The 84,705-nt window shown below is 74.5% G+C and carries 79 protein-coding genes and 3 pseudogenes; 35 read left to right on the forward strand and 47 right to left on the reverse strand.

The window, feature by feature from the left end:
* Positions 1–397: 397 nt before the first annotated feature.
* The 3 genes from ABD335_RS11030 to ABD335_RS11040 form a co-directional block, all read right to left on the reverse strand.
* Positions 398–1,390, reverse strand: a complete 993-nt coding sequence (locus ABD335_RS11030; protein WP_344322013.1) for an NADPH:quinone oxidoreductase family protein — start codon at positions 1,388–1,390, stop codon at positions 398–400.
* 64 nt (positions 1,391–1,454) lie between these two features.
* A complete protein-coding gene (locus tag ABD335_RS11035; RefSeq protein WP_344322014.1) occupies positions 1,455–2,060 on the reverse strand; it encodes a TetR/AcrR family transcriptional regulator in 606 nt (201 codons plus the stop codon).
* Entirely contained in the window at positions 2,057–2,878 is an 822-nt protein-coding gene (locus tag ABD335_RS11040; protein ID WP_344322015.1) for an SDR family oxidoreductase, read from the reverse strand. Before ABD335_RS11040 ends, ABD335_RS11035 begins: the two co-directional genes overlap by 4 nt.
* 262 nt (positions 2,879–3,140) lie before the next feature.
* Here ABD335_RS11040 and ABD335_RS11045 point away from each other — a divergent pair, with 262 nt between their 5' ends.
* Positions 3,141–3,650, forward strand: a complete 510-nt coding sequence (locus ABD335_RS11045) for a hypothetical protein (RefSeq protein ID WP_344322016.1) — start codon at positions 3,141–3,143, stop codon at positions 3,648–3,650.
* A 233-nt stretch (positions 3,651–3,883) separates the two neighbouring features.
* Entirely contained in the window at positions 3,884–4,348 is a 465-nt protein-coding gene (locus ABD335_RS11050) for a MaoC family dehydratase (RefSeq protein WP_344322017.1), read from the forward strand.
* A gap of 35 nt (positions 4,349–4,383) precedes the next feature.
* On the opposite strand, the gene ABD335_RS11055 is transcribed toward ABD335_RS11050, so the two are convergent.
* Complete coding sequence (locus ABD335_RS11055; RefSeq protein ID WP_344322018.1) at positions 4,384–5,106, reverse strand: TetR/AcrR family transcriptional regulator; 723 nt, start codon at positions 5,104–5,106, stop codon at positions 4,384–4,386.
* 117 nt (positions 5,107–5,223) lie between these two features.
* Entirely contained in the window at positions 5,224–6,375 is a 1,152-nt protein-coding gene (locus tag ABD335_RS11060; RefSeq protein ID WP_344322020.1) for an acyl-CoA dehydrogenase family protein, read from the reverse strand.
* Between the two features lie 66 nt (positions 6,376–6,441).
* Here ABD335_RS11060 and ABD335_RS11065 point away from each other — a divergent pair, with 66 nt between their 5' ends.
* A complete protein-coding gene (locus tag ABD335_RS11065) occupies positions 6,442–7,113 on the forward strand; it encodes a TetR/AcrR family transcriptional regulator (RefSeq protein WP_344322021.1) in 672 nt (223 codons plus the stop codon).
* Here the strand turns inward: ABD335_RS11065 and ABD335_RS11070 are convergent.
* From ABD335_RS11070 to ABD335_RS11080, 3 genes are all read right to left on the reverse strand, one after another.
* The gene (locus ABD335_RS11070) at positions 7,110–8,192 is read right to left on the reverse strand and encodes a Zn-dependent alcohol dehydrogenase (RefSeq protein ID WP_344322022.1); all 1,083 of its coding nucleotides are present in this window, start codon (positions 8,190–8,192) and stop codon (positions 7,110–7,112) included. The genes ABD335_RS11065 and ABD335_RS11070 overlap by 4 nt on opposite strands.
* A gap of 91 nt (positions 8,193–8,283) precedes the next feature.
* Entirely contained in the window at positions 8,284–9,702 is a 1,419-nt protein-coding gene (locus tag ABD335_RS11075) for an aldehyde dehydrogenase family protein (protein ID WP_344322023.1), read from the reverse strand.
* Positions 9,703–9,758: 56 nt separating this feature from the next.
* Positions 9,759–12,071: a molybdopterin-dependent oxidoreductase gene (locus ABD335_RS11080; protein WP_344322024.1), complete on the reverse strand. Its 2,313-nt coding sequence runs from the start codon at positions 12,069–12,071 to the stop codon at positions 9,759–9,761.
* A 212-nt stretch (positions 12,072–12,283) separates the two neighbouring features.
* Between ABD335_RS11080 and hmgA the strand changes: the two genes are divergently transcribed.
* From hmgA to ABD335_RS11095, 3 genes are all read left to right on the forward strand, one after another.
* Positions 12,284–13,633 (forward strand): homogentisate 1,2-dioxygenase, encoded by a 1,350-nt coding sequence (hmgA, locus tag ABD335_RS11085; protein ID WP_344322025.1) that lies wholly within the window; start codon positions 12,284–12,286, stop codon positions 13,631–13,633.
* A 46-nt stretch (positions 13,634–13,679) separates the two neighbouring features.
* The gene (locus ABD335_RS11090) at positions 13,680–14,429 is read left to right on the forward strand and encodes a GntR family transcriptional regulator (RefSeq protein WP_344322026.1); all 750 of its coding nucleotides are present in this window, start codon (positions 13,680–13,682) and stop codon (positions 14,427–14,429) included.
* 109 nt (positions 14,430–14,538) lie between these two features.
* Positions 14,539–15,753 (forward strand): type ISP restriction/modification enzyme, encoded by a 1,215-nt coding sequence (locus tag ABD335_RS11095; RefSeq protein ID WP_344322139.1) that lies wholly within the window; start codon positions 14,539–14,541, stop codon positions 15,751–15,753.
* A gap of 199 nt (positions 15,754–15,952) precedes the next feature.
* Here the strand turns inward: ABD335_RS11095 and ABD335_RS11100 are convergent, their stop codons facing one another.
* Positions 15,953–16,219 carry a hypothetical protein gene (locus tag ABD335_RS11100; protein ID WP_344322027.1) on the reverse strand — a complete coding sequence of 89 codons (267 nt, stop codon included), beginning with the start codon at positions 16,217–16,219 and terminating at the stop codon, positions 15,953–15,955.
* A 173-nt stretch (positions 16,220–16,392) separates the two neighbouring features.
* On the opposite strand from ABD335_RS11100, the gene ABD335_RS11105 reads away from it, so the two are divergent.
* The 3 genes from ABD335_RS11105 (at position 16,393) to ybiA (ending at position 19,281) form a co-directional block, all read left to right on the forward strand.
* Positions 16,393–17,460 carry a serine/threonine-protein kinase gene (locus ABD335_RS11105; protein ID WP_344322029.1) on the forward strand — a complete coding sequence of 356 codons (1,068 nt, stop codon included), beginning with the start codon at positions 16,393–16,395 and terminating at the stop codon, positions 17,458–17,460.
* A gap of 85 nt (positions 17,461–17,545) precedes the next feature.
* Positions 17,546–18,658, forward strand: a complete 1,113-nt coding sequence (locus ABD335_RS11110) for a DUF5925 domain-containing protein (RefSeq protein WP_344322030.1) — start codon at positions 17,546–17,548, stop codon at positions 18,656–18,658.
* Between the two features lie 47 nt (positions 18,659–18,705).
* Positions 18,706–19,281 carry a riboflavin biosynthesis intermediates N-glycosidase gene (gene ybiA / locus ABD335_RS11115; protein ID WP_344322140.1) on the forward strand — a complete coding sequence of 192 codons (576 nt, stop codon included), beginning with the start codon at positions 18,706–18,708 and terminating at the stop codon, positions 19,279–19,281.
* Here the strand turns inward: ybiA and ABD335_RS11120 are convergent.
* Together ABD335_RS11120 and ABD335_RS11125 are read right to left on the reverse strand one after the other, a co-directional pair.
* Positions 19,263–19,643, reverse strand: a complete 381-nt coding sequence (locus ABD335_RS11120) for a GntR family transcriptional regulator (protein ID WP_344322031.1) — start codon at positions 19,641–19,643, stop codon at positions 19,263–19,265. The two genes, ybiA and ABD335_RS11120, sit on opposite strands and share 19 nt — an antisense overlap.
* A 128-nt stretch (positions 19,644–19,771) precedes the next feature.
* On the reverse strand, positions 19,772–21,187 hold the full coding sequence (locus tag ABD335_RS11125) for a helix-turn-helix domain-containing protein (protein WP_344322032.1): 1,416 nt from the start codon (positions 21,185–21,187) through the stop codon (positions 19,772–19,774).
* A 179-nt stretch (positions 21,188–21,366) separates the two neighbouring features.
* On the opposite strand from ABD335_RS11125, the gene ABD335_RS11130 reads away from it, so the two are divergent.
* The gene (locus ABD335_RS11130; protein WP_344322033.1) at positions 21,367–21,993 is read left to right on the forward strand and encodes a hypothetical protein; all 627 of its coding nucleotides are present in this window, start codon (positions 21,367–21,369) and stop codon (positions 21,991–21,993) included.
* Positions 21,994–22,151: 158 nt separating this feature from the next.
* On the opposite strand, the gene ABD335_RS11135 is transcribed toward ABD335_RS11130, so the two are convergent.
* Positions 22,152–22,610 (reverse strand): MarR family winged helix-turn-helix transcriptional regulator, encoded by a 459-nt coding sequence (locus ABD335_RS11135; RefSeq protein ID WP_344322034.1) that lies wholly within the window; start codon positions 22,608–22,610, stop codon positions 22,152–22,154.
* A 99-nt stretch (positions 22,611–22,709) separates the two neighbouring features.
* Between ABD335_RS11135 and ABD335_RS11140 the strand changes: the two genes are divergently transcribed.
* Both ABD335_RS11140 and ABD335_RS11145 read left to right on the forward strand, forming a co-directional pair.
* Entirely contained in the window at positions 22,710–23,267 is a 558-nt protein-coding gene (locus tag ABD335_RS11140; RefSeq protein ID WP_344322036.1) for a DoxX family protein, read from the forward strand.
* A 71-nt stretch (positions 23,268–23,338) separates the two neighbouring features.
* A complete protein-coding gene (locus ABD335_RS11145) occupies positions 23,339–24,163 on the forward strand; it encodes a dioxygenase family protein (RefSeq protein WP_344322037.1) in 825 nt (274 codons plus the stop codon).
* A 103-nt stretch (positions 24,164–24,266) separates the two neighbouring features.
* On the opposite strand, the pseudogene ABD335_RS11150 reads toward ABD335_RS11145, so the two are convergent.
* Positions 24,267–24,764: pseudogene (locus tag ABD335_RS11150) on the reverse strand (NUDIX hydrolase); the annotation flags it as partial.
* A 249-nt stretch (positions 24,765–25,013) separates the two neighbouring features.
* On the opposite strand from ABD335_RS11150, the gene ABD335_RS11155 reads away from it, so the two are divergent.
* Together ABD335_RS11155 and ABD335_RS11160 are read left to right on the forward strand one after the other, a co-directional pair.
* Positions 25,014–26,060: a lytic polysaccharide monooxygenase auxiliary activity family 9 protein gene (locus ABD335_RS11155; protein WP_344322038.1), complete on the forward strand. Its 1,047-nt coding sequence runs from the start codon at positions 25,014–25,016 to the stop codon at positions 26,058–26,060.
* A gap of 87 nt (positions 26,061–26,147) precedes the next feature.
* Complete coding sequence (locus ABD335_RS11160) at positions 26,148–26,792, forward strand: pyridoxamine 5'-phosphate oxidase family protein (protein WP_344322039.1); 645 nt, start codon at positions 26,148–26,150, stop codon at positions 26,790–26,792.
* Positions 26,793–26,817: 25 nt separating this feature from the next.
* Here ABD335_RS11160 and ABD335_RS11165 read toward each other — a convergent pair whose 3' ends face one another.
* From ABD335_RS11165 to ABD335_RS11175, 3 genes are all read right to left on the reverse strand, one after another.
* Positions 26,818–27,717 carry an esterase/lipase family protein gene (locus ABD335_RS11165; protein ID WP_344322040.1) on the reverse strand — a complete coding sequence of 300 codons (900 nt, stop codon included), beginning with the start codon at positions 27,715–27,717 and terminating at the stop codon, positions 26,818–26,820.
* A gap of 166 nt (positions 27,718–27,883) precedes the next feature.
* On the reverse strand, positions 27,884–29,011 hold the full coding sequence (locus ABD335_RS11170; protein ID WP_344322041.1) for an acyl-CoA dehydrogenase family protein: 1,128 nt from the start codon (positions 29,009–29,011) through the stop codon (positions 27,884–27,886).
* Positions 29,008–30,198, reverse strand: coding sequence for an acyl-CoA dehydrogenase family protein (locus ABD335_RS11175; RefSeq protein ID WP_344322141.1), 1,191 nt, complete (start codon positions 30,196–30,198; stop codon positions 29,008–29,010). Before ABD335_RS11175 ends, ABD335_RS11170 begins: the two co-directional genes overlap by 4 nt.
* Positions 30,199–30,435: 237 nt before the next feature.
* Between ABD335_RS11175 and bdeA the strand changes: the two genes are divergently transcribed.
* Positions 30,436–31,398: a bis(hydroxyethyl) terephthalate hydrolase gene (gene bdeA / locus ABD335_RS11180; RefSeq protein WP_344322042.1), complete on the forward strand. Its 963-nt coding sequence runs from the start codon at positions 30,436–30,438 to the stop codon at positions 31,396–31,398.
* A 186-nt stretch (positions 31,399–31,584) separates the two neighbouring features.
* The gene (locus ABD335_RS11185) at positions 31,585–32,613 is read left to right on the forward strand and encodes an aspartate-semialdehyde dehydrogenase (protein WP_344322043.1); all 1,029 of its coding nucleotides are present in this window, start codon (positions 31,585–31,587) and stop codon (positions 32,611–32,613) included.
* Positions 32,614–32,753: 140 nt separating this feature from the next.
* Here the strand turns inward: ABD335_RS11185 and ABD335_RS11190 are convergent, their stop codons facing one another.
* From ABD335_RS11190 to ABD335_RS11200, 3 genes are all read right to left on the reverse strand, one after another.
* On the reverse strand, positions 32,754–33,833 hold the full coding sequence (locus tag ABD335_RS11190; protein ID WP_344322044.1) for a S1 family peptidase: 1,080 nt from the start codon (positions 33,831–33,833) through the stop codon (positions 32,754–32,756).
* A 305-nt stretch (positions 33,834–34,138) separates the two neighbouring features.
* A complete protein-coding gene (locus ABD335_RS11195; protein WP_344322046.1) occupies positions 34,139–35,035 on the reverse strand; it encodes a S1 family peptidase in 897 nt (298 codons plus the stop codon).
* A 216-nt stretch (positions 35,036–35,251) separates the two neighbouring features.
* A complete protein-coding gene (locus ABD335_RS11200) occupies positions 35,252–36,454 on the reverse strand; it encodes a DUF5685 family protein (protein WP_344322047.1) in 1,203 nt (400 codons plus the stop codon).
* 306 nt (positions 36,455–36,760) lie between these two features.
* Between ABD335_RS11200 and ABD335_RS11205 the strand changes: the two genes are divergently transcribed.
* The gene (locus tag ABD335_RS11205; protein WP_344322048.1) at positions 36,761–37,204 is read left to right on the forward strand and encodes a cell division protein SepF; all 444 of its coding nucleotides are present in this window, start codon (positions 36,761–36,763) and stop codon (positions 37,202–37,204) included.
* 55 nt (positions 37,205–37,259) lie between these two features.
* On the opposite strand, the gene ABD335_RS11210 is transcribed toward ABD335_RS11205, so the two are convergent.
* Both ABD335_RS11210 and ABD335_RS11215 read right to left on the reverse strand, forming a co-directional pair.
* Positions 37,260–38,444: an acyl-CoA dehydrogenase family protein gene (locus tag ABD335_RS11210; protein WP_344322049.1), complete on the reverse strand. Its 1,185-nt coding sequence runs from the start codon at positions 38,442–38,444 to the stop codon at positions 37,260–37,262.
* A 55-nt stretch (positions 38,445–38,499) separates the two neighbouring features.
* The gene (locus ABD335_RS11215) at positions 38,500–40,299 is read right to left on the reverse strand and encodes an MFS transporter (protein ID WP_344322051.1); all 1,800 of its coding nucleotides are present in this window, start codon (positions 40,297–40,299) and stop codon (positions 38,500–38,502) included.
* Between the two features lie 203 nt (positions 40,300–40,502).
* Between ABD335_RS11215 and ABD335_RS11220 the strand changes: the two genes are divergently transcribed.
* The gene (locus tag ABD335_RS11220) at positions 40,503–41,699 is read left to right on the forward strand and encodes a mannosyltransferase family protein (protein ID WP_344322052.1); all 1,197 of its coding nucleotides are present in this window, start codon (positions 40,503–40,505) and stop codon (positions 41,697–41,699) included.
* A 207-nt stretch (positions 41,700–41,906) separates the two neighbouring features.
* Positions 41,907–42,959, forward strand: coding sequence for a phosphatase PAP2 family protein (locus ABD335_RS11225; RefSeq protein ID WP_344322053.1), 1,053 nt, complete (start codon positions 41,907–41,909; stop codon positions 42,957–42,959).
* Between the two features lie 152 nt (positions 42,960–43,111).
* Here the strand turns inward: ABD335_RS11225 and ABD335_RS11230 are convergent, their stop codons facing one another.
* Positions 43,112–43,327: an I78 family peptidase inhibitor gene (locus ABD335_RS11230; protein WP_344322054.1), complete on the reverse strand. Its 216-nt coding sequence runs from the start codon at positions 43,325–43,327 to the stop codon at positions 43,112–43,114.
* Between the two features lie 305 nt (positions 43,328–43,632).
* Between ABD335_RS11230 and ABD335_RS11235 the strand changes: the two genes are divergently transcribed.
* The 6 genes from ABD335_RS11235 to ABD335_RS11260 are packed head-to-tail and all read left to right on the forward strand — an operon-like array spanning position 43,633 to position 46,769.
* Complete coding sequence (locus ABD335_RS11235) at positions 43,633–43,953, forward strand: gas vesicle protein GvpO (protein ID WP_344322055.1); 321 nt, start codon at positions 43,633–43,635, stop codon at positions 43,951–43,953.
* A 32-nt stretch (positions 43,954–43,985) separates the two neighbouring features.
* Positions 43,986–44,402: a gas vesicle protein GvpJ gene (gvpJ, locus tag ABD335_RS11240; protein ID WP_344322056.1), complete on the forward strand. Its 417-nt coding sequence runs from the start codon at positions 43,986–43,988 to the stop codon at positions 44,400–44,402.
* Positions 44,399–45,154 carry a GvpL/GvpF family gas vesicle protein gene (locus ABD335_RS11245; protein ID WP_344322057.1) on the forward strand — a complete coding sequence of 252 codons (756 nt, stop codon included), beginning with the start codon at positions 44,399–44,401 and terminating at the stop codon, positions 45,152–45,154. The genes gvpJ and ABD335_RS11245 overlap by 4 nt, the downstream gene beginning before the upstream one ends.
* Positions 45,155–45,168: 14 nt before the next feature.
* Positions 45,169–45,426, forward strand: a complete 258-nt coding sequence (locus tag ABD335_RS11250) for a gas vesicle protein GvpG (RefSeq protein WP_344322058.1) — start codon at positions 45,169–45,171, stop codon at positions 45,424–45,426.
* Position 45,427: 1 nt separating this feature from the next.
* Positions 45,428–46,045, forward strand: a complete 618-nt coding sequence (locus tag ABD335_RS11255; RefSeq protein ID WP_344322060.1) for a hypothetical protein — start codon at positions 45,428–45,430, stop codon at positions 46,043–46,045.
* Entirely contained in the window at positions 46,038–46,769 is a 732-nt protein-coding gene (locus ABD335_RS11260) for an SRPBCC family protein (RefSeq protein ID WP_344322061.1), read from the forward strand. The genes ABD335_RS11255 and ABD335_RS11260 overlap by 8 nt, the downstream gene beginning before the upstream one ends.
* A gap of 14 nt (positions 46,770–46,783) precedes the next feature.
* Here ABD335_RS11260 and ABD335_RS11265 read toward each other — a convergent pair whose 3' ends face one another.
* The 3 genes from ABD335_RS11265 to ABD335_RS11275 form a co-directional block, all read right to left on the reverse strand.
* Complete coding sequence (locus ABD335_RS11265; protein ID WP_344322063.1) at positions 46,784–47,776, reverse strand: helix-turn-helix transcriptional regulator; 993 nt, start codon at positions 47,774–47,776, stop codon at positions 46,784–46,786.
* 84 nt (positions 47,777–47,860) lie between these two features.
* Positions 47,861–48,748, reverse strand: coding sequence for a hypothetical protein (locus tag ABD335_RS11270; RefSeq protein WP_344322065.1), 888 nt, complete (start codon positions 48,746–48,748; stop codon positions 47,861–47,863).
* Entirely contained in the window at positions 48,745–50,025 is a 1,281-nt protein-coding gene (locus ABD335_RS11275; protein WP_344322066.1) for a glycosyltransferase family 4 protein, read from the reverse strand. The genes ABD335_RS11270 and ABD335_RS11275 overlap by 4 nt, the downstream gene beginning before the upstream one ends.
* Positions 50,026–50,909: 884 nt before the next feature.
* Here ABD335_RS11275 and ABD335_RS11280 point away from each other — a divergent pair.
* Together ABD335_RS11280 and ABD335_RS11285 are read left to right on the forward strand one after the other, a co-directional pair.
* On the forward strand, positions 50,910–51,743 hold the full coding sequence (locus tag ABD335_RS11280; RefSeq protein ID WP_344322142.1) for a hypothetical protein: 834 nt from the start codon (positions 50,910–50,912) through the stop codon (positions 51,741–51,743).
* Positions 51,744–51,811: 68 nt separating this feature from the next.
* Complete coding sequence (locus tag ABD335_RS11285) at positions 51,812–52,114, forward strand: hypothetical protein (RefSeq protein WP_344322067.1); 303 nt, start codon at positions 51,812–51,814, stop codon at positions 52,112–52,114.
* Between the two features lie 82 nt (positions 52,115–52,196).
* Here ABD335_RS11285 and der read toward each other — a convergent pair whose 3' ends face one another.
* From der to aroH, 5 genes are all read right to left on the reverse strand, one after another.
* Positions 52,197–53,663 carry a ribosome biogenesis GTPase Der gene (der, locus tag ABD335_RS11290; protein ID WP_344322068.1) on the reverse strand — a complete coding sequence of 489 codons (1,467 nt, stop codon included), beginning with the start codon at positions 53,661–53,663 and terminating at the stop codon, positions 52,197–52,199.
* A 166-nt stretch (positions 53,664–53,829) separates the two neighbouring features.
* Positions 53,830–54,537: a lysophospholipid acyltransferase family protein gene (locus ABD335_RS11295; protein WP_344322069.1), complete on the reverse strand. Its 708-nt coding sequence runs from the start codon at positions 54,535–54,537 to the stop codon at positions 53,830–53,832.
* On the reverse strand, positions 54,534–55,265 hold the full coding sequence (gene cmk, locus ABD335_RS11300) for a (d)CMP kinase (RefSeq protein WP_344322071.1): 732 nt from the start codon (positions 55,263–55,265) through the stop codon (positions 54,534–54,536). The genes ABD335_RS11295 and cmk overlap by 4 nt, the downstream gene beginning before the upstream one ends.
* Before the next feature lie 137 nt (positions 55,266–55,402).
* The gene (locus tag ABD335_RS11305) at positions 55,403–56,491 is read right to left on the reverse strand and encodes a prephenate dehydrogenase (protein ID WP_344322072.1); all 1,089 of its coding nucleotides are present in this window, start codon (positions 56,489–56,491) and stop codon (positions 55,403–55,405) included.
* A complete protein-coding gene (gene aroH, locus ABD335_RS11310; protein WP_344322073.1) occupies positions 56,488–56,850 on the reverse strand; it encodes a chorismate mutase in 363 nt (120 codons plus the stop codon). The genes ABD335_RS11305 and aroH overlap by 4 nt, the downstream gene beginning before the upstream one ends.
* A gap of 130 nt (positions 56,851–56,980) precedes the next feature.
* On the opposite strand from aroH, the pseudogene ABD335_RS11315 reads away from it, so the two are divergent.
* Positions 56,981–57,460 (forward strand): annotated as a pseudogene (locus ABD335_RS11315) (DNA polymerase beta superfamily protein); the annotation flags it as partial.
* A gap of 35 nt (positions 57,461–57,495) precedes the next feature.
* Here the strand turns inward: ABD335_RS11315 and ABD335_RS11320 are convergent.
* The 10 genes and pseudogenes from ABD335_RS11320 to pyrG form a co-directional block, all read right to left on the reverse strand.
* Positions 57,496–57,705, reverse strand: a pseudogene (locus tag ABD335_RS11320) (nucleotidyltransferase domain-containing protein); the annotation flags it as partial.
* A 118-nt stretch (positions 57,706–57,823) separates the two neighbouring features.
* The gene (locus tag ABD335_RS11325) at positions 57,824–58,912 is read right to left on the reverse strand and encodes a pseudouridine synthase (RefSeq protein ID WP_344322074.1); all 1,089 of its coding nucleotides are present in this window, start codon (positions 58,910–58,912) and stop codon (positions 57,824–57,826) included.
* Between the two features lie 47 nt (positions 58,913–58,959).
* Entirely contained in the window at positions 58,960–59,733 is a 774-nt protein-coding gene (scpB, locus tag ABD335_RS11330) for an SMC-Scp complex subunit ScpB (protein ID WP_344322075.1), read from the reverse strand.
* Positions 59,730–60,836, reverse strand: a complete 1,107-nt coding sequence (locus ABD335_RS11335) for a segregation and condensation protein A (protein WP_344322077.1) — start codon at positions 60,834–60,836, stop codon at positions 59,730–59,732. Before ABD335_RS11335 ends, scpB begins: the two co-directional genes overlap by 4 nt.
* 26 nt (positions 60,837–60,862) lie before the next feature.
* Positions 60,863–61,465 (reverse strand): hypothetical protein, encoded by a 603-nt coding sequence (locus ABD335_RS11340; protein WP_344322078.1) that lies wholly within the window; start codon positions 61,463–61,465, stop codon positions 60,863–60,865.
* Complete coding sequence (locus ABD335_RS11345; protein ID WP_344322079.1) at positions 61,462–62,586, reverse strand: ParA family protein; 1,125 nt, start codon at positions 62,584–62,586, stop codon at positions 61,462–61,464. The genes ABD335_RS11340 and ABD335_RS11345 overlap by 4 nt, the downstream gene beginning before the upstream one ends.
* A gap of 412 nt (positions 62,587–62,998) precedes the next feature.
* The gene (gene ald, locus ABD335_RS11350) at positions 62,999–64,114 is read right to left on the reverse strand and encodes an alanine dehydrogenase (protein ID WP_344322144.1); all 1,116 of its coding nucleotides are present in this window, start codon (positions 64,112–64,114) and stop codon (positions 62,999–63,001) included.
* Positions 64,115–64,263: 149 nt separating this feature from the next.
* Positions 64,264–66,294, reverse strand: coding sequence for an AAA family ATPase (locus tag ABD335_RS11355; RefSeq protein ID WP_425583599.1), 2,031 nt, complete (start codon positions 66,292–66,294; stop codon positions 64,264–64,266).
* Positions 66,295–66,417: 123 nt separating this feature from the next.
* Entirely contained in the window at positions 66,418–67,056 is a 639-nt protein-coding gene (locus ABD335_RS11360; protein WP_344322081.1) for an NUDIX domain-containing protein, read from the reverse strand.
* A gap of 3 nt (positions 67,057–67,059) precedes the next feature.
* Positions 67,060–68,730 (reverse strand): CTP synthase, encoded by a 1,671-nt coding sequence (gene pyrG / locus ABD335_RS11365; protein ID WP_344322082.1) that lies wholly within the window; start codon positions 68,728–68,730, stop codon positions 67,060–67,062.
* 386 nt (positions 68,731–69,116) lie between these two features.
* Between pyrG and ABD335_RS11370 the strand changes: the two genes are divergently transcribed.
* Together ABD335_RS11370 and ABD335_RS11375 are read left to right on the forward strand one after the other, a co-directional pair.
* Positions 69,117–70,928: a glycoside hydrolase family 15 protein gene (locus tag ABD335_RS11370; protein WP_344322083.1), complete on the forward strand. Its 1,812-nt coding sequence runs from the start codon at positions 69,117–69,119 to the stop codon at positions 70,926–70,928.
* A gap of 338 nt (positions 70,929–71,266) precedes the next feature.
* Entirely contained in the window at positions 71,267–72,307 is a 1,041-nt protein-coding gene (locus ABD335_RS11375) for a LacI family DNA-binding transcriptional regulator (protein ID WP_344322084.1), read from the forward strand.
* 49 nt (positions 72,308–72,356) lie between these two features.
* Here the strand turns inward: ABD335_RS11375 and ABD335_RS11380 are convergent, their stop codons facing one another.
* From ABD335_RS11380 to ABD335_RS11400, 5 genes are all read right to left on the reverse strand, one after another.
* Entirely contained in the window at positions 72,357–73,502 is a 1,146-nt protein-coding gene (locus ABD335_RS11380; RefSeq protein ID WP_344322085.1) for a glycosyltransferase family 4 protein, read from the reverse strand.
* A gap of 254 nt (positions 73,503–73,756) precedes the next feature.
* Positions 73,757–75,508: a DNA repair protein RecN gene (recN, locus tag ABD335_RS11385; protein WP_344322087.1), complete on the reverse strand. Its 1,752-nt coding sequence runs from the start codon at positions 75,506–75,508 to the stop codon at positions 73,757–73,759.
* 64 nt (positions 75,509–75,572) lie between these two features.
* Positions 75,573–76,505, reverse strand: a complete 933-nt coding sequence (locus ABD335_RS11390) for an NAD kinase (RefSeq protein WP_344322088.1) — start codon at positions 76,503–76,505, stop codon at positions 75,573–75,575.
* On the reverse strand, positions 76,502–77,332 hold the full coding sequence (locus tag ABD335_RS11395; protein ID WP_344322089.1) for a TlyA family RNA methyltransferase: 831 nt from the start codon (positions 77,330–77,332) through the stop codon (positions 76,502–76,504). Before ABD335_RS11395 ends, ABD335_RS11390 begins: the two co-directional genes overlap by 4 nt.
* Positions 77,333–77,339: 7 nt before the next feature.
* Complete coding sequence (locus tag ABD335_RS11400; protein ID WP_344322090.1) at positions 77,340–77,669, reverse strand: hypothetical protein; 330 nt, start codon at positions 77,667–77,669, stop codon at positions 77,340–77,342.
* Between the two features lie 68 nt (positions 77,670–77,737).
* Between ABD335_RS11400 and ABD335_RS11405 the strand changes: the two genes are divergently transcribed.
* The 4 genes from ABD335_RS11405 to ABD335_RS11420 all read left to right on the forward strand — a co-directional run bounded on the left by ABD335_RS11405 (position 77,738) and on the right by ABD335_RS11420 (position 80,955).
* Entirely contained in the window at positions 77,738–78,085 is a 348-nt protein-coding gene (locus ABD335_RS11405; RefSeq protein ID WP_344322091.1) for a sterol-binding protein, read from the forward strand.
* 78 nt (positions 78,086–78,163) lie between these two features.
* Positions 78,164–78,919: a class I SAM-dependent methyltransferase gene (locus tag ABD335_RS11410; protein WP_344322092.1), complete on the forward strand. Its 756-nt coding sequence runs from the start codon at positions 78,164–78,166 to the stop codon at positions 78,917–78,919.
* Between the two features lie 180 nt (positions 78,920–79,099).
* Positions 79,100–80,665 (forward strand): MFS transporter, encoded by a 1,566-nt coding sequence (locus ABD335_RS11415; protein WP_344322093.1) that lies wholly within the window; start codon positions 79,100–79,102, stop codon positions 80,663–80,665.
* A gap of 107 nt (positions 80,666–80,772) precedes the next feature.
* Positions 80,773–80,955, forward strand: a complete 183-nt coding sequence (locus ABD335_RS11420) for a hypothetical protein (protein ID WP_344322094.1) — start codon at positions 80,773–80,775, stop codon at positions 80,953–80,955.
* Between the two features lie 38 nt (positions 80,956–80,993).
* On the opposite strand, the gene ABD335_RS11425 is transcribed toward ABD335_RS11420, so the two are convergent.
* Positions 80,994–82,052 (reverse strand): HAD hydrolase-like protein, encoded by a 1,059-nt coding sequence (locus ABD335_RS11425; RefSeq protein ID WP_344322095.1) that lies wholly within the window; start codon positions 82,050–82,052, stop codon positions 80,994–80,996.
* 77 nt (positions 82,053–82,129) lie between these two features.
* Between ABD335_RS11425 and ABD335_RS11430 the strand changes: the two genes are divergently transcribed.
* Entirely contained in the window at positions 82,130–83,458 is a 1,329-nt protein-coding gene (locus tag ABD335_RS11430; RefSeq protein WP_344322096.1) for a DUF1015 family protein, read from the forward strand.
* 80 nt (positions 83,459–83,538) lie between these two features.
* On the opposite strand, the gene ABD335_RS11435 is transcribed toward ABD335_RS11430, so the two are convergent.
* On the reverse strand, positions 83,539–84,705 hold a 1,167-nt coding region (locus ABD335_RS11435; protein ID WP_344322097.1), incomplete at its 5' end, for a tetratricopeptide repeat protein.

Below are 84,705 nucleotides of genomic sequence, written 5' to 3' on the forward strand. Positions count from 1 at the left end.
CCCCGCCCGTGGTCGTCTCCGCGAAGGACCTCGCGGCGCCGGCTCCCTGCACCGCCCGTGACCGCCGCCGAGTCGCTTCCGCGACGCTCGCACCCCCTCGCCTCGCGCTGGTCCACGGCCTACGGCTGTCACCCGGCTCCGCGCACGCCGGCGGACCACGGCGACCGGCTTCGGGCCCCGCACAGCGTCGTGATCTTGTCAGGGCGGTGCCCGGACCGTTCCGAGGGACCGGTCACGGGTGTGGCGGTGACCGGACGTAGGGGGTGGCGGTGGTCACGGCGTGGCAGCCCGGCCGGCGCGGCATCGGGGCGCCGCCGGCGGAGGCGTCCGCCCGCGTCGAGCGCCGTCCGTCCCCGGACCGTGCACGGTCCGGGGACGGACGGCGTCGGCAGGGGGCTCAGGGCCGGACGACGACCCGGCCGGTGGTGGTGCCGTCGGCGACGCGCTGGACCGCGTCCGCCGCCGCCTCCAGGGGGACGCGCTCGCTCACGAGCGGCTTGATCGCGCCCCGGGCGGCGAGCTTGGTCAGCTCCTCGTGGCAGGCGCGTACGGCCGCCGGGTCGTGGGTGTTGTACAGGCCCCAGTGCAGGCCGAGGATCGAGTAGTTCTTCACCAGGGCGTGGTTGAGGCCGGGGGTGGGGATGGTGCCGCCGGCGAAGCCGACGACCACGATCCGGCCCTCGAAGGCGACGCACTTGGTGGAGGCGGTGTACGCGTCGCCGCCGACCGGGTCGTAGACCACGTCCGCGCCGCGTCCGCCGGTGGCCTCCTTGACCGCTTCGGCCAGGCCCCGGACGCCGTCGACCGCGTGCCGGTCGATCACCGTGTCGCAGCCCAACTCCCGTGCCGTCGCGGCCTTCGCCGGGCCGCCGACCACGCCGACGACGGTCGCGCCCGCCGCCTTGCCGAGCTGGACGGCCGCGCTGCCCACGCCTCCGGCGGCGGCGTGCACCAGCAGCGTCTCGCCGGGCTGGAGGCGGGCGCGGCGGTGGAGGCCGAACCAGCCGGTCTGGTAGCCGATGTGGAGGGCTGCGGCCTCGGCGTCGTCCAGCGCCTCGGGGGCGGGGGCGCACCGGGTCTCGTCGACCACCACCAGTTCGGCGAAGGCGCCGTCGGGCAGTTCGGGCTGGGCGATGACCCGGGTGCCGGTCTCGGTGGTCGTGCCCTCCCCCGCCGCGAGCACCTCGCCGCACAGCTCCACGCCGGGGGTGAAGGGCAGCGGCGGGCGGACCTGGTAGTGGCCGCGGCACAGCAGCGCGTCGGGGAAGTTGACGTTCGCCGCCCGTACCCGCAGCAGGAGGCGGCCGGGGCCCGGCTCGGGGTCCGGGACCTCCTCCAGCCGCATCGCCTCGCGCGGTTCGCCGTTGCCGTGGACGCGCCATGCTCTCACCGGGGTCTCCGTCCTGGTCGTGTCGGATTCTTCGGGTGGTTCGGACGCACCGGGCCCGGTGGGCTCACGGCCGCAGCGCCCGCAGCAGCAGGTCCGCCAGGTGGTCGGCGACCTCCTGCGGGCTGAGGCGGCCGTCGGGCCGGTACCAGGTGCTGAGGTGGTGGACGGAGCCGAAGTGGTAGTCCACCACCAGATCGGCCGGGGTGGCCGAGCTGAACACTCCCGCCCGCTGCCCCTCCTCGATCAGGGCGCGGAACCTCTCGTGGTAGCGGCGCCGCTCGGCCCGTACCTGCTTCTGCTTCTCCTCGCTGAGCTGGTGCATGGAGCGGAAGAAGATCGACGCGTCGTCGAGGTTCTCGATGGTGGTGACGACGACGTCGGCGGCGGCGGCGCGCAGCCGCTGCTCCACGGGGGCGTCGGCCTCCGCGAAGGCGTCCAGGCGCTCCTGCTGGAGGCGGAGCACGCGGCCGTAGATCTCGTGGAGCAGATCGTCCTTGGAGCCGAAGTAGTGGTAGAGGGCGCCCTTGGTCACGCCCGCCGCCTCGACGATCTCCTGGACGGAGGTGCGGTCGTAGCCGCGGTCGGCGAACAGCCGGGTCGCGGCGGCCAGCAGTCGCTGCGGGACCGGCTGGGTGGTGCTGCCCTGCCGCTTGGTCGCCGGGCTCGTCATGGCGCTTCCTCCTGGTGCTGGTGCTCGTCTCGGCGCCGGCCGTCTTCTCGGCGCTGCCGCTGGATTGTCTCCAGCTTGCGCTGCACATGATTCATCGCGCCCAGCCACTTGTCGGTGTCCGAGGCACGGGCGACCGCGTAGCGGCCGACCTCCGGATGCGGCAGGACCAGGAAGCGTCCCTCGGCGATCGCCTCCAGCACGGCCCGGGCGACGTCCTCCGGCTCGATGGCCGTGTCCTTCAGCACCAGTTCGCCGGCGGTGGAGGCGGAGGCGAGCATGTCGGTCCGCACGCCCTGCGGGCAGACGGCGTGGACGTCGATGCCGCGGTGGCGGTAGGTGACCGACAGCCACTCGGCGAAGGCGAGGGCGGCGTGCTTGGAGACGCTGTAGGGGGCGGAGCCGACCATGGTGAGCATCCCGGCGGCCGAGACGGTGGCGACGAACCGGCCGCGTCCGCGCTCCAGCCACTCGGGCAGCAGTTCGCGCGCCGCCCGGACGTGGGCCATCACGTTGACGTCCCAGGCGGCGTCCCAGACGGCGTCCTCGGCCTCGGGGCCGCCGGAGGGGGCGACGCCGGCGTTGGCGCAGAAGGTGTCGACGGCGCCGCCGAGGGCCTCGCGGGCGGCGGGGACGATCCGCGAGGCGTCGCCGGGCACGGCCACGCCGCCGATCTCCTCGGCGACGGCCCGCGCCCGGTCCGCGTCGAGGTCGTTGACGGCGACCCGGGCACCGTGTGCGGCGAAGGCCCGGGCCAGGGCGGCACCGATCCCGCCGCCCGCTCCGGTCACCACGACCGCCGTGTCCCGCACGCTCTCCATCCGCCCACTCCTCGACATTCGGCGACATCCAGCAACATCCGGCGACACCCGACGACATCCGGCAGCGTTCGGCGACGTTCGGCGACGTCCCCATGGCGTTCCGCGCTGCTCGGCCGGCCTTCGGCGCCCTGTCGGTCGGACCCGTCACAGACTAACCAGTCGGTATGTGGCTTCGGAAGATTCTCGGGCACACGGATCCCATAGGCGGCCCGGTACGTCCCAACGATGACGTCTCTGGTCCTTCCGTCGGAGGTGGTACGCGTTGGCCGGTTTCAACGCTCTGGCCGAGCAGGTCCGTGATCCTGGCAGAGATCCGTCCCAGCGTCGTCAGGCACTGCGCAAGTGCCTGGAGCGCTTCGCCCCCTACGGGCACCGTGCGACTTGGCACCACCTGTGCGCCCGGGCGGGCATCTCCCCCGACGACCGGTACCCCGACCCCCAGCGGCTGGTCGCGGCACTGGAGGAGTTGGAGGAGGCCCGGGCGGTGTGGCTGGCGTACGAGCGCGACTTCGCGCGACGGCGCCGGGTGGAGAAGCACGACGGCATCCGGCAGCCCCCCGGGCCGGACGACTGGCACCGGCGCTGCTGGGGCGGTCGGCAGCTCCTGCCCGTCGAGAACCCGGACGCCGCGCCCGGCGACCGGCTGGCGGAGGTGCTCCGCCGGCTGATCGACGACGTGCAGAACCGCGGCAGGCACGCCGCGCACCCGGCACACGATCCCGTCAGGGTGACGACGCCCCGCTCGGAGGAGAAGGTGACCGTCACCTGGTGACCGGCCGGTGACCGCCGGTCGGCGAGGTGGCACGGGCTCCACGCGCCGTTCGCGCGTCCGGGACGGCGCGGGGGCCGTCGTGCGCTCCGGCGGCTCCACCGGTTCCGGCGCGTCCCGCCGGCGGCGGGGCGCCCGTTGACAGCCTTCGCCCTCCCCACCATGCTGAGCAAGCGCTTAGACAGATTCGGTGGTGCGCCGGCACCACGGTCCCACGGTTGGGGAGGAGTGCTTCGATGGCGGAGCCGCGGGTTTTCGCGTCGGTCGACGAGCTTCGGGCGGCGGTCGGCGAGGAGTTGGGCACCAGCGACTGGCTGGAGATCGACCAGAAGCGGATCGACCTCTTCGCGGACGCGACGGGCGACCACCAGTGGATCCACGTCGATCCCGAGAAGGCGGCGGCCGGGCCGTTCGGCACGACCATCGCGCACGGCTATCTGACGCTCTCGCTGCTGCCGGTGCTGGTGCCGCAACTGATGCGGGTCGAGGGGGTGCGGATGGGCATCAACTACGGCGTGAACAAGGTCCGCTTCCCCTCCCCCGTGCCGGTCGGCTCGCGGGTGCGCGCCACCGGGGTGATCACGGAGGTCGCCGAGGTGGGAGAGGGCTGCGCGCAGCTCGCGATGCGGGTGACGGTCGAGCGCGAGGGCGGCGAGAAGCCGGTGTGCGTGGCCGAGAGCGTCGTCCGCTACTACGTCTGAGGTCCGTCCGAGGCCCCGCACCGCCCGCGACACCGCTAGCGCTCCGGCCGGTCGCCCTCCCGGGAGCCTCCGGCCGGGGCGCCGACCATCCGCAGCACGAGGTCGGCGTAGAGCGTGCCGATCTCCTCGGGGGTGCGCGACCCCCCGGAGCGGAACCAGCGGGCGACGTCGATGCAGAGGGAGAGCACCGCCAGGGCGGTGCCCCGGATGTCGGCGACCGTGAACTCCCCGACGGCCACCCCGTCCTCCAGGATGCCGCGCAGGATCTCCTCGCTGCGCCGCCGCAGGGCGACGATCTCGGTGTAGTGCTCCTCGGCGAGGGCGTTCAGCTCGTACTGCACCACCCGGGCCGTGGTGTGGCGCTCGGCGTGCCAGCGGACGAAGGCGTGCACGGCGGCGGCGAGCCGGTCGGCGGGGTTCGTCGCGCTGTCGTTCGCCTCGGTGAGGATGCGCACCGAGCGCTCGTGGCCGACCCGGCTGATCTGGTAGAGCAGCTCCTCCTTGGTGCGGTAGTGGATGTAGAGCGCGGCCGGGCTCATTCCGGCGCGCGAGGCGATGTCCCGGGTCGTGGTGGCGTGGAAGCCCCGCTCGGCGAACGCCTCGACCGCCGCCAGCAGCAGTCGCCGGGCCGCGTCCGGAGTCACCTCGCCCCAGGCGTCCTCGGGCTCCCGCGCGTCGGCGCCCCTCGCGCCGTCCGTCGCGCCGTCCGTTCCGTCCGGGGAGCCGTCCACGGCCCCCGACCCCGTCTCCACCGTCATCCGCACCTCGCCCCGCTCAGTCTCGGTCGGCCGGGCGAACACGATACATCGGTTGCTGAGCAGCCGCTTAGGGAGCGGGGCGGAGGACCCGGCCGCGCCGGGCCCGGCCCGAGGGGCTCAGAAGGCGGAGACCCCGGTGAGCGACCGCCCGATGAGCAGCTTGTGGATCTGGCTGGTGCCCTCGTACAGCGTCATCACGCGGGCGTCGCGCAGCAGCTTGCCGACGGGGTACTCGTCGATGTAGCCGTAGCCGCCGAAGACCTGGAGGGCGTTGTTGGCGGCCCGCACGGCGGCCTCGGAGGCGTAGAGCTTGGCGACGGAGGACTCGGTGGCGAAGGGCAGGCCCCGGTCGATGTGGTCGGCCACCCGCCAGGTCAGCAGCCGGGCGGCGTCGACGTCCACGGCGATGTCGCTGACGAGTTCCTGCACGAGCTGGTGGTGCGCTATGGACCTGCCGAACTGCTCGCGCTCACGCGCGTACCCCACGGCCGCGTCCAGCGCCGCCTGGGCTATGCCGACGCATCCGGCCGCCACCGACATGCGTCCCTTGGCGAGGGCGGACATGGCGACGGAGAATCCCTTGCCCTCGGGGCCGATCCGGCAGTCGTCCGGCACGCGGACGCCCTCGAAGATCAGCTCGGCGGTGGCCTGTCCCCGCAGTCCGAGCTTGCCGTGGATCTCCCGGCGGGTCAGGCCGGGGGTGTCGGTGGGGACGAGGAAGGCGGTGACGCCCTTGTGGCCGGGCTCGGCGCCCGTGCGGGCGAAGAGGAGCACCACGTCGGCCCAGGTGCCGTTGGTGATGAACATCTTGGTGCCGTCGACCACCCAGTCGCCGCCGTCCCGGCGGGCGCGGGTGGTGAGGTTGGCCGCGTCGGAGCCGGTGCCCGGCTCGGTCAGTCCGAAGCAGCCGAGGGCCTCGCCGGAGCAGAGCCGGGGCAGCCACCGCCGCTTCTGCTCCTCGCTCCCCCAGGCCGCGATCGACTTGGCGACCAGGCCGAGGGAGACGGACAGCACCCCGCGCACGGCCGAGTCGCCGCGGCCCAGCTCCTCGGTGACCAGGCAGTACGCCAGGTGGTCGCCGCCGGAGCCGCCGTACTCCTCCGGGATCGTCAACCCCAGGAAGCCCAGGTCGCCCAGGGACTTCACCACCGCCGGGTCGATGCTCTCGGCGCGGTCCCACTCGGCGGCGTGCGGGACGATCTCGCGGTCGACGAACTCCCGGGCGAGCCGCCGTACGGCCGCCTGTTCCTCGGACAGCTCCAGATCCATGCCCATTAAACTAGCAGCGCTAGTTACAGCTTCCCAGACACCGCACCCGACCCGAGGATGTGATCCGTGGCACGCCCCCGTACCCCCCTGCTCAACCGGGAGCGGATCGTGACGGCAGCGCTCGCGCTGGTGGACGCCGAGGGGCTGCCCGCGGTCTCCACCCGCAGGCTCGCCGCCGAGCTGGGCGTCAGCGGCCCGTCCCTGTACAACCACTTCCGCACCAAGGACGAGATCCTGGACGCGGTCGCCGACGCGGTCTGCGCCGACGTCGACCTGTCGATGTTCACCGACGGCACCGACTGGCGGGACGCCCTGATGGCCTGGGCCCGCTCCTACCGCGCGGCGCTGGCCGCGCACCCCAACATCGTCCCGTACCTGGCGCAGGGGCCCGGCCGGCGCCCCAGCCAGCTGCGGATGGCCGACGCGGTCTACGGGGCGATGCGCGCCGCCGGATGGCCGCGCGCCCAGGCGACCCACATCGGCGCGACGATGCGGTACTTCGTCGCCGGGTCGGCGCTCGGCTCCTTCGCCCGCGGCTTCGTCGACGACGCCGCGCTGTACGCGCGGGACTACCCGCACCTGGACCAGGCCCACCTGCTGGCCGAGCACCGACAGCGGGTCGACGAGGGCGCGTTCGAGACGGGCCTGCGCGCCCTCGTCGACGGGCTGGCGCTCCGGTTCCCCGGCGGGCGGGGGGAGGCCGCGAAGGGGCCGGACGCCCGCCGAGCGGCGGACTAGAACACCACCAGCGTCCGGCCGCCGCGTCCGGCGAGCATGGCCTCGAAGGCCGCCGGCACGCCGTCCAGGCCGATCCGGTCGGTGACCAGCGCGCCCAGGTCCAGCCGCCCGGCGCGGACGTGCTCGGCGAGCACCGGCAGGTCGCGGACGGGGTCGCAGTTGCCGTAGACGCAGCCGGACAGGGTCCGTGCGAAGTGGAAGATCTCCAGCGGGGAGAAGGAGACCTTCTGCTCCTTGCCGCCGATGCCGACGACGGTGGTGCGGCCCCCGCGCCGGGTGGAGGACCAGGCGGCGCGGATGGTCTCCGCGCGCCCCACGCACTCGACGGCGACGTCCGCGCCCAGGCCGCCGGTGAGCTTCCGGATCTCCTTGGCGGTGGTGTCGGAGGCGACCAGGAAGTCGCTCGCCCCGGCGCCGCGCGCCAGCTCCTCCTTCCCCGGCGAGACGTCGACGGCCACGATCGTCCCCGCGCCCGCGATCCGCGCCGCCTGGATCACCGCCAGCCCCACCCCGCCGACGCCGAAGACGGCGACGGACTCGCCCTCCCGCACCCGGGCGCTGTGGTGGACCGCCCCGTAGCCGGTGAGGACCGCGCAGCCCAGCAGGGCGGCGTCGACCGGCGGGACCCCCTCGGGCAGCGGGAGCACGGCCCGCTCGGCCACGACCGTCTCCTCGGCGAACGCGGCGGTGCCCAGACCCGGGTACAGGTCCCGGCCGTCGGCGGTGCGCGCGTAGGGCACGCCCGAGGCCGCGTTCGCCTCGGCGCACAGCCAGGGCTCGCCCAGCCGGGCGCAGAAGTGGCAGGTCCCGCACGAGGGCGCCCAGTTGAGGACGACCGCGTCCCCCGGGGAGACGGCGGTGACGCCCTCGCCCACGGCTGTCACGGTGCCCGCGCCCTCGTGGCCGAGGACGGCGGGGGCGGGCTGGCGCAGGGTGCCGTTGGACAGCGACAGATCGGAGTGGCAGACCCCGGCGGCGGCGAGGCGGACCCTCACCCGGCCGGGGCCCGGCTCCGGCAGCTCGATCTCCCCCGGTTCGAGCGGAGCGTTGACGGCGGGCAGGACGACGGCGCGGACCACGTGGCGTTTCCTCTCGTGTCCTCTCGGACGTGCGGGTCGGACGTGCGGATCGGACGTGCGGGTCGGAGGTGCGGGCTCCTCGGGGAACCGCTCAGAACTGCAGGGACTTGGTCTGGAGGTACTCGGTCAGGCCGTGGGGGCCCAGTTCCCTTCCCACGCCGGACTGCTTGTAACCGCCGAAGGGCGCCAGGGGGTTGAACCGGCCGCCGTTGACGTCCACCTGACCGGTCTGCAGACGGCGGGCGACGGCGACGGCCTCCTCGTCGTCCCCGGCCCAGACGGCGCCGGCCAGGCCGTAGGCGGAGTCGTTGGCGATGCGGACCGCGTCGTCGACGTCCTCGTACCGCATGACGCTCAGGACGGGGCCGAAGATCTCCTCCCGGGCGATGGTCATCTCCGGCGTGACGTCGGCGAAGACGGTGGGCCGCACGTGGTATCCGCGCTCCACGCCCTCGGGCGCGTCGGGGCCGCCCGCGACCAGCCGGGCGCCCTCGGAGATCCCGGTGCGGATGTAGCCGGTGACGCGCTCGCGCTGCCGGGCGTTGACCACCGGGCCCAGGCGGGTGGCGGGGTCGGTCGGGTCGCCGGGGACGTACTTGGCCGCCGCGGCGGCGGCGATCTCCACGGCCTCCTCGTACCGGTCGGCGTGGACCAGCATCCGGGTCCAGGCGCTGCACGTCTGGCCGGAGTTGGCCATCACGTTGCCCACGCCGATCTTCACGGCCTTCACCAGGTCGGCGCTCGGCAGGACGATGTTGGCGGACTTGCCGCCCAGTTCCAGGGCGACCCGCTTGACCGCGCCGCCCGCGATCGCGCCGATGCGGCGGCCGACGGCGGTGGACCCGGTGAAGGAGACCATGTCCACGCCCTCGTGCTCGGCCAGCGCCTGCCCGGCGACCGGGCCGAGCCCGGTGACGAGGTTGAACACCCCGGCGGGCAGCCCCGCCTCGGCCACGGCCTCGGCGAAGAGCCGCGCGACCAGCGGGGTGTCCTCGGCCGGCTTGAGGACCATGGTGCAGCCGGCCGCGAGGGCGGGGGCGGCCTTGGCGACGATCTGGTGCAGCGGGTAGTTCCAGGGCGTGATGGCGCCGACGACGCCGACCGGCTCGTGGAGCACCCGGGAGGTGCCCAGCTTCTCCTCGAAGGGGTGCTCGGCGGCGAGGGCGGCGTAGGTGCCGGCGACCGTGATGGGCAGGTCGGCGTGGACGGCCCGGGAGAAGGAGATGGGGGCGCCCAGCTCCGCGGTGACGGTGGCGGCGATCGTCTCGCGCCGGGCGGCCAGGGCGTCGCGCAGCGCGCCGATCCGCGCCGCGCGCTCGGCGGGCTCGGTGGCGGCCCAGGCGGGCAGGGCCGCCCGGGCCGCGCGTACGGCCGCGTCGACGTCCTCGGCGGTGCCCGCCGGGACGGTGCCGATGACCTCCTCGGTGGCCGGGTCGACGACCTCGATCGTTCCGTCGCCCGCCGCGGGACGCCAATCCCCGTCGATGTACATGCCGTTGTGTGCCTGCATGGCCCCAAACTAGCGGCGCTAGTTTCGAGTGTCACCAGGGCGGCACATGCCGTGGGTCACACGGCGGACGGCGCCGGGGCCGGGGAGGCGCTCGGCGCGGGGGCCGGCACGGGGGCGATCTCCACCGGGAAGCCGTTGAGCACCGCGGTCCCGGAGAGCGGGTCGAGCAGCCGGCCGTCCAGGAGTTGGTTGACGTTGACCCCGGGGTCGGCGGAGGCCACCGGCGTCCGGGTGCCGGGCCGGTCGTGGCCCCAGCCGTGCGGCAGGCTGACGACCCCCGGGCGCACCGCGTCGGTCACCTCCACCGGCGCCCGGACCGCGCCCCCGTCGCCCCTGATCTCCGCGAGGCCGCCGTCGGTCAGACCGAGCCGGGCGGCGTCCTCGGGGTGGACGTGGAGGGTGCAGCGGTTGCTCCCGCCCCTCAGCCCGGGGACGTTGTGCATCCAGCTGTTGTTGGACCGCAGATGGCGGCGGCCGACGAGCACCGGGGCGGCGGGGCGCTCCCGACGCTCCGTCAGGAACCGCCGCAGCCGGGGGACGTCGGCGGCGATCGGCCCCGGGCACAGCTCGACCGTGCCGGAGGGGGTGCGCAGCACCTCGGGCAGCCGCGGGCGCAGCGGGCCGAGGTCGATGCCGTGCGGGTGCTCCAGCAGCTTCGCCAGGGTGAGGCCGTCCGGGTCCGCGCCGAAGCCGTCGCCGTACGGGCCGAGCCGCAGCATCAGGTCCAGGCGGCGTTCGGCGCCGTTCTCGCCGGTCAGCAGGCGGGCGAGGTCGCCCGCGTCCCGGCCGTGGACCGGGGAGAGGGGGTCGGCGACGGCGGCGGACAGGGTGTGCTCGACCACCATGGCGTCGACCGACTCCGGGTCGGCGTCGGGCGCGCCGGAGGCGCACAGCACCAGGCGGGCCAGGATCTCGCTCTCGCTCCGCTCCTCCGCGCCGAGGGGGATCACCGGGCGGGTGTAGCGCGCCTGGTTGCGGACGGCCAGGGCGTTGAAGGAGAAGTCGAAGTGCGGGCTGCGGCTCGGCCGGGGCGGCGGCAGCACGACGTGGGCGTGGCGGGAGGTCTCGTTGAGGTACGGGTCGACGCTGACCATGAAGTCCAGTCCGGCCAGGGCGCGTTCGAGCCGGGCGCCGTTCGGCGCGGAGAGCACGGGGTTGCCGGCGACGCAGATCAGCGCCCGCACCCGCCCCTCGCCCGGGGCGTCGATCTCCTCGGCGAGCGCGGCGGCCGGGAACTCCCCCTTGACCTCCGGGTGTCCGCCGACCCGGCTGTGCCGGCGGCCGAGGGCGAAGCCCCGGCCCGGGGCGGGCGGCCGGGGCGCGCGGGCGGTGGCCGACAGCGGGAACATCGCGCCGCCGGGCCGGTCGAGGTTGCCGGTCAGCGCGTTGAGCACGTCCACCAGCCAGCTCGTCAGGGTGCCGAACTCCACCGTCGTGCTGCCGATCCGCCCGTAGACCGCGGCGCGTTCGGCGGCGGCCAGTTCGCGGGCGAGGACGCGGATGGTCTCCGGCTCGACGCCGCAGGCGTCCGCGACCGCCTCGGGGGCGAAGTCCGCGGCGAGCCGGGCCACGTCGGCCACGCCGCTCAGGTGCTTCCCGGCCGCGCCGGGCTCGACCAGGCCCTCGGCGAAGAGGACGTGGACCATCGCCATCAGCAGCGGGGCGTCGCCGCCCGGCCGCACCGCCACGTGCCGGTCGGCCTGCCGCGCGGTGCGGGTGCGGCGCGGGTCGATCACGGTGAGGGTCCCGCCGCGCCGCCGCAGCGCCCTCAGCCGGCCGGGGAAGTCGGGGGCGGTGCACAGGCTGCCGCCCGACTCCACCGGGTTGGCGCCGACGATCAGCAGGTGGTCGGTGCGGTCCAGGTCGGGGACGGGGATGGCCAGCGGGTCGCCGTACAGCAGCCCGCAGGAGACGTGCTTGGGCATCTGGTCGAGGGTGGAGGCGGTGAAGAGGTTGGGGGTGCCCACCGCCTTCACCAGCAGGGGCGGGTAGAGGGCCCCCGCGACGGTGTGGACGTTGGGGTTGCCCAGGAAGAGCGCGACGGCCCGGGGGTCGCCGTCCGCCAGGACGCCGCCCAGCCCCTCGGCGACCGCGGCGAACGCCTCCTCCCAGCTCGCCTCCCGCAGGTCGCCGTCGCGGCGGACCAGGGGGCGGACGAGACGGTGGGGGTCGCCGTCCACCTCCGCGAAGAGGGCGCCCTTGGGGCAGACGTAGCCGCGGCTGAGGACGTCGTCGCGGTCGCCGCGCGCCGCGGTGATCCGCTCGCGCCCGTCCTCCTCCGCGACCGTGACGCTCAGGCCGCAGGTGGCCTCGCACAGCGGACAGATCCGCAGGGCCGTGCGGGCCCGCGTACCGACACTCTCCGACATCGGTCCCCCTCGTGGACGGCGTCCGGGTGGGCGTGACGACCGGCACCTCCATACCGACCGGCCGGTAAGCGAACCCTAGCCCGGCCGGCCCCGGGGTGCCCAGAGGCGGGAGCCGAAACGGCGCCGCGCCCGTCACAGGAATGCCGTTGACGTGCGCGTCCCCCCATTCCTATGGTGGACAACAGGAAACCCTGAGCACCGGGAGCGTTGCGATGAGTGGCACGACGAACGGTTTCGAACAGGCCCGCAAGACCGCGGAGGGGCTGACGTACTCCGCCGGCTTCGGGAACGAGCACAGCGCCGAGGCGATCCCGGGAGCGCTCCCGATCGGCCGCAACTCGCCCCAGCGCGTCCCCTTCGGGCTCTACGCCGAGCAGCTCAGCGGCACCGCCTTCACCGAGCCGCGCGCCCACAACCGCCGCTCGTGGCTGTACCGCATCCGCCCCTCGGCCGCCCACCCCCGCTTCGTCCGCGCGGACGCCTCCACCGGGCCCGCCCTGCGCGGCGCCCCCTTCACCGAGGTCGAGCCGGACCCCAACCGGCTGCGCTGGGACCCGCTGCCCGACCCCGCCCCCGGCACCGACTTCCTGGACGGACTGTGGACCCTGGGCGGCAACGGCGACGCCGCCCGGCGCGAGGGCATGGCCATCCACCTCTACGCCGCCAACGCCCCCATGGAGCGGAGGGTGTTCGGCGACTCCGACGGCGAGCTGCTCGTCGTCCCCCAGCGGGGCGGGCTGCTGCTGCGCACCGAGTTCGGCCTGCTGCGCGCCGAGCCGGGCCACGTGGCGCTGATCCCGCGCGGGGTCCGCTTCCGCGTCGAGCCGCTGGACCCGGTGGTGCGCGGCTACGTCTGCGAGAACATGGGCCGCCCCTTCACCCTCCCCGACCTCGGCCCCATCGGGGCCAACGGCCTGGCCAACCCCCGGGACTTCCTCGCGCCCACCGCCGCCTACGAGGACGTGGAGGGCCCGGTGGAGGTCGTCGACAAGTTCTGCGGGAACCTCTGGACGGCCACCTGGGACCACTCGCCCCTGGACGTCGTCGCCTGGCACGGCAACCTGGTGCCGTACGTCTACGACCTGCGCCGCTTCAACGTGATCGGCAGCATCAGCTACGACCACCCGGACCCGTCGATCTTCACCGTCCTCACCTCGCCGTCGGACACCCCGGGCCTGGCGAACGTGGACTTCGTGGTCTTCGCCCCGCGCTGGCTGGTCGGCGAGGACACCTTCCGGCCGCCCTACTTCCACCGCAACGTGATGAGCGAGTACATGGGCCTGATCGAGGGCGCCTACGACGCCAAGAAGGCGGGTCCGGGCGGCTTCGTGCCCGGCGGCGGATCGCTGCACAACATGATGTCCGCGCACGGCCCGGACCGGGAGACCTTCGAGCGGGCGAGCGCCGCCGAGTTGGTCCCGCAGAAGGTGGACGACGGCCTGGCCTTCATGTTCGAGACCCGCTGGCCGGTGACCCTCACCGCGCAGGCCCGGGACGCGGACCACCTCCAGCGCGGCTACGACGAGGTGTGGCAGGGTCTGGAGCGTCACTTCACGTCGTGACCCGTGCCGTAACGCCGCACGCCGGCCTGGCCGTCCGGAGGACCGCGTGACCGTCTTCGCTCCCGACTCGCTCGCGCTGAACCGCAAACTGCCGCTGTGGTACCAGGTCTCGCAGTCGCTGCGGGCCTCGATACTCGGCCGCTCCCCCGGCGCGCCCCTGCGCCTGCCGACCGAGGAGCGCCTCGCCGAGCACTACGGCGTCAGCGTCCTGACCATGCGGCAGGCCCTCAAGGAACTGGAGAACGAGGGGCTGATCACCCGGCACAGACGGCGCGGCACGTTCATCGAGCCGAGCGCCCGCCGGGGCTCCCCCGTCCGGCTGCTCGGCTCGGTGGACGCCATCGTGGCCCAGCAGTCGGGCGAGGAGACCACCCTGCTGGGCCACGGCCCCGAACCGGTGCCCGGGGACCTGGCCGAGCACTTCCCCGACCTCACCGAGGCGGTGGCCTACCGGCGGCTGCGCCGCGACCGGGAGACCGGCGAGCCGACCAACTGGGCGGAGAACCTGGTCCGTCCCGAGGTGGCCGACCGCATCGACCTGGCGGACCTGACGCGCTGGCCGATGACGAAGGTGCTCCGCGACGCGGTGGGCGTGCGGATCAGCCGCATCACCGACACCGTCCAGGCCCGGCTCGCCGACCCGGAGACGGCCGGCCTGCTCGACGTCCCCCTGCTCAGCCCGATCCTGCACTACACCGGCGTGACCTACGACGACGGCGGCCGGGTGGTGGACGTGGCCCGCATCCACTACCGCGGCGACCGCTTCTCCTTCTCCGTCACCGTGGAGGCCGACTGACCGGCGCCGTAGCATGCGGACGGTGAGTCGCGGTGGGTTGCGGTGAGTTGCGGTGGGTGACGTGGTGGACGGCCGAGGGGACGACGGGGCGCCCGCGCTGGACGATCTGATGCCCTGGTCGGTCCGGCCGCTGCGGCCGGGCCGGAGTTGGGTGACGGCGCCCGACGCGTCGTCGCTGAAGGCCCGCTGGGCGGCGCTGACACGCGCTCGGGGGGCCGAGCGCGAGGCGCTGTTCGTCCCCACCCGCGCCCGTACCCCGCGCAGCCTGGTGCCGCCGCTGCCCGGACCGGCCCTTCGCGCCGGCGGGGGGACGTCGAGCGGGCCGGCCGTCTCCGCCGTCCGGCTCGACCGGGAGGACGGCCCCTGCCCGGAGCCGGTGCGGATCCTCCACGGGCTCCACGACCGGCAGTGGCTGATACCGGACCACCGCCTCATCGACGTGGCCCGGCCCGAGTTGTGGCGGGTCACCGACGAGCGGCAGATCCACCTCGTCGAGGCCGGCGCCGCGCCCCGCTCCCCCGCCCCCGAACCGTCCTTCACCGAACTGCTGCCCGACGGCCACTCCCCCACGGGCCGGCCGGGCCGCGTCCGCCCGCTCTACCGGCGCCCCGGCGGACGCGAGCCCAATCTCGCCCCGGGCCTGCTCGACCACCTGGCCCGGCGGCTGGGCACCCCCGTCACGGCCGAGGACCTCCTCGCCTGGACGGCCGTCGCGCTGCGCCCGGGCCCCACCGGCCCCACCGTGCCGCTCACCGCGGACCCGCGGGTGTGGCGGGACGGGGTGGAACTGGGCCGCCACGCGCTGTGGGTGCACACCCGGGGCGCCCGCTGCGGCGACGGCACCCGCCCGCGCCTGCCCGGCGGGCGCCGCCCGTACGTGCGGGCCACGCTGCCCGAGCGCCCCGCCCCGGAGCGACTGCGCCACGACGCGGAGGACGAGAGCCTGTGGGTGGGGGACGGCCGGGTGGCGCCGGTGGAGCGCGGCGCCTGGGAGTTCGAGGTGGGCGGCGTCCGGGTGCTCGAGGCGTGGTTCGAACGGCGCACGGCCCCGGCGGCGCCGGGCACCCTGGAGGCGGTCCGCCCGAGGGCGTGGCCCCCGGAGTGGACCTCGGACCTGTTGGAGCTGATCACCACGCTCACGCTCCTGGACCGGCTCCGCGGTCCCCGGCGGGAACTCGCCGAGCGGCTGGCGGAGCGGCCCGCCGTCGACACCGTCGAACTGCGCGAGGCCGGGGTGCTCCCGGTGCCCGCGGGCGCGCGCCGTCCGGCGTCCGTCCTGGACCACCGCGAGGAGGGGCCGGGAGGCCAACTCGCGCTGCTGTGAACCGTCTGGTGCGAACCGTCTCGGCGCCGTCCGCCCTCCCGCGCGCGGGAGGCTCCGGGAGTGGGGGGGGGACGCGGAACCCGCGGGAGAGGGGCGGAGGGCACCGGTCGGGGCCGGGCGGCGACGCCCGGCCCCCGGTGGGGAGATCCGGTCGGTTCGTTCACGGCGGCCTCCGGCGACTTCCGGAGGCGCCGTCGCCTCAGGCGCGCTCGCCGAAGAGGGAACGCCGCAGCCGCCGCAGCGGCGCGAACAGCGACACCCGCGCCCCCCGGTTCCGCGACCGGGTGTGCGCGATGTCGCGCCTGGTCAGTTCGCGCATGAGCGAGGCGGCCTCCGCCGTGTCGTCCCGGGGGACGGCGGGGCCGGCCAGCACGCTCAGGTGCCGGTCGAGGCGCGCGCTGGTCGCGCCGCCTCCGCACTGGATCGCAGGGACACGCGCCCTGCTGCGCACCGTTATCTGTTCCATGACACTCCCCACCCAAACGAGGGCTCCCGGCCCGGGCAGGGTAACCCTATCTCCCGGCCGGACCCCACGGGTATTCCGGTCATCGGATTCACCTTCCCCACAAGGGGGTTGACGAACACCGTACGAGACAACAGCATCCGAACGACCCGACACAAAGGGAGACGGGGGACAACATGGACACGGACCGGCTGCTGGCCGACCGGTACCGTCTCGTCGCCGAACTGGGCCGCGGCGGGACGGGCGTGGTCTGGCAGGCGCGCGACGAGGCACTGGGCCGTCAGGTCGCGGTCAAGGCGATCCGGGCGGCGGCGGAACTCTCCCCGGCCGAGGCGCGACTGCTGTACGCGCGCCTGGAGCAGGAGGCCATGACGGCCGGACGCGTCTCGCACCGCAACGTCGCCACCGTCCACAACGTGGTGGTCGAGGACGGGCGGCTGTGGATCGTGACGGAACTGGTACGCGGGCTGCCGCTGAGCGCCGTCCTGGAGGTGGAGGGGACGCTCCCCCCGGCCCGCGCCGCGCGGATCGGCGCGGAGGCCGTCTCGGCGCTGCGCGCCGCGCACGAGGCGGGCGTCACCCACCGCGACCTGAAGCCCTCCAACGTCCTGCTGGGGAACGACGGCAGAGTGGTGCTCACCGACTTCGGCATCGCGCTGGTGCGGACCGGCGCCGCGCACGCCGGGGAGCCGGTGGGCGCGCCGGAGTTCCTCCCGCCGGAGTGCGCCCGCGGGCGGGAGCCGGGGCCGGCCGCGGACCTGTGGGCGCTGGGCGTGCTGCTGTACCTGACCGTGGAGGGCGTCTCCCCGTTCCGCCGCGACACCCCCGAGGAGACCCTGCGGGCCGTCGCCGGGTACGCCGACGGCGCCCTGCCCGCCCCGCGCCGGGCGGGTCCGTTGGAGCCCGTGCTGGAGGGGCTGCTGCGCGCGGACCCGGCCGAGCGGATGTCCGCCGCCGAGACGGAGCGGCTGCTGCGCGTCGCCGCGGCCGGGGGCACCCCGCGCACCGCGCCGCCGTCCTCCGCCGGGACACGGCCGCGGCCGGCGGGGTCCGACACCGGGGACGACGCGCGCGACCGGGACGGCGGACGCGGCACCCCGCCGGCCCCCGGCACCGACCCGGCACCGCCCGCGCCGTCGTCCTCCTGGGACGCCGACCGGGGGCCGCGCGGGGTGCTGGTGGCCGTCGCCGGAGCGCTGATCGTGCTGCTGGCCGCCCTGACCGTGACCGTCCTCCTCCGCTGACGCCGCGTGAGTCCGCGCCCGGACGTGCCGCGGAACACCCGGAAACCTGCGTGCGTCCGGGCCGGTGGTGCCGGATCATGGGGCCATGTGTGCCGACCGCCGCGCAGTGCCGCCCGAGGAGTCGCTGCCCATCCGTCTCAACGTCGACGACAGCGACTCCCCGTCCGACGTGATCGACGCCCTGTTCCTGGGCCGCTTCACCACCGGCGAGCAGCCGCACGCCCGGGGCCGCTCGCTGGAACGGCCCCGGAAGGGCCTGTCGCTGCTGCCGCCGGGGGCGGTCGTCCTCCGATCGGCGGGTGACGGCGGTCGCAGCGCGACCCTCGCGGAGGGCGACGGCTGGACGGTCCTGGTCTCCCGCTGGAGCCAGGGCGCCGACGTGACCGTGACGGCCGTCAGCGAGGAGCTGGCCGAGCGGACGCTGAAGGCGGCGGTGGACGGCGCCGAGGAGGAGCCGGAGCAGCAGCCCGAGGACGTCACCATGGGCTTCTGGTACCACTCGCCGCGGCGCGGCCCGTACCGCACCACGCGCCGGATCACGGCCGGGAGCTGGGAGGAGATCCGCGGCAACTACACGGCCCCGGTCGCCGAGGCCATGGACGGGCTGATGAAGACCACCCCGGACGACATCACGGGGCGGCTGCTGCTCCTCCACGGCCCGCCGGGCACCGGCAAGACCTCCGCCCTGCGGACGCTGGCGCGCTCCTGGCGGGACTGGTGCCAGGTGGACTGCGTGCTCGACCCGGAGCGGCTGTTCAACGAGGTCGGCTACCTGATGGACATCGCCATCGGCGAGGACGACGAGGACACCCCGGGCGGGCAGCGCTGGCGGTTGCTGCTGCTGGAGGACTGCGACGAGCTGATCCGCGGGGAGGCCAAGCACGCGGCGGGCCAGGCCCTGTCGCGTCTGCTGAACCTCACCGACGGGCTGCTGGGCCAGGGCCGCAACGTCCTGGTGGGCCTGACGACGAACGAGGACCTGGAGCGGCTGCACCCGGCGGTCGTCCGGCCCGGTCGCTGCCTGGCCCGCATCGAGGTCGGCCCCCTGACCCGTGCGGAGGCCGTGACCTGGCTCGGCACCGACGAGGGAATCGGCCGCGACGGCGCCACCCTGGCCGAGCTGTACGCGCTGCGCCGGGGCGCGGGTCCGGCCCTGGTGCCGCGGGCCGCGCGGACGGAGGAGGGGATGTACCTGTGACGGCGCCCCGGGTGTCCGACGGCGCGTTCGAGGACGCGTCGGGCCGGGTGGCGGACCTGGTCGCGCGTCGGACGCGCGGCGAACGGCTCCGGTACGTGTGTTTCCGGGGGCACCGCCCGAGGCACGGCGCCCCGGTCGGCCCGTGGTGCCTGAGCCAGTGGTGGCCCGCGCCGTTCACCGTGGACGGCACCGTGTACGCCACCGCCGAGCACTGGATGATGGCCGCCAAGGCCCGCCTGTTCGGCGACGCGGAGGCCGATGAGCGGGTGCTCGCCGCCGCCGAGCCCGGCGCGGCCAAGGCCGCGGGTCGCACGGTGCGCGGCTTCGACGAGGAGACGTGGGCGCGGCACCGCTTCGGGATCGTCGTCGAGGGCAGCGTCCACAAGTTCGGGCAGCACGCCGACCTGCGGGCGTATCCGGCGGCCACCGGCGAGCGGGTGCTGGTGGAGGCCAGCCCGGTGGACCGGGTCTGGGGCATCGGGCCGGCGGCGGACGACGAGCGCGCGGCCGATCCGGCGCGCCGGCGCGGGCTCAACCTGTTGGGCTTCGCCCTGATGGAGGCGAGGGCACGACTGGCGGAGACCGGCGCGTCGCCGGCGCCCGGTCAGTCGTCCCGGCCGTAGGCGGCGTTCAGGGCGTCCTCGACGGCGGCGAGCGCGGCGGCCCGGTCCAGGCCGAGGCGGCGGACCCGTCCGGCGTACGCCTGGGCCGCCGCGGCGGCCTCCCGGGCGGCGGCGTCCCCGGCCGCCGCGACGAAGGTGCCGTGGCGGCCCCGGGTCTCGATCACCCCGTCCTCCTCCAGCGCCCGGTACGCCTTGGCCACCGTGTTGACCGCCAGCCCCAGCTCCCCGGCGAGCCCGCGCACGGTGGGCAGCCGGTGACCGACCGGCAGCTCGCCGCTGCGGGCCCGCTCGGCGATCTGCGCGCGCAGTTGCTCGTAGGGGGCGGTGGGGGCGTCCGGGTCGATGGTGAGCTTCAGGGGCACGGGGGTCTCCTGCGGCGGTGCGGTGGTCCGGGCGGTCCAGGCGGGGTGCCGGGGTGCGTCCCGATTGTGCATCAGTCCGGGGAGGCCGGCGGGACGGCGCGGGGCTCGTCCCGGTTCCCGGTGCGGGCTCAGCCGCCCGCCCAGACGCCGTTCTCCACCGACCAGCCGTAGGCGGGGCGGCCCTTGGCGGCGCTGGTGCGGAAGGGCCGGCCGCCGTCGTCGACGCGGAGCGTGCCGCTGTCGTTCCCGCTGCTCCACTCCACCTCGACGTACCAGTCGCAGTCGCAGCCCTCCGTGCGCGCCTCGATCCGCAGCGCCAGGGGGTCGTCGGCGGTGACGCGGTAGGGCAGGCGGACGGCGGGCAGGGCCTTCCCCGCGTCGCCGTCGTAGCCGTCCATGGGCTTGACCAGCGGTCGGGGGGCGTCCAGGTCGACGGAGAAGGCGGCCGGGGAGAGCGAACCGCCGCAGCCGTTGTTCATCTCGAAGGACGACCGGGCCAGGGGCGTCCGGCGGGCCGCCACCCGGACGTGCACGGCCTCGACCACCACGGGGGTCCGCCCGGTGCCGTGCACGGTGGCCTCCACGATGGTCTCGCCGCCGTGCACCGCGCCGAGCGAGCGGGCCCAGCCGGCCGCGTCCTGCTCGATCGGGGGCGGGGGGACGCGGGACGGGGGCAGGTCGATCAGATAGCGGTGGTCGCAGCCGTGCCGCCACACGTGGGAGCGGGCGGTCCAGCTCAGCGGGGCGGCGCCCGGCGCGTCGCCGTGGGGGCTCTCCCGCTGTCCGCCGCCCGGTCCGCGGGAGGCGGACGGTCCCGGTCCGCCGCCTCGCCCACCCTTCCCGTCGGAGGCGGAGGGCGAGGCCGAGGTCGAGGGGGAGGCCGAGGAGGACGCGGAGGGGGACGCCGTGGCGGACGGGGACGCGGCGGCTCCCGGCGGGGCGGCACCGCCGGCGGCGGAGGGGCGCCCCCGGTCGGAGCGGCCGGGAGCGGCCTGCAGAACGGCGGTGACGGCGAGGACGAGGGCCACGACGAGCACGGCGGCGACCGGCCACAGACGTCTTCGGCGCCACCGGGACGGTGCGGAGGCGGGCGGCGCGGGCTCGGTCGTCGAAGCGCCGGGGTCGGGCGGGGACGCGGGCTCGGACCGGGTCTCCGGCGCGGGGTCCGAGGCGCCGGCCCCGGAGGCGGGCTCGGGTGCGGACTCGGGAGCGTCGGGCTCGGGGACGGGTGCCGGTTCCGGTCCGCGGTCCGGTGCGGCCCCCGCCGGCGGAGTCTGCCGTTCCGATTCCATCCGGCCCCGCATCGCGTCGGCCCGCAGCCACCGTCGGTGCAGCTCCAGCAGCTCCTCCGGGCTCGCGCCGCACAGCCGCGCCAGCCGTTCCACCGGCGCGTACCGCGCCGGGACCGCCGCGCCGTTGCAGTACCGGTGGAGCGTGGAGGTGCTCGTGTGCAGCCGCCGCGCCAGCGTGCCGTAGCTGTGCCCCGAGCGTTCCTTGAGCCCCCTGAGGTACTCGGCGAACTCCTCCGTCTCCCGTACGGCCACCGCCGTCCTCCCCCTTCCGCCGTTCCGGGAGCGCGTTCCAGCCGCGCCTGTTTCCACTGGTCAGCCTAGGCGCGAACGTTCCGGCGTCCCGCTTTTCGCGGCATCTGTTGCCACCGTGTGACAGGGCGGCCGAGTCTCGTGGTGACGAGACGTCAACGAACCGATCGAGGGACGCACATATGCACATCCGCAGGCACACCGGCCGCGTCGTGGCCGCGGCCGCGGTGGCCGCCGCCACCGCCATGGCACTGACCCCGACGGGCACGGCCCAGGCCGCGCCCGCCCCGGCCGCCGAGCCGCGCTTCCTCTCCGCCGAGGAGCTGCCGCCGCACCCGTCCTCGCCGTGGTACGCGGGCGAGGTCACCGAGGGGCTGCCGGAGTTCCCGGTGTTCTGCCTGGAGGACGCGCTGCCCTCCCAGGGGGCCCGGCACCGGCAGTTCGGCACCGAGTACGACACCTGGGCGGTGCAGGTGACGGTGCGGGCCGCGAACACGGGCGCGGCGCGGAAGCTGGCCGCCGCGGCGGAGGCGTCGGTGCGCGACTGCGCGGCCGACTACCTGGAGGAGCACCCCCAGGGCCACGCCGAGTGGCGGGACTACGGCCGCCTCGACGTCGAGGAGGGCGCCCACGTCCACGGCGTCCACACCTCCCTGCCGGACGCCGACAACGGCATCCACCTGTTCGGCGTGGGCCGCGACGGCCGCACCGTCACGGTCGTGATGTGGGCGCAGATGGGCACCTTCGAGCACGCCCGGGTGGAGGACTTCCGGACGACCACGCGCACGGCGGTCGCCAAGCTCCACTGAGGCCCGCCACCGAGTCCACCGGTTCCACCGGGTCCCGCCCGGTCGTTGCCGGGCGCCATCGGGGGGCGAGGGGTCCCGTCACCGTCGTACGCGGCGGGGCGGGGCCCCTCGCGGCGTTGCGGCGGCGTCCCGGAACCCCCGGGAACGCTCCGGGGCCGTCAGGCGCGGCGCAGCCGGCGGCCGACCTCTCCGAGCGCCTCGGCGAGCACGGCGAGCTGGTCGCGGTCGAGGACGTCGACGAGGACCTCGCGCACCGCCGCCACGTGGCCGGGCGCGGCGCGGTGCAGCAGCTCCCGTCCGGCGTCGGTGAGGACGGCGAAGACGCCCCGGACGTCGGTGGGGCAGGCGCGGCGCCGCACCAGGCCGCGCCGTTCCAACTGGCCGACCTGGTAGGTCAGGCCGCTCTTGGAGGTGATCAGCCGCTCGGCGAGCTCGGTCATGCGGATCTCGCCGTCGGGGGCGGCGGCGAGGTGGACCAGGATCTCGTACTGCGGGTGGGACAGGCCCGCCTCGTCCTTGAGCTGCTGTTCCAACCGTCGGGCGACGCGGTTGCTCGCCTCCAGGAAGCCCTGCCAGGCCGCCATCTCCAGTTCGTCCAGCCATCGGGGCTCGTTCATGGACCCATTCTACGCGGTTGTTCAAATTCGAACCTCGCTGTACGCTGACCGCGACCGAGTAATTCGAATTTGAACGACATGACGCAGGGAGAGACCCGCATGACCGCCCCCACCGGCGCCATCCCCCGTACCGCCGCCCCCGCCGGGACCGTCGACGTCCCGACGCCGTCGAACCCCGCCCACGACGCCGGGCTCCTGCTGCTGCGGGTCGCGCTCGGCGCGATCATGGCCGTGCACGGCGCGCAGAAGCTCTTCGGCTGGTTCGGAGGCGGCGGCGTCGAGGGCACCGGGATGTTCTTCGCCTCGCTCGGCTACCCGGCCCCGGAGGCGTTCGCCGTGGTCGCCGCCCTCGCCGAGACCCTCGGCGGCCTCGCGCTCGTCCTCGGCCTGCTCACCCCGCTCGCCGGGGCCGCGGTCCTGGGCACCATGATCAACGCGGTGGCGGTGAAGTGGGGCGGCGGGTTCTTCTCGCCCGAGGGCGTGGAGTACGAGCTCCTCCTCGTCGCGGGCGCCGCCGCGCTCGCCCTCGCCGGCCCCGGCCGCTGGGCCGTGGACCGCGCCCTGCCCGTCCTCCGCTCGCACCGGCTCGCCCACGGCGTGGCCGCCGTGGTGCTCGGTCTCGTGGTGGCGGGCGTGACCCTGCTGCTCCGCGCCTGACACACCCCGCACGGACCCGACGGAGCGGCAGATTCCACCGCACCGGAAAGCACGAAACGGAAGACACCGCCATGACCCCGTCCACCGAGCCGTCCACCCGGCCGTCCCCCCGCGCCCCGGGGAACCGCATGCCCGTGCTGTACCTCAGCCACGGCGCCCCGCCCCTGGCCGACGACGAGCTGTGGACCACGCAGCTCGCCGCCTGGTCCCGTGACCTGCCGCGTCCGGAGGCCGTGTTGATCGTCTCCGCCCACTGGGAGTCGGCCCCCGTGACGCTGGGCGCCACCCGGACCGTCCCGCTGGTCTACGACTTCTACGGCTTCCCCGAGCACTACTACCGGGTCGCCTATCCGGCCCCCGGCGCCCCCGAGCTGGCCGCGAAGGTGCGGGCGCTGCTCGCCGGCCCCGGCACCCCGGTGTACGACGCCCCCGACCGGGGTCTGGACCACGGCGCGTACGTGCCGCTGGTCGAGATGTACCCGGACGCCGACGTCCCCGTGCTCCAGCTCTCCATGCCCACCCTCGACCCCGAGGAGCTGCTGAGGCTGGGCCGCAGGCTGGCCCCGCTGCGCGACGAGGGCGTGCTCATCGTCGGCAGCGGCTTCTTCACCCACAACCTGCGCGGCCTGACGTGGGGCGCGGGGCCGGACCAGGCCCCGGGCTGGTCGAAGGAGTTCGACGCGTGGGGCGGCGAGGCCCTGGCCCGGGCGGACCTCGACGCCCTGCTGGACTTCGAGAACCGGGCCCCGGCGGGCCGGATCGCCCACCCCCGCAGCGACCACTTCGCGCCGCTGTTCGTCACCCTGGGCGCGGGCGAGGACGACCTGGACACCCAGCGCACCGTCATCGACGGGTTCTGGGCCGGGCTGGCCAAGCGCTCGGTGCAGCTCGGCTGACCCTCCCTCCTCCGGTCCGCCGGCCTCCTCCGGACGCCTCCCCCCGAGTCGTCCGGAGGAGGCCGACTCCGTTGCAGGAGGGTTCAGGAGGGCTCAGAAGGGTTCAGGAGGCCGGCAGCACCACGAGCCGGCCGGGGGCGCTCGGGTCGTGGGCGATGGCGTCTCCGGGCAGGTGCCAGTGGAGCGCGAAGCGCTCGCCGGCCCGGTAGGCGTCCAACCCGGCGCGGCAGTAGGCGACCATGTCGTCGGGCAGCGCGTCCAGCGGGAACCAGCCCAGCTCCGAGCACTTGTCGGGCTCGGCGTTGACCGGCTCGCGCCCCTCCCCCAGCCACGCCTCGAAGAACCACCCCGTCCGCGGCTCGCCCCTCGGCGAGCGGTGCTGCATCACCAGGGCGACCCTCAACTCCTCCGGCTCCAGCCGCAGTCCGATCTCCTCCCGCGTCTCCCGCACCATCGCCTCCCGCACGTCCTCGCCGTCCTCGACGTGTCCGGACGGCGCGTGCAGCAGCCCGTCGGCGTAGCCGGTGCCGGCCCGGCGCGCGAGCAGCACCTCGTCGCCGCGCCGCAGGAACAGGTGGACGTCGACGACCTCGCTGTGCCGACCGCTTCTCCCGGTGATCCTCATGACGGGGGATCATCGCACCGGCCTGTGACAGCGGCTTCCCGCCGGTGTTCTTAATCGGCCGTGAGCCGTCCCTTAACGCCGCCATAAAGATCCTCCCTCGGCGCCGAGAACCGCCGGATCGTCCGGTCGCCGTGGTTAACGTGCCGGTAACCGGGGTCGGTTCGCGGGGAGCCCCCCGGTCCCTCACCCCCCACCGTCCGCCCCGCAGCCGGAGGAGAACCCACGATGACCGCTCGCCGCAGGACCGTCGCCGCCCTCGCCGCCGTCGGTGCCGCACCGCTCGTCCTGACCGCGCTGGCCGCGTCGCCGGCCGCCGCCCACGGCTCCATGACCGACCCGGTCAGCCGGATCGCCGCCTGCCACGCGGAGGGACCGGAGAGCCCGAAGTCGGCGGCGTGCAAGGCGCTCGTCGCCGCCGGCGGAACCCAGCCGCTGTACGACTGGAACGAGGTCAACATCGGCGACGCCGCCGGGCGCCACCGGCAGATCGTCCCCGACGGGAAGCTGTGCAGCGCGGGCCGCGACAAGTACAAGGGGCTGGACCTGCCGCGCGCCGACTGGCCCGCCAGTCCCATGTCCGCCGGCGACCGCACCTTCCGCTACCGGGCCACCGCCCCGCACAAGGGCACGTTCGAGCTCTACCTCACCAAGGAGGGCTACGACCCGACCAAGCCGCTGAAGTGGTCGGACCTGGAGTCGGAGCCGTTCGCGAAGGTCACCGACCCGAGGCTGGAGAACGGCGCCTACGTCTTCTCCGGCACGGTGCCCGAGCGGTCCGGCCGTCACCTGGTCTACGCCATCTGGCAGCGCTCGGACAGTCCGGAGGCGTTCTACAGCTGCTCCGACGTCACCTTCGGCGGCGGTGGCCAGGCCCCCGCCGCCCCGACCGAGGAGCAGATCGCCGAGAACGCCGAGAAGTCCACGGTCGATCACGGCGGGCACGGCGGTGACGAGCACGGCCACGAGCCCGGTGGGAAGTCCGGCGAGCAGCAGGCCGCCGTCAAGTCCGCCCCGGCCGGCGACAAGGGCGGCGAGCCGGCCGCGACGGCGCCGACCGGGCAGGACGAGGGGGCCGGGTCGGCCGAGTCCGCCGCGCCCGGCGGCGCCACCCCGAACGGCGGCGCCACGGAGGAGGTCGCCCTCGCCGACACCGGTGGCGACGGCACCACCACCGCCGTCGCGCTGAGCGGCGCCGCGGCCGTCCTCTTCGGCGGAGCCGTGGTGCTGACCACCGTCCGCCGCCGTGCCGTGGGCGGCCGCCACCGCGCCTGACCGGGCGCGCCCCGACCGCGCCGCCGTCGCCCTCCTCTTCCTCCGGGGCGACGGCGGCGCCGCGTGTCCGGCCCCTACAATCGTTCGATGAGTCAAAGAGCTTCCTGGGAAGCGGAGTTGACGGAAGTCGCCTCCGAAGCGGAGTTGCGCGAACTGGTGGGCGACCCCGTCCCGTACGTCAAGGACAAGGTCCGCACCGCGCTACACGAACTCGACCGGCAGTGGCTGGCCCACTCTCCCCTCTGCCTGATCGCCACCTCGGCCGCCGACGGCTCCTGCGACGTCTCACCGAAGGGCGATCCGCCCGGTTTCGCCCTGGTCCTGGACGACCGGACGATCGCCATCCCGGACCGCCCCGGCAACAAGCGGCTCGACGGTTTCCGCAACGTCCTGTCCAACCCCCGGGTGGGGCTGATCTTCCTGGTGCCGGGCCGCGGCGACACCCTGCGGATCAACGGCCGGGCCCGGCTGGTGCGCGACGCTCCCTTCTTCGACGAGATGGTCGTGCGGAACAACCGGCCGAGGCTCGCCCTGGTGGTGGAGATCGAGGAGGTCTACCACCACTGCGCCAAGGCCTTCCTGCGCTCCGGCGCCTGGGACCCGGAGTCCTGGCGGCCGGAGGCGCTGCCCTCCCGCGCCCGGATCGCCAAGGCCCTGGAGCGGTCCGACGTGCCGCTGGAGGCGTTGGAGGAGTACTACGGCCCTCGGTACGCCGAGCGGCTCTACGGGTGAGGCCGGACGGCCGTTCGGCGGGCCGTCAGGAGAAGTAGGACAGGCAGTTCACCCGCCGGGCGTTCGCCGGGTCGAGGGCGTTGGCCGTCAGGTGGAAGGTCAGCCGGTCGATCAGCGCGATGGCCAGGTGCTCGGAGAGGTCGGCCGCGCACACGTCCTGGAGCAGGATGTTGCGGACGCCCGGCCCGTCGAGGAACTGGGTGCGCCAGGGCGTGACGATCTGGTCGTACCGGGTGGCGATCACGGTGTACTCCACCCCGGGCACGGTGTCGCCGCCCGCGTTGAGCCGGCGCAGGAAGTCCGAGCCGACCACCTGGTCCCGCAGGGCGGGGGTGTGCGTGCCCAGCAGGTCCTCCACCCCGGGGAAGTACTCCAGCAGCCGGGTGAGTCCGAGCAGGTCGGTGCCGTGGTGGTTGGGCGCGATGCCGACCAGGGCGTTCACCTTCCCGGCCCCGCCGAGGAACTTCAGGTAGTACCGCGGCATCATCCCGCCCTGGGAGTGGCCGACGATGTCGACCTCGTCGGCCCCGGTCGCCTCCAGCACCCGATCGACGTACGCCGACAGTTCCCGGGCCGACTCCTCGATCGGGCCGAGCCCGTGGAAGAAGGGCACGCCCGGCAACGCGCCGTAGTCGAGGGAGAAGACGCACCAACCGCGCGCGACCAGGTACGGGGCCAGCCCGAGCCAGTTGTCGACGGAGTTGCCGAAGGTGCCGTGCACCAGCACCACCGGGCGGGGACGCCTGTCGGATGGGGTGCAGGAGTAGTCGTTCCAGCCACCGGCGGCGGTGGCGGTGGTGGTCGCGGCGGCGGCCGTGGGGGGTGCGGCCTGGGCGGCCGTGGGGACCAGCGCGGCGGTCGCGGCGAGCGCCAGCGCCGGGAGCAGACGGAGCAGTCTTCGTACGCGTTGCCTGGACGGCTTCATGAGGCCTCCTCGCCTCGAACTGTTGCGTCCATGTCAAATTACTGACGAGTAGGGCAACGGACCAGACTCCGTGCGGCACTTCCTCCGGGCGGGACGACGCACACGGCGGGGGCCGGGAGCGGATCGTTCCGCTCCCGGCCCCCGCCGTGTGGGGTTCGGGCCGCTCTCAGGCCGTCGGCGCCGGCAGGTCCACCAGGTCCGCGAGCGCGGTGCGGTGGCGGTCCGGGGTGCCCAGCGCGATCTGGTCCGCCTTGGCCCGCTTCAGGTACAGGTGCGCCGGATGCTCCCAGGTCATCCCGATGCCGCCGTGGAGCTGGACACACTCCTCGGCCGCCCGCACCGCCAGGTCGCCGCAGTGGGACGCGGCCACCGCGACGGCCACGGGGGCGTCCGGATCGCCGCCGGCCAGGGTGTCGGCGGCGTACCGGGCGGCGGCCCGCGCGCCCGCCACGTCCAGCCACAGGTCGGCGAGACGGTGCTTGAGGGCCTGGAAGGAGCCGAGCGGACGTCCGAACTGCCGCCTGTCCTTGAGGTACGCGACCGTGGCGGTCAGGCACCACTCGGCGATCCCGAGCTGTTCGGAGGCGAGGAGTCCGGCGCCGGTGAGCAGCGCGCGCTCCAGCGCCGCCGGGGCGTCCCCGGGGCCGGCCAGCCGTCGGGCGGCGGTGCCGGCGAGGGTGACGTCGGCCAGGGGGCGGGTGAGGTCCAGGGAGGTGCGCGGGGCGACGGTCAGGGCCGCGGCGCTCGCCTCGACCGCGTACAGCCCCGGTCCGTCCCTCCCCTCGGCGGGGACGAGGAGCACGTCGGCGACCGCCGCGTCCGCCACGGAGGTGACCGTGCCGGTCAGGGTGCCGGCGCTGTCGGCCCGTACGGCGGTGGGGAACGCGCCCGTCCCCGGCGCGGTGGACAGGGGCACCGCCAGGGTGGCGGTGCGCTCGCCCGAGGCCAGTGCGGCGAGCAGCTCCGCCGCCTCGCCGCTGCCCGGCAGGGCGAGCAGGGCGGTACCGGCCAGGACGGCGCTGCCCAGGTACGGCGTGGGCGCGGCAGCCCGGCCCAGCTCCTCCAGCACCACCGCGACCTCGCGCACCGAGGCCCCGGCTCCCCCGGCCTCCTCGGGCACGGCCAGGGAGGCCGCGCCCAGGTCGCGGGCGAGGGCCCGCCACAGCTTCCGGTCGTACGGCTCGGGGGTCTCGCAGCGGGCCAGGACGCTCTCGTGCGGGCAGCGGTCGGCCAGCAGCGCGCGGACGCTGGAGCGCAGCTCCTCCTCGATCTCCGAGTAGAGCAGGTCGGTCATCGGGCGAGCTCCTTCCAGGGGACGTCCTTGTCGGTGCGGGGCTCGGCGGGCAGTCCCAGCACCCGCTCGGCGACGATGTTCCGCAGGATCTCCGAGGTGCCGCCCTCGATGGAGTTGCCCTTGGCCCGCAGATAGCGGTAGCCGGCCTCGCGGCCGGTGAAGTCCACGGCCTCCGGGCGGCGCAGCGTCCAGTCGTCGTAGCCCAGGCCCTCCTCGCCCAGCAGCTCGACCTCCAGGCCGCTCAGCTCCTGCGCCAGCCGGGCGAAGGCGAGCTTCATGCCCGCGCCCTCGGGGCCGGGGTGGCCCGCGGCGAGCTGCTGGCGCAGCCGCTCGCCGGTGAGCCGGGCGACCTCGGCGCCCACCCAGCCGGACAGCAGCCGCCGGTGGAGGCCGTGGGTGCGCAGTTCGGGGCGTGCGCGCCAGGTGGCGGCCACCTTGCCGATCATCCCGCCCTCGCGCGGCATGCGCTGCCCGCCGATGGAGACGCGCTCGTTGTTGAGCGTGGTCTGGGCGACCTTCCAGCCCTCCCCGACCTCGCCGAGGCGGTGGGCGTCGGGGATGCGCACGTCGGTGAGGAAGACCTCGTTGAACTCCGCCTCACCGGTGATCTGGCGCAGCGGCCGCACCTCGACGCCGGGGTCGGTCATGTCGCAGACGAAGTAGGTGATGCCGCGGTGCTTGGGGACGTCCGGGTCGGTGCGGGCGATCAGGATGGCCCAGCGGGCGTTGTGGGCGCTGGAGGTCCACACCTTCTGGCCGTTGACGATCCAGTCCCCCGTCCCGTCGCCGTCGCGCACCGCGCGGGTGGCGAGCGCGGCCAGGTCGGAGCCGGCCCCGGGCTCGCTGAAGAGCTGGCACCACACCTCCTCGCCGGTCCACAGCGGGCGCAGGAAGCGCCGCTTCTGCTCCCCGGTGCCGTACCGCAGGATCGTGGGCGCGGCCATGCCCAGACCGATGCCGTTGCGGCCGGGGTCGTTGTCGGGCGCGCCGGCGGCGGCCAGCTCGGCGTCGACGACGGCCTGGAGGGTGCGGGGGGCGTCGAGTCCGCCGAGGCCGTGGGGGAAGTGCACCCAGGCGAGTCCCGCGTCGTAGCGGGCGCGCAGGAAGTCGAGCCGGTCGGTGGTGGCCGGGTCGTGTGCGGCGAGCAGCTCCCGCACGCAGCGGCGCAGCTCGTCCGGATCGGTCACGGGGGCGTTCGCAGGGGGCACGGGATCTCCTTCACGGACCACGACTAAGCGCTTGCTCATCCTCGTGGCATACCGACCGGTACGTCAACGGTTCCGGCGGCACCGCCGTCCGTCCGGTGCCGGACCCCGCTGCGGAGACCGGTGATTTCACCGATGCGGAGTGACTTCCTCCGACTCCACGATGACGCCTGTTCGACCCCCCAAGGCACCCCCTACACATCGGGAGAACACACCCTCATGGAGCCGCAGCAGCACGACGCCGCCCCGGCCGCGGGACGGCCCGAGCGCACCTCCCGGCACCGCCTGGCGAAGCTGGGCGTGGCCCTGACCCTGGTCCTCGGCGGCGCGGGCGTCGCCCTGCCCACCGCCCAGGCGTCACCGGACACCGGAGCCGTCCCCACCGCCGTCCGGGCGGCGGCGGACAACCCCTACGAGCGCGGCCCGGACCCCACGGAGCGGAGCATCGAGGCCCTCCGCGGCCCCTACGCGGTCTCGGAGGACCGCGTCTCGTCCCTGTCGGTGACCGGCTTCGGCGGCGGGACGATCTACTACCCGACCACCACCAGCGACGGCACCTTCGGCGCCGTGGCGATCTCGCCGGGCTTCACCGCCGACCAGTCCAGCATGGCCTGGCTCGGCCCGCGCCTGGCCTCCCAGGGCTTCGTGGTCTTCACCATCGACACCCTCACGCGGATGGACCAGCCCGCCGGCCGGGGCGACCAGCTCCTGGCCGCGCTGGACTACCTCACCCAGCGCAGCTCGGTCCGCAACCGGATCGACAGCGGCCGGCTGGCGGTCATGGGCCACTCCATGGGCGGCGGCGGCAGTCTGGAGGCCGCCAAGGACCGGCCCTCGCTGAAGGCGGCGATCCCGCTCACCCCGTGGAACCTGGACAAGACCTGGCGCGAGATCACCGTGCCGACGTTCATCGTCGGCGCCGACGGCGACTCCATCGCCCCGGTGAGCTCCCACGCCGAGCCGTTCTACGAGAGCCTGCCCTCCTCCACGGACCGGGCGTACATGGAGCTGAACAACGCGACGCACTTCGCGCCGAACACCTCCAACACCGAGATCGCGAAGTACAGCATTTCCTGGCTGAAGCGCTTCGTGGACGACGACACCCGCTACGAGCAGTTCCTGTGCCCGCTGCCGCGGCCGAGCCTCGCCATCGAGGAGTTCCGCGGCAACTGCCCGCACTGACGCGGACACCCGGGGCACCGGACGGGCCCCCGGGACGGGTGGCGGTCGCCCTCGGCGGCCGCCACCTGCGCGTACGCCACCGACCGCGCGGAATGTGACGTGGGACAAAGAAATTGGCACCTCCGGTTCCGGCAGGGCAGGGTAGAAGGCTGACGCAGCGGGACACCCACGATGAGAAGGAGCCCCATGAGAATCGGGATCGTCGGAGCCACCGGTCAGGTCGGCGGTGTGATGCGCCGGATCCTGGCCGAGCGCAACTTCCCGGTGGAGCAGCTCCGGCTGTTCGCCTCGGCCCGCTCGGCGGGACGGACGCTGCCCTGGAAGGACGGCGAGGTCACCGTCGAGGACGCCACCACGGCCGACTACACGGGGCTGGACATCGTGCTGTTCTCCGCGGGCGGCGCGACCTCTCGCGAGCTGGCGCCGAAGGTGGCCGCCGCCGGCGCGGTCGTCATCGACAACTCCTCGGCCTGGCGGATGGACCCCGAGGTCCCGCTGGTGGTCTCCGAGGTGAACCCGCAGGCCGTCGCCGAGCGTCCCAAGGGCATCATCGCCAACCCGAACTGCACCACCATGGCCGCGATGCCGGTGCTGCGGCCGCTGCACGCCGAGGCGGGGCTGACGGCCCTGGTCGTCTCCACCTACCAGGCGGTCTCCGGCAGCGGTCTGGCCGGCGTCGCCGAGCTGGACGAGCAGGTCCGCAAGGCGGTCGAGGGCGACGCCACCCGGCTCGCCTTCGACGGCGCGGCCGTCGACTTCCCCGAGCCGAACAAGTACGTGCGCCCGATCGCCTTCAACGTGCTGCCGATGGCCGGCTCCGTCGTGGACGACGGCCGGGGCGAGACCGACGAGGAGCAGAAGCTCCGCAACGAGAGCCGCAAGATCCTGGGCATCCCGGAGCTGAAGGTCTCGGGCACCTGCGTGCGCGTGCCGGTCTTCACCGGCCACTCGCTCCAGATCAACGCCCGCTTCGAGCGTCCGATCACCCCGCAGCGCGCCCTGGAGCTGCTGGAGGGCGCCCCGGGCGTGGCCCTCTCCGAGGTCCCCACCCCGCAGCAGGCCGCCGGCCAGGACCCGACCTACGTGGGCCGGATCCGCGCGGACGAGACCGTGGAGCACGGCCTGTCCCTGTTCTGCTCCGGCGACAACCTCCGCAAGGGCGCGGCCCTCAACGCCGTCCAGATCGCGGAGCTGGTCGCGGCCGAGTCCCGCTAGCGGAGAACCCCTTCTCGGCCCCTCCCCGCCTCCGCCCCGGCGTCCTCGCGTTCCGGGCCGGGGCGGGGGCGGGGCGGCGGACCCCCGGAGCGGAGCGCGTCCGGAGGTCCGCGGAAGGGGCGCTCGGCGCCGGTCGGGCGTCAGCCGAGCCGGACGCCGTGGTCCCGCAGCGCCTCGGTCACCGGCTGGTGGAAGGTCACGCCTCCGGTGCGGCAGTTGCCGGAGCCGCCGGAGGTCAGGCCGTGGGCGGTCTCGCCCGAGAACAGCGGGCCGCCGCTGTCGCCGGGCTCGGCGCAGACGGTGGTCTGGATCAGACCGCCGACCGTGCCCTGGGGGTAGGTGACGGAGACGTCCGTCGCCACGACCTGCCCGCTGCGGACCCCCGTGGTGCTGCCGCTGCGCCACACCCGCTGGCCGACGATGGGATCGGCCGCCCGGGTGATCGCCTGGGTGGTGCCGTTGTAGAGGTTCACCCGGCTCGGGTGGTCCACTCGGGCGGTGTAGCGCACCAGGGAGTAGTCGTCGCCGGGGAAGCTGCTCGCCACGGTGACGCCGACGTACCGCCCGTTGCGGGAGGTCGACCAGGTGTCGAGGAGTTCGCCGCAGTGGCCGGCGGTCAGGAAGAACGCCAGGCCGTTCCGGGTGACGTTGAAGCCCAGCGAGCAGCGCGCGCTGTCGCCCCGCCAGATGGCGTCGCCGCCCGCGGTCAGGGGGGCGAACTCGCCCTTGACGCGCTTGAGGACGGCCTTGTCGCCGTGGGCGGCGACCTGCTCCTCCAGATCGTTCAGGGCCTCGCCCTCCACCGAGGCGTCCGCGGTCACGACGACCTTGTTGAGCCGGTGGTCGACGGCGCGCGCGGTGCCGGGAAGGGCCTTGGCCGTGAGGTCCTTCTGCACGGTGCCGAGCCGGGCGAGGGAGTGCCGGACGATCCGGGGCTCGGCGCCGGCCTTCCGGACCTTCTCCGCCGCCGGCTCGCCGAGTACGTTGACCACCAGTTTCCGGGCGTCGGCGTCGTAGTAGGCGCCGGCCATGTCGTCCTTGAGGTCGCCCGCGAGGGACGAGGCCAGTTCGGTGGCGGCGGCGGCCGTGAGGGGGGCCGATGTGGTGCCGACCGAGGGGGCCGGGTCCGCGCTCGCCGGGACGAGGGTGGCGCACAGGAACGCCGCCGTGCCCGCGCCCGCGGCGGCCGCGCGCCATGCGAATGTCCGTTGGTGCTTCAACTCTGTGCCTCCCGTGGGGGATGGAGCCGACCGAACCGGGACGACTCCGGAGGAATGTCCGGCTCGGTCATCCTTCCTCGCCCGACGGGCGTGTACACACTGGGTGACACATCGTGCGCGCAGGGTGAACGTGCCGGTGTCGGCCCATCATCCCCGGACTTCCGCTCCTCGGCACGCCGAGCCCGCGCGCCCTCCGCGCCACGGGCGCGGTCGCGTGACACGCCGAAAACCCCCGCCCGGCGGTTGCCGGACGGGGGTTCGTGGGCCACGGGGCCTTCGGGCCCGGGGCGGAAGAGCGGTGAGGATCAGTAGACGTTCACGCCGTACGCGTTCAGCGCCTCGACGACCGGCTGGAAGAAGGTCGTGCCGCCGGTGCTGCAGTTGCCGGAGCCGCCGGAGGTCAGGCCGTAGGCGGTGGTGCCGTAGTACAGCGGGCCGCCGCTGTCGCCGGGCTCGGCGCAGACGTTGGTCTGGATCAGGCCGTAGACGATGTCGCCGCCGCCGTAGTTGACCGTGGCGTTCAGGCCGGTGACGCGGCCGCTGTGGGTACCGGTGGTGCTGCCGCGGCGGTAGACGGTCTGGCCCACGGACGGGTTGGCGGCGCGGGTGATGTCCTGGCTGCCGACCTGGCCGGGACGGCTGATCGAGCTGGTGTAGCGGACGATGCCGTAGTCGTTGCCCGGGAAGCTGGACCCGGCCGTCGAGCCGAGGGTGGTGGAGCCGTTGGTCCAGGTGGAGGTGCCGTTGGTGCAGTGGCCGGCGGTCAGGAAGTAGTCGACGCCGCTGCTGGAGCGGACGTTGAAGCCCAGCGAGCAGCGCCCGCCGCCGCTGTAGATCGCGTCGCCGCCGGAGATCAGCTTGGTGAACGTGCCCGGGGTGCGCTCGATGCGGATCGCGTCCGCGCCGGCCCCGGCCTCCTTCTTGATCTTGGCTATCTCGGCCTGGCTGACCGTGCTGTCCACCGTGACGACCAGGGTGTTGGTCTCCTTGTCGGTGTACCAGGCGGTGCCGGCGACGTCGGCGGTCTTCATGGCCTTGTTCGCCATGGCGACCTGGGTGGCCGGCGCGGGGGCGGGCTCGGCGTTCGCCGAGGCGGGGACGGTCAGGGCCGCGACGGCCACGATTCCGGAGGCCGCGGCGAGGAGACGGACGCGACCGCGTCTGGCCGGACCGGCGTGGGGGGAGGTGCGCTTGATCCTCACTGGTCTCTTCCTCCTGTGAAGAAAATGGGGGGACCCGTGTGGTGGGGCACGGGCACGCGCGACGCCGCAGGAACCCGCTGTTCGACGCGTCCCTGACAAGCGCTGAGGGGAGTATTCACACGCTCGATCACCACGCGCAAGGGGGCGGCCGGCAAAACGTCGCGCTGAGCGCACCGGCCGCCCCACATATCGGACATCAGCTACGCACTGTTCATGTCAACTACATCCGCAGTCGCAGTTGCAACAGTCGCAACCGCCCTCCTCGCCGCAGCAGTTGCAGCAGTCACAGCAATTTCCGCAGTCGCTGCAACCGGAACAGTCGCAGGAGTGGCACCACCCCTCGCGCTTGCGCTCCTCCCAGGGGTCGTCGTACTCCTCACGGCAGCAAATCTGACCGGTGCAGAACAGCGCCGACCACACGGCACATCCGGCCATCAACCCCCGCCGCCGCCGCGGCGGTTCGGGACGCGGCGGTCCCGGGTACGGCGCTCCCGGGTACGGCGCTCCCGGACGGGGCGCTCCCGTGTGGGGCGGGGTGGCGCCTCCGGCGGTGAACGCCCGCCCCACCGCGTGCCGCAGTTCGCGGCCGAGCAGCGCCCGCACCAGGGCCGCGCCCTCGTCGTTTCCGAACTCCACGTCCCGCAGCGCCAGTCGTACGCCGTGTACCGCGTCGTCGCACAGCCGCCGCACCTCCGGCAGGGGCGTGCCGGTGACGGCTATCGGATTCCAGGCACCCGACTCCTCGTCGGCGGCCAGGTCCTCCACGGCGTCCAGCAGGTGCGCCAGCCGGCCGAAGAGCCGGCCGGCCTCGGCGAGCGGCGCCGCGTTGCCGGGCCGGCCCGCCAGGACGGCGGTGTGGGCGAAGGCGGCGGCGGTCGCGGTCTCGGTGGGCTCGGTGACCGCGAGCAGCGAGCCGCCCGGTCCCACGGCGGCCTCGACCAGCGGCTGTCGCTCGACGGCCTCGGTCAACACCACGGTGTCGAAGCCCAGTTCGCTCCCGGTGCGCGCCCCCGCCCGGTCCCAGCCGGCCGCCACCCTGCGCGCCGCCGCCGCCACCGGTCGGCGCGCCAACACCCCGTCCCCGTCGGCGACGTGGTCGCGCACCTTCGCCGAGGCCAGCACCAGGGAGACCGCCGCGGCCAACCGGGCCCCCTCGCCCCGGGCCACCGAGGCGGTGCGCATCCCGCGCAGCGGGCACGGTCCCGCGGTGCGCCGCAGCCCGCCGGAACCGTCGCCGGCGCGCGGTATTTGAGCCTCGGTCAACACCGAGACCACGAGCCCGTCGTAGTTGGTGACGATCCGGGCGAACTGGCCGTGATCGCCGCGCAACGCCAGGCACAGCCCGCACAGATGGGCCGTCCACGCCGCCCGCAGCCCCTCGTCCAAACTGTGCCGGCACGGCCTGATGATGCCGAACAAGATCCCCCCGTTGGCTTGGTCGATGAGTGGCCGCCACGATACCGGGCACTTCACCCGTATGCCCTCGGTGACCATTCGTCCGGCGGGACCGCCGGCCCCGCCCCGCGTCACCCCCCGCGTACGGCCGTGGCCCTCGCTCCGGCACCGCGCTCCCGTGCGCCTTGTGCACCAGTACCGTCACGAAACCCGTGCGGAACCGGTAACTGTTTGGCGCGTTGTCAGCATCATGGACGACCATAGGGGTGCGGGCCCCGCGGCGGAGGCACTGCCAGACACGGTGGACCGTGCTTGTGAGAGGAGGCGTCCATGGGATCGGTGCGCAAGGCGAGTGCCTGGCTGGGCCTCGTCGACGACAGCGAGATGCGCTACTACGACGACGAGTATGCCGAGGGCTCCGAGGCCGAGGACGTCCGCGACACATGGGCCACCGATCCGAGGGTGCGGGTGACCGCGGAGACCGCCCACGGCCAGGGCACCCGCATCGCCACGATCACCCCGGACGGCTTCCGGGACGCCCGGACCATCGGCGAACTGTTCCGGGACGGCGTCCCGGTGATCATGAACCTCACCGCCATGGACCCGGCCGACGCCAAGCGGGTCGTCGACTTCGCCGCGGGCCTGATCTTCGGGCTGCGCGGTTCGATCGACCGCGTGGCCACGCGCGTCTTCCTGCTGACCCCGTCCGACTACGAGGTGGTCAGCGGCGTGGACCACCGCGCCACCGAGGGCGGCTTCTTCAACCAGAGCTGAACGCGTCCGCCGCTCCGGCCGGCGGCGATCCGGCGGGCCGGGCCCGGCGGGCGGCTCACCGGAAGGCGTCCAGGCCGGTGAGCGCCTTGCCCAGCACGAGTTGGTGCATCTCCACGGTGCCCTCGTAGGTCAGCACCGACTCCAGGTTCGTGGCGTGCCGCATGACCGGGTACTCCAGGGAGATCCCGTTGGCGCCGAGGATCGTCCGGGCGGTGCGGCAGATCTCGATCGCCTCGCGCACGTTGTTCAGCTTGCCGAAGCTGACCTGCTCCGGACGGAGCCGTCCCGCGTCCATCCGGCGCCCCAGGTGGTGCGCGAGCAGCACGCCCTTGTGGAGTTCGACCGCCATGTCCGCGAGTTTGGCCTGGGTGAGCTGGAAGCCGCCGATCGGCCGGCCGAACTGCTCGCGGGTGCGCGCGTACTCCAGGGCCGTCTCGAAACAGGCGCGGGCCGCGCCCATGGCGCCCCAGACGATGCCGTAGCGGGCGTGGTTCAGGCAGCTCAGCGGCCCGCGCAGCCCGACGACCTCCGGCAGCACCGCGTCGGCGGGCAGCCGTACGTCGTCCAGGACCAGTTCGCTGGTGACCGAGGCGCGCAGGGACCACTTGTGCCTGATCTCGGGTGCGGAGAAGCCGGGGGTGTCGGTGGGCACCACGAAGCCGCGGACGCCCTCGTCGGTGCGGGCCCAGACGACGGCCACCGAGGCCACCGAGCCGTTGGTGATCCACATCTTGCGGCCGTTGAGCACCCAGTCGCCCCCGTCGCGCTTGGCGAAGGTGCGCATCCCGGCCGGGTCGGAGCCGTGGTCGGGTTCGGTCAGCCCGAAGCAGCCGATGGCCTCGCCGGCCGCCATCCGCGGCAGCCACTGCCGCTTCTGCTCCTCCGAGCCGTAGCGGTGGACGGCGTACATCGCCAGCGAGCCCTGCACCGAGACCAGGGAGCGGATGCCGGAGTCGGCGGCCTCCAGCTCCAGGCAGGCCAGCCCGTACTGGACGGCGGACGCGCCCGCGCACCCGTAGCCCTCCAGGGACATGCCCAGGGCGCCGATCGACCCCAGTTCGCGGGCCAGTTCCCGGACGACGGGCAGCTCGCCGCGCTCGTACCACTCGGCGACGTGCGGCAGCACCCGGTCGGCGGCCCAGGAACGGACGGTGTCGCGCACCGCGAGGTCCTCGGGCGTGAGCAGGTCGTCCAGGCCGAGGGGGTCGGCGGGGTCGAACGGCGGGACGGAGCTGGACATGAGGGCCTCCGACGGGACGGGCTTCGCGGGGTGATCTTCGCGCTCGTGGCCGACGTTACGGACGGGTGACGCCCCCGGACAAGAGGGAGCCGTCCTGCCGCCCGGGCGGTCCGGCGGAGTGCCCGGAGGCGGGGTGCCCCGGGGAGGGACGCCCGGAGGAGGCGGTGGACGTCCCGCGGACGGTGTCCTTCCCGGACTTCCGGGCGCTCCGCCCGGGGACGTCCTCGCCGTCCCGCGGCCGGGGCTCCGCGGTGCGCGGCAGCCGCAGCGCGGCCAGCGCGCCGATCAGCAGCAGTCCGGCGCTGACCAGCAGGGAGACGTGCAGGCCGTGGACGAACGACTCCCTCGCCGCCGCGCGCAGCGCCTCCCCGGCCGGGCCGCCGAGCCGCTCGGCGACCTCGTAGGCCTCCCCCAGCGAGTCGGCGGCGTCCGCCCTGGCCCCTTCGGGCACGCCCTCCGCACGCCGTACGCCGGGCGCGTAGGCGGCGTTCATGACGGTGCCGAGGACGGCGATGCCGCACCCCGCGCCGAGCTGGTAGGCGGTCTCGCCGATCGCGGCGGCACCGCCCGCCCGGTGGGCCGGCGCCTCGTTGAGCATCGACTCGTAGGAGCCGAACAGCGTCGTCTCCAGGCCGAAGCCGAGCAGGACGAACCCGCCGGCCAGGAGCGCGGGCCGGTCCTGCTCGCCGACGCAGGTCAGCAGGAGCACGGCGGCGGCGGTGAGCACGAAGCCCGAGGCGACCATGGCGCGCGGCCCCATCAGGCGCAGCAGGCGGGAGCCGACCAGCCCCGCGGCGATCGCGGCGAGGCTGAGCGGCAGCAGCCGCAGACCGGTCTCCAGGGGGCCGAGGCCCAGGACGAGCTGGAGGTACTGGGCGGCGATCAGCGCCAGGCCCACCAGTGCCAGCACGGTCAGCACGATGCAGGCCACGGCCGTGCCGAAGGCGGGACGGGCCAGACTGCCGCAGTCCACCAGGGGATGGCGGCGGCGGCGCTGACGGCGCACGAAGAGCGTCAGCAGCACCAGGCCCACCACCACGGGGCCCACCGTTCCGGCGTGGACCACCTCGCCCTCGCCCGCCCGCTTGACGCCGAGGATCAGCGTGCACAGGCCGGCGGCGGCCAGCAGGGCGCCCAGCACGTCCCAGGGGCCGTCCCGGTCGCCGGTGGACTCCGGCAGGAGCCACCGTCCGACGGGGATGCACAGCAGCATCAGCGGGATGTTGACCAGGAAGACCGAGCCCCACCAGAAGTGCTCCAGCAGGAAGCCGCCCACCAGCGGTCCGACGGCGGCGCCGACGGCCGCGACCGCGCTCCACACGCCGATGGCCAGCGCCCGCTCGCGGCGGTCGGGGAAGACCTGCCGCAGGATCGACAGGGTGGCGGGCATGATCATGGCGCCGCCGACGCCCTGGAGCGCACGCGCCGCGATGAGCATCCCCGGGCCGGTCGCGTACGCGGCCAGGGCCGAGGCGAGACCGAAGACGGCGTATCCCCCCAGCAGCACCCGGCGCCGTCCCACGCGGTCCCCGAGGGTGCCGAAGAGGATGAGCAGGGAGGCGCAGACGAGCGGGTAGGCGTCGACGATCCACAGCAGCTCGACGGCCCCGGGCCGCAGCGTCTCGGAGACGGCGGGGACGGCGACGTGCAGCACCGTCGCGTCGATGGCCACGAGCAGCAGGCTGACGCAGAGGACGACGAGCACGGTCCAGCGGTTGGCCGGTCCCGCCGGAGCGGCCGGGACGGCGCTCCGTCCCCTCCGTCGTCCCTTCCGTTCCGTTTCCTCCGTCCGTTGCGGCCTCTGCTGGGGGACGTCCGCCGCCCTGGTGGCTCCGGCCGTGGTCGTCCCGGACATGTACGCACCTCCTGTTGCGCTCGCACCCAACCGTCGCCGTGGGGAATGCCGGAAACGCGGGGACGGCGTCCGGCCCGGTGTGGAGGGACGAGTGACCCGTTAGCGTACGCGAGTCCTCCGCGCGGCCGCGTGGCCGACCTCACCTTGACACCATTCCGGGACCCGCCCCGCCCCCGCGTCCGGGCCCGTTACGCTCCTCGTTCATGCCCGCGAGCGACCTGCGCCCCTTCCCGTCACCGCCCCGGGAGCCCGCCGGACCGCCCGCGGTCCGCCCCGACGGCACCGCCCGGCGGCCCGTCCGCGAGGCGCTGCGGTACGCGGCGCCCGCGCTGGTGGCCTACGCCGGGGTACGGGTGCTGGGGCTGCTGGTGCTGGCCCTGTGGTCCACCGGGGCGGACACCAGCGCGCGCCGACTGCTCTCCGCCCGCTGGGACTCCGTGTGGTACGCCCGCATCGCCGAGGACGGCTACGGCCACGTCGCGCGGGCCGCGAACGGGGACCTCCATCCCGATCTGGCCTTCTTCCCCCTGCTGCCCGTCCTGGAGAGGGGGTTGTCGACCCTCGTCCCGGTGAGCGCGGGCGACGCCGGGCTGGTCGTCAGCGCCGTCGCCTCGCTGTGCGCCGCCGCCGGGCTGTTCGCGATCGGCGAGCTGCTGTACGGCAGGCGGGCGGGCGTCACGCTGGTCGTGCTGTGGGCCGCCCTGCCGGTCGGGGTGGTGCAGTCGATGGCCTACAGCGAGTCACTGTTCACGGCGTTGGCCGCCTGGACGCTGTACGCCGTGCTGACCGGCCGGTGGGTGTGGGCGGGCACGCTGGCCGCGCTCTCCGGGCTGACCCGGCCGGTGGGCGCGGCGGTGGTGGCGGCGGTGTGGATCGCCGCGGCCGAACGCGCGCACCGGGACAGGTGGTTGCCGCCCCGCGTCCTGGCCGGGGCGCTCCTCGCCCCGCTCGGTTGGCTCGCCTACGTGGGGTGGGTGGGAGCGCGGACCGGCGACCCGCTGGGCTATCTCGACGTGCAGGACCAGTGGGGCAACGGCTTCGACGGCGGCCTGGCCTTCGCCGCGTTCGTCTGGCGGCACCTGACCGGTTCGGTGGTCGCCGGTGTGGCGCTGCTCGCCGGAGTGGCCCTGGTGATCCGGCTGTACGTGCTGTGCGTACGGCAGCGGCAGCCCCCGCCCCTGCTGGCGTACGCCGGGGTGATCGTCTTACTCGCCCTGTGCGCCAAGGGCTACTTCGGCTCCAAGCCGCGACTGCTGCTGCCGGCCTTCCCGTTGCTGCTGCCCATCGCCGTCGCCCTGGCGCGGGTCCGCGCCGCCCGGGCGGCGGCGGTGCTCGCCGTGGCGGCCCTCGGCTCGGCGGTGTACGGAGCCGTGTGGCTGCACGGTTCGGGACCGCCCTGAGCGCGTCCCACCCTCCGGTTAATGGACGGTTGACCGCGCCCGTCCACAAGGGAAAAAGAACACGGGGAGCCACTCCAATAGCGGCCGGACGACGGTCGGACGGAAAATCCGCGGGCTTCTCCCTCCATCGGGAAAAACGGATGGCGGAAGTGTCCGACGAGGAAGTTTCCACATCACATAGGCATTACGAAGCCGGTGCCCGGTGCTATGCCGCCCGTCACCGCCTGTAATCTCGATGGAGTGCGTACCGACCGGATCTTCTCCCGCCTGGAACAGGAGCCAGCGAGGCCGCTCACTCCCCCACCGGGGATGAGCGGCGTCCGCAAGGCGCTCTTCTTCACCACGCTGGGGATCTGCGCGGCCATCGTGATGGCGGTGCTGACCTCCTCCCGGCTCGTCCGGCTGGACTGGCAGGTCATGCTCTTCCGCCCCTACAAGCAGTGGCCGGAGCTCCACGCCTTCCTCGACTACTTCGTGGTGCTGGGCCAGCGCGGCCCCACCGCGGTGCTGGTCGCGGCCTGGCTCGGCTGGCGCTCCTGGCGGCAGCGGACCCTGCGCCCGCTGCTGGCCCTGGGCACCTCCCTGCTGATGCTGAACGTGATCGTGGGGGCGGCGAAACTGGGCATGGGGCGCGAGGGGCCGCACTACGCGAACCGCATCGGCGCCAACGAGATGTTCCTGACCGGCGACATATTTCCCTCCGGCCACACCGCCAACGCGGTGGTCACCTGGGGCATCCTGGCCTATCTGGCCACCACGCCGCGCGCCCGGCGCCGGCTGTCCGTCGTCGCCGCGGTCTTCGCGCTCGGCGTGGGCGCCACCACCGTCTACATCGGCACCCACTGGGTCAGCGACGTGCTTCTCGGGTGGGCCTGCGGACTGCTCATCCTGCTGGCCCTGCCCTGGTTCGAGCCGCTCATCGCCCGTGTCGAGGCGTATCTGCTGCGTCACTGGTACCGGCTGCGGGAGAGCTCCGCGCCCGGATTCGTCCGGCCGCGCCTCCCGGGCGTCGGCGCGGGACCGATCGGCCGCGGCGGCGCGGCGGGCGTGCGGCCGCCGGCCCCGTCTCCCGAACCGGTCCTGTCCTCCCGGTCCGCCGACCGACCGGGACGCGCCGGGGATCCCCGCACCCACCACCCCTCCCACGCGGGCCGGCACGCGGCCCGTTCGGAGCGTTCGCCCGTCACCCCCAGCGGCAGCCGCAGACCGCCCGGGGAGCGCACGGTCTCCCGCACCGCCCCGCTGGGTCCGCGGAAGTGACGTCCGCACCGTCGAAGTGACGGTGCTCCGGCGCCGGTTGTGCGCCGGGCCCGCGGGGTCGGTACGCACCCCCTCCCCCGCGCCACGACGGCCCCCGCCCTCCCTCCCCTTCCGATCCGGGGAGGAGGACGGGGGCCGTCCGCGTTCTCGTCTCAGCCCTTCCAGCTACGGATCACGGTGTCGTTCTCGACCGTGAAGTTCAGCCGTCCGGACAGGTACTCCATGGTGATCACCGCGTCCGGCGGGAGCGTCCGCACGGTGGTCCACCCGCGGTCGCGGGCCTGCTGTTCGGCGGTGCGGACGTCGAGTCCGACGTAGGTCTCGGGGTCGTCGTCCGGCGTGTTCGGGGTCGCTGGTACGGGTGCCATGGCAGCACCGTACGACGCCGGTGGAGCAGGCGGAAGTTCCGACCCGATCGTGGCGTCGTCACGCTTGTGTCACAACGCTCCGCAGTGCGCCCACCGTTGCCGGTGTCACTCGTACGTGCCGTCCGGACCGCACGGGATTCACGTCCGGGACCTCTTTCCATTTCTCTTCCAAGGGTGTTGGGGAAAACACGGCGGGCACGTGTCGGGAACAGGACGGAGGAATTCTCCGAGCGCTTCCCAATTCCCCTCCGTGGACGGATGTTTGCGGAGGACCTCACGCGGTACCCGGTGTTGAAGAGGAGCCCATGACAGAGAAGACGAACGACGACGGCAAGCACGCGGTGGAGGACGGACGGCGTCCCCTCCCGCCCGGCGAGGTGCTGCGCACGGCCCGGGCGGAGTTCACCGACCTCACGGGCCTGCACGCGGAGAGCGTGTCCCGGTTCGAACGGACCGGGGACGGCTGGGCCTTGGAGGTGGAGGTCCTGGAACTCGAACGGGTTCCGGACACGATGAGTCTGATGGCCTCGTACGAGGTGACCCTCGACGGAGACGGCCGTCTCACCGGGTATCGCCGGCTCCGCCGCTACGAACGCGGCCGGGCCGACCCGACCCGCCGCGGCTGAGAGCTGCGACACGGAGAGGAGTGGCTCCCCAGATGACCACTGCAGTTCCCGCACAGCGGTCCGCCGGAGGCGGAGGCGGCAGCAGCGGCCTCTACGACGTCCTCGAATTGATCCTGGACCGAGGACTGGTGATCGACGCGTTCATCCGCGTCTCGCTGGTCGGCATCGAGATTCTGAAGATCGACGTACGCGTCGTGGTCGCGAGCGTCGACACGTACCTGAGGTTCGCGGAGGCGTGCAACCGCCTCGACCTGGAGTCCGGCCCCAGGAAGTCGCCCGGCCTGCCGGAGGTGCTGGAGAGCGCCACCGAGAGCGGGGCCAACAGCAAGACCAAGGGCGCGCTGGCCGGGGCCGCCGAGACCCTGTCCGACGCCTTCCGCCAGGGCCGTTCCTCCGAGGAGGAGCCCGAGCCCCGCAGGCGTCGTGCCCGCAAGGAGGAGACGGAGTGAGCGTCTACGTCTACGGGATAGCGCGGTCGGACCACCCGGCCCTGCCGGAGAAGGCGCCCGGCGTCGGCGAACCGCCGCGCGAGGTGCGCGTGGTCCGCGAGGGAGACCTCGCGGCGCTGATCAGCGACTGTCCCGAGGACCTGCGGCCCAAGCGGCGCGACCTCCTGGCCCACCAGCAGGTGCTCACCGAGGCGGGCGGCAAGGGCGCCGTCCTGCCGCTGCGCTTCGGCAGCCTGTCCGAGGACGACGAGACCGTGCGCCGGGTGCTCGCCGACAACGCCGAGCACTACGTGCGGCAGTTGGCGGAGCTGGACGGCCGGTCCGAGTACAACGTGAAGGCCGTGCACCGGGAGGAGGAGGTGCTGCGCCTGGTCCTGGCCGACAACGACGAGGCCCGGTCCCTGGCGGAGCGCAACCGCGCCTCCGGTGGCGGCACCTACGAGGACAAGCTGCGGCTGGGCGAGCTCCTGGCGAACGCCGTGCGCGAACGCGAGGGCACGGACGCCCGGTTGGTCGAGGAGGCCCTGACTCCCCTGGCGGAGCGGTCCGTTCCCGGCCCCGAGGGGTCCGGCTGGCTGGTGAACCTCTCCTTCCTGCTCGACCGCGACGCCTCCCGGGACTTCCTGGCGGCCGTCGAGAAGCTGGGCGAGGAGAACCCGCACCTGGACATCCGGGCGACGGGACCGCTGCCGCCGTACAGCTTCGTCACCCAGCCGCCCGCCACGGCCGCCGCCGGGCAGGCCGCCGGGTGAGGGCGTGAGCGGCCGTGGGGCTGATCGGCGAGCTCCTGCTGCTGCCCGCGGCGCCGTTCCGCGGCGCCGGCTGGGTGCTGCGGCAGGTGGTGGCCGAGGCGGAGCGGCAGTACTACGACCCCTCGGCGATCCAACGCGAACTCCACGAGCTGTCACGGCAATTGGACGAAGGGCTGATCGACGAGGAGGAGTTCGACCGCCGGGAGGACGAGCTGCTCGACCGGCTTCAGGCCATACAGGAGCGGCACCAGGCAGAGCAAGGAGACCAGTGAGATGACGAACCGGTCGGCACTGGCGCTGGCCTTCACCACGGGCTACGCGCTGGGCCGGGTGACGAAGTTCAAACTGCCCCTCGCCGTGGGCGCCGTGGCGCTGGGCAAACGGCTCGGAGTGGATCCGGGCCGACTCGGCGAGCGGCTCAAGGAGAAGGGCGCCGGGCTCGCCGAGGTGTCCGACCGGCTGCGCGACAACGTCGGGAAGGCCGGCGAGGCCACGGCCGGCGGACTCCGGGACCGGGCCAAGGGCGTGCGCGAGCACCTCGGCAAGGCGTCCCCGAGGAACGGCGAGAACACCGACGACGGCACCGATGACGGCGCCGACGGCGACGGAACCGGCAGCGCCGCCTCCGAGGGAACGGCGGGCGCCGGGAAGGGCGACGGAGCCGGCAAGGCCGCGAAGAAGACCACGGCACGGCGCTCCCCCGCGAAGAAGACCGCGGCGCGGACCGCCGGGAAGAAGACGACCGGCGCCGCCAAGAAGACCGCCGGCGCCGCCAAGAAGACCGCGGGCAAGCCGGCCGGCGCCGCCAAGAAGACGGCCGCCGCGAGGAAGACGACCGCCGGGAAGTCGGCCGGCGCCGCCGGCCGCGCGGGAGGCTCCCGCCGTGACTGACGGCACCGGGGGCCTGGCGAGGGCCATCGCCGACAGCCCGGCCGCCGGCCGCCTCAAGGAGGCGGCCGGCGGCTACGCCGTGGCACAGGGCCGGCGTCTGCTGGCCGCCACCGGGCGCAGGCTGGGCGAGACCTCGGCCCGGATCGAGGACATGGACGACGCCGACGACGCCGCCGTCGTCGGGTTCGTCGTGAAGGAGACCGTGAAGGGCGCCGTGAAGGACACCGTGAAGGGTGCCGTGCGGGACGCCGTGACCGGCGTGGCCCGGAAGGCGACCGGCGGCCTGGCCGGCCGCCGGCGCGGGGGCGGCGGCACGGGCCGGACCGTGACGATCGGCGAGTCGGTCGACGTCGGCGCGCCGCTGCCCGACGCCTACGACCGGTGGGCGCTGCTCCACGAGACCGACGGGCCCGCGCCGGACTGGCGTCCGAGGATCCTGTGGTCCACGCGCGGCTGGCGCACCCGCATCACCGAGGAGATCGAGGACGAGCGCATCGTCTGGTCCGCGCGCGGGGCCAGGGGCTCGGCCCGGGGCGTGGCCACCTTCCACGAGGTGGCCGACAACCTGACCCGGGTGCTGCTGGTGCTGGAGTACCGGCCCAGGGGGCTGCGCCGGGCCGGAGGCCTCTGGGCCGCCCCGGCCCGCCACGTACGGCACGACCTGGAGAACTTCCGGCGTTCCGTGATGCTGCGCGGCGGGAGCGCGGCGGGCCGCGCCCGCTGACCCCGCCGCGGCCCTCAGTCCCCGCCGTCCCCCGCTCCCCCGCGCCGCCCGGCCCGCGCGGCGCGGCCGAGGCGGTCCGCCAACTCCGCGACGCGGTCGACCAGTTCGGCGGGCTCGCGCACCTCGAAGTCGAAACCCGCCATCACGACGTGGAAGGCCAGCGCGTCCAGGGTGTGCGCCCCGGTGCGCAGCAGGCAGGTGTGCTCGTCGACCGGCTCCAGGACCCCCGCCGCGGGCGCGATCCGCTCGGCGGCCCGCTCGACCGGCGCGTGCAGCAGCACCGTGGCGGAGTGGGTGTACGCCGCGGTGGACACGCGCCGGGAGACGTAGGCCGCCCAGCCCTCGGCGGGCGGATCGCGCGGGACGAAGCGCGGCCCGTGCGGCGGGGTGAGGGTGACGCGGTCGACCCGGAACGTGCGCCAGTCGGCCCGGTCGGTGTCCCAGGCCACCAGGTACCAGCGGTGGCTGCCGTACACCAGCCGGTACGGCTCGGCGGTGCGGCGGGAGGCCGTGCCGTCGTGCCCCCGGTAGGCGAAGCGCAGCCGTCGGCGGTCGCGGCAGGCGTTCGCCAGCTCGGTGACGGTCTCCACGTCCACGGTGGGGCCGCGGCGGTCGCCGAGCGGGTCCGCGAAGGCGGCCAGGGCGTTCACCCGGCGGCGCAACCGGTCCGGAAGCACCTGTTCCAGCTTCGCCAGGGCGCGCACCGAGGACTCCTCGATGCCCTCCACCGCGTTGCCCGTGGCCGCGCGCAGGCCGACGGCGACGGCCACCGCCTCGTCGTCGTCCAGCAACAGGGGAGGCAGTCGGGCCCCGACGCCCAGCCGGTAGCCGCCGGCCGTTCCGGTGGTGGAGTGCACGGGGTAGCCCAGCGTCCGCAGCCGGTCGACGTCGCGCCGCACGGTCCGCGGGGTCACCCCCAGACGGTCGGCCAGGTCGGCGCCGGACCACTCCCGCTGCGCCTGGAGCAGGGACAGCAGGCGCAGCAGGCGGGCCGAGGTCTCCAACATGACGCCGAGTCTGCCGGCCCCCGCGGACGGCGGCCGTCCCGCCGTGGGGAGGGACGCCGCCGCGGAAGCGGCCGGGAGGTTCGGTCAGGCGGCCGCCGGGGTCCGCTCCAGCCTCACCGACAGGTCGTTGGCGCCGGTGTAGTACGGACGGGCCCACAGCTCCCCGTCCTCGTCCCCCGCCCCGCCGGCGACGGGCTGCGCCGGGTAGCGCAGAATCCTGTGCTTGTCGGCGATGTCGTCGAGGATGCGGGCGACGCGCACCGGCTCGGCGTCCGCGCCGGGGCGCAGCCACACCTCCCACTCCTCCCCCGCCTCCCGCTCGCGGGCCAGCTCGTCGTAGGCCAGCCGTGCCGTGAAACCGGGCCCGTCGGTCGACGTGACCGGTCCGGTGACGGTCGGGGCCTTGGCGCGCCGGGGGCGCGCCTCCAGACGGGCGTCGGGGGCGAGTTCGGCCCCGTACAGCCGTCCCCGCACGGTCACGCCGCCGTCCACGGGCCAGATCTCGCCCACCTCGGCGTGCGGCCAGCGCAGCCAGGAGCGCACCGAGAGGTTGCCGTACTTGGTGGCGTACGGGATGCGCACCCCCAGCCAGGTGCGGTCGGTGCGCGGGACCCGGTCGACGAGCGAGCGCAGGTCGTTGCACCCGGGCAGCAGCCGTCGCGGCTCCTCCTCGCCGAACACCAGGTAGGCGTCCCAGCGTCCCTCCGCCAGCGGCACGGTGCTGGGCAGGGTGGCGCGCAGCACCGTGCCGTCGGAGCCGTCGGAGAGCGGCACCAGCGGCAGCCGTACCGACTCCTCCGGGTCGGAGTTGCGCAGCCGCAGCAGCAGGGCGGCGTCCCACCGCTCCGCCACGTCGGGCAGGGCGATGTCGAAGCTGAGGCCGCCCGCGCTGTCCGCCGTGCAGTCGGCGCTCGGCGCGGTCGCCAGGGGTGTGTCGGGCGCGTCGACGGATCTGCGGGTGGTCGCGGTCATGCGGTCCTTCCTCCTCTCAAGACGCCTTGACGGGCGCGGACCAGGGCGTCCTTGGTGGCGTACGCCCCGCCGAGCAGGGCTCCTCGGGTGCGGTGCAACGAGGAGCGCACCCGGCCGATGCGGCTCCGTCCGCCGCGGGCGACGAGCTCGGCGAACAGCGAGGAGTACATCTCGCCGATCCGCGCGGGGTCGTAGCGGGCGGCGTCCGCGATCGCGGCGCGGCCCATCCGCTGCCGCAGCTCGTCGTCGTTGATCAGCTCCAGCAGGGCCCCGGCGATGGCGTCGACGTCGCCGGGGGGCACCAGCCGGCCGTCCACCCCGTCGGCGATGATCTCGCCCGGGCCGTGCGGACAGGCGGTGGCCACGACCGGCAGGCCGCAGCGCATCGCCTCGACGATCGTCATGCCGAAGGACTCCAGGCTGGAGGTGACGGCGGCGACCGAGCCCTTGACCCACTCGGCCTCGATGGGATGGACCGGGCCCATGAGGAACGCGTGGTTGTACAGGTCGAGTTCCTCCACCAGCGCCCGCAGCCGGGCCTCCTCGCGGCCGCCGCCGTAGAGCCGCAGCCGCCAGTCGGGCCGTTCCTTCACGACCTTGGCGAAGGCCCTCAGGAGCAGGTCGTACCGCTTGGCCGGGGCCAGTCGCCCGGCGGCGATCACCCACTTGCCGGTGCCGTCGGCGGGCTCGACCTCGGGGGCGGGGACGCCGTTGGGCACCGCCTGCACCCGTACGCCGGGCAGTCGCATCGTGCGCCGGTAGTCGCGGGCGTCGGCCTCGGTGACGGTGGTGAGCGCGTCCAGGCGCGGATAGACGCCCCGCAGGGTCATCCGCAGGGCGCGCGGATGGGTGGCGAGCGTCAGGTGCTCCTGCCCGACGCGCACCGGGCCGGGACGGGTGTGCATGGCGATCATCGTGTTGAGGCCGGGCCGGGTGCCGACGACGACGTCCGCCTCGGTGCCGGCCAGGTACTCGACGATCCGCCGGTCGGTGAGTGCGCTGTACTTGCGGTGGTTCCCGTCGGCGCGTGGAAAGAACCGGGCCGGACGGGCGTGGTCGGGGTCGTCGCCGTCGTAGTCCGGGCTGTGTTTGCGCAGGTCCACCAAGTGGCGGAGCCGCACCCCCGGATCGAGGTCGAAGACGGGACGGTCACGGTGCCGGAAAATCGACACGATCTCCACGTCGTGCTGCTCCGCGAGCGCGCACGCGAGGTTGAACGTGGTACGGATCGTCCCACCGATGCCGTACCCGTGATGCAGCAGGAAAGAGATATGCATCCGTCTCCATGTCCCACGGAATCGCGCGGACAAGCCGTTCCCGATGTGCGTTCTGGTGTCGCGTTCCCTCGAAAAGACCGTCGAAGACCGCCGCGGGTTGGGCTGCGTTACCACTCTGTTCCCCAATGTTCCGACAATCATGATTGACATTCGGGAACTGATTGGCGTCTTCAACCATCCGGGGTGGTTCCCGACGCCCCGACCTGCGGTCGGGCGGCTCGGGCGCGTCTCCGCTCTTCGTCGCCGGCGCGTGCCGTCCCGTCCGGCCCCGCGGGGTCGGGCGGGGCGGAACGCGCCCTTCAGGATGAGTACGTGATCGACGTCGCCGCGGGCGGCGACCGGCGGCGCCGTCCGCCGCCCGTCCCGCGTCGCGCGGGCCTCCGCGTCGGGGGGCGTCCGTGGCCCGAGGAGCGCCCTCCGGGCTCCGCGGGGGGCCGCCGGGTCCTCGGGCGCTCCGCCGCCCGCGCTCCGGGCTCCGGACGGCCGCGGGGCCGTCCCGTCGCGTCGGTCGGGTCCGGGGGGACCGGAGGTCCCCCCGGGCGGGGCCCCGGGGAGGGCCGAGGGACGGCGGCGGGACCGGTCCGGGGGCGGAGGCGCGTGTGCGGCACCGCTCCACGCTAGGCGCGCGGCACCGTGCGACCGTCGCAACCGCGCCCGTGCGGGTGCCGCTCCCACCCGGTCGGAGGACCGTGCCGCGGCCCGGTCCGGCCGCTCTCCCCCGGTGCTCGCCCACTTTCCGACGGACGTCGGCACGGACGGGCGCGCACTCGACCGTGCGCATCCGTCCGTGCCGCCGGGCTCCCCCCGGCGCGTGACCACGGTCCCCGGTCGCCCGTTGTGCAGGTGAACCAGAACCGAACGCCAGGAGTTGGCCCGTGTCCCCCATGCTCGATGTCAGCGACGACGTCCGCGCCGAGATCGGCGACGAGGAAGCCGCCCGGCTGCTCGCCGGCGACGGCGCCCCCGGCAGCTACGACTGCACCTCCTGCCGGGCTCCCGGCAACACCGAACAGGAGCGCACCAGCACCGTGCTCTTCGTCGGCGAGGAGACGGCCGTGCTCGCCTTCGCCCACGCGAGCTGCATCCCGTCCCAGGTCGTCCCGGTCTCCGAGGAGCAGCTCAAGGACGCCGTGCACACCATCACCGCCGACCGGGCCGGCACCTCCGGGGAGCCCTCCGCCGCCGACGCGCCCGGCGTGTCCGGCCCCGCGGCCGAGCCGGTCGGCGACGCCGGGTCCGCCCCCCGCCAGGCCGTCCTGGGGGTGACCTGCGGGCAGGTGCTCATCGACGACCAGCTCCACCCCGCCCTCGTCGTCGAGCCCACCGCCCCGATCGCCCGTCCCGGCTCCGACGGGCCCGGGGACGACTTCCTGCCGCTCCTGATCGAGCAGGGCTTCATGCCGGTGAACGACGTCGCCCGGGCGCCCCACCCCGTCACCGGCTGGTCCGTCCTGCTCGCCATGGGCCGGCTCCACGCCATCCTCCAGCCCGGCATCGCGGGCGGGCAGCCGACCTCCTGGTGGCAGGCGCACCAGCCGCTGCCGGTCACCGACGACTGGCGGACGGCGGCCACCAGGACCCACACCGTCTTCGTCTACGCCGCCCCGGTGGGCGCCATCGGCCAGCAGCCGCGCGAGGACCTCCTCCGCGAGGCGCTGGAGAAGGCCGCCGCGAGCGGTGTCCTGGTGGCCGCCGCCATGCCGCTGGCGGGCACCTGAGCCCCCGGCGCACCCGTTTCCCCCGCCCGGGCCCGCATCCGCCGGGCGGCGTGATCGTTGGCAGTGATGTGCAGCCTTACGAACCTTCCCGCCCCCACAACGCGCACCTCAACCGCGGCCAGATCCCGGGGATGCGCGCCCCGCACGAGCCCATGTCGAGCCGCTCGGCCACCCCGATCTACGACTCCCTCTACGCCGAGTACCGGCGCCTGTTCCGGGCCCTGCCCGGGGACCGGACCGGCGAGGAGGAGTTCCGGTTCACGGGCTTCGGCACCGGGACGGCCCAGTGGAACGGCGGGCGGCGGAACGGCGATCTCCTCCCCGCCGTTCTGCCGCCCGTCCTGCGGGACGGGCGGCCCTATGACCGGTGATCCCGTGCCCCCGTCCGCGGGGGCACGGCCGTAGGGCGGCCGTGCCGGGACCTCCCTCCCGGTACGGCCGCCCGTCCCGGCGCTACTTGGTGCGCCCGCGCTTCTCGCGCACCCGCACCGAGATGTGGATGGGCGTCCCCTCGAAGCCGAACTCCTCGCGCAGCCGCCGCTCGATGAAGCGGCGGTAGCCCGCCTCCAGGAAGCCGGAGGCGAAGAGGACGAACCGCGGCGGGCGGGTGCCCGCCTGGGTCCCGAAGAGGATCCTCGGCTGCTTGCCGCCCCGGATCGGGTGGGGGTGGGCGGCGACCAGCTCACCGAGGAAGGCGTTCAGCCGCCCGGTCGGCACGCGGGTCTCCCAGCCGGCCAGGGCGGTCTCGATCGCCGGCACCAGCTTCTCCACGTGGCGTCCGGTGCGTGCCGAGACGTTCACCCGCGGCGCCCACTTCACCTGGCCCAGGTCGGTCTCGATCTCGCGCTCCAGGTAGTGGCGGCGCTCCTCGTCGAGGGTGTCCCACTTGTTGAACGCGAGGACCAGCGCGCGCCCGGCGTCGACCGCCATCGAGACGATGCGGGTGTCCTGCACGCTGATCGACTCGCTGACGTCGATGAGGACGATCGCGACCTCGGCCTTCTCCAGGGCGGCGGCCGTGCGCAGCGAGGCGTAGTAGTCCGCGCCCTCGGTGAGGTGGACGCGGCGGCGGATGCCAGCGGTGTCGACGAACTTCCACGTCTTCCCGCCGAGTTCGACCAGTTCGTCCACGGGGTCGCGGGTGGTGCCCGCCATCTCGTTGACGACCACCCGCTCCTCGCCCGCGATCTTGTTCAGCAGGGAGGACTTGCCGACGTTGGGGCGGCCGATCAGCGCCACCCTGCGCGGGCCGCCGAGCGCGGTGCCGAACCGCTGCGGCGGGGCCTCGGGCAGGGCCCTGAGCACCTCGTCCAGCAGGTCGCCGGTGCCGCGGCCGTGCAGCGCGGAGACCGGGTGGGGCTCGCCGAGGCCGAGCGACCACAGCATCGCGGCGTCGGCCTCGCCGGAGGGGCCGTCCACCTTGTTGGCGCACAGCACCACCGGCTTGCCGGCCTTGCGCAGCAGCTTGACCACGGCCTCGTCGGTGTCGGTGGCGCCGACCGTGGCGTCCACCACGAAGACCACCGCGTCGGCGGCCTCGATCGCGAACTCGGCCTGGGCCGCCACGGAGGCGTCGATGCCCAGGACGTCCTGCTCCCAGCCGCCGGTGTCCACCACCTTGAAGCGGCGGCCCGCCCACTCCGCCTCGTAGGTGACCCGGTCCCGGGTGACGCCCGGACGGTCCTCCACGACCGCCTCGCGGCGGCCGATGATGCGGTTCACCAGGGTCGACTTGCCGACATTGGGGCGGCCGACGACGGCGAGGACGGGCAGCGGGCCGTGTCCGGCCTCGTCGAGCGCCCCCTCGACGTCCTCGACGTCGAACCCCTCCTGCTCGGCGAGCTCCATGAACTCCGCGTACTCGGCGCCGCCGAGCTCACCGTGCCCGTGCTCGTCGCCGACGTGGGTCTGCTCGTTCATGAAGTCCTGTCCTCGTGTGCGTGTTGTCCGTGCCCTGTTGCGGGGCCTTGTGCGGTGTGCCGTGCGCGGACCCGTGGTGCCTGCCGTACCGGTTGCCGTACCGGTTGCCGTACCGGCGGGGCGGCGCGGGCGCGCGAGGGTTCCGGTCGTAAGCGTCCAGTGTCGCTCAACCGCGCGGTGCCGCCCAATCGCGACCGGTGAGGCGCCGGGCGTCGGCCAGGTGGGCGGTCAGCCGCTCGCGGATGCGGACGGTCGCCTCGTCCAGCGCCGCCCTCGTCCGTCTGCCGCTGCCGTCGCCCGCCTCGAAGGGAGCGCCGAAGACGATGTCGATCCGGCCGCGCAGCGGCGGCAGCGCGGCTATCGCCCGGCTCCGGGCCCCGGTGGTGCCCAGCACCGCCACGGGCACGACGGGCGCCCCCGAGCGCAGGGCGAAGTACGCCAGGCCCGAGCGGAGCGAGGCGAAGTCGCCCTCGCCCCGGGTGCCCTCGGGAAAGATCCCGAGCACGCCGCCGCGCTCCAGCACGCCCAGCGCCCGGGTGATCGCGCCGCGGTCGGCCACCTCCCGGTCCACCCCGATCTGGCCTATGCCGTTCAGGAAGGGGTCGAGCGGGCCGACGAACGCCTCCTTCTTGATCAGGAAGTGGACCGGTCGCGGCGCGGTGCCCATCAGCACCGGGCCGTCCACGATGTGCGCGTGGTTGACGGCGAGGATGACCGGCCCGGTGGCCGGTACCCGCCAGGCGCCGAGCACCCGGGGGCGCCACAGTCCCCGGATCAGCGCGATCCCGATGCGGCGCCCGGCCGCGGCGCCGCGCGCGCTGGGCGCGGCGGGCCGGCCGGGCGCGCCGCCCCGGGTGGTGTCCGCTCCGCTCACCTGGCCTGCTGCTTCTCTTCGATCAGGGTGACCACGCACTCGACGACCTGCTCCAGGGTCAGCTCGGTGGTGTCCACCTCGACGGCGTCCTCCGCCTTCTTCAGCGGGGAGGTCTTGCGGGTGGAGTCGGCCGCGTCCCGCTTCAGCAGCGCCTCGCGGGTCGCGTCCAGGTCGACCCGTCCGCCGTCCCGGCTCTTGAGCTCGCCGCCGCGGCGGGCCGCGCGGGCCTCGGGCGAGGCGGTGAGGAAGATCTTCAGGTCGGCGTCGGGCAGCACGGTGGTGCCGATGTCCCGGCCCTCGACGACGATGCCGGTCGGGGCGGAGGCGGCGATGGCGCGCTGGAGTTCGGTGATCCGGGCGCGCACCTCGGGCACGGCGCTGACGGCGCTGACCGCGTCGGTGACCTCCTGGGTGCGGATCGGGCCGGAGGCGTCCGCGCCGTCCACGGTGATGGTGGGGTCGGCCGGATCGGTGCCGGAGAGGATCTCGGGCCGGTCCGCGGCGGCGGCCACGGCCGCGGCGTCCCGGACGTCGATGCCGTGGTTCAGCATCCACCAGGTGATCGCGCGGTACTGCGCGCCGGTGTCCAGGTAGCTCAGGCCGAGTTTCGCCGCCACGGCGCGGGAGGTGCTGGACTTGCCCGTGCCCGAGGGGCCGTCGATGGCGACGATGACGGGGGCCGGGGCGTCCGGGGACACGGAGGTCGCCTGCCGGGAGGTTGCTGCCACGGTGTCGGGCACCTTTCTCGAACTGCTCGGAGCACGGGTGGTGAGGGGACGCGGGACACCGGCGCGGGACCGCCGGCGGGACTTCCCCGCCCCCGGCACCAGGCTACCGGTGCCCCGGAACCCCTCCTGCCGCCGGACTACTGCTGCCGGATGGCCCAGCCCCGCTCCCGCAGGGCCGCCGCCAGGACGGGGGCCGCGCTCGGCTCGACCATGAGCTGGACGTGGCCCGCCTGCTGGCCGGTGGCGTGCTCGATCCGCACGTCCTCGATGTTGACCCCGGCCCGCCCGGCGTCGGCGAAGATGCGGGCCAGCTCGCCCGGCTGGTCGCTGACGAGGACGGCCACGGTCTCGTAGACGGCGGGGGCCTGCCCGTGCTTGCCCGGGATCCGGGCCCGGCCGTTGTTGCCGCGGCGCAGCACGTCCTCGATGCCGGCCGCCCCGTCGGCGCGCTTGGCCTCGTCGGCGGCCTGCAGGGCGCGCAGCGCCCGTACGGTCTCCTCCAGGTCGTCCGCGACGGCGGCCAGGACGTCGGCGACGGGTCCGGGGTTGGCGGACAGGATGTCGATCCACATGGCCGGGTCGGAGGCGGCGATCCGCGTCACGTCGCGGATGCCCTGGCCGCACAGCCGCACCGCGGTCTCGTCCGCCGACTCCAGCCGGGCCGCCACCAGGCTGGACAGCAGTTGCGGGGTGTGCGAGACCAGGGCGACGGCCCGGTCGTGGGCGTCGGCGTCCATCACCACGGGGACGGCCCGGCACAGCGCGATGAGCTCCAGCGCGAGGTTGAGCACCTCGGTGTCGGTGCCGGCGGTCGGGGTGAGGACCCAGGGGCGTCCCTCGAAGAGGTCGGGGGTGGCGGCCAGCGGACCGGAGATCTCGCGCCCGGCCATCGGGTGCGTGCCCAGGTAGGTGGTCAGGTCGCAGCCCAGCGCCTCGGCCTCCCGGCGGGGGCCGCCCTTGACGCTGCCGACGTCGATGCAGCCCCGGGCCGCCTTCCGCCGTTGCAGGTCGGCGACGACGGCGGGGATGTGCGCGGGCGGCACGGCCACCACGGCGAGGTCCACCGGACCGTCGGCGGGTTCCTCGGTGCCGGCGCCCAGCGCGGCGGCGGTGCGGACCCGGTCGGTGTCGCGGTCCTCCAGGTGCACCCGCACCCCGCGCGCGGCCAGCGCCAGCGCGACGGAGGTGCCGATGAGCCCGGTGCCGATGACGAGTGCTGTCTTCACTGGGCGATGTCCTTGCGCAGAGCGGCGGCGGCGCCCAGGTAGACGTGGGCGATCTCGGCCTTGGTCAGTTCGGTCTCGACGTGGGCGAGGACGCGGACCACGCGGGGCATGGCGCCGGCGACGTCCAACTCCTGCGCGCAGATCAGCGGCACGTCCACGATGCCCAGCTTGCGGGCCGCGACGGCCGGGAAGTCGCTGTGCAGGTCGGGGGTGGCGGTGAACCAGACGCTGATCAGGTCGTCGGCCGTCAGGGAGTTGCGCTCCAGGACGGCGGTGACCAGTTCGGCCACCTTCTCCCGCATGTGCTCGGCCTCGTCCCGCTCCAACTGCACGGCGCCCCGCACCGCTCGTACCGCCACCTGTTCACTCCCTGCGTCCTCGGCTCCGCCCGCCGGCCTGCCGTCTTCCGTTGTGACCAGCGTAGGGGCGTCCGGCCCCGCTCCGTGTCCACCGCCCGCCCTGCGAGACGGGCGGACGCGCCACGATCCGCGGTCGCCGACGCACGTGGACGGCCCGGCCGAGGAGCGGTTCTCGTGGGAGGTGGAGCGCTTCTGCGAGCCGGGGCTGCGGGCCGACCCCACCGTCCTGGAGTGCCTCCACTTCCCCCTCGAGGAGTACGTCGACGCCACGGGCGAGGAGCTCCTCGCGCTGCGCGGCGCCTTCCTCTCCCGCCGGGCGCACCACACCTTCGCGAAGTACGCCGAGGGGCGGTACCGCGAGCTGGAGACACGGCTGCGGGAGCACGGCGAGGTGCGCCGGAAGCAGGCGATGCGCCTGCTGCGGCCGCTGCTCTCCTGCCGCGACCCGCTGCGCACCGGCGAGCTGGTCCTCGACGTCCGGGCCCACCGGGACCTCCTGCTGTCGGTGCGACGCGGGGAGGTGCCCTGGCCGGAGGTCGTCTCCCGGCTCGCCCGGCTGCGCGAGGAGGCGGACGAGGCCGCCGAGCGCACCCCGCTGCCCGCCGCGCCCGCGCCTGGCCCGCCCGTCCCGTCCCGCTCGTCGGGGGCGGGGGCGTGCTCGGCCTTGGCCTCGATCAGCTCGGGGAGGTGGGCGGGCGCCTCGTCCACCGCGTCGAGGAGGGTGGGCAGGTGGGCGCAGACCTCGCCGGCGCGCATCAGGTGGATGCCGGTGAGCAGCGCCCGGAAGGCGTACGGCAGCGGCTCGGGTTCCCCGGTCCTCTCGTACAGCCGCCACTGGGTGCCGGCGAAGCCCCGGCCGGGGATTTTCCCGGCCGGGGCCTCCGACCGTCTCCGAGGGCGCCGACGGCCCCGGCCGGGGGTTTCACGGGCCGGGGCCGTCGGGATCTCGTCCGGGGCCGGTGCGGGCGGCGGCCTAGAGGCCGACCTCCCGCATCAGCATGCCCACCTCGGTGTTGGTCAGGCGGCGCAGCCAGCCGGACTTCTGGTCGCCGAGCGCGATGGGACCGAACCGGGTGCGGACCAGCTTGTCGACCGGGAAGCCGACCTCCGCCAGCATGCGGCGGACGATGTGCTTGCGGCCCTCGTGGAGGGAGACCTCGACGAGGTAGTTCTTGCCGGTGTTCTCCACGACCTTGAAGTGGTCGGCGCGGGCGTAGCCGTCCTCCAGCTTCACGCCCTCCTTGAGCCGCTTGCCCAGGTCGCGCGGGATGGGGCCCTGGATGGCGGCTAGGTAGGTCTTCGTCACGCCGTAGCGGGGGTGGGTGAGGCGGTGGGCCAGCTCGCCGTGGTTGGTGAGCAGGATCAGGCCCTCGGTCTCGGTGTCCAGGCGGCCGACGTGGAACAGGCGGGTCTCGCGGTTCTGGACGTAGTCGCCCAGGCACTGGCGTCCCTCGGGGTCCTCCATGGAGGAGACGACCCCGGCGGGCTTGTTGAGCGCGAAGAACAGGTAGGACTGGGTGGCGATCGTCAGGCCGTCGACCTTGATCTCGTCCTTCTCCGGGTCCACGCGCAGACCCTGCTCGGTGACGATCTTCCCGTTGACCTCCACTCGGCGCTGGTCGATCAGCTCCTCGCAGGCCCGGCGCGAGCCCATGCCGGCCCGGGCCAGCACCTTCTGCAGCCGCTCGCCCTCCGGCTCGCCGAAGGTCTTGGGCAGTTTCAGCGGCGGCTTGGTGTGCCGGGCGCGGTTGCGCTCCTCGATCTGGGCCTCGTACTCGCGGGGGCGGGCGGGTGCGGTCCGCTTGCGTCCGCCCTTGGCACCCGCCTTGGGGCCGCCCTTGGCGCCCGCCTTGGGGCCGGCCTTGGCGCCCGCCTTGGGGCCGGCCTTGGCGCCCGACACGGGGCCGCCGCCCTGCGCCCTGGGCCTGCCGGGCTTGCCGCCCGTGCCCACGTCGTAACGGCGCTCCTCGGGGCGGGGGCGGCCCGTGCGCTTCTGCCTGTCGTCGCGGCTGTTGCCCGCGCCCCGGTGGTTCCGGTTGCTGTTCCTGCCGCTGCTTCGCATCAAGGTTTCCGTCTAACTGTCTCTACGTCGGGCTGTACCCGCGACCTCTACGAGGTCGGGGAATCGCCGCTGTCGTCCACGTCGAATGACGGCACACCCTCCTGGCTCTCGGCCTCGACGGCGTCCGCCTCGGGGAGGAAGGGCGCCAGCTCCGGAAGTTCGTCCAGGCCGCGCAGGCCCATCCGCTCCAGGAAGTAGTTCGTCGTCCTGTACAGGATCGCACCTGTCTCGGGTTCCGTGCCCGCCTCCTCGATCAGACCGCGTTGGAGCAGGGTGCGCATGACCCCGTCGCAGTTCACTCCGCGCACGGCCGAGACCCTGGAGCGGCTGACGGGTTGACGGTACGCGACCACCGCCAGGGTCTCCAGGGCGGCCTGGGTGAGCCGGGCCTGCTGTCCGTCCAGGACGAAGCTCTCGACGGCGTCGGCGTACTCGGGGCGGGTGTAGAACCGCCAGCCGCCCGCGACGAGGCGCAGGTCGAAGCCGCGGCCCTGCCGGGCGTACTCGTCGGACAGCTCGCGCAGCGCCACCGCGATCTCCCGGCGGGGACGCCGGAGGACCTTGGCGAGGTGTTCCTCCCTGGCGGGCTCGTCGACGACCATCAGAACCGCCTCCAGAGCGGGCTTGAGGTCGAGTTCGGCGACGGTGGAGGCGCCGGCGGGCGGGCCGGCGGACCGGGGGGCCTCCGGCGGCTCCCTCCGCCCTCTCCGCGCCGTCCTCGGGGCCGTGTCCGGGGTGTCCGGGGCCGTCCCCGCGGCCGTGCCGTCGGCGCCCTCGGCGTCCCTGTGCCCGGTGTGCCCGGTGTCCGGTTCCGCGTTCATCTCCGGTCGTCCTTCCCGTCGCCGTTCCCCCCGCCGTCGCCCGCGTCGAACTCGTCGGTGACCAGCGGCCGGGTCTCCTCCCCACCGCTCCAGCGCACGGTGAGCGTACCCAGGGCCTCCTCCTGGTCGAGGACGACCGCGCGCTCCCGGTACAGCTCCAGCAGCGCCAGGAAGCGGGCGACGACGGTGAGGGTGTCGGGCGCGTCCGCGGCGAGCTCGGTGAAGGTGGCCTCGCCCCTCTCCCGCAGCAGCGCCACCACGATCTCGGCCTGCTCGCGCACGCTGACCAGCGGGGCGTGGATGTGGTCGACGTACACCTGCGGCTCCGGCTTGGGCTGCATCGCCTTCACCGCCAGGCGGGCGAAGCCCTCGGGGCCGATGCCGAGGACGACCTCGGGCAGCAGTTCGGCGTGGTGCGGCTCCAGGCCCACCGTGCGGGGGTGGCTGCGGGCCTCGGCGGCCATGCGCTCGTCGAGGACGGCGGCGACCCGCTTGTAGGCGCGGTACTGCAGGAGCCGGGCGAAGAGCAGGTCGCGCGCTTCGAGCAGCGCGAGGTCGGCCTCGTCCTCCACCTCGGCGGCGGGCAGCAGCCGGGCGGCCTTGAGGTCGAGCAGGGTGGCCGCGACGACCAGGAACTCGGTGGCCTGGTCGAGGTCCCAGTCGGGGCCCATGGCGTGGATGTGGGCCATGAACTCGTCGGTGACCTTCGACAGCGCCACCTCGGTGACGTCCAGCTTGTGCTTGGAGATGAGCTGGAGGAGGAGGTCGAAGGGGCCCTCGAAGTTGTCCAGGACGACCGTGAAGCGGCCGTCGTCCGGCTCGCCGTCGGTGTCGGTGTCGGTGCCGGTCGCCGGGTCCGGGGTTCCCTCCGGCGCGGGCTCCCGGGCGGGCGCGGGTTCCGGCGCGGACGCCGGCTCCGGCCGGGGCTCGGGGGCGGACGGCTCCGGCTCGGGTTCCGGCTCGGGGATCGGTTCGGGCTCCCGGACCGGTGCCGGTTCCGGCTCGGGAGGCGGCACCGGGGCGGCCGGTGCCGTCCCCGGCCCCCGGCCCAGCGGGCGTCGGGAGGGCCGGGGGTTCGGCACGGGGTCGTCGGCGGTCGGCATCTCGGGGCAGGCTATCGCCCCGCAGGTCAGCGACCGCGCAGGCGGCGTACCAGAATGCTCGCGTCGCCGCGCGACTCCAGGTCGGCGAGGACCACGGCGACCGCCTCGCGGACGATCCGCCCGCGGTCCACGGCCAGGCCGTGCTCGCCGCGGAGCACCAGCCGGGCGTGTTCGAGGTCCATCAGCTCCTCGGCGGAGACGTAGACCGTGATCTTCTCGTCGTGACGCTCGCGGCCGCTGGGACGCCGGGGGGCGGACCGCCCGCGCCGGTGCGGCGGGGCCGCCGCCGCGGAGCGGCTCCTGGCCTGGCCCCGTGCGCCCGCGGCGGGCTGGGCGGACGGCGGGGCCGCCGTGCCCCGCCCCGCGCCCTGGCCGGGCACCGGGGTCTGCCGGGGTTCGCGGCCGCTGTGGCCGTCGGCGTCGGCGGCCGGGGACCCGGCGGCGCCCTCCGCGCCCTCCGGGCCGTCCCCCGCGGGGGCGTGCTCGTCCGCGGGACCGGACGTACCCGCCGCGGGGGAGGGCCGGGACGTGGTGGAGGCGTCGCCTCCCGTGTGCTGGTGGGGGGTCGAGGGCTGGACCGGGGACCCCCCGGTGGAACGGAACAGTTCGTCGGCTGCCGGGAGACTCACTCGGCGTGGCACCGGGCGAGCACCTCCCTGGCGAGCTGGCGGTAGGCGGCGGCGCCGACGGAGTTGGAGGCGTACGTGGTGATCGGCTCGCCGGCGACGGTGGTCTCCGGGAAGCGGACCGTGCGCCCGATGACGGTGTGGTACACGTTGTCGTCGAACGCCTCCACGACGCGCGCGAGCACCTCACGGCTGTGCACGGTGCGCGAGTCGTACATCGTCGCCAGGATCCCGTCGAGCTCCAGGTCCGAGTTGAGCCGCTCCTGGACCTTCTCGATCGTCTCCGTCAGCAGCGCCACACCGCGCAGCGCGAAGAACTCGCACTCCAGCGGCACGATCACCTTGTGCGCGGCGGTGAGGGCGTTGACGGTCAGCAGACCGAGGGACGGCTGGCAGTCGATGATGATGAAGTCGTAGTCGGGCAGCAGCGGCTGGAGCGCGCGCTGGAGCGTCGACTCGCGGGCCACCTCGCTGACCAGCTGGACCTCGGCGGCGGACAGGTCGATGTTGCTGGGCAGCAGGTCCATGCCCGCGACCGCCGTCTTCAGCAGCACCTCGTCGGGTGACATGCCCCGCTCCATGAGCAGGTTGTAGACGGTGAGGTCCAGCTCCATCGGGTTGACGCCGAGACCGACCGAGAGCGCGCCCTGCGGGTCGAAGTCCACGAGCAGCACCCGGCGTCCGTACTCGGCGAGCGCGGCGCCCAGGTTGATGGTGGAGGTGGTCTTGCCGACCCCGCCCTTCTGGTTGCACATCGCGATGATCTTCGCCGGGCCGTGTTCGGTGACCGGTCCGGGGATCGGGAAGTACGGCAGCGGGCGGCCGGTGGGTCCGATGCGCTCGCGGCGCTGTCGGGCGGCGTCGGGCGCGAGGGTGGCCGCGTACTCGGGGTCGGGTTCGTACTCCGCGTCGGGATCGTAGAAGTGCCCCTCGGGGAGTTCGTCGTAGTGGGGGTCCGCGTAGGGCCCGCCGCCCGTGTGGTCGGCGGCCATGGCGTTCCCGTGGTGACCGTCCGTGCTCTGATGGGCTGTCATGCTCGCCTGGTTCTGGTGGGCTGCGAAAGTCTGGACAGCGACGGAGCCGACGGCATTGAGTCCCGAGGGGCCCTGGCCCCGCGAAGGCATTCCTGGTTGACCACCCCCGGGAGTAAATGTCGACTCATTCACAAGTCGTCTTACCTCCTTGGCGACCAGGAAACTTCTAGACAGATCAGCGTGGCACCATGCCGATGATTGGCGACTCTATGGCGTGTCGGCCGTCCGCAGCAACACAATCCGTCGGAGACGGCCTGATGTGTCGGCGACCTTGTACCCGTCTGTCAAGGGCGTAACGGCCGCGCATACGGGGCTTCCCGGGGGCGCGAAACGACCAAAGGGCCATGATCGCGGCGAGTCGCTCCCGCGTTGACCAGGCCCGTCACCCCTCCGACCGCGTCACCGGTCGGTCCCGGAGGTGTCCGGGACCGACCGGTGTTGCGATGGTCGTCATGTTGACTTTCGATGTTGACGCTTCATCGCCTGTTCATATGACGACTTGTCAACCGAGCAGCGTGCCCGGCTCGCGCGCCGGCAGCCCGTGCGCCTCGGCGACCGGGCCGTAGGCGATCTCGCCGTCGTGGACGTTGAGTCCGCGGGCGAGGGCGGGGTCGCGGCGCAGGGCCTCCCGCCAGCCGCGGTTGGCCAGTTCCACGATGTACGGCAGCGTGGCGTTGGTCAGCGCGTACGTCGAGGTGCTCGGCACCGCGCCGGGCATGTTGGCCACGCAGTAGAAGACCGAGTCGTGGACCGTGAAGGTCGGCTCGGCGTGCGTGGTGGGGCGCGAGTCCTCGAAGCAGCCGCCCTGGTCGATGGCGATGTCGACGAGGACGCTCCCCGACTTCATCTGCGACACCAGCTCGTTGGTGACCAGCTTCGGCGCCTTCGCCCCGGGGATCAGCACGGCGCCGACGACCAGGTCCGCCTCCCGGACGGCCTTCTCCAGCTCGTAGGCGTTGGAGGTGACCGTCCGCACGCGGGTGCCGAAGATCCGGTCGGCCTCGCGCAGCTTGCGCACGTCCTTGTCGAGCAGGGTGACGTGGAAGCCCATGCCCACGGCGATCTGGGTGGCGTTCCAGCCGGCGACGCCGCCGCCGATGACGACGGCCCGGCTCGCCGAGACGCCCGGCACGCCGCCGGGCAGCACACCGCGGCCGCCGGCCGAGCGCATCAGGTGGTACGCGCCGACCTGCGGGGCGATCCGGCCGGCCACCTCGGACATCGGCGCCAGCAGCGGCAGCGTGCCGTCCGCGGCCTGCACCGTCTCGTAGGCGATGGCGGTGGTGCCGGAGCGCAGCAGCGCCTCGGTGCACTCGCGGGACGCGGCCAGGTGGAGGTAGGTGAACAGCACCTGGTCCTTGCGCAGCCGGTGGTACTCCTCGGCGATCGGCTCCTTGACCTTCAGCAGCAGATCGGCGGTGGCCCACACCTCGTCGGCGGTGCCGAGGATGGTGGCACCGGCCTCGATGTACTCGCGGTCCTCGATGGAGGAGCCCACACCGGCGCCCTGCTCCACGTAGACCCGGTGGCCGCCTCGTACGAGCTCGTGCACACCGGCCGGGGTGATGGCCACGCGGAACTCGTTGTTCTTGACTTCGCGGGGGATGCCGACCTTCACGTCGATCACGGTCCTTGTCTCAGAGGGTTGTGGGATGGACCGGGGCACACACCACCGCACCATCGCAAGGGGTAAATGTCGGATGCGGTGGGGCAGCCGCAGCTCGGCCAGTTTAATGAAGGATTTCTCCGTGTCCAGCCTTGCAAAGCTCAGTTTTTATGCTCTCCACTGTACATTTCGTAGGCCACCTCTCTCCGGTTGAGGCCGTCGGAGAGCCCGCTCCCCGGCCGGCGCGCCCACCGCAGGGCCTCGCGGCGGGTGCGCAGCGACTCCTCGGTGCGGCCCGCGCCCTCCTGTGCCCGCGCGACCTCCTCCAGGGCCCGGACGTACCCCCGCCCGTCCTTCAGCCTCCGGTAGGCCGCCGCGGCGGCTCGCCAGGCGCGCAGGGCCTCCTCCCAGTACCCCTCGCGGAGGTGTTCGGCACCGATCAGCCCGTGGAGCCGGGCCTCGGCCGCCAGGTCCCCGCGGGACTGGCACAGGGCGAGCGCCCGGCCGTACCAGTCGGTCGCCCGCGCCCGGTCGCCCAGGTGCGCGTAGGTGTCGCCGAGGGACTCCATGGCCCGAGCGGCCATCCCGGCGCCGCGCTCCCCGGCGGCGCGGGCGGCCTCCAGGGCGGCGCGGTAGCGCGTCAACGCCCCTCGGGGCCGGTCGGCGCGGACGTCGAGGTCCCCCAGGGCCAGCAGGGCCGCGGCGCGCTCGCCGTGCAGGCCGCGGCGGGCGGTGACGGGCGGCAGGAGCTCGTACAGGCGGTACAGCTCGGGAGCGGCCTCGTCGGGCCTCAGATGCGCGCTCAGCGCCCTGGTCAGGGCCGAGACCAGGCGCCGGGCGAGGGTGTCCAGCTCCCCGTCGCGGGCGGCCAGCCCGGCGGCGGCGCGCAGGGCCGGCAGACGGGAGTCGAGCCACCCGGCGGCAGCGGCGGGCGTGGCGAAGCGCAGGGCGCGCGGCAGCCCGGCCATCTCCCGGCGCGCCGGGGAGCCGGACGGCTCGGCGGCGGCCCGGCAGGACCGCAGCAGCCGTACGGCCCGCTCCAGCATCCGGGCCCGCGCCAGCTGCACCTCGGCGGGGCGCTCCGACTCCCTCAGCAGGACGGTCAGCAGGGGGGCGAGGCAGCCGGGGACCTCGTACTGGCCGGGGACGACGGTGGTCCGCAGCAGACCGAGCCGGACGAAGCCCTCCAGCGTGGCCGCCGCCGTGTCCACCGGGCACCCCGCGAGGGCGGCGGCGGTGTGGGCGTCGACGAGCCCGGCCGGGGCGAGCGCCAGCAGGCGCAGGGTGCGGGCGGCCGGCGGCGGCAGCGAGCCGTGCATCAGCAGCAGGGCGCGGACCAGCGGCCGGGCGGCCGGGGCGGGGTGCGTGCGGGGGCGGGGGAGGCGGCCGACGCCTCGCGCGATGCCGTCCGCCGGCTCGCCGGGGAGGGTGTCCGGCAGGTCGCCGAAGCGCCGCACCGCCTCGGCGACGGACGCCATGGGGTGGGCCGCCAGCCAGCCGGCGACCAGGACGAGCGCGGCGGGCCGTCCGCCGCACGCCTCGACCAGGCACTCGGCGGCGCGCGGGTCGACGGTGACGCGGGGGGTCTCCCCGGCCCGGCGGGCCAGGAGGGCGACGGCCGACTCGGTGTCGAGCCCGCCCAGGGTGCAGGGCCGCACGTCCGGGACGCCGGTCAGCGGCCCGCGGGAGACGGCGAGGACGAGCGGGGCCCGGCCGTCGGGGAGCAGGTCCGTCAGCTGCCCGGGGGTGGCCACCTCGTCCAGGAGCAGCAGGGCGCGGCGGCCGGTCAGGGCGGCTCGCAGCGCCTCGACGAGCTCGCGCTCCCCCGCCCCGGCGCGGACGGGCCGGCCGAGGGCGCGGAGCAGGTCGCGGGCGGTGCGCTCGGTGGGGACGGGGGTGCCGTCCGGGTCGGTGAGCCGGGCGCGGAGCACGCCGTCGGGGTGGTCGGCGGCGACCTGCCGGACGAACTCCTCCGCCAGCGCGGTGCGGCCCGATCCGGGGCGGCCCGCGACGAGCAGGACGCGGCCGTGGGGGGCGGCGGGACGTCCGGCCGGGGCGTCGAGTCCCTCGCCTTCGAGGTCGGCGCGGAGCCGGGCCAGCTCGCACCGCCGTCCGACGAAGCCGCCGAACCCGTCCGCCTCCGGGGCCGTGTACGGGGTCGGCCCGCCGGTGTGCACCGCCTGATCCGTCACGGATCGAGGGTAGTTCACCCCGGCCGGGTCGTCCCGGCTCCGGCTTCGGCGCGGGGCCGTGGCGCCGTCCTCCGGCACCACGGCCCCGTCGTCACGGTGCTTCCGTCACGCCCGTCGCACCCGTCACGCCTCGAACGGCCTGGCGGGCCAGGGCGCGTCGGCCGGGCGCAGGGTGTCCAGGCCCCCCGAGGCGCGGGCGGCGGTCAGCGCGAGGACGCCGGTCAGCAGGCAGTTGTTGTGCAGCTCGCCCGCCAGGGCGCCGCGGACCAGGTCCGCCAGCGGGACGCGGGCGATCTCCATGTCGGCCTCCTCGTCGGAGGCCGCGAACCGCTCGCCCTCCGCCTCGGACAGCTCGCGGGCCAGGAAGATCCTCACCGCCTCGTCGCTGCCGCCGGGCGAGGTGTACATGTCGACCAGCACCCGCCAGTCCTCGGCCTTGACGTGCACCTCCTCGTACAGCTCGCGCCGGGCGGCGTGCAGCGGGTTCTCGCCGGGCACGTCGAGCAGCCCGGCGGGGATCTCCCACAGCTTGTGCCGCACCGGGTGGCGGTACTGGCCGATCACCAGCACCCGGTCCTGCTCGTCCAGCGCCAGGACGGCGACCGAGCCGGGGTGCACCTGGTAGTCGCGGGTCGCGACGGAGCCGTCCGGCATCACCACGCGGTCGGTGCGCACACCGGTCTTGCCGCCGGTGAACGGCGTCTCGGAGGCCGTGACCCGCCACTCCTGCGGGACGTCCCGCAGACGTCCGTCCGTCCCCATCGCTCAGACCTCCTCGCGCTCGCGCTCGCGCGCCGCGCCCTGCCGCTCGACCGCGGCCTTCACCAGGCCGGCGAAGAGCGGGTGCGGGCGGGTGGGCCGGGAGCGCAGCTCGGGGTGGGCCTGGGTGGCGACCAGGTACGGGTGGACCTCGCGCGGGTACTCGACGAACTCCACCAGCTTGTTGTCCGGAGAGGTGCCGGAGAACACCAGCCCGGCCTTCTCCAGCTCGGCGCGGTACTGGTTGTTGACCTCGTACCGGTGGCGGTGGCGCTCCTCGACGTACGGCTCGCCGCCGTACACCTCGCGCACGATCGACCCCTCGGCGAGCTTGGCCGGGTACATGCCCAGCCGCATGGTGCCGCCCATGTCGCCCTCTCCGGCGACGATGTCGAGCTGCTCCTCCATCGTGGAGATCACCGGGTGGGGGGCGGCCTGGTCGAACTCGGTGGAGTTGGCGCCCTCGATGCCCGCCAGGTTGCGGGCGGCCTCGATCACGATGCACTGCAGGCCCAGGCAGAGGCCCAGCAGCGGGACGCCGTTCTCGCGGGCGTAGGTGATCGCCGCCACCTTGCCCTCGATGCCGCGCTCGCCGAAGCCGCCGGGGATGCAGATCGCGTCCACGTCGCCGAGCTGCTTCCGCGCGCCGCCGGGGACCTGGCAGTCGTCGGAGGTGACCCACTTGATCCGCACGCGGGCGTTGTTGGCGAAGCCGCCCGCGCGCAGCGCCTCGGTGACCGACAGGTAGGCGTCGGGCAGGTCGATGTACTTGCCGACCAGCGCGACGGTCACCTCGTGCTCGGGCTGGTGGACGCGGCGCAGCAGGTCGTCCCACTGGGTCCAGTCCACGTCGCGGAAGGGCAGGCCCAGGCGGCGCACCACGTAGGCGTCCAGGCCCTCGCCGTGCAGCACCTTGGGGATGTCGTAGATGGACGGGGCGTCCTTGCAGGCCACCACCGCCTCCTCGTCCACGTCGCACATCAGCGAGATCTTGCGCTTGATGGAGACGGGCACGTCCCGGTCGGCGCGCAGCACGATCGCGTCGGGCTGGATGCCGATGTTGCGCAGGGCGGCCACCGAGTGCTGGGTGGGCTTGGTCTTCAGCTCCCCGGAGGGGCCGATGTAGGGCAGCAGCGAGATGTGGACGACGAAGACGTTGTCGCGGCCGACCTCGTGCCGCACCTGACGCACGGCCTCCAGGAAGGGCAGCGACTCGATGTCGCCGACGGTGCCGCCGACCTCGGTGATCACCACGTCCACGTCGTCGGTGGCCATCCGACGGATGCGGTGCTTGATCTCGTTGGTGATGTGCGGGATGACCTGCACGGTGTCGCCCAGGTACTCGCCGCGCCGCTCCTTGGCGATCACCGTGGAGTAGATCTGGCCGGTGGTGACGTTGGCGGAGCCGTCGAGGTCGACGTCGAGGAAGCGCTCGTAGTGGCCGATGTCCAGATCGGTCTCGGCGCCGTCGTTGGTGACGAACACCTCACCGTGCTGGAAGGGGTTCATCGTGCCCGGGTCGACGTTGAGGTACGGGTCGAGCTTCTGCATGGTGACCCGCAGTCCGCGGGCCTTGAGCAGCGCGCCCAGGCTGGAGGCGGTGAGACCCTTGCCGAGGGAGGAGGCGACACCCCCCGTGACGAAGAGGTGCTTGGTCGTCATGGATTTGGGCGGCATGGCCAAGAGGGGGCTCCCGTGGTCGCGAGGTGACGTGCGCTTCGGCGCCCCGGCCGGTGGGAGGGGGTGCCGTCGCTGCGGTTCGGGGGTTGTTGTGCCCTCCGCTCCACGGGCTACCAGGGTATCAGCGGCGGGCACGGTCCCCGAAGCGCGGCGGCGTCACGGTACGGACCGTGGCACAGTGGCCGGGACGGATTCGCCGCGGCCGTCCGCGCCCGCCCGATCCCCGGATCGTGGTCACCAAGAGGGCCCCGGCGCCCCTAAGGTGACCTGGGCGCGGATCATCTGGCCGCGTCGTATCCTGCTCAGACTGTCCACGTGGGCCGTTCACGTGGCAGGACGGAAGACCGCACGTCCCACGGGGCGTAGCCGCAGTTCGACTGGAGATGCTCGTGGCCGGGCGCATCGAGGATTACGCACTCATCGGGGACATGCAGACCGCCGCCCTGGTCTGCCGGGACGGGTCGGTGGACTGGCTGTGCCTTCCCCGGTTCGACTCCCATGCCATCTTCGCCGGACTCCTCGGCACCGAGGACCACGGTTTCTGGCGGCTGGGCCCGGCGCACGCCCCCGAGCAGAAGCCGCCGGCCGCCACCCGCCGCCGCTACCGGGGGGACTCCCTCGTCCTGGAGTCCGAGTGGGACACCCCCCGCGGCACGGTCCGTGTGATCGATTTCATGCCGCCGCGCGAGCACCACGCGCCGCAGCTGGTGCGCATCGTGGAGGGCGTCAGCGGCCGGGTTCCGATGCGCTCCGCGCTGCGGATGCGGTTCTCCTACGGACAGATCGTGCCGTGGGTGCACAAGGTGGACGGCCGTACCGTCGCCGTCGCCGGGCCCGACTCCGTCTGGGTCGACAGCGACGTCGACACCTACGGCAAGGACCTGACCACCTACGCCGACTTCACCGTCGCGCCGGGCGACCGGGTGACGATGACCATCAGCTGGCAGCCCTCCCACCAGGAGCCCCCGCCGCCCGCGGAGCCGGAGGCGGCCCTGGCGACGACCGAGGAGTTCTGGGACACCTGGGTGAGCCACTGCACGTACCACGGCCCGTACCGGGAGGCGGTCGTCCGCTCCCTGATCACGCTCAAGGCGCTCACCTACGCCCCGACCGGCGGCATCGTGGCCGCGCCCACCACCTCGCTGCCCGAGGAGATCGGCGGCGTGCGCAACTGGGACTACCGCTTCACCTGGCTGCGCGACGCGGCGATCACGCTGTCGTCGCTGCTGCGCACCGGCTACCGCGAGGAGGCCCTCGCGTGGCGGGAGTGGCTGCTGCGGGCGGTCGCCGGGGACCCGGAGAACCTGCAGATCATGTACGGCATCGCGGGCGAGCGCGAGCTGGGCGAGACGGAGCTCTCCTGGCTGCCGGGCTACGAGGGCTCGACGCCGGTGCGGGTCGGCAACGGCGCCGCCGGCCAGCTCCAGCTCGACGTCTACGGCGAGACCATCGAGGCCCTCCACCTGGCCCACATGACCGGTCTGGCCCGCAACGACTACGCCAGCCTGCTCCAGATCAAGCTGATCGGCTATCTGGAGGACCACTGGATGGACCCGGACGAGGGGATATGGGAGGTGCGCGGCCCGCGCCGGCACTTCGTCCACTCCAAGGTCATGGCGTGGGTCGCGGTGGACCGCACGATCCGCCTGATCGAGTCCGGCGACGTGGACGGGCCGCTGGAGCGCTGGAAGCGGCTGCGCGACGAGATCCACCGCGACGTGTGCGAGAAGGGGTACGACCCCGAGCGCAACACCTTCACCCAGTCCTACGGGTCGCAGGAGCTGGACGCCTCGCTGCTGATCATCCCGCAGGTGGGCTTCCTGCCCCCGGACGACAAGCGGGTCATCGGCACCATCGAGGCCATCCAGCGCGAGCTGTCGACGCCGGACGGCTTCGTGATGCGCTACCCGACCTCGGGCGACCAGGAGGGTCTGGACGGCCTGTCGGGCGACGAGGGCGCGTTCCTGGCCTGTTCGTTCTGGCTGGCGGACGACCTGGCGATGATCGGCCGGGTCGAGGAGGCGCGCCGGCTCTTCGAGAAGCTGCTGTCGCTCCGGAACGACCTGGGGCTGCTCGCGGAGGAGTGGGACCCCCGGCTCCAGCGCCAGGTGGGCAACTTCCCCCAGGCGTTCAGCCACGTGCCGCTGATCGACACCGCCCTGCGGCTGACGGCTTCCGGCGCGTACGGCGGCTAGCCGCGCGCGGGGCCCGTTCTCCGCGCCGTTCGCGCACCGTGGCCCCGGCGCCGTGTCGGTTCCGACGCGGTGCCGGGGTCCCGTGCCTCCCGCCTCCGGCGGTCCCCCCTCCGTGTCCGGCGTGCCGACGAGGCGGCGGGGTCCGGAGGGGGCTCGGAAGGGGCTCGGCCCCGCCGCCGTGGAGAGCCCCGCGAGGATCGCGTCCCGCCCCGCCCCCCGGATGCGCCGGGATGGGGGCGGGAGCGACATCGGGCGGTGAAAGCGCTCTCAGGGGATGACCTGCACACTGTCCACCGTTGGCGGTAGCGTCGGGTCCTCAGGAGAGAAGGAGTTTCGCCGTGCACGGTCACAGACCCACCCTCGAAGCGGTCGCCGCCCACGCCGGGGTCTCCCGCGCCACCGTCTCCCGCGTGGTCAACGGGGGCGCGGGCGTCCGCAAGGCCCTGCGCGAGCGGGTCGAGGCGTCGGTGGCCGCACTGGGCTACGTCCCCAACAGCGCGGCGCGCAGCCTGGTCACCCGCCGCACGGGGGCCGTCGCCGTGGTGATCGCCGAACCCGAGACGCGGGTGTTCTCCGACCCCTTCTTCGCCCAGCAACTGCGCGGCATCAGCCGTGAGCTGTCCGCGTGCGACACCCAACTGCTGCTCCTGCTGCTGGAGGGGCGCACGGACTACGACCGCGTCGGGCGCTATCTGGCGGGCGGGCACGTGGACGGGGCGCTGATGTTCTCGCTCCACCGCGACGACCCGCTGCCGTCGATGGCGAACGCCTCGGGCCTGCCCACGGTCTTCGGCGGCCGGCCGGGCTGGCCCGGCGCGGAGGACGACCCCGAGCTGCTGTACGTGGACACCGACAACCGCGGCGGCGCCCGGCAGGCGGTGGAGCACCTGCTGGAGCGGGGGAGGCGGCGGATCGCCGTGATCACCGGCCCGCTGGACCAGACCTCCGCCCAGGACCGGCTCGACGGCTACCGCGACGCCCTGGGGGTGGCCGAGGCCGATCCGGCCCTGGTCGCCCACGGCGACTTCACCGCCGAGGGCGGCGAGCGCGCCATGGCCGAACTGCTGGACCGCTCCCCCGACCTCGACGCCGTGTTCGCGGGCAGTGACCTGATGGCCTCGGGCGCGCTGCGGACCCTGCGCTCCCGCGGCCGGCGGGTCCCCGAGGACGTGGCGGTCGTCGGCTACGACGACCTGGAGCCGGCCGCCTGGGCCGTCCCGGCCCTGACCACCGTGCGCCAGGACGTCCAGGACATGGGCCGGATGATGGCCGGGCTGCTGCTGCGGCGGCTGGGGCTGGACCCGGAGGGCGTGCCCTCCGACACGCCCCTGGCCCCGGTGGTCACCCCCGCCCGGCTGGTGGTCCGCGACTCCAGCTGACGGCGGCCGGCCGCCGTCGGACCGGGGCGGTGCGGACGGCGGGCTCCGGTCAGGGCCCCTGGGTCAGTTCGTCGTACACGCTCAGCACCTGGGCCACCGTCTCGTCCTCGCTCGGCCAGGTCGCCGCCTGCGCCCGCCCGGCCGCGGCCAGGGACCGGCGTCGGGCGGGATCGGCCAGCAGCCCGGCCACGGCGTCGGCCAGCGCCTCCGCGTCGCCGTAGGGCACCAGCAGCGCGGCGTCGCCGACCAGTTCCGGCAGGCCGCCCACCGCCGTGGCCACCAGCGGAACCCCCGCCCGCAGCGCCTCCTGGGCCACCACCGCCCGGCCCTCCCAGCGCGCGGGCAGCACCGCGACGTCGGCGGCGGCGAGCAGTTCCAGCGCGTCCCCGCGCCGCCCCAGCAGCCGTACGGGCAACTCCTCGTCGTCGACGCGGCGTTGGAGCGCGGCCCGGTCCGGCCCCTCCCCCGCGACGGCCAGCAGCGGCGGCGGTTCGAGGCCGCGCCAGGCGCGGGAGGCGGTCAGCAGGGTGCCGAACCCCTGGCGGGGCGCGAGGCGTCCGATCGCGAACACCAACGGGCGCCCGGTGACGCCGAGTTCGGCGCGGGTCTTCTCCCGCCGCCCGTCCGCCCCCTCCCCCGGCCGCGGCGGGCGGGCGGAGCCCGCGCGCGGCACGGGGACGGACACCGGGGCGAGCCGGGCGTCGCGGGCCCCGTGGCGGCGGGCCCGGTCCACCAGGTCCGACGTGGTGCCGAACACCACCCGCGCGGCCCGCACCACCCGCCGCTCCAGCAGCCACATCAGCCGGGCCCGCGCTCCGGCGGCCTGGGTCCGGGCGTGCCAGGTGACCACCAGCGGCGCCCGCCGGCGGCGCCCGTACAGCACCGGCACGGCCAGCGCCCCGGCGCGCAGTCCGTGGGCGTGCACCACGTCGGCGTCCCCGCACACCGCGCGCAGCGCCACGGCCGCCTCCGGGTCCGTGCAGTCGGCCAGGGGCACGAAGCGGGCACCGACGTCGGTGAAGCCGTAGTCCGGTTCGGTGGCGTGCGGCGCGCAGACGGTCACCCGCACCCCGCGGGCCACGAGCCCGGCCGCCAGGGAGCGCACGTGCGCGCAGGTGCGGGCGCTGCCGCTGCCGACCACCTGCACCACGTGCAGGGGCGGCTGACCGCGCGGCGGAACCGGTGTGCTGCTCACGGAAGGATGGGGCTCCCGGCTTGTGAGGGCTCGGACGGCACGGCCGCTCGGACGGCACCGGCCGCTCGGACGTGTTCGGACGCGAGGGGACCGCGGCCCCGGTCCGGACGGCGGGTCGCGCACACGGCGGCGCACGGCGCGTACGGCACACGGTCGGCGCGCGGCGGTGTGCTGCGTCCAGGATGCCAGGTCCGACCCCCGCCGGGCGGCACACCGTACGGGTGAAAGGGCCGCGCGGCGGAGGCCGGGCGCGGTCAGATGCCGCCGCGGGCCGCCTCCAGCAGCTCCTCGGCGTGGGCGCGGGCCATCTGCGACTCCTCGTGGCCCGCCAGCATCCGGGACAGCTCGCGCACCCGGTCCTCGCCCCGGAGCGTCTTCACGCCGCTGCGCGTCACCGAGCCGTCGGACGTCTTCTCCACCACCAGGTGCCGGTCGGCGAACGCCGCGACCTGCGGAAGGTGGGTGACGACCACGACCTGCGCCGACTTCGCCAGCCGCGCCAGGCGCCGTCCGACCTCGACCGCGGCCTTCCCGCCGACGCCGGCGTCCACCTCGTCGAAGAGGTAGGTCGGCACCGGGGCGGCGCCCGCGAAGACCACCTCCACCGCGAGCATCACCCGGGACAGCTCACCGCCCGAGGCGCCCTTGGCGATCGGGCGGGGCGGGGCCCCGGGGTGGGGGGCGAGCAGCAGCTCGACCTCGTCCACGCCGTGGGGGCCGAAGGTGACGAGCCGTCCGTCCACCTCGATGCCCGACGCCTCGTCGGTGGTCTCGTGCTGCCGCAGCTCGACGGTGACGCGGGCGTGCGGCATGGCGAGTTCGGCCAGCTCCGCGGTGACCGCCTCGGCGAACCGCTCGGCCGCCTCCGCCCGAGCGGCCGTCAACCGCCGTGCCAACTCGGCCAGTCGGGCGCGGAGCGCGTCGCGCTCGGTGGTCAGTTCGGCGATCCGGTCGTCGTCGCTGTCGAGTTCGGCGAGCCGGGCGGCGCTCTCCTCCGCCCAGGCCAGTACGGCGTCGACGTCCTCGCCGTACTTGCGGGTCAGGTGGGCGAGCGTGGCCCGCCGCTCCTCGACCGCGGCCAGCCGCAGCGGGTCGGCGTCCAGGTTGTCGGCGTACCCGGCCAGCTCGCCGGCCACGTCCGCCAGCAGGATGCCCACCTCGCCCAGCCGGTCGGCGAGGGCGGCCAGGGCCGGGTCGTGCGCCCGTACGGCCTCCAGCGCGCGCTGGGCGCCCGCCACCAGGGCGCCGGCGTCCACGGCCTCGGGGTCGGCCGGGTCCCCGACGAGCGCGCCGTGGGCGGTGGCGGCGGCCGAGGCCAGGGCCTCGGCGTGGCCGAGCCGCTCGGCCTCGGCGGCCAGCTCGACGTCCTCGCCCGACCGGGGCTCGGCGGCGGCGATCTCCTCCAGGCCGAAGCGGAGCAGGTCGGCCTCCTGGGCGCGCTCGCGGGCGCGCGTGGTCAGCTCCTCCAGCTCGGCGGAGACCGCGCGCAGCCGCCGGTACGCCTCGGTGTACTCGGCCAGCGGCGCGGAGACGGCCTCGCCCGCGTACCGGTCCAGCGCCTGGCGCTGTCGGGCCGGGCGCAGCAGGCCCTGCTGATCGGTCTGTCCGTGCACCGCGACCAGGTCCTCGCCCAGCTCCGCCAGCAGCCCGACGGGCACCGTGCGGCCGCCGACGTGGGCGCGCGAGCGGCCCTCGGCCGAGATCGTCCGGCTGATCAACAGGTCGCCGTCGTCCAGTTCCGCGCCCGCCTCCTCGGCCCGCCGCGCCGCGGGCGCGCCGGGCGGCAGCACGATCCGACCCTCCACCACGGCGGCCTTCGCACCCGCTCGCACCAGGGCGGCGTCCGCGCGTCCGCCGAGCAGCAGCCCCAGACTGGTGACGACCATGGTCTTGCCCGCGCCGGTCTCCCCGGTCACCGCGGTGAAGCCGGGGGACAGCTCGACGACGGCGTCATCGATCACGCCCAGGGCCCGAATCCGCATCTCCTCCAACACGGATACGACCATACGAGGTCCCCCGCCCGGTTCCCCACTCGCGGTCCTCGCCGGTGTCCCCGCCCGCACCGGTGTGCTAGTGCGGCGCCCCGCGCCACCCGGCCACCGGAAGCGCGAACTTGGCGACCAGGCGGTCGGTGAAGGAGGCGTGGTGGAGCCGCGCCAGCCGCACCGGCACCTCGCCGCGCCGTACCTCCACCCGGGCGCCCGCGGGCAGCTCCACGGTGCGCCGCCCGTCGCACCACAGGACGCCGTTCGGGGTCTGCGGCTGCACCTCGACGGCGAGCACCGAGTCGGGGGTGGTCAGCAGGGGCTTGGCGAACAGGGCGTGGGCGCTGATGGGCACCATGAGCAGCGCCTCGACCTCCGGCCAGACCACGGGCCCGCCGGCGGAGAAGGCGTAGGCCGTGGAGCCGGTGGGCGTGGCGCACACGACGCCGTCGCAGCCGAAGCGGGAGACCGGGCGGCCGTCGACCTCCGCGACGACCTCCAGCATCCGCTCGCGGGCGGCCTTCTCCACCGACGCCTCGTTCAGCGCCCAGTCGCGGTGCACGACGCCGCCGTTGTTGCGGACGAGCACGTCGATGGTCATCCGCTCCTCGACCTCGTAGGAGCGGTCGACGACCCGGTGCACGACCTTCTCCAGGTCGTCGCGCTCGGCCTCGGCGAGGAAGCCGACCCGGCCGAGGTTGACGCCCAGCAGCGGCACCCCCGAGGCGCGGGCGAACTCCGCGCCGCGCAGCAGCGTCCCGTCGCCGCCGAGGACGACGAGCAGTTCGCAGCCCTCGACGACGCCCGCGTCGGCCTCGACCACCTGCACGGCCGACGGCAGCGACAGGTCGGCCGCCTCCTCGGCCGGCACGCGCACGCCGATGCCGTTGCGCAGCAGCCCCTGGACGACGAGTTCGGCGCTGCGGACCGCGGCCTGGCGGCCGGTGTGGGTCAGCAGGAACACCGTGCGGTCGGTGGTGCCGGCGCGCTCGGTGCTGTTGGTGTTCTGCGTGGTCACTGGGGGCCCTCCGCCACGGCTCGGTCGACGTCGGCCGGGTCGAGTTCGGGCGCCCCGGCGCGCAGCCACAGGAAGTACTCGACGTTACCGGAGGGCCCCGGCAGGGGACTGGCGGTCACTCCGAGTACGCCAAAACCCAGTTCGGAGGCTTGACCGGCGACGGTGCGGACCGCTTCGGCGCGCAGGTGCGGGCTGCGGACCACGCCCCCGCTTCCCAGGCGCTCCCGGCCGACCTCGAACTGCGGTTTGACCATCAGCACGAGGTCGGCGTCGGGTGCCGCGCACCGCGCCAGGGCGGGCAGCACCAGGCCGAGCGGGATGAAGGACAGGTCGCCGACGACGAGGTCCACCGGTTCGCCGCCGATCAGCTCCAGGGTGAGGTCGCGGACGTTGGTGCGGTCCTTGACCACGACCCGCTCGTCGTTCCGCAGCGACCAGGCGAGCTGCCCGTAGCCGACGTCGACCGCGACGACCCGCGCGGCCCCGGCGCGCAGCAGCACGTCGGTGAAGCCGCCGGTGGAGGCGCCGGCGTCCAGCGCCCGCCGCCCGGCCACGGTCAGGCCGCGCGGGGTGAACGCCGCCAGGGCGCCGGCCAGCTTGTAGCCGCCGCGCGAGACGTAGTCCGGGTCGTCGGCGTCCTCGGCCACCACGATGGCCGCCCCGGTCTCCACCTGGGTGGCGGGCTTGGTCGCGGTGGCGCCGCCGACGGTGACCCGTCCGGCGGCGATGAGCGCGCCGGCGTGTTCGCGCGAACGGGCCAGCTTGCGACGCACCAGTTCCGCGTCGAGCCGGCTGCGCCGGCCGCGCTGGTTTCGTGATGCTGCCACGTACGGTTCAGCTCCCGGAGTCGTGCGGCGCGCCCGGCGCGGTCGGCCCGGGTCGCTGGTCGAGCGCGGTCAGCGTGTCACGCAGCCCGCGGTGCACATCCTCGTACACCTCCGGATGCCCGGAGACGGCGAGGCGGTCGACGTCCGCCAGGCGACGCAGCCCGGCGTCGACCCCGGGGTGCCCGGTCGGGGTCACCGTGACGCCCAGGGGGCGGGGCCCGTCGCCCGCGGGATGTTCCTCGTGCGGCGGTGTTCCCGGGAGGCCCGGGGACTCCTGGGCTCCCGGCTCCGCCGGCGGTTCCGGCTCCGGCACCGTGCCGGACATCGGCTCGTCCATGGTCACGACGCTACCGCGCCCGCGTTCCGCCGCGGAGCCGGGCACTCCCTGCGGTACCGTCGGGAGCGATGGCGACCACAGAGCAGTGTCGGGCCGCGCTGGAGCGACTGGCGAGGAACCTGGCGGAGGCGGACGGCGGCGTCCGCAGCGCCGCCGCGGTGGAACGCTCGGTCAGCTGCCACCTCACCGACCTGGACATCACCTTCACCGGCCGGCTCGTCCACGGCCGCATCGAGGACACGACCACCGTGCCGGGGCCCCCGCCGGAACGCGCCCAGATCAGACTGGCCATGACCGGCGACGACCTCGTCTCCCTGGTGGAGGGCAGGCTGAGCTTCGCCCACGCCTGGTCCCGGGGCCGGGTCAGACTGGAGGCGGGCCTGCGGGACCTGCTGCGGCTGCGGTCGCTGCTCTGAGCGCCCCGGATCCGGGATTTTCCGGGCGCCGGGCCGGGAACGGGTGTGGGCGGCCCTCCGAGCGACGACGATGACCCCATGACGACCACCTCGCACGCCCGTTCCTTCGACGCGGCCGCCGCCCTCTACGCCGCCCACCGCCCCTCCTACCCGTCCGCCCTGCTGGACGCCGTCGAGGTGATCGCGGGCCGTCCCCTCGCCGGTGCCCGTGCCGCCGACGTCGGCGCCGGCACCGGAATCCTCACCGCCCTCCTCCACGCCCGCGGCGCACGCGTCGTCGCCGTGGAGCCCGGTGACGGGATGGCCGCCGAGTTCCGCCGGCACCTGCCCGACGTCCCGATCGTGCGCGGCGACGGCAACCGCCTCCCCCTGGCCTCCGCCTCCGTCGACCTCGTCTCCTACGCCCAGTCCTGGCACTGGACCGATCCGGACCGGTCGCTGCCCGAGGCGTTCCGCGTCCTGCGTCCCGGCGGCGCCCTGGCCGTCCTGCGCAACGACTCCGACGAGTCCGTGCCCTGGATCTCCGACCAGGCCGCCCGGCTGCGCCGCTTCCTCGGCGCCGGGGAGGCCGGGGACGGCTCCGCGGCGCCGGCCGCGGCCGACTCCCTGCCGTCCGGGCGGCCGGGCTTCACCACCCGGCGGGTGTCCTGGTCCCGGCGGGTGCCCCTGGACGCCCACCTGGGCAACCTGGCCAGTCACTCGGCCTTCCTCGTCCTGGGCGAGGAGCGCGCCGCCCCCCTCTTCGACGAGGAGCGCGAGCGCCTGACCGCGCTCTTCCCGGACGGCACGGTCGAGGAGCGCTACGTCGCCACCGTGAGCGTCGCCCTCCGCTGACGCGGGCGCGTCCGCTTCCCCCGGACTGCGGGCGCGCCACCACCGGGACGGGGCCACCACCGGGACGGGACGGCCGGGGAATCCCGTGGCGTTCACGCCGTTCAGGGAGTTCCTCCGGGAAACCGCCGACAGCCGGCACGCGGCGCCGCGCCCGACGCCTCTTGACGTACGGACGCCGCGATGGCGACCGTCCCCGTGGGAATCGACCAGGGCGCCAAGCCCGTACGCAGCACCGTCCCCCAGCGGATGGACCGGCTGCCGTGGAGCGGCTTCCACTGGAAGGTGGTCGTCGCGCCGGGCATCACCTGGGTGCTCGACGGCATCGAGATCACCGTCGCCGGGTCCATCGCGGACCGGATCAGGGACGAGCAGTCCCTGGGCTTCTCCGCCTCCCAGGTGGGCCTGACCGCCAGCGTCTACCTGCTCGGCGAGGTCGTGGGCGCGCTGGTGTTCGGACGGATGGCCGACCGGCTGGGCCGCCGCAAGCTGTTCATCGTCGCCCTGGGCGTCTACCTGATCGGCAACGCCCTGACCGCGCTGTCGATGAACTTCGCGTTCTTCGCCGTCACCCGGTTCATCGCCGGCACCGGCATCGGCGGCGAGTACGCGGCCCTGAACTCGGCGATCGACGAGCTCGTCCCCAGCCGCCACCGGGGCCACGCCGACCTGGCCATCAACGGGACCTACTGGCTGGGCGCCATGATCGGCGCCGCGGCCAACCTCGCCTTCCTCAACCCCGACCTGTTCTCCATCGACCTCGGCCGGCGGCTCGGCCTGCTCCTCGGCCCCGCGATCGGCCTGGCGATCTGGGGACTGCGGCGGAACATCCCGGAGAGCCCGCGGTGGCTGCTCACCCACGGGCGTCCCGAGGAGGCCGAGCGGGTCGTGACCGCGATCGAACACGACGTGGAGAAGCACGGGACGCGCCTGGCGCCGGTGCCCGACGAGGCCGCCATGGAGTTCCGGCGCCGCAAGCCGGTCTCCTACCGCGAACTGGCGCGCGTGCTGTTCCGCGACGACCGCCGGCGGTCCTTCCTGGGCTTCGTGCTCATGGTGACCCAGTCGTTCCTCTACAACGCGATCTTCTTCACCTACGCGCCGATCCTCGCCGAGTTCTACGGCATCGGGGGCGGGGCGGTCGCGTACTTCATCCTCCCCTTCGCCGTGGGCAACCTGCTGGGTCCGCTGATCCCGGGCCGGTTCTTCGACACCGTCGGGCGCCGCGTCATGATCGGCGGCACGTACTGCGTCTCGGGCGTGCTGCTGTTCGTCACCGGATGGCTGTTCGCCGAGGGTCTGCTCAACGCCGTCACCCAGACCGTGCTGTGGTGCGTGATCTTCTTCATCGCCTCCGCCGCCGCCTCGTCGGCGTACCCGACCGTGAGCGAGATCTTCCCGGTCGAGATGCGCGCCCAGGCGATCTCGTTCTTCTTCGCCATGTCGATGCTGTTCGGCGGCGTCGTCGCGCCGTGGCTGTTCGCGACCCTGATCGGGGACGGCGAGAACCCGTGGCGGGTCTTCGTCGGGTACACGGTGGGCACCGTGCTGATGGTCGCGGGCGGCGTGACCGCCCTGGTGTGGGACGTCAACGCGGAGCGGCGGTCGCTGGAGAACATCGCGGTGCCGCTCTCCGCCGTCACCGCCACCGCCGGCGAGGCGAGCGCGGGCGGGTTGACCGGCGGACTGACCGCGCACGTCCGCAGGACTCCCAGGGACCTGACCAGGGACGAGTACCACCGCTCCTAGCGGCGCGGGACCGTGGCGTCATGGAGTGGCCGTGGAGGCGTGGCAGGGCGGTGCCTCGGAAGAGTCCGGGGGCGGGCCCGGGCGACGGTCCGCGCCGGCGCGGGCGCGTGGAGCTGCTGCGGACGGACCTCGTCGTCGCCTTCGCCGCGTACGTCCTCGGGCTCCTCGCGGCCGGCCTCGCGCTCGGCGGCGACCGGGCCCGCGACGTGGCCGTGGGCAACCTGGCGGGCGTGGGCCTGGCCGTCGTCGCCGTCGCGGTGCTGATGCTCCTCCGTCGCCGCGGTCCCTAGGCCGGCGTCCGGCCGCGGGACCGCGGCCGGACGCCGGGTCACAGTCCGAGGACGGCGAGCGCCTTGTCCGTCCCGGCCCGGAGCACGCCCTCGCCGGCGTCCGTCCACGCGGCGGCGCACAGCGCCCGCAGCCCGTCCAGGGGGTCGTCGCCCTCGCCCTCCAGCACCAGCGCGCCGTCCCGCACCGAGGCCGTCCAGCCCCCGCACGAGAACCCGCCGCCCGGCGCCGCCACCGGCTCCGGCTGGGCCCGGTGCAGCCCCCGCAGGTCGGCCGCCACGTACGTCGGCCGGTGCTCGGGGCGTGCCGTCAGGAGCTGCGCCGCGTCCGTCACCCCGGTCAGCACCAGCAGCGAGTCCACACCCCCCGCGTACGCGCCCTCGATGTCCGTGTCCAGCCGGTCACCGACCACCAACGGCCGCTCGGCGCCCGTCCGCAGGATCGTCTCGCGGTGCATCGGCGGCAGCGGTTTGCCCGCCACCTTCGGCTCCGGCGCCGGGCGCATCCAGCGGGTGGCGATCCGCACGGCCTCCACGGCCGCGCCGTTGCCCGGGGTGATGCCCCGGCCGCTGGGAATGGTCAGGTCCGTGTTGGACGCGTACCACGGCAGCCCGCGCCCCACCGCGATCGCCGCCTCGGCCAGCCGACCCCACGGCATCTCCGGACCGCCGTACCCCTGCACGACCGCCACCGGGCCGTCGTCCGCCGACTCCACCGGCTCCAGCCCCCGCTCGCGCAGCGCCACCGCCAGGCCCTCGCCGCCCACGCACAGCACCCGCGAGCCCGCAGGCAGGTCCTCGGCGATCATGCGGGCCACCGCCTGCGCCGACGTGACCACCTCCTCCGGCTCCGCGGGCACCCCGAGCCGCGTCAGGTGCTCGGCGACGGTCCGAGGGGTGCGCGCGGCGTTGTTGGTCACGTACGCCAGGCGCATTCCGGCCCCGCGGGCCTCCGCGAGCGCCTCGACCGCGTGGGGAACCGCCTCGCCGCCCGCGTAGACCACGCCGTCCAGGTCGAGCAGCGCCGTGTCGTACGCCTCGGCCGGCGGACGTCCACAGCTCCGGGGCCGGGTGCGGATCGGGCGGTGGGGGCCGGTCATCGTCTTCTCGCTCCTCGTGCTCTCGGGCAACTCCCCCGATCATCTCTCACCCCCGCACGGCGGCATAACATGCACCAATGCTGCGATCTCCGGGCCCCGACCACCCCTCGGGCGGCCTCCGCCTCGCTCCCTTCCGCGGTCTGCGCTACGCCCCCGACCGGGTCGGCAGCCTCGCCGCCGTGACCTCGCCCCCGTACGACGTCGTGGTCCGGCCCGACGGGCTGCACCACCTCCAGACCGCCGACCCGTACAACATCGTCCGGCTGATCCTGCCGGAGGCCGCCGACCCCGCCACCCGCCACCGGCAGGCCGCGGACACGCTGCGCCGCTGGCAGAGAGAGGGCGTCCTCGTCCGCGACCGGGACCCGGCGCTGTACGTCTACGAGCAGCGCCGGGGCGACGTCCTCCAGCGCGGCCTGATCGGCGCCCTGAGACTGACCCCGCCGGACGAGGGCGTGGTACTCCCCCACGAGGACGTCATACCGGAGGTCGTCGAGGACCGCGCGGCCCTGATGCGCGCGACCGCCGCCAACCCCGAACCGCTGCTGCTGTCCTACCGCGGCGACGGCACCGCCACCGGCGCCACGGCCGTCGTCGAACGCGCCACCGGCAGGCCCCCGCTGCTCTCCACGACCACCGAGGACGGCTTCTCCCACCGGCTCTGGTCGGTCACCGACCCCGACGAACTCGCCGAGGCCGACCGCGATCTCTCCCACCGTCAGGCGCTCATCGCCGACGGCCACCACCGCTGGGCCACCTACCTGCGGCTCCAGGCCGAGCGGGCCGCCCGCGCCGGGAACGACGGCTTCTGGGACCACGGCCTGGTGCTGCTGGTCGACACCGCCCGCCATCCGCTGAGGGTGCAGGCCATCCACCGGGTGCTCCCCCACCTGCCGCCGGCCGACGCCCTCGACCGGCTGGCGGGCGCCTTCCGCGTCCGCCGGGTCGACGGCCCGCTCCCCCACGCCCTGCGCACCCTGGAGAGCACTCCCGGGAACGCCTTCCTGCTCACCGGGGACGGCGCCTTCCACCTGCTCCACGACCCGGATCCGGCCCTGGTGGCGCGCACGGTCCGCGGCGACCGCCCGGAGGAGTGGCGGCGGCTGGACGCCACGGTGCTCCACTCCACCCTGCTGGACGCCGTCTGGCGGATTCCGGACCGCTCCTCCGAGGTCGGCTACCTCCACGACGCGACAGCGGCCGTGGAACAGGCGGAGCGCCTGGGGGGCTCGGCCGTGCTGATGCGCGCGGTCGCGGAGGAGACCGTCCGCGACCTGGCCCGTCGGGGCGTCACCATGCCCCGCAAGTCCACGTCCTTCGGTCCCAAGCCGGCCACCGGGCTGGTGCTGCGCGCCATGGAGGCGGACGGCCGGGAGAGCCGCCGGGAAGACGGTCCGGAGGGCTGAGAACGGCGGAGGGCGGGACCCGGTCCGAAGATCCGGGCCCCGCCCTCGTCATGCTCCGTCACACCTCGTCGAGCCGTGTCTCAGCGCTCGTCGTCTCCGGCTCCGCCGGCCTCGGAGGCGTCCGGACCCTCCGGCTCGTCCTCCCGGTCGGCGTCGGGGTCGAGCGCGTCCAGGAACTCCACCCCGTCCAGCTCGGCCAGCCGGTCGGAGGCGTCGGTCGTCCCGCCCTGGTCGGCTTCGAGGGCCTTCGCGAACCACTCCCGGGCCTCCTTCTCGCGGCCCACGGCCAGCAGCGCGTCGGCGTACGCGTACCGCAGTCGCGCCGTCCACGGCTGCACGGAGTGCGAGGCCAGTTCGGGGCTCTGGAGCGTGACCACGGCGGCCTCGGCCTGTCCCATGTCGCGCCGCGCGCCGGCGGCGACCAGCCGCATCTCCACCTGCCCGGCCTTGTCGAGCTTCTGCACCTCGGGCTCGCCGGCCATGGCCAGGGCCTTCTCCGGCCTGCCCAGACCGCGCTCGCAGTCGGCCATCACCGGCCACAGGTGGACGGACCCGGTCATCCGCCGGGCCGCCCGGAACTCGGCCAGCGCCTCGGCGTACTTCTCCACCCCGTAGGCGGCGAACCCGGCGGCCTCGCGCACCGCGGCGACGCGGGAGGCCAGCCGCAGCGCGACCTTCGCGTAGCCATAGGCCTTCTCCGGTTCCTCGTCCAGCAGCTTCGCCACCATCACCAGGTTCTTGGCGACGTCCTCGGCGAGCGTCTTGGGCAGGCTCTTGAGTTCCTGCCGCACGTCCTTGTCCAGCTCGTTGCCGGTGACGTCCTCCGGGATCGGCAGCCGCCTGACGGCCTCCCGCTCCTGGCCGCGGTCACCCGAGCGGTCGCGGTCGTCGCGCCGGTAGCCGCCGCGCTCGTCGCGCCCGCGGCCACCGCCCTGACCGTACGGGCGCCTCCCGCCCCGGTCGTCGCCACGGTAGCCCCCGCGGGGACGGTCGCCTCGACCTCCCGGGCCGCCTCGCCTGTCGTCGCGACCGTAGGAGGGCCGGTCGTCCCGCCGATCGTCACGCCGGAAACCCCCACGCTCGTCATCACGGCGGAAGTCCCGACGGTCATCGTCACGCCGGAAGCCTCGACGGTCGTCGTCACGACGGAAACCCCGCCGATCGTCGTCCCGCCGGAAGTCCCGGCGGTCATCGTCACGCCGGTACGAGGGCCGATCACCGCGCCGATCGTCCCGCCTGTCGTCGCG

Origin of the sequence: Streptomyces macrosporus (assembly GCF_039533145.1) — a bacterium.
Taxonomy (GTDB): domain Bacteria; phylum Actinomycetota; class Actinomycetes; order Streptomycetales; family Streptomycetaceae; genus Streptomyces; species Streptomyces macrosporus.

Bases quoted from the DNA above. Each gene is read 5' to 3' on its own strand.
- ABD335_RS11035 (WP_344322014.1), bottom strand. From the start codon at position 2,060: ATGACGAGCCCGGCGACCAAGCGGCAGGGCAGCACCACCCAGCCGGTC.
- ABD335_RS11040 (WP_344322015.1), bottom strand. From the start codon at position 2,878: ATGGAGAGCGTGCGGGACACGGCGGTCGTGGTGACCGGAGCGGGCGGC.
- ABD335_RS11050 (WP_344322017.1), top strand. From the start codon at position 3,884: ATGGCGGAGCCGCGGGTTTTCGCGTCGGTCGACGAGCTTCGGGCGGCG.
- ABD335_RS11055 (WP_344322018.1), bottom strand. From the start codon at position 5,106: ATGACGGTGGAGACGGGGTCGGGGGCCGTGGACGGCTCCCCGGACGGA.
- ABD335_RS11060 (WP_344322020.1), bottom strand. From the start codon at position 6,375: ATGGATCTGGAGCTGTCCGAGGAACAGGCGGCCGTACGGCGGCTCGCC.
- ABD335_RS11075 (WP_344322023.1), bottom strand. From the start codon at position 9,702: ATGCAGGCACACAACGGCATGTACATCGACGGGGATTGGCGTCCCGCG.
- ABD335_RS11080 (WP_344322024.1), bottom strand. From the start codon at position 12,071: ATGTCGGAGAGTGTCGGTACGCGGGCCCGCACGGCCCTGCGGATCTGT.
- hmgA (WP_344322025.1), top strand. From the start codon at position 12,284: ATGAGTGGCACGACGAACGGTTTCGAACAGGCCCGCAAGACCGCGGAG.
- ABD335_RS11095 (WP_344322139.1), top strand. From the start codon at position 14,539: ATGCCCTGGTCGGTCCGGCCGCTGCGGCCGGGCCGGAGTTGGGTGACG.
- ABD335_RS11100 (WP_344322027.1), bottom strand. From the start codon at position 16,219: ATGGAACAGATAACGGTGCGCAGCAGGGCGCGTGTCCCTGCGATCCAG.
- ABD335_RS11105 (WP_344322029.1), top strand. From the start codon at position 16,393: ATGGACACGGACCGGCTGCTGGCCGACCGGTACCGTCTCGTCGCCGAA.
- ABD335_RS11110 (WP_344322030.1), top strand. From the start codon at position 17,546: ATGTGTGCCGACCGCCGCGCAGTGCCGCCCGAGGAGTCGCTGCCCATC.
- ABD335_RS11130 (WP_344322033.1), top strand. From the start codon at position 21,367: ATGCACATCCGCAGGCACACCGGCCGCGTCGTGGCCGCGGCCGCGGTG.
- ABD335_RS11135 (WP_344322034.1), bottom strand. From the start codon at position 22,610: ATGAACGAGCCCCGATGGCTGGACGAACTGGAGATGGCGGCCTGGCAG.
- ABD335_RS11140 (WP_344322036.1), top strand. From the start codon at position 22,710: ATGACCGCCCCCACCGGCGCCATCCCCCGTACCGCCGCCCCCGCCGGG.
- ABD335_RS11145 (WP_344322037.1), top strand. From the start codon at position 23,339: ATGACCCCGTCCACCGAGCCGTCCACCCGGCCGTCCCCCCGCGCCCCG.
- ABD335_RS11155 (WP_344322038.1), top strand. From the start codon at position 25,014: ATGACCGCTCGCCGCAGGACCGTCGCCGCCCTCGCCGCCGTCGGTGCC.
- ABD335_RS11160 (WP_344322039.1), top strand. From the start codon at position 26,148: ATGAGTCAAAGAGCTTCCTGGGAAGCGGAGTTGACGGAAGTCGCCTCC.
- ABD335_RS11165 (WP_344322040.1), bottom strand. From the start codon at position 27,717: ATGAAGCCGTCCAGGCAACGCGTACGAAGACTGCTCCGTCTGCTCCCG.
- ABD335_RS11170 (WP_344322041.1), bottom strand. From the start codon at position 29,011: ATGACCGACCTGCTCTACTCGGAGATCGAGGAGGAGCTGCGCTCCAGC.
- bdeA (WP_344322042.1), top strand. From the start codon at position 30,436: ATGGAGCCGCAGCAGCACGACGCCGCCCCGGCCGCGGGACGGCCCGAG.
- ABD335_RS11185 (WP_344322043.1), top strand. From the start codon at position 31,585: ATGAGAATCGGGATCGTCGGAGCCACCGGTCAGGTCGGCGGTGTGATG.
- ABD335_RS11205 (WP_344322048.1), top strand. From the start codon at position 36,761: ATGGGATCGGTGCGCAAGGCGAGTGCCTGGCTGGGCCTCGTCGACGAC.
- ABD335_RS11210 (WP_344322049.1), bottom strand. From the start codon at position 38,444: ATGTCCAGCTCCGTCCCGCCGTTCGACCCCGCCGACCCCCTCGGCCTG.
- ABD335_RS11215 (WP_344322051.1), bottom strand. From the start codon at position 40,299: ATGTCCGGGACGACCACGGCCGGAGCCACCAGGGCGGCGGACGTCCCC.
- ABD335_RS11220 (WP_344322052.1), top strand. From the start codon at position 40,503: ATGCCCGCGAGCGACCTGCGCCCCTTCCCGTCACCGCCCCGGGAGCCC.
- ABD335_RS11225 (WP_344322053.1), top strand. From the start codon at position 41,907: ATGCCGCCCGTCACCGCCTGTAATCTCGATGGAGTGCGTACCGACCGG.
- ABD335_RS11230 (WP_344322054.1), bottom strand. From the start codon at position 43,327: ATGGCACCCGTACCAGCGACCCCGAACACGCCGGACGACGACCCCGAG.
- ABD335_RS11235 (WP_344322055.1), top strand. From the start codon at position 43,633: ATGACAGAGAAGACGAACGACGACGGCAAGCACGCGGTGGAGGACGGA.
- gvpJ (WP_344322056.1), top strand. From the start codon at position 43,986: ATGACCACTGCAGTTCCCGCACAGCGGTCCGCCGGAGGCGGAGGCGGC.
- ABD335_RS11255 (WP_344322060.1), top strand. From the start codon at position 45,428: ATGACGAACCGGTCGGCACTGGCGCTGGCCTTCACCACGGGCTACGCG.
- ABD335_RS11265 (WP_344322063.1), bottom strand. From the start codon at position 47,776: ATGTTGGAGACCTCGGCCCGCCTGCTGCGCCTGCTGTCCCTGCTCCAG.
- ABD335_RS11270 (WP_344322065.1), bottom strand. From the start codon at position 48,748: ATGACCGCGACCACCCGCAGATCCGTCGACGCGCCCGACACACCCCTG.
- ABD335_RS11275 (WP_344322066.1), bottom strand. From the start codon at position 50,025: ATGCATATCTCTTTCCTGCTGCATCACGGGTACGGCATCGGTGGGACG.
- ABD335_RS11280 (WP_344322142.1), top strand. From the start codon at position 50,910: ATGCTCGATGTCAGCGACGACGTCCGCGCCGAGATCGGCGACGAGGAA.
- der (WP_344322068.1), bottom strand. From the start codon at position 53,663: ATGAACGAGCAGACCCACGTCGGCGACGAGCACGGGCACGGTGAGCTC.
- ABD335_RS11325 (WP_344322074.1), bottom strand. From the start codon at position 58,912: ATGCGAAGCAGCGGCAGGAACAGCAACCGGAACCACCGGGGCGCGGGC.
- scpB (WP_344322075.1), bottom strand. From the start codon at position 59,733: ATGAACGCGGAACCGGACACCGGGCACACCGGGCACAGGGACGCCGAG.
- ABD335_RS11335 (WP_344322077.1), bottom strand. From the start codon at position 60,836: ATGCCGACCGCCGACGACCCCGTGCCGAACCCCCGGCCCTCCCGACGC.
- ABD335_RS11345 (WP_344322079.1), bottom strand. From the start codon at position 62,586: ATGCCTTCGCGGGGCCAGGGCCCCTCGGGACTCAATGCCGTCGGCTCC.
- ABD335_RS11360 (WP_344322081.1), bottom strand. From the start codon at position 67,056: ATGGGGACGGACGGACGTCTGCGGGACGTCCCGCAGGAGTGGCGGGTC.
- pyrG (WP_344322082.1), bottom strand. From the start codon at position 68,730: ATGCCGCCCAAATCCATGACGACCAAGCACCTCTTCGTCACGGGGGGT.
- ABD335_RS11370 (WP_344322083.1), top strand. From the start codon at position 69,117: ATGCTCGTGGCCGGGCGCATCGAGGATTACGCACTCATCGGGGACATG.
- recN (WP_344322087.1), bottom strand. From the start codon at position 75,508: ATGGTCGTATCCGTGTTGGAGGAGATGCGGATTCGGGCCCTGGGCGTG.
- ABD335_RS11400 (WP_344322090.1), bottom strand. From the start codon at position 77,669: ATGGACGAGCCGATGTCCGGCACGGTGCCGGAGCCGGAACCGCCGGCG.
- ABD335_RS11405 (WP_344322091.1), top strand. From the start codon at position 77,738: ATGGCGACCACAGAGCAGTGTCGGGCCGCGCTGGAGCGACTGGCGAGG.
- ABD335_RS11410 (WP_344322092.1), top strand. From the start codon at position 78,164: ATGACGACCACCTCGCACGCCCGTTCCTTCGACGCGGCCGCCGCCCTC.
- ABD335_RS11415 (WP_344322093.1), top strand. From the start codon at position 79,100: ATGGCGACCGTCCCCGTGGGAATCGACCAGGGCGCCAAGCCCGTACGC.
- ABD335_RS11425 (WP_344322095.1), bottom strand. From the start codon at position 82,052: ATGACCGGCCCCCACCGCCCGATCCGCACCCGGCCCCGGAGCTGTGGA.
- ABD335_RS11430 (WP_344322096.1), top strand. From the start codon at position 82,130: ATGCTGCGATCTCCGGGCCCCGACCACCCCTCGGGCGGCCTCCGCCTC.